This is a genomic window from Collimonas arenae, assembly GCF_000786695.1.
Classification (GTDB): Bacteria; Pseudomonadota; Gammaproteobacteria; order Burkholderiales; family Burkholderiaceae_D; genus Collimonas; species Collimonas arenae_A.
This window is the reverse complement of the sequence record NZ_CP009962.1, coordinates 2,362,727-2,478,069: the sequence shown is the minus strand read 5'-3', so window position 1 is coordinate 2,478,069 and position 115,343 is coordinate 2,362,727. Positions and strand designations below refer to the sequence as shown.

The 115,343-nt window shown below is 56.3% G+C and carries 98 protein-coding genes and 3 tRNA genes (2 of these 101 running past the window's edge); 46 read left to right on the top strand and 55 right to left on the bottom strand.

Annotation, left to right across the window (positions count from 1 at the left end; genetic code table 11):
- From LT85_RS11065 to LT85_RS11055, 3 genes are all read right to left on the bottom strand, one after another.
- Window positions 1-4,161 carry the 5' portion of an Ig-like domain-containing protein gene (locus LT85_RS11065; protein ID WP_038488591.1) on the bottom strand. 2,208 nt of this gene lie to the left of the window's left edge, so only the first 4,161 of its 6,369 coding nucleotides appear in the window; its start codon is at window positions 4,159-4,161; the stop codon falls past the left edge of the window.
- 190 nt (window positions 4,162-4,351) lie between these two features.
- Window positions 4,352-6,022, bottom strand: a complete 1,671-nt coding sequence (locus LT85_RS26545) for a hypothetical protein (RefSeq protein WP_156117494.1) — start codon at window positions 6,020-6,022, stop codon at window positions 4,352-4,354.
- A gap of 38 nt (window positions 6,023-6,060) precedes the next feature.
- Window positions 6,061-9,717, bottom strand: a complete 3,657-nt coding sequence (locus LT85_RS11055) for an IPT/TIG domain-containing protein (RefSeq protein ID WP_172656970.1) — start codon at window positions 9,715-9,717, stop codon at window positions 6,061-6,063.
- A 738-nt stretch (window positions 9,718-10,455) separates the two neighbouring features.
- On the opposite strand from LT85_RS11055, the gene LT85_RS11050 reads away from it, so the two are divergent.
- The 5 genes from LT85_RS11050 to LT85_RS11035 all read left to right on the top strand — a co-directional run bounded on the left by LT85_RS11050 (window position 10,456) and on the right by LT85_RS11035 (window position 14,232).
- Window positions 10,456-11,952: a protein adenylyltransferase SelO gene (locus tag LT85_RS11050; RefSeq protein WP_038488579.1), complete on the top strand. Its 1,497-nt coding sequence runs from the start codon at window positions 10,456-10,458 to the stop codon at window positions 11,950-11,952.
- An 11-nt stretch (window positions 11,953-11,963) separates the two neighbouring features.
- The gene (gene msrB, locus LT85_RS11045) at window positions 11,964-12,365 is read left to right on the top strand and encodes a peptide-methionine (R)-S-oxide reductase MsrB (RefSeq protein WP_038488576.1); all 402 of its coding nucleotides are present in this window, start codon (window positions 11,964-11,966) and stop codon (window positions 12,363-12,365) included.
- A gap of 57 nt (window positions 12,366-12,422) precedes the next feature.
- Entirely contained in the window at window positions 12,423-13,055 is a 633-nt protein-coding gene (locus LT85_RS11040; protein WP_038488574.1) for a septation protein A, read from the top strand.
- A complete protein-coding gene (locus LT85_RS25925; RefSeq protein WP_081992261.1) occupies window positions 13,039-13,317 on the top strand; it encodes a BolA family protein in 279 nt (92 codons plus the stop codon). The genes LT85_RS11040 and LT85_RS25925 overlap by 17 nt, the downstream gene beginning before the upstream one ends.
- Window positions 13,318-13,443: 126 nt before the next feature.
- Window positions 13,444-14,232 carry a peptidylprolyl isomerase gene (locus LT85_RS11035; protein ID WP_038488571.1) on the top strand — a complete coding sequence of 263 codons (789 nt, stop codon included), beginning with the start codon at window positions 13,444-13,446 and terminating at the stop codon, window positions 14,230-14,232.
- Between the two features lie 316 nt (window positions 14,233-14,548).
- Here LT85_RS11035 and LT85_RS11025 read toward each other — a convergent pair.
- A protein-coding gene (locus LT85_RS11025; protein ID WP_253273555.1) for an IS3 family transposase occupies window positions 14,549-15,690 on the bottom strand; the annotation gives its coding sequence in 2 pieces (ribosomal slippage) (window positions 14,549-15,438 and window positions 15,438-15,690; 1,143 coding nt in all).
- A 30-nt stretch (window positions 15,691-15,720) separates the two neighbouring features.
- Between LT85_RS11025 and LT85_RS11015 the strand changes: the two genes are divergently transcribed.
- Complete coding sequence (locus LT85_RS11015; RefSeq protein WP_052135063.1) at window positions 15,721-16,623, top strand: ABC transporter ATP-binding protein; 903 nt, start codon at window positions 15,721-15,723, stop codon at window positions 16,621-16,623.
- 52 nt (window positions 16,624-16,675) lie between these two features.
- A complete protein-coding gene (locus LT85_RS11010) occupies window positions 16,676-17,977 on the top strand; it encodes an ABC transporter permease (protein WP_038488561.1) in 1,302 nt (433 codons plus the stop codon).
- A 141-nt stretch (window positions 17,978-18,118) separates the two neighbouring features.
- Here LT85_RS11010 and purL read toward each other — a convergent pair whose 3' ends face one another.
- Entirely contained in the window at window positions 18,119-22,123 is a 4,005-nt protein-coding gene (purL, locus tag LT85_RS11005; RefSeq protein WP_038488558.1) for a phosphoribosylformylglycinamidine synthase, read from the bottom strand.
- A 195-nt stretch (window positions 22,124-22,318) separates the two neighbouring features.
- On the bottom strand, window positions 22,319-23,335 hold the full coding sequence (locus LT85_RS11000) for a zinc-binding alcohol dehydrogenase family protein (RefSeq protein ID WP_038488555.1): 1,017 nt from the start codon (window positions 23,333-23,335) through the stop codon (window positions 22,319-22,321).
- Window positions 23,336-23,473: 138 nt separating this feature from the next.
- Here LT85_RS11000 and LT85_RS10995 point away from each other — a divergent pair, with 138 nt between their 5' ends.
- Window positions 23,474-24,382, top strand: a complete 909-nt coding sequence (locus tag LT85_RS10995) for a LysR family transcriptional regulator (protein WP_038488544.1) — start codon at window positions 23,474-23,476, stop codon at window positions 24,380-24,382.
- Here the strand turns inward: LT85_RS10995 and LT85_RS10990 are convergent.
- A complete protein-coding gene (locus LT85_RS10990) occupies window positions 24,366-25,277 on the bottom strand; it encodes a LysR family transcriptional regulator (protein WP_038488541.1) in 912 nt (303 codons plus the stop codon). The genes LT85_RS10995 and LT85_RS10990 overlap by 17 nt on opposite strands.
- A 108-nt stretch (window positions 25,278-25,385) precedes the next feature.
- On the opposite strand from LT85_RS10990, the gene LT85_RS10985 reads away from it, so the two are divergent.
- The 4 genes from LT85_RS10985 to LT85_RS10970 all read left to right on the top strand — a co-directional run bounded on the left by LT85_RS10985 (window position 25,386) and on the right by LT85_RS10970 (window position 30,561).
- Window positions 25,386-25,988, top strand: coding sequence for a short chain dehydrogenase (locus tag LT85_RS10985; protein WP_038488533.1), 603 nt, complete (start codon window positions 25,386-25,388; stop codon window positions 25,986-25,988).
- 110 nt (window positions 25,989-26,098) lie between these two features.
- Window positions 26,099-27,301, top strand: a complete 1,203-nt coding sequence (locus LT85_RS10980; protein ID WP_038488530.1) for a DUF2252 domain-containing protein — start codon at window positions 26,099-26,101, stop codon at window positions 27,299-27,301.
- A gap of 316 nt (window positions 27,302-27,617) precedes the next feature.
- Window positions 27,618-28,895, top strand: coding sequence for a D-amino acid dehydrogenase (locus tag LT85_RS10975; protein WP_052135062.1), 1,278 nt, complete (start codon window positions 27,618-27,620; stop codon window positions 28,893-28,895).
- Between the two features lie 145 nt (window positions 28,896-29,040).
- On the top strand, window positions 29,041-30,561 hold the full coding sequence (locus LT85_RS10970) for a bifunctional ADP-dependent NAD(P)H-hydrate dehydratase/NAD(P)H-hydrate epimerase (protein ID WP_038488528.1): 1,521 nt from the start codon (window positions 29,041-29,043) through the stop codon (window positions 30,559-30,561).
- Here the strand turns inward: LT85_RS10970 and LT85_RS10965 are convergent.
- The 5 genes from LT85_RS10965 to LT85_RS10945 all read right to left on the bottom strand — a co-directional run bounded on the left by LT85_RS10965 (window position 30,556) and on the right by LT85_RS10945 (window position 35,621).
- Window positions 30,556-30,876 carry a hypothetical protein gene (locus tag LT85_RS10965; RefSeq protein ID WP_038488525.1) on the bottom strand — a complete coding sequence of 107 codons (321 nt, stop codon included), beginning with the start codon at window positions 30,874-30,876 and terminating at the stop codon, window positions 30,556-30,558. The two genes, LT85_RS10970 and LT85_RS10965, sit on opposite strands and share 6 nt — an antisense overlap.
- Window positions 30,877-30,919: 43 nt before the next feature.
- Window positions 30,920-31,486 (bottom strand): NnrU family protein, encoded by a 567-nt coding sequence (locus LT85_RS10960; RefSeq protein ID WP_038488517.1) that lies wholly within the window; start codon window positions 31,484-31,486, stop codon window positions 30,920-30,922.
- A gap of 99 nt (window positions 31,487-31,585) precedes the next feature.
- On the bottom strand, window positions 31,586-33,649 hold the full coding sequence (locus tag LT85_RS10955; RefSeq protein ID WP_038488514.1) for a S46 family peptidase: 2,064 nt from the start codon (window positions 33,647-33,649) through the stop codon (window positions 31,586-31,588).
- Between the two features lie 232 nt (window positions 33,650-33,881).
- A complete protein-coding gene (hmpA, locus tag LT85_RS10950; protein WP_038488512.1) occupies window positions 33,882-35,090 on the bottom strand; it encodes an NO-inducible flavohemoprotein in 1,209 nt (402 codons plus the stop codon).
- Between the two features lie 84 nt (window positions 35,091-35,174).
- Window positions 35,175-35,621 carry an RrF2 family transcriptional regulator gene (locus LT85_RS10945; protein ID WP_038488510.1) on the bottom strand — a complete coding sequence of 149 codons (447 nt, stop codon included), beginning with the start codon at window positions 35,619-35,621 and terminating at the stop codon, window positions 35,175-35,177.
- 355 nt (window positions 35,622-35,976) lie between these two features.
- On the opposite strand from LT85_RS10945, the gene LT85_RS10940 reads away from it, so the two are divergent.
- The 4 genes from LT85_RS10940 to LT85_RS10925 are packed head-to-tail and all read left to right on the top strand — an operon-like array spanning window position 35,977 to window position 40,682.
- Window positions 35,977-36,504, top strand: coding sequence for a Csu type fimbrial protein (locus LT85_RS10940; protein ID WP_052135060.1), 528 nt, complete (start codon window positions 35,977-35,979; stop codon window positions 36,502-36,504).
- Window positions 36,505-36,539: 35 nt separating this feature from the next.
- Window positions 36,540-37,295, top strand: coding sequence for a fimbrial biogenesis chaperone (locus LT85_RS10935; RefSeq protein ID WP_253273714.1), 756 nt, complete (start codon window positions 36,540-36,542; stop codon window positions 37,293-37,295).
- Window positions 37,246-39,651 carry a fimbria/pilus outer membrane usher protein gene (locus tag LT85_RS10930; protein ID WP_038488505.1) on the top strand — a complete coding sequence of 802 codons (2,406 nt, stop codon included), beginning with the start codon at window positions 37,246-37,248 and terminating at the stop codon, window positions 39,649-39,651. The genes LT85_RS10935 and LT85_RS10930 overlap by 50 nt, the downstream gene beginning before the upstream one ends.
- Window positions 39,648-40,682 (top strand): Csu type fimbrial protein, encoded by a 1,035-nt coding sequence (locus LT85_RS10925; protein WP_052135059.1) that lies wholly within the window; start codon window positions 39,648-39,650, stop codon window positions 40,680-40,682. Before LT85_RS10930 ends, LT85_RS10925 begins: the two co-directional genes overlap by 4 nt.
- 155 nt (window positions 40,683-40,837) lie before the next feature.
- On the opposite strand, the gene aceB is transcribed toward LT85_RS10925, so the two are convergent.
- The gene (gene aceB / locus LT85_RS10920) at window positions 40,838-42,424 is read right to left on the bottom strand and encodes a malate synthase A (RefSeq protein ID WP_038488504.1); all 1,587 of its coding nucleotides are present in this window, start codon (window positions 42,422-42,424) and stop codon (window positions 40,838-40,840) included.
- Between the two features lie 370 nt (window positions 42,425-42,794).
- On the opposite strand from aceB, the gene LT85_RS10915 reads away from it, so the two are divergent.
- On the top strand, window positions 42,795-43,700 hold the full coding sequence (locus LT85_RS10915) for a LysR family transcriptional regulator (RefSeq protein ID WP_038488494.1): 906 nt from the start codon (window positions 42,795-42,797) through the stop codon (window positions 43,698-43,700).
- Window positions 43,701-44,045: 345 nt separating this feature from the next.
- Window positions 44,046-44,744, top strand: a complete 699-nt coding sequence (locus LT85_RS10910) for a TerC family protein (protein WP_052135058.1) — start codon at window positions 44,046-44,048, stop codon at window positions 44,742-44,744.
- A 76-nt stretch (window positions 44,745-44,820) separates the two neighbouring features.
- On the opposite strand, the gene fghA is transcribed toward LT85_RS10910, so the two are convergent.
- The 4 genes from fghA to alr form a co-directional block, all read right to left on the bottom strand.
- A complete protein-coding gene (gene fghA / locus LT85_RS10905) occupies window positions 44,821-45,669 on the bottom strand; it encodes an S-formylglutathione hydrolase (RefSeq protein WP_038488491.1) in 849 nt (282 codons plus the stop codon).
- 1 nt (window position 45,670) lies between these two features.
- Window positions 45,671-46,777, bottom strand: coding sequence for an S-(hydroxymethyl)glutathione dehydrogenase/class III alcohol dehydrogenase (locus LT85_RS10900; RefSeq protein WP_038488487.1), 1,107 nt, complete (start codon window positions 46,775-46,777; stop codon window positions 45,671-45,673).
- Window positions 46,778-46,886: 109 nt separating this feature from the next.
- Entirely contained in the window at window positions 46,887-48,257 is a 1,371-nt protein-coding gene (radA, locus tag LT85_RS10895; protein WP_038488484.1) for a DNA repair protein RadA, read from the bottom strand.
- A gap of 101 nt (window positions 48,258-48,358) precedes the next feature.
- Window positions 48,359-49,435 carry an alanine racemase gene (gene alr, locus LT85_RS10890; protein ID WP_038488481.1) on the bottom strand — a complete coding sequence of 359 codons (1,077 nt, stop codon included), beginning with the start codon at window positions 49,433-49,435 and terminating at the stop codon, window positions 48,359-48,361.
- Window positions 49,436-49,623: 188 nt separating this feature from the next.
- Between alr and lplT the strand changes: the two genes are divergently transcribed.
- Window positions 49,624-50,886 carry a lysophospholipid transporter LplT gene (gene lplT / locus LT85_RS10885; RefSeq protein ID WP_038488478.1) on the top strand — a complete coding sequence of 421 codons (1,263 nt, stop codon included), beginning with the start codon at window positions 49,624-49,626 and terminating at the stop codon, window positions 50,884-50,886.
- 88 nt (window positions 50,887-50,974) lie between these two features.
- On the opposite strand, the gene LT85_RS10880 is transcribed toward lplT, so the two are convergent.
- The 5 genes from LT85_RS10880 to tsaB form a co-directional block, all read right to left on the bottom strand.
- On the bottom strand, window positions 50,975-51,793 hold the full coding sequence (locus LT85_RS10880) for a hypothetical protein (RefSeq protein ID WP_038488475.1): 819 nt from the start codon (window positions 51,791-51,793) through the stop codon (window positions 50,975-50,977).
- A gap of 124 nt (window positions 51,794-51,917) precedes the next feature.
- On the bottom strand, window positions 51,918-52,907 hold the full coding sequence (locus tag LT85_RS10875; RefSeq protein ID WP_253273713.1) for a DUF1853 family protein: 990 nt from the start codon (window positions 52,905-52,907) through the stop codon (window positions 51,918-51,920).
- On the bottom strand, window positions 52,888-53,796 hold the full coding sequence (locus tag LT85_RS10870; RefSeq protein ID WP_038488472.1) for a uracil-DNA glycosylase: 909 nt from the start codon (window positions 53,794-53,796) through the stop codon (window positions 52,888-52,890). The genes LT85_RS10875 and LT85_RS10870 overlap by 20 nt, the downstream gene beginning before the upstream one ends.
- The gene (rimI, locus tag LT85_RS10865; RefSeq protein ID WP_038488470.1) at window positions 53,793-54,278 is read right to left on the bottom strand and encodes a ribosomal protein S18-alanine N-acetyltransferase; all 486 of its coding nucleotides are present in this window, start codon (window positions 54,276-54,278) and stop codon (window positions 53,793-53,795) included. Before rimI ends, LT85_RS10870 begins: the two co-directional genes overlap by 4 nt.
- Complete coding sequence (gene tsaB, locus LT85_RS10860; RefSeq protein ID WP_038488467.1) at window positions 54,275-54,985, bottom strand: tRNA (adenosine(37)-N6)-threonylcarbamoyltransferase complex dimerization subunit type 1 TsaB; 711 nt, start codon at window positions 54,983-54,985, stop codon at window positions 54,275-54,277. Before tsaB ends, rimI begins: the two co-directional genes overlap by 4 nt.
- A gap of 80 nt (window positions 54,986-55,065) precedes the next feature.
- Between tsaB and LT85_RS10855 the strand changes: the two genes are divergently transcribed.
- A complete protein-coding gene (locus LT85_RS10855; protein ID WP_038488464.1) occupies window positions 55,066-55,488 on the top strand; it encodes a thioredoxin family protein in 423 nt (140 codons plus the stop codon).
- A gap of 206 nt (window positions 55,489-55,694) precedes the next feature.
- Here the strand turns inward: LT85_RS10855 and LT85_RS10850 are convergent, their stop codons facing one another.
- Genes LT85_RS10850 through LT85_RS10840 form a run of 3 tightly spaced genes read right to left on the bottom strand, consistent with a single transcriptional unit; the run spans window position 55,695 to window position 57,794 of the window.
- Complete coding sequence (locus LT85_RS10850) at window positions 55,695-56,609, bottom strand: LysR family transcriptional regulator (RefSeq protein ID WP_038488461.1); 915 nt, start codon at window positions 56,607-56,609, stop codon at window positions 55,695-55,697.
- Between the two features lie 42 nt (window positions 56,610-56,651).
- Window positions 56,652-56,990, bottom strand: a complete 339-nt coding sequence (locus tag LT85_RS10845) for a hypothetical protein (RefSeq protein WP_038488458.1) — start codon at window positions 56,988-56,990, stop codon at window positions 56,652-56,654.
- Window positions 56,991-57,044: 54 nt separating this feature from the next.
- Entirely contained in the window at window positions 57,045-57,794 is a 750-nt protein-coding gene (locus tag LT85_RS10840; RefSeq protein WP_038488455.1) for an ABC transporter ATP-binding protein, read from the bottom strand.
- Between the two features lie 64 nt (window positions 57,795-57,858).
- Between LT85_RS10840 and LT85_RS10835 the strand changes: the two genes are divergently transcribed.
- On the top strand, window positions 57,859-58,506 hold the full coding sequence (locus LT85_RS10835; protein ID WP_253273712.1) for an arylesterase: 648 nt from the start codon (window positions 57,859-57,861) through the stop codon (window positions 58,504-58,506).
- Between the two features lie 82 nt (window positions 58,507-58,588).
- Here LT85_RS10835 and LT85_RS10830 read toward each other — a convergent pair whose 3' ends face one another.
- The 4 genes from LT85_RS10830 to LT85_RS10815 all read right to left on the bottom strand — a co-directional run bounded on the left by LT85_RS10830 (window position 58,589) and on the right by LT85_RS10815 (window position 61,239).
- Complete coding sequence (locus LT85_RS10830; RefSeq protein ID WP_038488449.1) at window positions 58,589-60,517, bottom strand: SurA N-terminal domain-containing protein; 1,929 nt, start codon at window positions 60,515-60,517, stop codon at window positions 58,589-58,591.
- Between the two features lie 153 nt (window positions 60,518-60,670).
- Window positions 60,671-60,747: transfer RNA gene (locus LT85_RS10825), tRNA-Asp, on the bottom strand.
- A 52-nt stretch (window positions 60,748-60,799) separates the two neighbouring features.
- Window positions 60,800-60,875 (bottom strand) — tRNA-Val (locus LT85_RS10820).
- Window positions 60,876-60,966: 91 nt separating this feature from the next.
- Window positions 60,967-61,239, bottom strand: a complete 273-nt coding sequence (locus tag LT85_RS10815; protein ID WP_038495832.1) for an HU family DNA-binding protein — start codon at window positions 61,237-61,239, stop codon at window positions 60,967-60,969.
- 31 nt (window positions 61,240-61,270) lie between these two features.
- On the opposite strand from LT85_RS10815, the gene LT85_RS26540 reads away from it, so the two are divergent.
- Window positions 61,271-61,450, top strand: a complete 180-nt coding sequence (locus LT85_RS26540; protein ID WP_156117493.1) for a hypothetical protein — start codon at window positions 61,271-61,273, stop codon at window positions 61,448-61,450.
- Window positions 61,451-61,545: 95 nt separating this feature from the next.
- On the opposite strand, the gene lon is transcribed toward LT85_RS26540, so the two are convergent.
- From lon to LT85_RS10775, 8 genes are all read right to left on the bottom strand, one after another.
- A complete protein-coding gene (lon, locus tag LT85_RS10810; RefSeq protein ID WP_038488446.1) occupies window positions 61,546-63,960 on the bottom strand; it encodes an endopeptidase La in 2,415 nt (804 codons plus the stop codon).
- Window positions 63,961-64,289: 329 nt separating this feature from the next.
- Window positions 64,290-65,558 carry an ATP-dependent Clp protease ATP-binding subunit ClpX gene (clpX, locus tag LT85_RS10805; RefSeq protein WP_038488443.1) on the bottom strand — a complete coding sequence of 423 codons (1,269 nt, stop codon included), beginning with the start codon at window positions 65,556-65,558 and terminating at the stop codon, window positions 64,290-64,292.
- A gap of 200 nt (window positions 65,559-65,758) precedes the next feature.
- A complete protein-coding gene (clpP, locus tag LT85_RS10800) occupies window positions 65,759-66,385 on the bottom strand; it encodes an ATP-dependent Clp endopeptidase proteolytic subunit ClpP (RefSeq protein ID WP_038488440.1) in 627 nt (208 codons plus the stop codon).
- A gap of 88 nt (window positions 66,386-66,473) precedes the next feature.
- Entirely contained in the window at window positions 66,474-67,826 is a 1,353-nt protein-coding gene (gene tig, locus LT85_RS10795) for a trigger factor (RefSeq protein WP_038488437.1), read from the bottom strand.
- A 191-nt stretch (window positions 67,827-68,017) separates the two neighbouring features.
- Window positions 68,018-68,467, bottom strand: a complete 450-nt coding sequence (locus LT85_RS10790; protein WP_052135513.1) for a CreA family protein — start codon at window positions 68,465-68,467, stop codon at window positions 68,018-68,020.
- Window positions 68,468-68,687: 220 nt separating this feature from the next.
- Window positions 68,688-68,774, bottom strand: a tRNA-Leu gene (locus tag LT85_RS10785).
- Between the two features lie 132 nt (window positions 68,775-68,906).
- Window positions 68,907-71,999 carry an efflux RND transporter permease subunit gene (locus tag LT85_RS10780; RefSeq protein WP_038488431.1) on the bottom strand — a complete coding sequence of 1,031 codons (3,093 nt, stop codon included), beginning with the start codon at window positions 71,997-71,999 and terminating at the stop codon, window positions 68,907-68,909.
- Window positions 71,996-73,168: an efflux RND transporter periplasmic adaptor subunit gene (locus LT85_RS10775; RefSeq protein WP_081992247.1), complete on the bottom strand. Its 1,173-nt coding sequence runs from the start codon at window positions 73,166-73,168 to the stop codon at window positions 71,996-71,998. Before LT85_RS10775 ends, LT85_RS10780 begins: the two co-directional genes overlap by 4 nt.
- Before the next feature lie 226 nt (window positions 73,169-73,394).
- Between LT85_RS10775 and hpnC the strand changes: the two genes are divergently transcribed.
- The 4 genes from hpnC (at window position 73,395) to LT85_RS10755 (ending at window position 77,815) form a co-directional block, all read left to right on the top strand.
- On the top strand, window positions 73,395-74,207 hold the full coding sequence (hpnC, locus tag LT85_RS10770; RefSeq protein ID WP_038488428.1) for a squalene synthase HpnC: 813 nt from the start codon (window positions 73,395-73,397) through the stop codon (window positions 74,205-74,207).
- Between the two features lie 131 nt (window positions 74,208-74,338).
- The gene (gene hpnD / locus LT85_RS10765) at window positions 74,339-75,172 is read left to right on the top strand and encodes a presqualene diphosphate synthase HpnD (RefSeq protein ID WP_038488425.1); all 834 of its coding nucleotides are present in this window, start codon (window positions 74,339-74,341) and stop codon (window positions 75,170-75,172) included.
- A 35-nt stretch (window positions 75,173-75,207) separates the two neighbouring features.
- The gene (gene hpnE, locus LT85_RS10760; RefSeq protein ID WP_038488422.1) at window positions 75,208-76,560 is read left to right on the top strand and encodes a hydroxysqualene dehydroxylase HpnE; all 1,353 of its coding nucleotides are present in this window, start codon (window positions 75,208-75,210) and stop codon (window positions 76,558-76,560) included.
- Window positions 76,561-76,684: 124 nt separating this feature from the next.
- A complete protein-coding gene (locus LT85_RS10755; protein WP_038488419.1) occupies window positions 76,685-77,815 on the top strand; it encodes an alpha-hydroxy acid oxidase in 1,131 nt (376 codons plus the stop codon).
- 12 nt (window positions 77,816-77,827) lie between these two features.
- Here LT85_RS10755 and LT85_RS10750 read toward each other — a convergent pair whose 3' ends face one another.
- The 5 genes from LT85_RS10750 to LT85_RS10730 all read right to left on the bottom strand — a co-directional run bounded on the left by LT85_RS10750 (window position 77,828) and on the right by LT85_RS10730 (window position 82,221).
- Entirely contained in the window at window positions 77,828-78,436 is a 609-nt protein-coding gene (locus LT85_RS10750) for an ankyrin repeat domain-containing protein (protein WP_253273711.1), read from the bottom strand.
- A 70-nt stretch (window positions 78,437-78,506) separates the two neighbouring features.
- Complete coding sequence (locus LT85_RS10745; protein ID WP_038488414.1) at window positions 78,507-79,301, bottom strand: TatD family hydrolase; 795 nt, start codon at window positions 79,299-79,301, stop codon at window positions 78,507-78,509.
- 92 nt (window positions 79,302-79,393) lie between these two features.
- Window positions 79,394-80,128: a ribonuclease PH gene (gene rph / locus LT85_RS10740; protein WP_038488411.1), complete on the bottom strand. Its 735-nt coding sequence runs from the start codon at window positions 80,126-80,128 to the stop codon at window positions 79,394-79,396.
- A gap of 72 nt (window positions 80,129-80,200) precedes the next feature.
- A complete protein-coding gene (locus tag LT85_RS10735; protein WP_038488408.1) occupies window positions 80,201-81,115 on the bottom strand; it encodes a PP2C family protein-serine/threonine phosphatase in 915 nt (304 codons plus the stop codon).
- An 89-nt stretch (window positions 81,116-81,204) separates the two neighbouring features.
- On the bottom strand, window positions 81,205-82,221 hold the full coding sequence (locus LT85_RS10730; protein ID WP_038488405.1) for a serine/threonine protein kinase: 1,017 nt from the start codon (window positions 82,219-82,221) through the stop codon (window positions 81,205-81,207).
- Window positions 82,222-82,331: 110 nt separating this feature from the next.
- On the opposite strand from LT85_RS10730, the gene LT85_RS10725 reads away from it, so the two are divergent.
- Window positions 82,332-83,225 carry a YicC/YloC family endoribonuclease gene (locus LT85_RS10725; protein ID WP_038488402.1) on the top strand — a complete coding sequence of 298 codons (894 nt, stop codon included), beginning with the start codon at window positions 82,332-82,334 and terminating at the stop codon, window positions 83,223-83,225.
- Between the two features lie 263 nt (window positions 83,226-83,488).
- Here the strand turns inward: LT85_RS10725 and LT85_RS10720 are convergent, their stop codons facing one another.
- The 3 genes from LT85_RS10720 to LT85_RS10710 all read right to left on the bottom strand — a co-directional run bounded on the left by LT85_RS10720 (window position 83,489) and on the right by LT85_RS10710 (window position 86,627).
- The gene (locus tag LT85_RS10720) at window positions 83,489-83,878 is read right to left on the bottom strand and encodes a lysozyme inhibitor LprI family protein (RefSeq protein ID WP_038488399.1); all 390 of its coding nucleotides are present in this window, start codon (window positions 83,876-83,878) and stop codon (window positions 83,489-83,491) included.
- A 97-nt stretch (window positions 83,879-83,975) separates the two neighbouring features.
- Entirely contained in the window at window positions 83,976-85,286 is a 1,311-nt protein-coding gene (locus tag LT85_RS10715; protein WP_038488396.1) for a homoserine dehydrogenase, read from the bottom strand.
- Between the two features lie 111 nt (window positions 85,287-85,397).
- Window positions 85,398-86,627, bottom strand: coding sequence for a pyridoxal phosphate-dependent aminotransferase (locus tag LT85_RS10710; RefSeq protein ID WP_038488393.1), 1,230 nt, complete (start codon window positions 86,625-86,627; stop codon window positions 85,398-85,400).
- 409 nt (window positions 86,628-87,036) lie between these two features.
- Here LT85_RS10710 and LT85_RS10705 point away from each other — a divergent pair, with 409 nt between their 5' ends.
- The 12 genes from LT85_RS10705 to LT85_RS10650 all read left to right on the top strand — a co-directional run bounded on the left by LT85_RS10705 (window position 87,037) and on the right by LT85_RS10650 (window position 98,781).
- Window positions 87,037-87,435 (top strand): Mth938-like domain-containing protein, encoded by a 399-nt coding sequence (locus LT85_RS10705; protein WP_038488390.1) that lies wholly within the window; start codon window positions 87,037-87,039, stop codon window positions 87,433-87,435.
- Window positions 87,428-89,194, top strand: coding sequence for a glycosyltransferase family 39 protein (locus LT85_RS10700; RefSeq protein WP_038488387.1), 1,767 nt, complete (start codon window positions 87,428-87,430; stop codon window positions 89,192-89,194). Before LT85_RS10705 ends, LT85_RS10700 begins: the two co-directional genes overlap by 8 nt.
- A 12-nt stretch (window positions 89,195-89,206) precedes the next feature.
- Complete coding sequence (locus tag LT85_RS10695; RefSeq protein ID WP_038488384.1) at window positions 89,207-89,578, top strand: EamA family transporter; 372 nt, start codon at window positions 89,207-89,209, stop codon at window positions 89,576-89,578.
- A 36-nt stretch (window positions 89,579-89,614) separates the two neighbouring features.
- A complete protein-coding gene (locus LT85_RS10690) occupies window positions 89,615-90,763 on the top strand; it encodes a DegT/DnrJ/EryC1/StrS family aminotransferase (protein ID WP_038488381.1) in 1,149 nt (382 codons plus the stop codon).
- 15 nt (window positions 90,764-90,778) lie between these two features.
- On the top strand, window positions 90,779-91,735 hold the full coding sequence (locus tag LT85_RS10685) for a glycosyltransferase (protein ID WP_038488378.1): 957 nt from the start codon (window positions 90,779-90,781) through the stop codon (window positions 91,733-91,735).
- On the top strand, window positions 91,732-92,640 hold the full coding sequence (locus tag LT85_RS10680) for a formyltransferase (RefSeq protein ID WP_038488375.1): 909 nt from the start codon (window positions 91,732-91,734) through the stop codon (window positions 92,638-92,640). The genes LT85_RS10685 and LT85_RS10680 overlap by 4 nt, the downstream gene beginning before the upstream one ends.
- A 115-nt stretch (window positions 92,641-92,755) precedes the next feature.
- The gene (locus tag LT85_RS10675; RefSeq protein ID WP_052135057.1) at window positions 92,756-93,811 is read left to right on the top strand and encodes a bifunctional UDP-4-keto-pentose/UDP-xylose synthase; all 1,056 of its coding nucleotides are present in this window, start codon (window positions 92,756-92,758) and stop codon (window positions 93,809-93,811) included.
- 87 nt (window positions 93,812-93,898) lie between these two features.
- The gene (locus LT85_RS10670; RefSeq protein ID WP_038488372.1) at window positions 93,899-94,840 is read left to right on the top strand and encodes a polysaccharide deacetylase family protein; all 942 of its coding nucleotides are present in this window, start codon (window positions 93,899-93,901) and stop codon (window positions 94,838-94,840) included.
- 66 nt (window positions 94,841-94,906) lie between these two features.
- Window positions 94,907-95,377: a peroxiredoxin gene (locus LT85_RS10665; protein WP_038488369.1), complete on the top strand. Its 471-nt coding sequence runs from the start codon at window positions 94,907-94,909 to the stop codon at window positions 95,375-95,377.
- 252 nt (window positions 95,378-95,629) lie between these two features.
- Complete coding sequence (locus tag LT85_RS10660) at window positions 95,630-97,351, top strand: PhoH family protein (RefSeq protein WP_052135056.1); 1,722 nt, start codon at window positions 95,630-95,632, stop codon at window positions 97,349-97,351.
- Window positions 97,352-97,490: 139 nt separating this feature from the next.
- Window positions 97,491-98,231: a metallophosphoesterase family protein gene (locus LT85_RS10655; protein WP_038488366.1), complete on the top strand. Its 741-nt coding sequence runs from the start codon at window positions 97,491-97,493 to the stop codon at window positions 98,229-98,231.
- A 265-nt stretch (window positions 98,232-98,496) separates the two neighbouring features.
- Window positions 98,497-98,781, top strand: coding sequence for a DUF4148 domain-containing protein (locus tag LT85_RS10650; protein ID WP_038488363.1), 285 nt, complete (start codon window positions 98,497-98,499; stop codon window positions 98,779-98,781).
- A gap of 93 nt (window positions 98,782-98,874) precedes the next feature.
- On the opposite strand, the gene LT85_RS10645 is transcribed toward LT85_RS10650, so the two are convergent.
- The 3 genes from LT85_RS10645 to LT85_RS10635 all read right to left on the bottom strand — a co-directional run bounded on the left by LT85_RS10645 (window position 98,875) and on the right by LT85_RS10635 (window position 101,805).
- Window positions 98,875-99,729 carry an ABC transporter permease gene (locus tag LT85_RS10645; protein WP_052135055.1) on the bottom strand — a complete coding sequence of 285 codons (855 nt, stop codon included), beginning with the start codon at window positions 99,727-99,729 and terminating at the stop codon, window positions 98,875-98,877.
- Window positions 99,730-99,801: 72 nt separating this feature from the next.
- Complete coding sequence (locus tag LT85_RS10640; protein WP_172657036.1) at window positions 99,802-100,560, bottom strand: ABC transporter ATP-binding protein; 759 nt, start codon at window positions 100,558-100,560, stop codon at window positions 99,802-99,804.
- Window positions 100,561-100,788: 228 nt separating this feature from the next.
- Window positions 100,789-101,805 (bottom strand): ABC transporter substrate-binding protein, encoded by a 1,017-nt coding sequence (locus LT85_RS10635; RefSeq protein ID WP_038488360.1) that lies wholly within the window; start codon window positions 101,803-101,805, stop codon window positions 100,789-100,791.
- A gap of 163 nt (window positions 101,806-101,968) precedes the next feature.
- Here LT85_RS10635 and LT85_RS10630 point away from each other — a divergent pair, with 163 nt between their 5' ends.
- From LT85_RS10630 to LT85_RS10605, 6 genes are all read left to right on the top strand, one after another.
- Window positions 101,969-102,643, top strand: coding sequence for a response regulator (locus LT85_RS10630; RefSeq protein WP_038488359.1), 675 nt, complete (start codon window positions 101,969-101,971; stop codon window positions 102,641-102,643).
- Complete coding sequence (locus LT85_RS10625) at window positions 102,640-104,046, top strand: sensor histidine kinase (RefSeq protein WP_038488357.1); 1,407 nt, start codon at window positions 102,640-102,642, stop codon at window positions 104,044-104,046. The genes LT85_RS10630 and LT85_RS10625 overlap by 4 nt, the downstream gene beginning before the upstream one ends.
- A 139-nt stretch (window positions 104,047-104,185) precedes the next feature.
- Complete coding sequence (locus tag LT85_RS10620) at window positions 104,186-104,659, top strand: MarR family winged helix-turn-helix transcriptional regulator (protein WP_038488355.1); 474 nt, start codon at window positions 104,186-104,188, stop codon at window positions 104,657-104,659.
- Between the two features lie 129 nt (window positions 104,660-104,788).
- Entirely contained in the window at window positions 104,789-106,303 is a 1,515-nt protein-coding gene (locus tag LT85_RS10615; RefSeq protein WP_253273710.1) for an efflux transporter outer membrane subunit, read from the top strand.
- 40 nt (window positions 106,304-106,343) lie between these two features.
- Window positions 106,344-107,558: an HlyD family secretion protein gene (locus LT85_RS10610; RefSeq protein WP_038488351.1), complete on the top strand. Its 1,215-nt coding sequence runs from the start codon at window positions 106,344-106,346 to the stop codon at window positions 107,556-107,558.
- 99 nt (window positions 107,559-107,657) lie between these two features.
- Complete coding sequence (locus tag LT85_RS10605) at window positions 107,658-109,235, top strand: DHA2 family efflux MFS transporter permease subunit (RefSeq protein ID WP_052135051.1); 1,578 nt, start codon at window positions 107,658-107,660, stop codon at window positions 109,233-109,235.
- Window positions 109,236-109,364: 129 nt separating this feature from the next.
- Here LT85_RS10605 and LT85_RS10600 read toward each other — a convergent pair whose 3' ends face one another.
- From LT85_RS10600 to rpsF, 7 genes are all read right to left on the bottom strand, one after another.
- Entirely contained in the window at window positions 109,365-110,375 is a 1,011-nt protein-coding gene (locus LT85_RS10600; protein ID WP_038488348.1) for an inorganic phosphate transporter, read from the bottom strand.
- Window positions 110,376-110,450: 75 nt separating this feature from the next.
- Window positions 110,451-111,077, bottom strand: coding sequence for a DUF47 domain-containing protein (locus LT85_RS10595; protein ID WP_014006461.1), 627 nt, complete (start codon window positions 111,075-111,077; stop codon window positions 110,451-110,453).
- A gap of 183 nt (window positions 111,078-111,260) precedes the next feature.
- Window positions 111,261-112,661 (bottom strand): replicative DNA helicase, encoded by a 1,401-nt coding sequence (locus LT85_RS10590; protein WP_052135049.1) that lies wholly within the window; start codon window positions 112,659-112,661, stop codon window positions 111,261-111,263.
- Window positions 112,662-112,789: 128 nt separating this feature from the next.
- Window positions 112,790-113,242 carry a 50S ribosomal protein L9 gene (gene rplI, locus LT85_RS10585; protein WP_038488341.1) on the bottom strand — a complete coding sequence of 151 codons (453 nt, stop codon included), beginning with the start codon at window positions 113,240-113,242 and terminating at the stop codon, window positions 112,790-112,792.
- A 26-nt stretch (window positions 113,243-113,268) separates the two neighbouring features.
- Window positions 113,269-113,553 carry a 30S ribosomal protein S18 gene (rpsR, locus tag LT85_RS10580; RefSeq protein WP_038488337.1) on the bottom strand — a complete coding sequence of 95 codons (285 nt, stop codon included), beginning with the start codon at window positions 113,551-113,553 and terminating at the stop codon, window positions 113,269-113,271.
- Window positions 113,554-113,594: 41 nt separating this feature from the next.
- Complete coding sequence (priB, locus tag LT85_RS10575; protein ID WP_038488334.1) at window positions 113,595-113,921, bottom strand: primosomal replication protein N; 327 nt, start codon at window positions 113,919-113,921, stop codon at window positions 113,595-113,597.
- Window positions 113,922-113,966: 45 nt separating this feature from the next.
- The gene (gene rpsF, locus LT85_RS10570; protein WP_038488331.1) at window positions 113,967-114,335 is read right to left on the bottom strand and encodes a 30S ribosomal protein S6; all 369 of its coding nucleotides are present in this window, start codon (window positions 114,333-114,335) and stop codon (window positions 113,967-113,969) included.
- Window positions 114,336-114,697: 362 nt separating this feature from the next.
- Here rpsF and lexA point away from each other — a divergent pair, with 362 nt between their 5' ends.
- Window positions 114,698-115,343, top strand: partial view of a transcriptional repressor LexA gene (gene lexA / locus LT85_RS10565; RefSeq protein ID WP_038488328.1) — the 5' portion only. Its footprint extends 5 nt past the window's final position; 646 of the gene's 651 nt are visible here — the first part of the coding sequence; the start codon lies at window positions 114,698-114,700; its stop codon lies off the right edge, out of view.

The following is a 115,343-nucleotide window of genomic DNA, read 5'->3' as shown; positions in this document are numbered from 1 at the left end:
ATTAGTGGCAGTCAACAGCTCGATATCGACTTCGGTCGTATTCTCAATGGTCAGCTTCAGTTTGCCGATGCCGCCGCGCGTGAATTCATCGGTCGCCATGCCCACCACCAGCGCACTGTCGCCGACGGTAATGCTGTCGTTGTGGCTGAGGCGGACCAGTTCGCCATCGTTAGGACTGATCTCGACCCCGACTTGTGCCTGCGCCTGGCTCGGCAAATCGGCATAGCCGCCGACCACCACGGTCACCAACCTGGTTTCATTGGGCGCGAGCGTAAAGACTTCCGATTTATGAATCTGGAATTGCGTAGCGTCCTTGTTGACCGGCAGACGAACGGTTACCCGTACATTGTCTTGGGCGCCGGCCGAGGTGTTGACTACTTGTACTTGCAGCTTGTTCATGATGCCGCGTTTGATCGGCAGGCCGGAAGCGATTTGCGTGACCACATTCGGCAAGGTCAGGCTGCGCGGCATCTCGACGCCGTTAGCATCCACCGTGGCAATCGTATAGCGCCGCTCGCCGCTGGTGTAACCGGTATCGGTAAAGTTGAGGCTAGTGATCGGCCGCGGCGTCAACTTGGTCTTGCTGGCATCAGGGCCGACATAGACCAGGTAACCGGCAACGTTGCCGTTCGGTGCATTCCAGCTAATCACAGGCAATTCGTTACCCAGCTGCTCCACCTTGAGATTCGTCACTGGCAGCAGGCTGGCATTGAGATAGGCGGAGTTGGAAATCGCCGATTCATTGCCTGCCGCATCCAGCGCGGTCACTACATACGCCCCTTGGGTTGACGACGGACTAGGATCCAGCGCTAGCGGTGCCTTGATGCCTGACTTCAACGGCGTCAAGCCTTCGATCGTGGTGATACTGGTGCCGCCGGCGCGGTACAGATTGTAGCTATCGACCACGCTCGCCAGCGGCGGTTGCCAGCTAGCCTTGATGCCCTGGCCGGTCAGCGCCAGCGTCAGGTTTTGCGGCGAACCCGGTGCAGTTGCGCTTACCAGCACATCGACTGCTGCGCTTTGCACCGAGAACGATTCCTGGCCGTTCGATTGACGCACGGTTGCAATGGCGTATTTATAAGCACCATCTTGTGTAGTCTGATCAACATAGGCTTCGCCGCTAGCACGCGTCAATGTCTGCAATGCGTTCTGGCCCGGGCCTTGCCGGTACAGCTGATAACTGCTGGCGTCAGCCACCGCTTGCCAGCTCAGCTTGACCTTGCCGCCCGGCTGCGCTTTGGCGCTGAAGCCAAACGGGACATTCAGAGGCGGCAGATTGCCTTGATACACCTGGAAGCGATTGAATGCGTTTACTTTATTGGAAATATTATCTAGGTCATCGGTCGCCTGGCTGCTAAAGACCAGCATCTCAGGACTGGCCAAACCAGCATCGCTAGCCAGAGTAAAACTGGCCTGCCAGGTGGTTGGATTAACCTGGTTCAACGATACCGCTTCCGGTGAGCGGACCGGCCCAGACAACAGGTAACTCACTTTTGGCATGGTCTTCGGCGCTTTGCTGAAAGTCAATGTCGCCTGCACAAGTTGCGCCTTGTCGTTTTTGATTGGCGACGAAGGCGTCAGCACAATACCGGATAGCGCAGGACCTTCGGTATCGATCTTCAGCGTTGCACCAACATCAATATCGGTGCCGCGATTTCCCACTGCATCGCGTGCCGAGAACAAGGCATTCGCCACGCCCGACGGCGTGCTGGCGTCGACCATGAAATTGCCGCTGTAGGTGGTGTCGCCGGTTTTGAGCAGATCTACCGGAATCGGCGCGCCGCCTTGCGGTACGATCGACAGGTACGGCGTCGCCAGCAAGGCTTCACTGACTGTAACAATCAGGTCGATACGGCCCTGGCCGGTACGGCCGCTGACCGGATCGACCTTGCCTGTCGGCTTGTACACAATGGATAGAGCCTTCGGCGCGATGCTGTCGGAAACGATCTGTACCTGGTTGGACGGCAATGACGGTGTGCCAGCACTGTTGACGGCGACTACCCGATAGTACCAAGCACCGTCCTGTGGCGGCAGATCGTCATAGCTGTTGATGCTCAATGCGCTGCTGTTGATCTTGACCGCTTCGGCAATGCCGTTGAAGGCCGTCGTGGCGCGATATACATCATATCCGGTGACGTTGACGTCACTAGAACGGCTCCATACCAGCTTGACTTTACCTTGGGCCTGCGCGGTCGCACCAAGGTTGCCGGGACTGCTAGGAACGTTGGTGTCGAGCGTTACCAGCAATACGGCAGACAACGCGCTGCTGCCGTATTGATCGCTAGCCGTGGCCTGGATCTGGTTGGCGCCGGGATTAAGCGTCACGTTGCTGACAAAACGACCGTCCGTCCCACTAACGACGACTGCACCTGCGGCCTTGCCGTTGACCAGGACCTGGATATTGCTACCGGCTTGTGCGCTGCCGTTCAATGCCAGCGCGGCCGTGCGGGTGGTCGTGCCGCTGGCGGGGTTAAGCCATTGCGGCGCATCCGGAACGGCGTGCGACACGCTGATGCTGTAGCTGTTGCTGGTGACGTTATTGAGCGAATCGAAGGCGCGGATCGCCAAGATATGCGCGCCATTGGCGGCAGCGGCCAAATTGAGGGCAGCGCTGTAGCTGCCCGAGCCGCTGGCGGTTGCAATCAGCTGGCCGTCAAGCAACAGCTCAACCCGCGAAACTCCGCTGCGGTCGCTGGCATCCAACGTGATATTGGCATTGCGCGTCAGTACTGCGCCGTTCGCCAGCGCCACGCCATCCGCTTTAATATTGCTCAGCTGCGGCCCTTCTGTGTCTGGAGTCACCGGTGCATGCGACAGGGTGACGGCTAGGCTTTGTTCGGTATTGCGGCCGACCTGGTCGTAAGCAATCACCAGTATCTTGTGGCTGCCTTCGGTGCTGCTATCGGTGTTCCAGTTATAAGTGTAAGGCGCGGCGGTACGAGTCGCCACCAACTGGTTGTCCAGATAGAATTCAACGCGGTTGATGCCAGAGGCATCGGTGGCGGTTGCTTCGACTACGATAGGCTTGCTGATCACGCTGTCGGCGGCCGGATTGACAATCGCCAGCTGCGGCGCCTGGGTATCGATCAATACTCCGCCGGCCAGCGTCGCCGTCGTGATGGTGCCGCTGGCATTACGGAATTGCACTGTGACCGGCTTGTTGCCGTCGCCGGCGGAAACCGTGTAATCGAGCGCGGCACGGCCGTTGGCCAGCGCCTGGAACGGTATGCCGACGAAGGCGCTGCCTTCGGCGATGCGGTATTCGGTGGCATTGACGCAAGAGATTTCCAATGCGACGTTGCGTTGCTGGTAGTACGCAGCGGGTGCCGCCAAGCGTACTGATGGATTAAGCAAGGGCGCCGATGAAAGATAGCCGCTGTAGTTCACACCACTGGACACGCCATCGCCTTGCCCTTGCGGATTGCCAGTCAGGTCTTTCGGACCGCTGGCATGGCCCCACCAGTTACTGCCGGCCTGGATGATGGTAGCCGGCGTCCGGTTCAGAATCGCCAAGTTAGCGCTTTGAGAAAACTGCGTACTGACAACTGTCGGCGCGCTATTGCCATCGGCATCTATGCCGACGCCGTTGCGCAGAAAACTGGCGCCTGTGATGGCCGGCGAAGCAGCATCAATCAGACGCAGGCCTGTCGTGCTGTCCGTGACTTGCAGGTATTGCAGCGCCGGGCTGATGCCGCGTAGCGTCAGCGCCGCGCCAGGATTGGCACCAGATGCGCCGGCATAGCGCAACGTCAAATCGTTCAGCTGCGTGCTGGCGTTAGGATTGACGGCGGACGATTTCTCCATGCGCACGCCTCGCCAGTCGCCGGCTGCGGGTGTTTGCGGCAAGGTATTGCTCTGGCCGCCGGCAGCATCGTCGTTCTGACTGGTGAACGTGACCCCTTGCCCGTTCAACAACTGATCGCGCACCACCATGCCGGCGTCAGCACCGAATTTGACGACCACACCGCCATCGATGCGCAACTGACCTGCATTGACAGGCATCGATGCCGCCAGCATGGACAACGCGGTCAGCGCCGCCACCACGCGCCGAGCGGTCGAAACCGCCGGCCTCAGGACGGCTGAGCCAACAGCCGCGCCACGGAATGCGGGATTGTGCGCTAGTTGACGCGGTGCGTGCTGCGATTTGACTTCAGTGGTCATATGTCATCGTAAAACGGTTGATATCCTGGCGACGGCCGTGGAATGGTTACGGTCAGCTGCAAGAACCTGCGCGATGAATCCGGTCCGGACAGATCCTGGCCGGTACTGCAAGGATTCTGGAATCCCCATGCAGCGCTGCTGGATTCATCGCGTTGCGTCAAGCTTGCTTATGTGCGGCTGGAGCTAACGATCACCCCTGGAATCCGGCTGCACGCAAAGTCGCATAGGACACCGGGTAGATATTGCCATTGGCGGTCAGCAGGCGAGCCTTGGTTTCACCGACCATCGATACGGTTACTTCGACTTTTTCCACTGCTTCGTTTTGTGCGAAGCGAGAGAGGTCGATGGTGCCGGCCACCACGATGGTGTAGGTGGTGGTGGCCTGGAGCGTGCTGGGGCCGGCTGGTAAAGTCACCGAGACAGTGGCACTACCAGTACCAGTGCTACCGGAGATCGCTGGGCTCAGTGCTTCGATCGGTTGACCATAAGCGGGAACCACGCGTAAAAGTACCGTATTCCCAGCTGGTACATTACTGGTCTCAAAAGTAACATCAACCGCGCCAGTGGTAGTTGCGGGCAGCGTAATATCGGCATTACCAGTTGGATTGGGCGGCACAACTTGACCAGCGACCGACGCGATACGCATACTTGGTACGCTACTTATGAACACCGGCCCGGGAACATCTTTTGAGTAAGCAGGTTGAGACGTTCCCGAGAAAGTAATAGCATCAGCTTCTATTCGAATTCGCCCGGACGAACCCCCATATTGATTGTAAGCCCCATCAGAACCGCAGAATTGGCGACGTTGATTGTTGGAATTGATACACCCACCATTGGCCAGCATCGCCCCGTTACCCGAAATCGATGACGCGACTATACGGATCGCGCCGCCGGAACCACCTGCGCCATTGCCTCCGGCTCCGGTTCCAGCGTTCCCGCCTCCGTCACCACCTGTGGCATCGATGGTTCCAGTAATATTGAATGCGCCTGAAGACGCAATTAAAATAGCTCCTGCCCCACCACCTCCACCACTGCCTGGATAACTTATCCCCCCTCGCCCTCCGCCGCCACCGGAACCGCCTATCAACGGTTGCAACAAGGCTGAACCATACGCTTTAAACGTCATAGCCTTGATGCTCCCACATGTCCAAATAGAAAACGGCGGATGCGTATCAGTAGCATAGGCCCCGCCGGATCCGACATATTTATAGTAACTATAGTAAGGAGCGCCTGAACAATCGTCCGGGCCTTCTATACCCCCTTGCCCACCGCCAGGTCCGAGACCGCTTCCTCCGCGGACAACTTCCCCACGTAATGCCGCGTCACTTCGACCACCACGGCCACCGTCATAACCGCCGGGGCCGCTCGTTCCCGGAACTCCATCATCAGCCAATGCGCCATCACCGTATGTACCTGTAGGTTTTGCATCATTTCCTGTAATGTCTATCTTGCCGGCTATCGTCACATTGCCACTGGCGAGCAGAAAAACAGGGGTGTTAGCAACGTTTTTTTTGAAAGTTACTGTAATACCGACAGGAATATTGATGCTGGTGTAGTTAAACACCCCCGATGGCGGCAGCACAATTTCCGTATTGACGGTCGGGCTAAACGCACCGTCGGCACCCGTGCTACCGCTACTGAACGCATGCGCGGACATCGCCGCAATCGCAGAAATCAGGAAGACCAAGCTACGCTTCGCCGGTAGCGGGACAGTGCGCGTCGATGCCTGCTTCAGCGCTGGATATTGGGTATGCATGGATGAAGTCCTCAAACTAGGATAACGGGAAAGAAATGCTGTGCGGTCGCCCGCGTGCTTTGGTGCTTTTGCAAAAATAGTGCTGATAGTGTTTTCAATTGCCATGACGGCTCCTTGCCTGCGGCGGTTATTCAGTTTCGTACTCATTGCGCGACAACATTGATGGTGTTGGACGGCGTCGGCGTAGTGGATGTACTGCCGCCCGGCACATCGAAGCGGATCGCCCTGCTGCCCAGCGCGGCATCCGGATCGGCATAGATCGAAACCGTCAGCAATTCGCCCAGGGCATCCTGCGACCAGATCAGATCTGAGCCGACATGCACGCCGCTGGCGGGCAGGAAGACAAGACCGTTGACGTCCTTCAGGTTAGCGCCGCGCACGGTCAGGCTGCTGCCCTTCCCTTGCGACAGGACAATTGGCGACATCGAACTGACGCTAGGCAGCATGCCAATGCCGAAGCGCCCGGTGGCAGGATCTGCGAACGGTAGTTCGGCGCCGCTCGCAGTCGCCAGGATTAACCGGCGCAGTACTCTTGGCGCATCCGGCGCAACAGACAAGGATACCGACAATTGCGTACCGTCGTCGCTAATCGCCTGCGTGCCTAACAACAACCCTGTCGCCGGCGTCACGCTGACGGCAGTGACATTGTTCAGGCCACGACCATTGAGGGTGATATTGCCGTTAGCGCCTTGCAACCAACCGTTCGGACTGAGCGTCAGCGCACCACTGCCAAGCAACACGCCGACCGGCATGCTGGAAGCACTGCGCACTGCACTTTGCGGCGGCGATGCACTGCCTACCAAGACACCAACAGTTGACGATGCCAGCGTGCCATCGATACGTTGCGGCGGCGGCACGATCACGGCGCCGTTCTGCACCCCGACCACCTGCGAAGGTAAGTCGGCGTAGGTAACGCCGCTCTGGCTGGCGACATGCACTGTATTGCCAGGCTGCGGCGATGAAGAAGAATCGCCGGCAGCAGATGTCACAACCACGACACGGTCGCCCGCTGGCGCGCCGGCAGCTACCGCAACAGAGAAACTCAGGACCGTGGCATCAGGATTGGTATCAAGCGGTCCGGTCACGGTTACGCCTTGCGCCGGATCGAGGCGCACTGCTGCGACGTTCGAGAAATTGCGGCCACGCGCTGTCAGCTTTACGGCCGGCTGGCCGATCTGCAGCACTTGCGGCGTCACCGAAATCAGTTCCGGAACACGGGCGCTGATCAGGAAATTGGCGCCGCTGGCATTGACAAATGTCACCGGTCCGTTAGCCGTCGCCAACACCAGTTTCCGGGTGCCCAATGCCGCATCCGCATCGATCCGCACGGTGAAAGACAAGTCGGTGCCCAAAGGATTGACGTTCGGTGTTCCAAGTATCGTCACGCCAGTCGCAGGCAACAGGCTGGCGGTGGTCACGCCTTGCAATCCTGCGCCGCGTACTGTCACGCTGACATCAGTGCCGATCACACCGGTATTGGGCACCACCTCTGTGATGCCACTGCCCAGCACCACGCCAACCGACTTGGCATTCACCAGATAGGGATTGGTATTTGGACCTGGAGCCGCGCCCACCATGACTCCGACCAACGGCGCAGCAATCGGCGACAAGGTGCCGCTGACAGAGCTGACCACCGTGAATGTATTGGCGATCGCAGCAGTCGCTGTCGAACTGCCGGCCGGCGTGGCAATCTGTATCACGCGGCTGCCTGTCGGCGCATCGGCCGCAATCTGCAGGTAGGCCGTCAACGTTGTGCCGTCGGCATTCACCTGCGGCATGCTGTCGATACGGATGCCGGCATCGTTCAGGACACGGACCTGGCCTTGCTGCAGATTGCGCCCCTGCACCACCAACTTGACAGTCGAGTCGCGCGCGCCGAACAGCGGATCGATAGAGACGATCTGCGGCAAACCGCTCATCAGTTGCACGGTAGTCTTGGCCGGATCGGCGAAAGTCAATTCCTTGCCGGCAGCATCCTTGATTACTAGCTTGCGCGGACCGAGCGGGGCATCTGCGGCAGTGTCGAAGGTGGCGCTAAGCTGGCTGCCATCGTCGCTGACAGTTACCGCGCCAAGCGTCACGCCAGTGTTCGGCACCAGTGCCAGTTGTGCGTTGGCAGGAATTCCGGCACCACGGATAGTGACAAGCGGTTTGCTGCCGACAACCCAGGCGGCTGGCGACACATTGCTCAGCACGGCGCCGACGGCGACGCCGACATTGGCATTCACCAGCGTGATCTGACGCGTCACTGGCACCGCATTGGACAACACGTTGACGCCAACTGCTGCTGCGTAGGCCGTATTGGCGCCGCGGAAATCGGCGGTGATGAACACCGGCACGCTGATCCCTTGCAAGGTGTCCGAACTGACGCTCAGGCTGACCGTCCCAGTTGCCAATGGCGTAATCGTGACCTGAGCGGTAGTCTGGCCGGCAGGAATCAGCACGCTTGCCGTCACCGACGCCTTGCTCGCATCGGAAATCGAGAAGCGCAATGTGTTGGCGCGATAATCCGCTTTTGACAAACGCACAGTGATATTGCGCGCCTTGCTGTCTGGTGGCAAAGCAATCGGCGTCGGCTCAACGCTGACGGTAGGCGGCACTGGTGCCTGGACGGCGAGTCCCACCTGATTCGACAGCAGGAATTTTCCGACTTGCTGAGCATCCGGCCAGCGCACCTGCGCCTGCAAGGTCCCTATCACGGTCTGGCTTGGCAAGGTTGCGCGCAGTTCAGTCGAATTGACAAAGCGCGTCGGCACCGCGGCGCCATTGAACAATACTTCAGACACATTGCTGAAATTGCGGCCAGTCAGCGTGATCTCGGTTTCTCCTCCGCCCGCTATGATGGTAGTTGGCGCTACCGTGCTGATCACCGACATCGGCTGCGTTACGCTGATCGCGTTTGCAAGAGTGAGCAAGCCCGCATCTACCTGCATTTCCAGGTTGGCGCTTCCAATAGCAGCCTTGGGATCCACTTTGACTTGTACGAATATCTGACTGGCGGAGCCACCGCTAAACGGCGTCAGCGCCAGTCCGGCTTTATCAAAAGCCAGCTTGCCGACGCCTTCGAGCCGGCTACCACTAAGTGTCAAAGTCACCGTCTGCCCCTGCTCTACAGTGTTCGGCGTGACGCTTTGCAGCGTCGGCGACGCTCCCACCGATACGATGCCAGACGTGACTATGTAGGGAATGCCGCGCAAGCCCCATTTGACGCTGCCGGCAATATCCCCGGCAGGAACCGCGACGCCATTCAAGCCGTTGCCGCTGGCTTGGTTAGCGATGCCGGTCGGAGAAGCTGACAGATCGATTGCGATCGCCGCGCCTTTGTGATTGCGAAGATTGAGGTAGTTGAACACGGGTGCTGCGCCATTGACTGCCAAACCTTTGCCATGTTGAAACAGCACGTGGTCGAGTTGTGTGTTGACGGTGCCGGCATTAAAAACCCATTGATTCCAGTCGCCCGCAACAGCAGCTTGTCCCTGCCGGGACTTGTCAGATAACACGCGGATCGGATTGGCCGCGGTGCCCGCAGCGCGAATTCCGCCGGCCTGCACTGTTAGCCCGGCATTCGCCGTCATGTACACGGTAACGCCGGCATCAATCGTCAGCATGGCGCCGCCCTGCACGGTAACCTCGCCATTAATCACGTATGGGCTGTTGGCCAGGGTCCAGTGAGCGTCAGCCGCAATCGCTTCTGACACCATGGTCTGCGCCGTCGCTTGCGACATGCCGTACAGCAGGCACAGGACGCCTGCCGCGAACAATCCGAGGTGCGAAAGCCTGGCCAGAATTACCTGCGCCAAACGACTGGCCGACAGCCATCCGCCCTCTATCATTGGAAGGGCAAACAGTGACGTCGACTGACATCTGTAAGTGTGTCGCAGGAAGGCAAAAGGCGGCATAAGATTGATTCAGTGCTAGTGAAAACGCGCATTGCAGTCCTGCCAGTCGATCCCTTGCGGGACGAGGCCAATCAGGATCTGCTCAAGGCCTGCTGAAAACTATTTGGGAAAATCGGCGACAAGGAAACGAATCGATTGTTATTGACCCAGCGCCAGATATTCGTTTCCTGACTTGCAACTATCCAGGCAAACTATCCCCGACAGTTTCAGGACACTTCGGCGGGCGGCAAATTCGGAAGACGGGTCCGAGCGCGACCATTTCGTGATACAGAAACAGGAACGCAGCAGGATTTCAGCGCGCAAGGACGCGACGACGAGCCGCATGGCGGCTGCAACGTAATTTGATAAGAAAACAAGGAATTCCCCCCCTGGGAAATAATGTACTTACATTTAGTTACTATTTGTACGTTTTGTTACATTATGTTTCGCATTATCTATATATCAATGTGGAAAAGCAACTAATTTCTGGAGGGTAATTGGAAAATGTTGCATTAATTTCAGCAGGGACTCGCGGGCACCCGATTCTCAGATGGCAATATCGATGTCTTCGCACAATAAATACGGACGTAAACTAAAATGCTCCCTTGCTTGGCTACGGCATCGTGCGCCCCTCTATATTCACCAGGACGAAATTTGCTCATGAACACCCCCTCCGCATCACCAATACCACGGAGCATCGATACCCTCACTGTCAGCAACTCCTTCGCTACTCTGCCCGCACCTTTCTATACCCACCTGGCACCCAGCCCTTTGCCGTCGCCTTATCTAGTCGGCACCAGTAGGTCCGCAGCGGCATTGATTGGATTACCCCAAACAACTTTGAGCGACGAAGAACTAGTGCAAGCTCTGGCCGGCAACCGCCCCCTGCCCAACTCAGCGCCGCTGGCAGCGGTCTATTCCGGCCATCAATTCGGCGTCTGGGCTGGGCAACTGGGCGATGGCCGGGCAATTCTGCTGGGTGATGTCGCCGCCCGCGACGGCGGCCGGATGGAATTGCAACTTAAAGGCGCGGGAGCTACGCCTTACTCGCGCATGGGCGATGGCCGCGCCGTACTGCGTTCGTCGATCCGTGAATATCTGTGCTCGGAGGCCATGGCGGCGCTTGGCATCCCTACTTCCCGCGCGCTAGCTGTCATCGGCTCCGATCAGCTTGCGATGCGCGAGCGGCCCGAGACCACCGCGGTAGTGACGCGTATGGCGCCAAGCTTTGTGCGCTTTGGGTCGTTCGAGCATTGGTATTACAACAACCAGCCTGAAAATCTGAAAACCCTGGCGGACTATGCCATCGCCGGCTTTTATCCTGAATTGCTGGCGGCCGCCAATCCTTATCAGGCGCTGCTGGCCGAAGTAACGCGCCGTACCGCACATCTGATGGCGCAATGGCAGGCGGTGGGCTTCATGCATGGCGTAATGAATACCGACAATATGTCGATCCTGGGCCTGACGCTGGATTACGGTCCGTACGGCTTCATGGAAGCCTACGATCCGGGCCATATCTGCAACCATACCGACCAGCAAGGTCGTTATGCCTATAACAAGCAACCGCAGATCGGCCATTGGAATTGCTTTGCGCTGGGCCAGGCTCTGCTGCCTTTGATCGGCAGCGTCGAGGCGACCGAGGCGGCGCTGGCCAGCTATCAGGCGCATTACGACAAGAAGCTGGATGAACTGCTGCATGCCAAGCTGGGCCTGGCTACGCAACAGGCGGATGACGATAAATTACTAGACGCCATGTTTGCCATCATGCAAGCCAGTCACGTCGATTTCACGCTGTTTTTCCGCCAGTTGGGCAATTTGCGGCTGGACGACGCAGGCGGCGATAGCGCCCTGCGCGACTTGTTTATCGACCGTGCGGCATTCGACGCCTGGGCGTTACAATACCGCACACGCCTGAAATTGGAGAATAGCCAGGACCAGAGCCGCAAGCTTGCAATGGATGCTTGCAACCCCAAATATGTGCTGCGAAACTATTTGGCGCAAACTGCAATCGAACAGGCGCAAAATAAAGACTTCTCGGAAGTCGGAAAACTATTGGAAATCCTTGAAAACCCGTTTGACGAACAACCGCAACATGCAAAATACTCCGCATTGCCGCCGGACTGGGCGCGCGGGCTGGAAGTCAGTTGTTCGTCCTAGGAACTGAAAACATGAGCACGACCAAAATCAGCAAGACCGACGCCGAATGGCGCGCCGAACTCGAACCGATGGAATACGAAGTTACCCGCCATGCGGCGACCGAACGGGCTTTTACCGGCCGCTTCTGGGATCATCACGAGCACGGTATCTATACCTGCGTGTGCTGCGACACCCCATTGTTTGAATCGGATGCCAAATTCGACTCCGGCTGCGGCTGGCCTAGCTATTTCAAAGCTATCAATCCAGATAACGTAGAAGAGCGCGTTGACCGGACTCATGGCATGATGCGCACTGAAATTTTATGTAAAGTGTGCGACGCCCATCTCGGCCACGTGTTTCCGGACGGGCCGCCGCCCACCGGCTTACGTTACTGCATCAATTCGGCGTCGCTGCGGTTCGAACCTGCCGGCTAAGCACACCGGACCGATCCATCTACAACCATTTACCCTGACTGAAAGCACCGCAAACACATGAAGTTCTTGTTCGACCTTTTCCCGGTAATACTTTTCTTCGGTATCTTCAAATGGAGCGAAGGCAGTCCGGACGCAGCACAATCGCTGGTCAGCCATTACTTGTCCGGTTTCGTTTCCGGCGGCGTCGTCACCGCTTCCCAAACGCCGGTACTACTGGCGACAGCAGTGGCGATTGTGGCCACTGTGGCGCAGATTGGTTATCTGCTGCTGCGCCGGAAGAAAGTCGACGGCATGCTGTGGGTATCGTTCCTGATCATTACCGTATTCGGCGGCCTCACTATCTATTTCCATAATGAGACCTTTATCAAATGGAAGCCGACCGTCCTTTATTGGGCGTTTGCGACCGCATTGCTGATCAGCCAACTGCTGCTGAAAAAGAACCTGATCCGCACAATAATGGAAAAACAGCTAGCCCTGCCTGATCCGATCTGGCTGCGCGTAAGTTTTGCCTGGGTAGCTTTTTTTGTTTTCATGGGCTGTCTCAACCTGTATATCGCTTTCAACTTCCCTACCGCAACCTGGGTCAATTTCAAATTGTTCGGTGGCATGGGGCTGATGTTTGCATTTGTCATCGGCCAAAGTATCATGCTCTCCAAATACATCAAGGATCCAGATGAACCCAAGGCTTGATACCATTCGTAACAAATTGACGACTGGGCTTGCCCCGCTGGAATGTATAGTGGAGGATGAATCGGCGCTGCATGTGGGACACGCCGGTGCGGCTTCAGGCGGCGGGCATTATCGGGTACGGATAGTTTGCGCGGTTTTTGAAGGACAAAATCGCTTAAAACGGCATAGGCTGGTGTATGATTGCCTCGCTGATATGATGCACGCCGAAATTCATGCACTGGCTATCACTGCACTGGCTCCATCTGAAACAAAAGCTGCTTGAATATATGCACCTACATATTTATATGTAATCGGAAAGAATAATTGTCGTTCAAATTTACTTCGGTTATTCTCTTCTGATTCCGCATTGATTAATTTATTAACAACCTCCCCAATTTAGGATTTGATAATGACATTTAAACCTTCACGTTTACTGGTGGTACTTTTTGCAGCTGCTGCATTGCCTGTTATGGCCCAAAACCTGGCAGTCGTGAACGGTAAGGCCATCCCATCGTCGCGCGCCGACATGATGATCAAGCAATTGTCGGCTCAAGGCGCTCAAGGCGGCCAGCCTGACACCCCTGAACTGCGCGCCATGGTCAAGGACGAGCTGATCAACCGTGAAGTGCTGATCCAGGAAGCCGACAAACTGGGCCTGGGCAACAACCCTGACGTCAAGGCACAAGCCGACATCGCCCGCCAATCGATCCTGATCCGCGCCCTGGTCGCCGACTTCATCAAGAAGAACCCGATCAAGGATGCTGACATTCAGGCTGAATACGACAAGTTCAAGGCACAAGCCGGCGACAAGGAATACCACGCTCAGCACATCCTGGTTGAAAACGAAGCCGATGCAAAAGCCATCATCGCCAAGCTGAAAGCCGGCGGCAAGTTTGAAGATCTGGCCAAGCAATCGAAGGATCCAGGTTCGGCAGCCAATGGCGGCGATCTGGGTTGGGCAACGCCTGCTTCGTTCGTGAAGCCTTTCTCCGATGCGCTGGTAGCACTGAAACCGGGCCAACTGACTGACACTCCAGTCAAGACCCAGTTTGGTTACCACGTCATCAAGCTGGACGAAGTACGTCCAGCCAAGATCCCTACCCTGGCAGAAGTAAAGCCACAAATCACTGAAGCGCTGCAACAGAAAAAACTGCAAGCGTATCAGCAAGATTTGCGCGCTAAAGCCGTGGTCAAGTAATACCGAGGCAAAACATCCGCCAACTAAAAAAGCGCTCTTCGGAGCGCTTTTTTTACGTCGGTATTTTTATCACAATGACAGAAAAACGCTCCATTGATGTTGAGCGGAATGAAACAAACAATTACAATTGGGCAACTAAAAACCGGGATAGCGCGATGGCAACCATGCTGCTCAATGTATCCAGCCTCACCAAATCCTACGGCGACAGACGGGCAGTCGACGGTATTTCATTCCAGGTCCGGCAGGGACTGACCCTGTACCCGAATTAGTCCCGATCAGAAGTAGAGATTTCCGACGTTTTGACCCTGTACCCGAATTAGTCCCGATCAGAAGTAGAGATTTCCGACGTTTTTGTTTGCCCAGAAATGACGCTATCCCTTGCCATCTGGGCATACTCTGCGGGTGTTGCCCATTGTAATGCAGAGTGGGGTCTGCTCTCGTTATACTCCTTGCGCCAGGCTTCAATTTTTTGTTTTGCATCGTCCAACGACATGAACCAGTGCTCGTTCAGGCATTCCTGCCGCAGGCGGCCGTTGAAGCTTTCACACTTGGCATTATCGGTCGGCCGCCCAGGCCGACTGAAATCCAGCTCGACACCACGCTCATAGGCCCAGCGATCCATCACTTTCGAAATGAATTCCGATCCATTATCCGATTTGATCGTCTCAGGTAATCCCCTGGTAGCGGCAATCTGGTTCAGCGTCATGGCAACATTCTCTCCCTTTAGGCTTTGCCCGACCTCAATCGCCAAGCACTCACGCGTATGGTTATCGACGACCGTCAGCATACGGAGTCTTCTGCCGTCAAATAGAGCGTCGGCTACAAAATCCATGCTCCATATTTGATTCATGGCCGTCACCAGACTCTTTGGCTGCCTTAGTCGCGCTGTCCGATTACGGCGGGGGCGTTTGAGGCGTAGCGACAGCCCTTGTTCGCGATATAACCGATAGACGCGTTTGACATTGTCTTGCCAGCCTTCCCGTTTCAACATCACATGCACTCGACGATAGCCATAGTGAATGCGTGTTGCCGTTATTTCCCTAATACGCATTGTCAAGGCAGATGAATCACGCGCCACGGACTGGTACCGATACAACGCCCGAGACGTACGCAACAGTGCACAGACTTTCGTCAGGCTGGCCCGGTAACGGTCGCATAATTCATCGATCAGCGTACGGCGACGGGAAGGCTTCAGAGCTTTTTTGACAGAACATCCTGAAGCATGACTTTGTCCAGACTCAGATCTGCAACCAGCTTCTTGAGCTTCGTGTTCTCTTCTTCCAACTGACGAAGCCGTCGTAGCTCGGAAGGCCCTAGGCCACCATACTTCTTCTTCCAGTTGTAAAACGTCGCCTCAGATATCCCAAGCTTGCGGCATACCTCATCGACCGTCGTTCCCAATTCCGCCTGCTTCAGTGCAAACGCAATCTGCTGTTCTGTAAATTTGCTTCTCTTCACGGCTACTCTCCTGTCTATTGTCAGAAAATTATGCCGGATTCTTTACTTTTAATCGGGACTGTTTATTGGGACAGGGTCAAAGGACAAACACTAGGTTTGATTGGCCCCAACGGCGCCGGAAAATCGACCACGGTGAGCATGATCTGCGGCCTGCTACGGCCCGACGCCAGACAGGTTCTGCTTGATGGCGAAGTAGTCAGCGCCGGCAACAGCAGCGCAAAGCACAAGATCGGCCTGGTGCCGCAAGAGCTGGCGCTCTATGACGATTTGTCAGCCAACGAAAATCTGAAACTGTTCGGCGCGCTCTATGGCCTCACTGGCAACCAGCTAAAAACGCGTTGTCGCGAAGTACTGGCGCTGGTCAACCTGAGCGATCGCGCTGCCGACAAACCCAGTAGCTTTTCGGGTGGTATGAAACGGCGGCTCAACATCGCTGCCGCGTTGCTCCACGATCCGCAACTGTTGATCCTGGACGAACCAACTGTTGGCGTCGATCCGCAAAGCCGCAATGCGATCTTCGACAGCCTGGAACAATTGAAGCGCGAGGGCCGTTCGTTGATCTACACCAGCCACTACATGGAAGAAATCGAAAGGCTGGCCGACCACATCGTCGTCATCGACCACGGCAAGGTGCTGGCCGACGAAACCCCGGCCGCCTTGCACCGGAGGCTCCCAGCGCAAGCGGCGCTGCAGGTAGACCTGGCGCAACCGGCTGACGCCGTCTTGCTCGAACAGATCCGCCGCCAGCCAGGCGTCATCGACATCGCTGGCAAAGACAGCAACTTGCAGATCGGACTGCGCGTAACCGAGGATGCGCTGCCGCTGCTGCAATGGTTGACCGCGAACGGCCAGCCACCGCTGCATTTCATGACCGCCAAGGCCAAGCTCGAAGACATTTTTCTAGGTCTGACCGGACGTAGCCTGCGCGACTAAGCGCAGGCACTCACGCTGTACCTCCCACCTCTTCCGTTTCGGAGCACCACCCATGAGCGCCTTGATCGCCCTGGTCCGCAAAGACCTGATCCTGTACCTGAGCAACCGTCGCGCGCTGCTGATCAGCTTATTGATGCCCATCGTGCTGGGTAGTTTCTTCGGCTATCTGTTCGGTGGTTCCGGCGCCGTCAGCAACGGCAAGATCGACATCGCACTGGTTCAGCTCGACAACAGCGGCACCAGCAGCAAGATCGCTGCCGGGCTCAAGGGCGACAGCGCCCTGAACGTACAGGAACTACCCCTGGCAGTCGCTCAGGACAAGGTCCGCCACGGCAAGCTGAGCGTAGCCGTGGTGCTGCCGGCTGGTTTCGGCGCCGCCGCCAAAAATGCCTTCTTCGGTGGCCACCACAAGCCAGAGATTCCGGTCTACTACGACCCGTCGCAGGCAGCGGTGCTAGCGATGGTGAAAGGCATGCTTACCCAGTACGTGATGCAGAACGTCAGCGCCGAGATGTTCGACATCAAGGCCACCGACTCCTATCTGAACAGCAGTATCGAGACCTTGCAGCGCAACGCCTCGCAGAACCCGGCCTTGCTGAAGATGTTGAGCAGCATCAAGGAATACCAGTCACGCGCCGTCAAAAAAGAAGAAAACAACAAAGATGAGGCGCAGACAAAACCAGAGCAGGCCGGTTTGTCGGTACCCTACTCCACTAGCGACCAGGCGCTGACTTCAGGTTTGCAGAAATACAATGGCTACGCCCACGCCTTTGCCGGCATGAGCGTGCAGTTCATCCTGTTCATGGGCATCGACGCCGGGATTGCGGTGCTGCTGTGGCGCCGCATGGGCCTGTGGAACCGGCTATTGGCAGCGCCTATCACCCTCAACACGGTGCTACTGGCGCGCGCCCTGTCCAGCGCGATCATCGCCTTCGCCATCCTGTGCGTGATTTTCCTGTTCGCGATGCTAGTGTTTCACGTACAGATTGCAGGCAGCCTGGCTGGCTTCATCGGCGTCGGCATCTGCTTCTCTCTGGTCACCGCCAGCTTTGGCCTGCTGATCGCAGCCTTCGGTAAAACTCCGGAAGCGGCGCGCGGGTTAGCCATGTTCTCCACGCTGATCATGGTGATGCTAGGTGGCGCCTGGGTGCCGACTTTTCTCTTTCCCCAGTGGCTACAGACGTTCACGCTGGTGGTGCCGACGCGCTGGGCGGTGGACGGCCTTGACGCCATGACCTGGCGCGGACTGGGATTCGATGCAGCGCTACCCGCGATAGCCGTCCAGCTCGGATTTACCGTGCTGTTCGGTGGCACGGCCATCTGGAAATTTCGGCGCGACGCGCAGCGCGAATAAGAGAAAAGAGAAAAGAGAAAAGAGAAAAGAGAAAAGAGAAAGAGAAAGAGAAAGAGAAAAGAAAAGAAAAACCCGGCCAAGGCCGGGTTCATCTATTGCACAAACATGCTGGCGCTCTCTTGCGGAACGCCAGCCGGGGATTTACCCCACCCACTTGCGCGCATTGCGGAACATGCGCATCCAAGGCGAATCCTCACCCCACGATTCAGGATGCCAGGATTGTTGCACAGTGCGGAACACGCGTTCGGCGTGCGGCATGCAGACCGTGAAGCGGCCATCCGGCGTAGTGACCGACGTGATGCCTTGCGGCGAACCGTTCGGATTGTAAGGATAACCTTCGCTGACCTGGCCCTTGTTATCGATGAAGCGCATCGCGACCAGCGCTTCCTTGATATCGCCGGTTTGTGAGAAATCGGCAAAGCCTTCGCCGTGGGCGATGGCAATGGCGCTTTGGGTGCCGGCCATGTCCTGGAAGAAAATCGACGGCGACGATTCAACTTGCACCATCGAGAAGCGTGCTTCGAACTTTTCCGACTTGTTACGGGTGAATTTCGGCCATGCCTGTGCGCCAGGGATGATCGCCTTCAAATTACTCATCATCTGGCAACCGTTACAGACACCGAGTGCGAAAGTGTCGCTGCGCTGGAAGAATAGCGAGAACTGCTCCGCCAGTTTCGCATTGAACAGAATCGTCTTGGCCCAACCCTCACCAGCTCCCAGCACGTCGCCGTAGGAGAAACCTCCGACGGCGATGAAGCCCTTGAAGTCATCCAGTCTGGCGCGACCGGCAATCAGGTCGCTCATGTGGACGTCCACAGCGGCGAAACCCGCCTGGTGCATCACATAGGCGGTCTCGACATGCGAGTTGACGCCCTGCTCACGCAGTATCGCAACGCGTGGCTTGGCGGCCAGATTAAGAAACGGGGCGGCGATATTCTCTTGCAAGTCGAACGGGACCTTCGGCGTGATGCCGGGATCGGCGGCGTCCAGGATACGGTCGTATTCGGCATCGGCGCTGGCCGGATTGTCGCGCAAGCGGGCGATGCGCCAGCTGGTTTCGCTCCACAGGCGCTGCAGGTCGATACGGGTCTGGCTGTAGATGGTCTTGGCGTCGCGGCTGAATTCAATTACATCGCGCGTGTTCGGCTTACCGATGATATGGCTGCAAGCGCCCAGATTGAAGCTGCGCAGCACATTCATGACGTCCGATTTCTGCTCGGCGCGTACTTGTAGCACTGCGCCCAGTTCCTCACTGAACAATGCGCGCAACGTCAGCTCATTGCGGCGCTCGGCCACTTGGCCGGTCCAGTTCTTGGAATCGCCCCAGTCCGCCGCGTGTTCGCTTTCCATGGTCAGGATATCGAGGTTGATCGACAATCCGCTATGACCGGCAAAGGCCATTTCGCACAAAGTAGTGAACAGGCCGCCGTCGGAACGGTCGTGGTATGCCAGCAGTTTTTGTTCGCTGTTCAATTGCTGGATCGCGGCGAAGAAGCCTTTCAGATCTTCCGCGCTGTCGACATCCGGCGTTTCATTGCCGATCTGCTGCATGACTTGGGTCAGCGCCGAGGCGCCCATGCGGTTCTTGCCGCGGCCGAGGTCGATCAGGATGATCGCGGTCTCACCGGCATCGCTGCGCAATTGCGGCGTCAGCGAACGGCGCACATCGCTCACCGGCGCGAAGGCAGATACGATCAGCGACACCGGCGAAGTCACCGACTTGGCTTGATCCTGATCTTTCCAGGTGGTGCGCATCGACAGCGAATCCTTGCCTACCGGGATGCTGATGCCCAATGCAGGGCACAATTCCATGCCGACTGCTTTCACTGTATCGAACAGCGCCGCGTCCTGGCCAGGCTGGCCGCAAGCCGCCATCCAGTTGGCGGACAGCTTGACGTCGGAAATATCGGCAATCGCCGCAGCGGCGATGTTGGTCAATGCTTCGCCAACCGCCATGCGGCCCGATGCGGGTGCGTTGATCACGGCCAGCGGCGTGCGCTCGCCCATCGCCATCGCTTCACCCAGGTAGCCTTCAAAGCTCATGCTGGTGACGGCGCAATCGGCGACCGGGATCTGCCATGGGCCGACCATCTGGTCACGTACCGACGTGGCGCCGACAGTGCGGTCACCAATAGTAATCAGAAAGGATTTGTCGGCGACTGTCGGCAATTTCAGTACGCGCTGCGAGACTTCCAGCAGGTTCATACCGGTCAGGTCGACCGCAGGTAATACAGGATTGACGTGCTTGACGTCGCGCAGCATCTTTGGCGGCTTGCCGAGCAAGACATCCATCGGCATATCAACCGGATTGTTATCGTGCTCAGGATCGATCACCTTCAACTGACGTTCTTCGGTCGCGGTGCCGACGACGGCAAACAGGCAACGCTCACGCTGGCAGAAATACTCGAACAGGGGCAGGCTTTCCGGCGCAATCGCCAGCACATAACGCTCTTGCGATTCATTGCTCCAGATTTCCTTGGGCGCCATGCCGCTTTCTTCCAGCGGTACTTTGCGCAGATCGAAAATCGCGCCGCGCTTGGCGTCGTTGGTGATTTCCGGGAAAGCATTCGACAAACCGCCGGCGCCGACGTCATGGATAGACAGGATTGGATTGTTGTCATCCATCGCCCAGCAGGCGTTGATGACTTCCTGCGCACGACGTTCCATTTCCGGATTGCCGCGCTGGACCGAATCGAAATCGAGGTCGGCGGTGTTGGAGCCGGTCGCCATCGACGACGCCGCGCTGCCGCCCATGCCGATGCGCATGCCAGGGCCGCCCAGCTGCACCAGCAGGCTGCCGACCGGCAAATCGTTCTTCTTGGTATGTTTGTCAGAGATGCTGCCGATGCCGCCGGCGATCATGATCGGCTTGTGGTAGCCCTGTACATTACCGCCGACGTTTTGTTCGTAGGTACGGAAATACCCGCCCAGGTTGGGACGGCCGAATTCATTGTTGAACGCGGCGCCGCCAAGCGGGCCGTCGATCATGATTTGCAAGGCGGAGGCGATGCGTTCCGGCTTGCCATATTGATCCGCGCTTGTTTGCCCGGCACCTGTGACGTCGGCAGCGTTCTCCCATGCTTGCAGTGCATCCGGCAGCGACAGGTTAGAGACGGTGAAACCAGTCAGGCCAGCCTTCGGCTTGGCGCCACGGCCGGTAGCGCCTTCATCGCGGATCTCGCCGCCGGCGCCGGTGGAGGCGCCAGGAAATGGTGAAATCGCGGTCGGATGGTTGTGCGTCTCGACCTTCATCAGGATATGCGTCAGCTCTTCCGAGGCGCGGTAGGCATTGCCTTCGGCAGTCCCACGCGCATAGAAGCGCGAGACAGTGGCGCCTTCAATGATGGACGAATTGTCGCTATAGGCGACGATGGTGCCCTTGGGTTGCAACTGATGCGTGTTCTTGATCATCGCGAACAAGGATTTGTCTTGCGCTTCGCCGTCGATCACCCAGTCGGCATTGAAAATCTTGTGGCGGCAGTGCTCGCTGTTGGCTTGCGCGAACATCATCAGTTCGACGTCGGTCGGGTTACGCTTGGCAGTGGTGAACGCGGCCAGCAAATAATCGATCTCGTCGTCTGACAATGCCAGGCCCAGTTCGCTATTAGCGCGCTCCAATGCGCCCTTGCCGCCTGCCAGCAGGTCCACAAAAGCCAGCGGCTTGGCGTCCAGTTCACGGAACAAACCGCCTGCATCTTCGGCGCTACGTAACACGGTTTCGGTCATGCGGTCGTGCAGGATGTCGGCAATCGCCCGCACGCTGTCGTCGCTGAGTTTCTTGGCGCCGCCGAGCAAACCGCTCTTGAGCTTCACCTGATATGCAATGCCGCGCTCGATGCGCTTGATATGCGCCATGCCGCAGTTGTGGGCGATATCGGTGGCCTTGCTGGCCCACGGGGAAATGGTGCCGAAACGTGGAATGACGATGAACTCTTCGCCGCCCTCGGATGCGGCAAACGGATCGCCGTAGGTCAGTAAAGCGTTCAGACGGCCGATATCGTCCTGGCTGAGCGTGGTCGAGGCATCGACAAAATGATCGAAACGGCCGCTGACTTCGACGACATTGCTATCGATCGCTTGCAGCTGGGCCAGAAGGCGTTGGGAACGGAAGGCAGGGAGAGCGTTGGAACCGGGCAAAATCAACATGGCGAGGGGGGAGTTGATGCAGCGTGGCTGCGGGTTAAATCAGAAGCCGTCATTATACAGTGCTGACCAGCCCCTTGCCCCTGCAAGTGATGACAAAATCACCTTGCGGCTTCCTCTAAAAGCGTTGTGGACCGGAAAAGCACAAAAGCTCCCGCTCCACAATCGCATTTGATTATCGTTAAAACAACTTACACCTTAAAAATCCTTGAGCACGATCTTGCCGATCACACGCCCGGTTTCCAGCGTCGCATGAGCCTGGCGCAAGTTGGCGGCGTTAATCGGCGATAAAACCTGGCTTAGCGTGCTGACAATTGTCTTGTCGTCGATCAGGCCCGCCACTTTATCCAGCAAGTTACCCTGCTCTTGCATGTCGGCAGTCTGGAACATCGAACGGGTGAACATGAACTCCCAAACGAAGCCGGCGCTCTTGGCTTTCAACAAGCTGACGTCAAGCGGCGCTGCATTCTCGACGATGGTGCAAATCATGCCTTGCGGAGCAACCGCGGCGGCGGCGGCCGGGAAATGGCGGTCGGTATCGTTCAGGATCAGTACATAGTCGACGTGATCGAAGCCGCGCTCCTTGAGTTGTGCCGGCAGATCGCCGAAATGGTTGATCACATGCTGCGCGCCCAGTTCGCGCACCCATTTTTCCGACTCGGGACGCGACGCGGTCGCAATCACACTCAGGCCGGCGACCTTGACGGCGAGTTGGATCGCGATCGAACCGACGCCGCCGGCGCCACCGATGATCAGGATCGATTTGGCCGGAGTGCCGGAGCCAACAGGTACTTTGAGACGATCAAACAATGCCTCCCAGGCTGTAATTGCCGTCAGCGGCAAGGCAGCAGCCTGCTCGAACGACAGCGATTGCGGCATGTTGCCGACAATACGCTCGTCCACCAACTGGAATTCGCTGTTGCTGCCGGGACGGGTGATGTCGCCGGCGTAGAACACGCGGTCGCCTACCTTGAAGCGACTGACATCCGGCCCCACTGCGTGTACCACGCCGGCGGCATCCCAGCCCAGCACGCGCGGCGACTTTTCAACCGCATCTTTCGGTGCGCGCACCTTGACGTCGACCGGATTGACGGCGATGGCCTTGATTGCGACCAATACGTCATGTCCTGCCGGACTCGGCCTGTCGAGCTCGATATCGATCAGCGACTCGGGATTTTCGATAGGCAGGTAACGGGTTAAGGCGATGGCTTTCATATATATAAACTCCTGGAATGGTGGCCCCTTCAAACTGAATCCGGCCGGTGAATTGGATTAACTGGTCACCATTATGATAATGTTGAATTATTTTATAAACAGATCATTATTTGATTCACTTTCAATTGAAATTTGATAATGTACTCAACCACGGACCTCCAGCTTTTCATTCACACGGCCGATCTGGGCAGCCTGTCGAATGCGGCGCGTCAGCTGGATCTGCTACCGGCGACCGCCAGCGCCAGCCTCAAACGACTGGAGCAGCAACTCAACACCCGCTTGTTTGTGCGCTCCACCCGCAGCATGCGGCTGACGCCCGAGGGCAGCGTGTTTCTCGACTACAGCCGCCAGGCATTGACCTTGCTCAGTGAAGGCCAGGCGCTGCTGAATGCCGGCGGCCCGGTGAGCGGCCATTTACGGCTATCGATGCCATCGGACGTCGGCCGCAATGTGCTGCTGCCGTGGCTCGACGCCTTCCAGGCGCTCCATCCACAGGTCACGCTATCGCTACAGTTTTCCGACCGGGTAATCGACCTGTTCCGCGACCCTGTCGACGTCGCCTTCCGCTATGGGCCGCTGGACGATTCGACGCTGGTGTCGCAAGAGTTGGCGGCAAGTCGCCGCGTGGTGGTGGCCGCGCCTGCCTATCTGGCAAAACACGGCAGGCCGGCGACGCCCAAAGACCTGGCGACGCATAACTGCCTGCTGTATTACCTGCAGCACGGCTTGTTCAATAACTGGCGCTTCTACTCAGGTAATCCTGGCAAAACGCCGATCGACGTCAAGGTACGTGGCGACCGCATGACCGACGATGCTGCAATTGCTCGTAGTTGGGCGATTGCCGGCATCGGTATCGCCTATAAATCCTGGCTCGATGTGCGGCAAGACGTGGCTGAAGGCCGTCTGGAGATTTTGCTGGAACAGTATGGCGGCGAAGAAACCCCGCTCAACATGGTGTATCCGCATCGCAGCAGCATGTCGCCTTCGCTACGGGCTTTGCTGGCGTTTTTGCGCGCGCAGTTTGCCACCCTCAATTTGTCGCAGTAAAAGGCGGCGCATCGCGTCCGAAATGTTCTACGACAAACTCGATGAATGACTTCAGTTTGGGCGTCATCTTGCGGTTCGACGCCACCACAAGGTGCATCGGCCGGTGTTCCGATGCGTAATCGGCCAGCAGATGCACTAGCCGGCCGGCGGCGACCGCGTCGCGCAGCAAAGCTTCCGGTTGCATGATGACACCTATTCCTTGCAAGGCGGCGGTGCGCAAGGCAAGGCCGCTATTTGCGCGGAAATTGCCATGCACTTCAATCTCCTGTAACGCACCATCCACGGAAAACGGCCAGAGATTATAGCGACTGCCATGAACAAAACTAAGGCAGTTATGGGCTGCCAGTTGCTGCGGCGTTTGCGGAGTGCCACGACGTGCCAGGTATTCCGGCGAGGCGCAAACCACCGAACGATACGGCTGCAAAGGCCGCGCAATCAGGCTGGAATCGGGTAGCGGGCCGATCCGCAGCGCTACTTCAAAGCCCTCTTCAACCAGGTCGACCACACGGTCATTCAAGGACAGGTCAAGTTCGACATCCGGATAACGCTCCAGATAGCCACGTATCACAGCGGTCAACATCTGGCCGCCAAAAGTCGCCGGTGCGGTAACGCGCAATACGCCGCGCGGCAACAGCTGCATTTGCTTGACCGATGCATCGGCCGCCTCGATTTCCAACAGCGCCTGCTTGCAACGCTCGAAATACAATTGGCCGATCTCGGTCAGGCTCTGACGCCGCGTGGTGCGGTTTAGCAAACGAACACCGAGCTGTTCCTCCAGCTGGCGCACATGCTTACCGACCATGGTGGGAGAAATCCTGGCTTCCTCCGCTGCGGCGGAAAAACCACCCTTTTCTACCACGCGGACGAAAATCTGCATGCTGGTCAGTCTATCCATACCTCATTAAACACCAGGAGTTTTAAGTAAAAGTAATAATATGATATTTATCCACCAATAGGAAGCAATCATAATCAAAGCCTGATTTCACTTCTCTCGGAGCACAGCATGAAAATCGCAGTTATCGGCGCCACTGGCACAGTCGGCAAGGCAGTTGTGACACAATTGGCAACTCGCCATGACATCATCGAGGTCGGCAACAGCAGCGGCCAGTATCAGGTCGACATGACCGACATCCACAGCGTCGAACGCTTGTTCGAACAAATCGGTAAGGTCGACGCCGTAGTCTCCACTGCCGGCAAATTGCATTTCGGACCTTTGCAAGAACTGACCCCGGAAAATTTCCAGGTCGGACTACGCGACAAGCTGATGGGCCAGATCAACCTGGCGCTGGTGGCCCAACATCGCCTCAACGACGGCGGCTCGATCACCCTCACCAGCGGTATCGTCGGCGAAGAACCTATCCTGCAAGGCGTCAACGCTACCACCGTGAATTCGGCTTTGGACGGCTTCGTGCGCGCGGCTGCAATCGAACTGAAGCGTGGCATCCGCATCAATATCGTCAGCCCGACCGTACTGGAAGAATCGCTGGCCAGTTACGGCCCGTTCTTTTACGGCTTTGAGGCCGCCCCTGCCAGTCGCGTCGCCCTGGCCTACAGCCGCAGCGTCGAAGGTGCGCAAACCGGCCAGGTCTATCGAGTCTGGCGGTAAGACATCATCTCAGGGGGAACTGCGTTATTTTTGTCAGGTTTTGATCAAGATGATGCAGTAAGATTGGCGGCAAGATTAATGCAAGCAGTCTTATCCCCGAGAGGTTTTTCATGGTCAGTGTAGTAAAACGCATCCAGGAGTACAACGCCGGCCGCGATCCGCAGCGGCTGCGACTCAAGTACAAGAACATGCGCAGCGACCCGTTTACATTCTTGCGCGGCACCTGCCATCTGTTTTACGAGCGCCTTCCTTACAGCGGCTTGATGCGGACCGCACCGCTGGCGTGGATATGCGGCGACCTGCACCTTGAAAACTTCGGCAGCTACAAAGGCGACAATCGCCTGGCTTACTTCGACATGAACGACTTCGACGAAGCCATGCTGGCGCCGGCCAGTTGGGAGCTAGTGCGCTTCCTGACCAGCGTGCTGATTGCGGCCGACGGCACATCCGCCACACCAGCCGATACACGCTTGCTATGCCGCAGCTTTATCGACGCCTATGCCAACGTGCTAACGCTAGGCAAATCGCGCTGGATCGAGCGCGATACCGCTTCAGGCATGGTCGGCGATCTGCTCAACGGCTTGCGTGGCCGCCTGCGTTCTGCCTATCTCGATACGCGTACAGTGCGCAAAGGCACCAAGCGCACCTTGCGGGTGGATGGCAAAAAAGCACTGCCGGTCACCGACAAGCAGCGCGCCAAGGTCAGCAAATTCATGCAAAAATTCGCCAGCGAACAGCCGAATCCGGAGTTCTACAAAGTGCTGGACGTGGCGCGCCGCATCGCCGGCACCGGCAGTCTCGGCGTCGACCGCTATGTCATTCTGATACAGGGCAAGGGCTCTCCAGACGGCAACTTCTTGCTGGATCTGAAGCAGGCCCTGCCATCTTCCCTGACACCGTTTTTGAAAGTGGCGCAACCTAAATGGAACAGCGACGCGCAGCGCGTGGTGTCGCTGCAGCGACGCTGCCAGGCGGTTTCCATGGCTTTCCTGCAACCGGTCATGCTCGGCAAGACTTCCTACGTGCTGCGCGGCTTGCAACCAAGCGAAGACCGGGTGACGCTCAAGCAGCCACACCACGGCGCCAATGAAATCCAGCAAGTGATGGCCACCATGGGCAGCATCGTCGGCTGGGCACAATTGCGCAGTGCCGGCCGCCAGGGCTCGGCGATTGCCGACGAACTGATCGCTTTCGGGCAAAGCAAGAAATGGAAAAAACAGCTGCAGGATGCGGCCGAGGCTTGTGCGGTACAGGTACGCAAGGATTGGCAGACGTATTGCAAGGGATATGATGCCGGAGCGTTTGAATTGTAATTGCCGCACGTTCAGACCTGCCCTCTGGCGATGCGGATTTTCCGTCATTTCCACATCGATTGCGCAGTACGTCAGTAACAGTTTGAAAACCGGTGCGCAATCGCTAAAGTGCTGCATTCACAGGGGCGATAACGCCCCGCCTCTGTAGAAAAATGTAAAAGCGTACTGTGCTGTCCTGTTATCAAGTAATTCAAGGTATGATTCTGTTCGCTGCATGACATTGAACGCCTTTCACGCACTTCCGTGGAAGACGTTCCGGCACGCAGATCAATAAGACGTCCTGTAGCAATCGCCCGGATATCTTCGCAGAACCCCCTTGAGAACAATAGTGATACAGCACCAGACACAGAAACAAATCGTGGTTATCGGCGGCGGCGTGATGGGAGTCTGCAGTGCCTATTTTCTAGCCGAAGCCGGACACCAGGTGGCAGTGGTTGAAAAACGCAGCAATGTGGCCGAACAATCGACGCTGGGAAATTCCGGCATCTTGTCGGCCGGAGCGGCAATGCCCTGGTCGGTGCCAGGCATGCGCAAAAAAATCCTGGCTGGAATGTTCAATCAAGAGGCCCCTAACGTCCTCAACGCCCGCCTCAGCCCCTCGCTCTGGCGCTGGATGCGGCGCTGGATGGCCGAATCCGAGATCCAGCGGTTTCGCGCCCATACCCATCAGATGCAGCGATTGGCATCGTACAGCCAGGATCTGCTGGAGCAAATCCAGCAACATTTCCAGCTCGATTTCGAGCAGAACCCAGGCCTGCTGCGCTTGTTTCGCAACGAAGCCGAACTTGCCGCGCTGGCTCCCGTCCAGGAACTGCTTACAGAATGCGGCGTGGTTCACCGGTTGCTGGATGAAGCCGCAACACGGGCGCTGGAACCGTCCCTGGCCAGCGCCGGAAAACTTGCCGGCAGCCTGCACTTCCCGGATACGGGCTCAGGCAATTGCACCTTGTTTACCAAGCAGTTGAAAGCCATCCTGCAAGGACTGGGCGTGCAGTTCCATTTCGACAGCCTGGTCACCGCGATCGATCCGCACGGCGCCAAGGTCGGCTTGCACATAGGCGGCGAGGTCTTGCACGCTGATGCCGTCGTCTGCGCCGCCGGCAGCGCCAGCGCCCAGCTGTTGAAGCCGTTGGGATTGCGCTTGCCGCTACACGCCATCAAGACCTATACCGCCACCGCCAGCGTCAAGAATTACGAAGTGGCGCCGCACATGGCAGCGCTGGACGACAAATACCAAATCACCATGGCGCGCATCGGCGACCGCATGCGCCTGGCCGGCATCGCCGAGTTCGGCGCCAAAGACATGGCGATCGACGACAAGGCGCTGCGCACCTTGCTCAAAGTCGCGCACGACTGGTTCCCCGACGCCGCCAATTTCAACAGCGCCAGTTTCTGGTGTGGTCACACACCTATGCTGGCCGATGAAGTGCCGTTGATTGGGCCTACCGGCGCCAGCAATGTATTCGTCAACATCGCCCATGGCGGTTCAGGCTGGAGCATGGCGCTGGGCGCAGCCAAGGTATTGGCAGACCAGATCTCAGGACGGGCGCCCGAAGTCGACCTGGATGGGTTGACGGTAACCCGCTATCGCTGACCCTTGCTCAGGGTTGATCAGCGTCACAGTGACGTGCGGCCAGTTTTTTTTACGACACGCCTTATCGTCGTAAAATTGCTATAGCCAAGTGTCTATGGCCACGCGGCGCTGCCCCAGCTAACGGACCACGGAGTATTCCATTACCATGAGCGTCATCTACACAGTAGCCGAAGTCAGAAAAATCGAGCAAGCCGCCCTGCGCGATCTGCCAGCCTACACTCTGATGCAACGCGCCGGCCAAGCTGCAGCGCAAGCAGCCTTGCGGCTGCTACCCTGCCCGCCCCATAGCGCCGCGATACTGGTCATGGCCGGCCCCGGCAACAACGGCGGCGACGCACTGGAAGCCGCAGCCGGCCTGGCCAAAGCCGGCGCCGAGGTCGTCGTCCTGCTCAAAACACCACCCTCGCAATTACCATCAGACGCCGCGCAGGCATTGGTCCGCGCCCAGAAACAGGGCGTGCACCTGATGCCGCCCGAACAATTCCCTGAAATCGACGCCAGTCAATGGACCTTGGTCATCGATGGCCTGTTCGGCATCGGCTTGAGCCGCCCCCTTGACGGCGAGTGGCGCAACCTGGTGCTGGCAATGAATGCCATGCCCTGTCCGGTGCTGGCGCTGGATGTGCCAAGCGGCCTTGACGCCGATACAGGCACCGTCGTCGGCGGCGCCAGCGGCATTGCCGTGAAAGCCAGCCACACCATTACTTTCATCGCCGACAAAGCCGGCTTGCATACCGGCGACGGCCCCGATTACGCCGGCATTGTCGATGTAGCGGCACTAGCGATTGCCGAGCATTACTTGCCCGCGCCGAATATGTGGCTGAACCAGCCGGACCTGTTCGGCGAGTATTTGCAACCGCGCCAGCGCAACTCGCACAAAGGCAGTTTTGGCGATGTCGCCGTGATCGGTGGTGCGCCGGGCATGGCTGGCGCACCGATCCTGGCAGCGCGCGCAGCCGCCAAATGTGGCGCCGGACGCGTGTTTGTCGGCTATGCGGACAACCCGCCGGCGTATGACAATGCGCAGCCGGAATTAATGTGCCGCCATGCCGCCGATCTCGATTTCTCATCCGCCGTACTAGTTGTCGGTACTGGTTTAGGGATGGCTGATAGTGCGCTGGCGCTGCTGACGCGGGCGCTGGATGCGCTCAGCTGGCTGGTGCTGGACGCGGATGCTCTCAATCTGCTGGCGCGCCAGCCACAGTTACACGCCCAGGTGGGGCAACGTCAGCACGCTGTACTCATGACACCACACCCGCTGGAAGCGGCGCGTCTGCTCGGCGTCAGCACCAGCGAGATCCAGGCTAGTCGGGTAGCGGCGGCACGCAGCCTTGCCTACCGCTTCAATGCAGTCGTGGTGCTCAAGGGGGCCGGCAGCATTATCGCTCGCGCCGATGGCGCAGTAGTCGTCAACTCCACAGGCAATCCGGCGCTGGCGACTGCCGGAAGCGGTGATGTCTTATCAGGCATTTGCGGTGCCTTGCTGGCGCAGGGCTGGCCGCAGTGGGAAGCTGCACTGGCCGCAGTATGGTTGCACGGGCACGCCGCCGATCAATTGGTGGCGCAAGGCGTCGGGCCGATCGGCTTGACTGCCAGTGAACTGATTCCTGAAGTCCGGCTGCTACTGAACCAACTGGTGCAAGAGCGCCGACAGCCTGCTCTATAGCTGCTTCCTGTCGCGGCGAACCACGCCGAAATGACTTGACAGGTAAAGTCCCAAAATGAGAAAGCCGGCAATGAACAAGCCAAATTCCAGGCTGACGCCCATCGTCACCGCTGACCACACATACAGGATTGCACCGGCCAGCAGATTTGCCGAGCCCCAGAGAAAATTCAGCGCCGGCGACGAATCGCCCACCCCGCGCGGCTTGGCGAAAGGCGTGGGAAACGCGTCACCGCGCAAGCCGCTGGCCAAATGCGGAATGCAATTGCACAGGAACGCTCCGGCGAAAAAAACCGCCACATAGTGTAGAAAAGTCATGTTCACCTAAAATAAGATTGCGCCACCGGCCCACCGGAACTTGCTATACACCCCAAGGCACCACCGCCACGCCCATCAACTGGCGATGAAAAGTCATGACCAGCAACGCCAGCAGCAAACCCGAGATAACGGCGATCACGTCAAACTTTAGCGCCGGTACGAATGGCTTGTATGTTTGACGCCTGATGACTGAAATCAAATCAAACACGACGTAAGCCAGGAACGCGGAAAACAACACCGTGGCTTTGGCATGGCCGTTTGCCAGCAAGTGCACCAGAGCCCAGATGCCTATCCCCAGCAACATCGGATGTTTTACCCATGCGCGGATATGCGTCTTCATATTTGCCGCCGCAAGCAGGATGAAACTGATCACCATTGCCAGCGGTGCGCCATGGATCGCACCTATGAATGAATTGAACAGCCGAGGTTCGGCCGGGGCCCTGGCATAGCCGAAGATAATCAGAATCAGTCCAAGCGCGGACAGGATCGCAAACATGCCTTTGTAGCGATTTTCACCGGCACTCTGGACCAACCTTGCTTTCAATAATGGCAAGGTGGGAATCAGATGAAGACCTAGAAAGAGAACCAGGCCAAGAATTAATATTTCCAAATCACTCTCCTTCATGATGGGCTATCGATGGGAGCTGCAATGAAAAATCCCTCCGGGCGTTTCCGCCGGGAGGGATTTATTATAGAAGACTTATCCGTTTCAATGCGCCAGGATTTCCTTGGCCAGTTCCTCGCCGCCGTAGACATTTTTCAGCGTTTCCAGAATCGCACCGCTATGCACAGCAACCGACCTGTTGTAGCGCGGGTCGAACCAGAACGCGCCACCCAGCGAATGGATATTGCCGTCGAAAATCAGGCCGACGATCTCACCGTTGCGGTTGATCATCGGGCTGCCGGAATTGCCGCCGATGATGTCGTTGGTTGTGACCAGATCGTAGCGTTGCGCCAGGTTCAGCTTGCCCGCTGCCTTGGCAGCATGCCAGGATGCCGGCAAGGCGAACGGGTCGGCGCCGGTGTCGCGCTCAAACGCGCCGCCGATAGTGGTAAACGGCGGGATCTGTTTGTCGCCCTCTTTCCAGCCCTTCACTTCGCCATAGGACAGGCGCAAGGTGAACGTCGCGTCCGGATAGGCGCTGGTGCCTTGTTGCGCAAAACGCGCCTGGGCAATCAGCTCCGAATTCTTTTGCTGGACTGACTCCACCTCTTTTTCATAACGGCTGCGAATTGCCCGCGAGGCCGAATCCAGCGCCAACTCCATTTTGATGAAAGGATCGTTGGATTTCAGGATGGCTTCCTTGCCGCCCTGCCACAGCGCCTTGCGTACCGCCGGGTCGCCCAGCTTGGTGTTATCGATCAAAGCGGCGCTGAGCTGGTCCGGCGTTTGCTTACCGAGTACCTGCTTGACGAAAGCATCGTCGGCGCCGAGGATTTCACGCATCTTGGTGAACGACAGCCCAAGTGTCACTTTTTCGAAATCAGGGTATATCGGCGCTGTAGAGAACAGCTCCTGCTCGACCTCAGGCAGCTTGGCATCGGCATATTCCGGCAGCCGTTCGCCATTCGGTTTGGCGCGTTCTTCTGCTCCACGCACCAGGTCGCGTGCGTAGCTGAAGTACTTGCTGTTGAAACCGCGACCGCCTTCGATCATGCCGTAAGGCGCTTCGATCTGGCGATACGCTTGCTGGGAAGCGGCGATCGCATCCCAGGCGCCGCCCACCTTGGCTTGCAAGGCTGGATTTTGTGCGACAAATTTACGCAGTGCAGTTTCATCGTCTTGCTTTTGCTGCATCAGCACCGGGTCTTGCAAGGCGCTGAGGCGGCCACGCAGGGCCTTGTAGCCGTTTTCTACGCCGAACAACATTTGACCCGCATTGCGAGCCGCTTCCGGGCTGCTCTTGCTGTATTGTTCCAGCACGCCGCGCAATTCCGACAAGCGGATCAGGGTGTTGACCAACGTCAGGTCGCGTAAAGTAGTCAGCTGCGATACGGTCAGCTGGCGCTGGGTCGAACCCGGCTGGCCAGTGACGAATACCATTTCGCCTTCTTCGGCGCCATTTTTACTGAACGGGAAATAGTTCTCGATCTTGGCAGGCTTGCCGTCTTCATAGGCACGCAGCAAGGTGATATCGAGATCGTAGCGCGGGAAATTGAAGTTATCAGGATCGCCGCCGAAGAAAGCCGCGGCTTTTTCTGGCGCCCATACCAGGCGGGTGTCCTGGAAGCGATGATATTTGTAAACCTGGTACTGGCCGCCATGATACAAATCGACGACGTCGCAGCGCACGGTTTCCTTATCGTTGCCGACGCATGCTGAAGTCAGTTTGGCTTTGATCGCGTTTTGTGCATTCTTGAAGGCCGCGCCATCCAGGCCAGCGGTCGCGCTCTTGACTTGGGTGGTGACGTCGGTGATCTGCTCCAGACGGTTCAGTTCGATCTCAGGACAGCTCAGTTCCTGCTCACGATTCTTGGCCAGGAAGCCATCCTTGATCAGGTTCTTTTTCGCCGTCGACATTTGATCAAGGCATTCGGATGCGCAATGGTGATTGGTCATCACCAGGCCGTCCTTCGATACAAAGGATGCCGAGCAGCCGCCGGCAATCCGCACCGAACCCAGCATGGTGCGCTTGATCCACGCATCGTTCGGAGTAAACCCGTATTCGGCCTGCATCTTCGCCTTCGGTAAATTGTCCAGCGTCCACATCCCCTCCGCTGCCATCGTCATGCCTGGAACCAGCAGTGCGGCAAAAAGCCAATGAATTCGCATCGTCTTCCTATCATTAATAAATTTTTAGGAGTGGAACATTACCACATCAAAATGAGAATCGTCATCATGTATACATCGCCGATTCCACAGGAACAATTAGACATTTACTCGCCTGTAGCTAACGTATTGTTTGACATTCGGAAGGGAGATATTTGTACCGGCTTGACCCGGTGCTAGGCTGCAGCCATAACTAGCCGGCGCATTGCACGCCGGCCATTGTCCTGCTCTGCGCTTATTGCAAATGTTCCAGCAAAGATGGCCCAAAGACTTCCTGCTGGATCTGTTGCTCGGCGACGCCGCGCTCCAGCAAAGCCTTACGTTGCGCTTGCATGAACGGCGCAGGTCCGCACAAGAAATACACGGCGTTCTGCGGCAACAAGGCATCCGGCACCGCCGCCAGCCGCAGATAACCTTGTTGCTGATAATCCTGCGGCACACAATCGTTCGCCGCCGGCCGCTCATAAGCAACATACGACTGCATCTGCGCATGCTGCAACAGCAGCTTGTTCAACTCATGCTTGAGCGGATGGTGCTGGCCGTCGAGCGTGGCATACAGGAAATTGACTGGCCGTTCCGGACTGTGCTCCAGACTACTGTGCAGCATGCTCATCATCGGCGTAACGCCGACGCCGGCGCTGATCATTACCAGCGGCGTGACGGTACTCTCCGGCGACAAAACAAAGTCGCCGCAAGGCGGGCTGACCCACAGTACGTCGCCTTCCTGGTACTGGTCATGCAGCAGATTCGATACCAGGCCCGCCGGACTCCCCTCTTCGCGCTTGACGCTGATACGCCAATAGCCGGTGCCGGGCGCATCGGACAGACTGTACTGCCGCAACTGGCGCAATGACAGTTCCGCGACATTGACGGCGACGCTAATGTACTGGCCGGGCTGGAAGGACGGCAGCTCGGAACCGTCGCTCGCTTGCAAATAAAAGGACGTGACCGTTTCGCTTTCTTTCTGCTTGCGTATCACAGTCATCGAACGATACTCGCCCGGTTCGACGCCATGCGCCTGGTAAAGCTTACGCTCTTCCGCGATCAGGGCATCGGCCAGCAAGCCATAGGCTTCGGCCCATGCAGCCAACAGTTCCGGCGTGGCCGCAGCGCCGAGGATCTCTGCAATCGCATCCAGCAAATGTTTGCCGACGATCGGATAGTGCTCAGCCTTTATTCCCAGGCTCACATGCTTTTGCACGATGCGGCTGATAACCGGCGCCAGCGCATCGGGATTATCGATATTGGCAGCGTAGGCAAAGATGGCCGAGGCCAACGCCTGCTGCTGGGTACCGGATTCCTGGTTCGGCATGTTGAAAATATTCTTCAACTCAGGGTGGGCGACAAATAAACGCTGGTAGAAGCAACGGGTAATGGTGACGCCATGTTCACGCAAAACAGGGACGGAAGCGGCGATATAGGGACGGGAAGCAGTGGAAAGCATAATCAACTCCTATTGTGACATTTAAAATACTACAATTAGATTAAAAAAATGCGCCGCCAGGCGGCGCTCCGGCCTTCAGTAGAATCAGGCAATTGCCATCGGCTGGAAATGCATGCGCGCAATCACGGTAGAGGTAGGCGGCGAGACCAGTTCGGCCAAGCTGTGCCGGTTCATGCCAGCGTAGAATTCCCGCTGGCCGATATCCAGCACGCGCTTCAAATGACAGCTGCCGCGCAGTACGCAAGGCGGCTCATCGCAATCTACCAAGCCCTTGTCTCCTTCCAGCGCACTCAGGATATCGCCCAGATGCAGGCTGGCCGGCGCTTGCGCCATCCGCAAGCCGCCGTTGCGGCCCGGCGTCGCACTGATCCATCCCAGCTTGACCAGGCGATTGACGACCTTGTTCAGATGGTTCTTGGGAATATCGAACTGGACGGCCAGCTCGCCCACGGTAATCATGCCCTGCTCCGGAGTTGCCGCCAGATACATCAGGACGCGCAAACCGAAATCAGTGAATTTGGTGAATTGCATGGCTCTGCTCCCTGCTGAATGAAGGCGGGGAATATTTCCGCGATGGGACCATTATATTATTGTTGCATTACAAATGCAACAATTAACTGCCAGCCTTCTCGCATGATATTCATTGACTCCGACAAGAAATTTTATAATTTACTGGCACTCATATGTTTTCAATAAAAAACCAAATGTTACTTGACGACGCTTCCTTTAAGGCCTCAATATAATCACAAGCGAATATTTCACTGAGGAAAATATCTAACGGTGAATGTTCCACAAAAAAATATCCAAGTTATTGCAATGGTGGCGAGCTGGAAAACTGATGCTAGTTCGAGGTTTTTCTTAAAAATACCCATTGGGAGATGACGTCATGTCGTGCAACAAGATACTGTTTGCCTCCGCTTTACTTGTCACTGGTGGTTTTGTTCTTCCTGCCACTGCCGCCAGCCCAGCCACGGCCACCTTCCAGGTGTTGATCACAATCCAGAAGGCATGTTCCGTGACGGCTGGCGCCGCTTCCAACATCAATTTAGGCACAGTGAGTTCCAGTGCCGTGAATACTACCGGCACCAACACTATCAGCGTGACATGTTCAAAACTTACGCCGTACTATGTTGGCCTTGCGCCGTCAGCCGCCAACGGCGGCACCACTACCGGCAGTGGCGCCATGAGTACGACCGATGCGATTTCTGCTGACTTGGTGCCGTATCAACTGAATCAAACTAGCGCCACGGGTCCTGTGTGGGGCAACACAGCCACCTCGACCACGGTCGGCAATGGAGTAGCCGGCACCGGTACCGGCCTGCCGCAATCGCTGAACGTCTACGCCACGGCTGCCAGCGCCAATTTCACGCCGGACAGCTATGCCGATACCGTCACCGTCAACGTGAACTTCTGATTTCTTCCATAAAACACGCCTGGTTGCGATATGCATTGTGCGGCAGTCTGCTGATCTGCCTGCTAGCTGCCGTCGGAAAAGTTGACGCCAGCGGCTTGCAGGTAGCACCTACTACCGTCAGCCTGAAGGCTACGCAAAACGCCGACGGGCTATGGCTCAGCAACACCGGCGACAACGTGGTGCATGCACAGGTACGCGTATACCACTGGACGCAAGACGGCCAGGGCGATCAGCTTACGCCGTCTCGCGGCCTGGTGATCAGTCCGCCGATGCTCGAGCTGGGAATTGGCGAACGCCAGCTGATCCGGATCATCCGGACCGGTGCGCCACCCAATGGTGCCGATGCGGTGGAAGATGCCTACCGGCTGGCGATTGACGAACTACCGATCGACACGTCAGGCAAAAAAGAACAGCAGTTCGACACACCAAGCAAGAAGGGACTGCAGTTTGTGTTGCATTACTCGGTCCCCATTTTTGTCGAACCTGTAGCGACTTCTATTGCTCCATCGCAGCTGCAATGGAGCCTGGAACGCGATGGCGATCATGTGATGCTGGTGGTCAGCAATCGCGGTGGCAGCCATGCCCAGCTGGCCGGATTGAATTACGTCGATCCCACCGGTCGTCGCACTGAAATCACCCCAGGCTTGCTTGGCTACGTTCTACCCGGCGCAACCATGCGTTGGATGCTCAAGCCATCCGCAGCAGTCTTTGCCGCTGGCGGCACTCTCGAGGCGATGATCAATGGTGCGAAGAGCGCGCAACATCTTTCGCTGGCCGACCGCTCTCGCTGAGCTCATTCTGCTGCAAAGCTTGCTTGTTTCCGGCAGCTATGCCGCCGATACGGCCACAGCAGACCAGGTAGCACATACCAAGCTTATCTCCGTCAATAGCGATAGCGTAGTTCGTCTCGGCGGCACCGATCTGTACCTTGAAGTCACTCTCAATGGCGCCGACGGTGGCCTCGTACATTTCGGCTACCTTAACGGTGAACTATGGGCCAGTACCGAGACTCTGCGCCAGATTGGTTTCGTCCTGCCGGCCAATACACCGGATCCGGTACGCCTGGGCGGCATGCAAGGGGTGGAAGTCAACTATGAAGCCAGTCGCCAGGCCGTGACGATCAATGCGCCCTTGCAAATACTCAAGCTGGACACGACAGTGCTCAATGCGCCTGAGAACAACCGCCCACGCGCCACAGCCTCGCCCGGCGTCCTGTTGAACTACAACATCTACGGCACCGGTGGCCAGAACGGTAGCAGCAGCGTGAGCGCGTTCACCGAAATACGCGCATTTAACGACAGTGGCGTACTGAGTTCCACTGCCCTCTCACAGGCTACCCGCAGCGCTGGCGATCACTGGCAAAACCGTTCCGTGCGCCTCGATACCAGCTGGAGCACTTCGTTTCCGGACAGCCGGTTGACCCTGCGGATCGGCGACACATTGACCGACGCATTGTCTTGGTCGCGCGCCACCCGCATCGCAGGTGTACAACTGGGTACCAATTTCGCCTTGCAGCCCTATCTGATTACGGCGCCGCTGCCGTCATTCATCGGTTCCGCCACTTTGCCGTCCAATGTGCAGTTGTATGTCAACGGCATCCAGCAATATAACGGCAAGGTACCGGCCGGACCGTTCCAGCTCAGCACGATTCCCAACATCAGTGGCGCAGGCAACGCGCAGGTGGTACTGACCGATACACTGGGCCGCAGCACCACACTCAATTTCTCGTTGTACGACGAACACCGGCTGCTGCAGAAAGGGTTGTCCGACTGGTCGGCGGAATTCGGCGTAGTGCGCGAAAACTACGGGCTGGAATCGTTCGGCTATAGCCATGACCCCACCGGCAGCGGCACCTGGCGCTACGGCGTCAGTAACAACATGACGATGGAAGCGCATGCTGAAGCCACCCGCGGCCTGATCAACGCGGGCGGCGGCGGTGCCTTGTTGCTGGGCAGCGCCGGCGGCGTGGTTTCCGGATCGCTGGCCCGCAGCGACCATGCAGGCCAAAGCGGTACGTTGTACTCGCTGGGCTACAGCTGGCGCAACGACCGCTTCAATTTCAGCGGTAGCGGAATTCGTACCACAGGCGACTACAGCGACGTGGCCACACTCTACGGCCCGCCGCCGCCCAGCGTCAGCGCGCAGATGGCAGCCGGTTACAGCACCAAACACCTAGGCAACTTCAGCCTTAGCTACATACACCTGCGCTACCCGTTGCAGGACGCCACCCGCTATGTCAACGCAAATTGGTCCAAATCCATGGGACAGTCAGCGTCGCTGAGCCTGAACCTCAATCAGAATCTGGATAAGGCGGCGGAACGAAGCGTCTTCCTGGTCGCTACCTTCTCGATGGAGCGCAATGTGACGGTAAGCAGCAGTCTGCAGCACGATAGTACTGGCACTGGCCTGGTCCTCAATGCGAGCCAGTCGCCGCCGAGTGAGGGCGGCCTCAGCTGGCGCGCAGCATTGCGCCAGGGTGATAAGCAGAACGGCGGCCAGGGCGAGCTGGACTACCTGGGCCGCTATGGCCAGGTGCAAGCCGGCGTCAACGCCGTTGGCAACACGCGCTACGGATATGCAGGCGCCGACGGCGCGCTGGTGTTGATGGGTAGCGATGTCTTTGCGGCGCGGCATATCAATGATGGTTTCGCCGTGATATCCACCGATGGCGTCGCCAAGGTGCCGGTGAAACTTGAGAACAACCTGATCGGCACAACCGACAGCCGCGGCATGCTGCTGGTCTCGCCGCTGAATGCCTATCAGAACAACCAGATCAGCATCGATCCCATGGATCTTCCTGCGGATGTACGGATCGATCGCGTCAAGGCGCTTGCCACGCCGACCGACCGCGCCGGGACTCTGGTGCACTTTGGCATCACGCCGATACGCGCCGCCTCGGTGATTCTGCATGGCGCCGAAGGCGAGCCGTTGCCGCTCGGCAGCCAGGTGACCATCAACGGCCAGAGCAGTAACGGCGCGATAATCGGGTTCGATGGTACGGTCTATCTGGATACGTTGGATGAACACAACACGCTCATCGTGCATATGCCCGCCGGGGATTGCCGGGCAAGCTTCGATTATCACAACGAGAGCAAGACCATTCCTGCGATCGGTCCTCTGCTTTGTCACAAGGACGCATTGCCATGAGCAATCACTTTAAACGCATGATGCTGTTCGTTCTGCTGCTACTCGGCAGCGTCAGCCTGCCAAGCTCGGCCCTGGCCCAGTCAGTCAATTGCCCCAACCCCACCATCGCTAACGTTCAGTTCGGCACCATCGATTTCGCAACCGGAACCGTCAATGTCAGCGGCTCGGTCGCTTGGTCCTGTACTAGCACGGGAATCTTGGGACTTATTTTGTCTCCCCAGGCTAACATCGCGATGTGCCTCAATCTTAATACCGGCACCGGTGGCGCGCAGGCCAATCCACGTTTGCTAAGTAGTGGCAGCAATACGCTGAACTACCAGATATACACCAATGCTGGAGATAGCCAAATATGGGGTTCCACCGCAACGCCGACAACGCCGACACCGCTGCTTATTCCAGTGAGCATTCCGGCCGGCCTGCTCTTCTCAACCACTGTCAATGGCAATACGCCGTTCTACGCACAACTACCTGGCACACAGACGAGCGCGCCGGCGAGTACTTATAACAGCACGCTGGGCGTCGCGGTCAGTGGCTCTTACACTCTCAACGCCAACACGCCACTGAGCTCTTGCTCGAGCGGCACAACCGTACTCAATACTGGCAGCGCCACGTTTGTCACGTCCGCGACAGTCCAAAAATTCTGTCTTGTCACCACCAATAACGTCAATTTCGGTGCAATTCCGTCGACTGCGGTCAACACCACTGCCAGCAGCAGCATCAACGTGACGTGCACCAATGGCACGCCTTATTTCGTAGGCCTTTCACCCTCAAACGCCAACACCGCTGGAGCTGGCGTCATGTCGGGTTCCATCGGCGGCAACACCGACAAGGTGCCTTACCAGCTCAGTTCCACGCCAGGCCCCAGCGGAACGGTATGGGGCAACACAGCGACTTCGACGACGGTGGGTAATGGCAAGGCGGGGACGGGAACAGGTCTGGCCCAGCCACTGAATGTCTACGCGACCGTACCGGGCGCCAATTACAGGCCCGACAGCTACTCCGATACCGTTACCGTCAATGTGAATTATTAGACACCCTGCTCTCACTTGGCCAGGCAAGTTGGATTGCCACGTTCATTTTTTCGCACACAAATGGTGTCGGACAGCTACTCGAATCAAAATAAAAAAGCCGGTCGTATGACCGGCTTCTTTCTCAGGCAAACGGCTCACCGAGCCGCAGGGCGGATTTAGATTTCTTCGTACAACGGCAACGTCAGGAACTCTGCAAAAGAAGCCGAAGTCGACATTTCCTCAAAGATCTTGGCTGCGCGGTCATAAGTAGCGCCTTCGCCCACCAGCGCCTTAACCTTGAGCAGTTCTTCCGGAATCATCGCAACGACCATCTCGGCTGTCACCTTACGGCCATCCTCCAGCACACCCTTGGTCGAGCGGATCCATTGCCAGACTTGCGCGCGGCTGATTTCGGCGGTAGCAGCATCTTCCATCAGGTTGTGGATCGGTACGCAACCGTTACCGGCCAGCCAGGCACCGAGGTAGTGGATGCCGACGTTGATGTTGTAGCGCAGGCCGGCTTCGGTGATTGGCGCTTCCGGCTTGAAATCGAGCAGGTCGGCGGCGCTGACATTGACGTCTTCGCGCTGCTTGCTGATCTGGTTCGGCTTGTCGCCCAGCACTTTCTTGAATTCGGTCATGGCCAATTCAACCAGTCCAGGATGGGCAACCCAGCCACCGTCGTAGCCGTCGGTCGCATCGCGCGCCTTGTCGGTACGAACGCCGCCCATGGCAATATCGTTCTTTTCCGGATCGTTCTTGATCGGGATCAGTGCGGCCATACCGCCGATCGCCGGCGCATTGCGCTTGTGGCATGTCTTCAGCAGCAGCAACGCATAGGAGCGCATGAACGGCGCAGTCATGGTGACCTTGGCGCGATCAGCCAGGCAGAAATCCTTGTCCAGCTTGAACTTCTTGATGCAGGAGAAAATGTAATCCCAGCGGCCGGCGTTCAGGCCAGAGCTGTGCTCGCGCAGTTCGTACAGGATTTCATCCATCTCGAAAGCAGCCAGGATGGTTTCGATCAGCACGGTAGCCTTGATGGTGCCTTGCGGCAGGCCGAGTTCGTTTTGCGTCATCACGAAGATATCGTTCCACAGGCGTGCTTCCAGATGCGATTCCATCTTCGGCAGATAGAAATACGGACCGGCGCCGCGCGCCAATTGCTCCTTGGCGTTGTGGAACATAAACAGGGCGAAATCGAAAATACCGCCCGAGATGCGCTTGCCGTCGACCAGCACATGTTTTTCATCCAGGTGCCAACCGCGCGGACGCACCACCAGAGTCGCGACCTTGTCATTGAGCTTGTAGGATTTACCGTTCTGTTCCAGCGAAATGGTTTTGCGTATTGCGTCGCGCAGATTGATCTGGCCGGTGATCTGGTTATCCCAGACCGGCGAGTTGGAATCTTCGAAGTCGGTCATATAACTGTCAGCGCCCGAATTAAAGGCGTTGATGACCATCTTGCGCTCGACCGGGCCGGTGATTTCGACGCGACGGCATTCCAGCGCTGCCGGGATCGGTGCGATCTTCCAGTCACCGTTACGGATATGCGCGGTTTCAGGCAGGAAGTCAGGACGCTCGCCAGCATCCAGGCGCTTGGCGCGCTCGACACGCACAGCCAGCAGTTCCTGGCGGTGTACTTCGAAAGCACGGCTCAGCTTGGCGACCAGCGCCAGCGCGTCCGGGGTCAGAATTTCCGCGTAGCCAGCTTCGATCGCGCCGTTGATTTCCATTCCTGCTGGCAGTGTCAGTTGCGTCATGCTCTACTCCTGTTAGTTCTATGAATTGTTCAGTTTCTTCTACCGCTCACACAACTTAGAGGCTGTTGCAAACACACCTGGAGTTGTTGCTCCTCCTAGCCGTACTACTCGTACTGTCTTCGTCGGAGCGCCTAGCCATCTGTGTTTGCAACAACCTCTTATATTGTGCGGCGCTACATTCCGTTTTTTACCATGTCGGCTATGCAAAATCCCGAATGGCATTATCTAATTTTTACGCTATATAGTATATTTAAACTAAATCATCATAGGTTGAACGATTTATCATTTGATCTATGCGTTTTAGTCACAAGTGGGCCGCAATGAGCTTATCACAGCACTGACTTTCCACAAATCGAGGCAACCGTACGCAGTGGACCAATTCAAGCAAATCTCAACGTTTGTCGAGGTAGCCGCCAAAGGCAGCCTGTCTGCCGCGGCCCGCGCCGAAGGCATCGCTCCAGCCATGATCGGACGCCGCCTGGATGCGTTAGAGGAAAGGCTCGGTGTGAAGCTTTTGCAACGCACCACGCGCAAGATCGCGCTGACCAATGAAGGCGAAGCCTTCCTGGAGGATTGCCAGCGCATCTTGTCCGACCTGGAAAATGCCGAGTCCGCCGTCTCCGAGCGCAGCGCCCACGCCAGCGGCCATCTCCTGATTTCGGCCCCGGCGGGTTTCGGACGGCAGCACGTGGCGCCGCTGATGCCCTCTTTTCTCACCGAACACCGCGACGTCACCCTGACCCTTAACCTGAACGACCGCGTGGTCGACCTGATTGGGGAAGGCATCGACGTCGCCATCCGCATTGCCTCCTTATCGGATTCGTCGCTGGTCGGCGCCAAGCTGGCGGACAACAAACGCATCGTGGTGGCCTCTCCCGCCTATATCAAACGTCATGGCAAACCGGGAACCGTAGATGACCTGCAAAAGCATAACTGCCTGGCGATCAGCAGCGAAGGCAGCCAGCGCGGCTGGAGCTTCCGCCAGAACGGCAAGATCGTCACCGTCAAGGTAGAAGGCAACATGGTCTGCAACGATGGTCAGGTGCTGCACGACTGGGCGCTGGCCGGCAAAGGCCTGGCCTGGCGCTCGATGTGGGAAGTCGGCAGCGAGATCGAATCCGGCAAGCTGGTGACGGTGCTGGACGAATTTGCAGCGCCGGGCAACGATATCTACGCGGTGTTCGCGCAACGGCGGCACCTGCCTCTGCGGATCCGGGTATTTGTCGACTTTTTGCGACGCGCTTACGCCCAGCCGGACTATTGGCGCAAAGGTTGAGCAAAAAATCCTTTCGTCTCTACGGATTGATATATAATTTGCGGTCGTTGCACAGCTTCTGGCGTGCAACACCCTCTCAAAGGGGAGTAGCTCCTAAACATTGCACTGGTTGACGGATATCATTCACCGGCCGCCCCAATGTTTTGCAAGGTAGTCGTCATCACGGAACAGGCACACTGCCTGCACCCGGTTACCTTGGCAGCAACGCTGTTGAGCAAGACCTTTGTCAGCATGGATACCATGCAGGCAAAGTGTCGCAGTCCTCGCCACTCCTGTTGTTATCCATGCTTGAGGTTATTCGCTAACCCTGTTGGAGACTTTATGGATTTTTCTGGATTACTTTCAATGCTCGGCATGGCTGACTGGACGTTGGGTTCATTCTTCACCGCGCTGCTGGCAATTATCATTATCGATCTGGTGCTGGCGGGTGATAACGCCATCGTCATCGCGATGGCTGCGCGCAGCCTGCCTGAACATCTGCGCCGCAAAGCCATTATCTGGGGTACCGGAGGCGCAGTCATTGCCCGCGTGCTGATGACTATCGGCGTGGTCTGGCTACTCAAGGTGCCTGGCCTGCTGCTGGTCGGCGGTCTCGCCCTGCTCTGGATCGCCTACCGCTTATTGACCCAGTCCGATGACGGCGAAGCCCATGGCGTGAAAGCGACCACCATGGTCGCAGCATTGAAAACCATCATCATTGCAGATACCGTGATGGGTATCGACAACGTGCTGGGTGTGGCGGGCGCCGCCAAAGGCAGCATGGCGCTGGTGATTATCGGCCTGCTGATTTCAGTGCCTATCATGGTCTGGGGCTCGACCCTTGCGCTGAAACTGATCGAACGCTTCCCGCTGACGATCTTCATCGGCGCCGCGATCCTGGTGTACACCGCGATGCACATGATCGTTGCCGAGCCAGTCCTGCGAGCATTCTGGGATAGCCTGCCAGGACTCAACTATGCTGCTTACGTAGTGGGTTTTGTGGTTGTGTTGGGCGGTGGCTGGCTGGCCTCAAAGCGACGCGGCGATACCAAGGTCGCCGAGTAATATCGAAGGCAAGATTGAAAAATCAAGAAGGACTGTCTTGAAAACTCCGCCCGACCAGGCGGAGTTTTTTTTCGACTCATGATTCTGCAGAAAGTATCTTATGGTGAAAAGCCAGATGATCCTCGGTCAGGGTCGAAATGAAATAATAACCATGGTCATAGGCCGCGTGGCGTCGCAGCGTCAAGCGCTGCCCCGCCTGCGCGCAAGCCGCCTCAAACTGCTCCGGCAACAACTGTTCAGCCAGGAATTTGTCCCCCAGGCCCTGGTCAATCAGAATCTCTTGTGGAAACGGCTTGGACAAACCCAGCATCAGTTGCGTTGCATCGTAGTCACGCCAGCCGGCCTGACCTGCTCCCAGATAGTTGTTGAATGCCTTTTGACCCCACGGACAAAGACTGGGCGCTGTAATTGGCGCAAACGCCGACACGGAACGATATACATCCGGATTGCGCAACGCCAGCACCAATGCGCCGTGACCACCCATCGAATGGCCGAAAATGCCGATGCGGTCCGCCCGCGCCGGGAATTCTCGCACTATCGTTTGCCGCAGCTCATGCAACACGTACGAATACATCCGGAAGTGCGCCGCCCATGGCGCTTGCGTTGCATCCAGGTAGAAGCCGGCGCCATTGCCGAAATCCCAGCTATCGCCCACACCTTCGATCCCGGTATCGCGCGGACTGGTATCCGGCGTCACAAGCATAATGCCGTGTTGCGCCGCATACCGCTGCGCGCCGGCCTTGACCATGAAGGTCTCTTCGGTGCAAGTCAGTCCGGCCAGGAAAAACAGTACCGGCACCGCACCAAGTCTGGCCTGCGGCGGCTGGAACACGGAAAACCGCATCGGCAAGCCGATCTCCGCCGAAGTGTGCCGATAGAATCCCTGCGTACCGCCGAAGCAGGCATGTTCGCTGACCAGCTCCATCTTAATAAATCACTACCGAACGGATCGATTCGCCACTCTTCATCAGGTCGAATCCTTCATTGATGCGCTCCAATGGCAAGCGGTGCGTAATCAGGTCATCGATATTCAACTTGCCGTCCATGTACCAGTCGACGATTTTCGGCACGTCGGTACGGCCGCGGGCGCCGCCAAACGCCGAGCCTTTCCAGACACGGCCCGTCACCAGCTGGAACGGCCGGGTGCTGATTTCCTGCCCGGCGGCGGCCACCCCGATCACGATCGACTGGCCCCAGCCCTTGTGGCAACATTCCAGCGCCTGGCGCATGGTGGTGGTGTTGCCGATGCATTCGAAGCTGTAATCGGCGCCGCCGTCGGTCAGGCCGATGATGGCATCGACCACGTTTTTTTCTTCCTTGGCATTGATGAAATGGGTCATGCCGAACTTGCGCGCCATCGCTTCGCGCGCCGGATTGATATCGACGCCGATGATCTTGTCGGCGCCGACCATGCGTGCTGCCTGGATCACGTTGAGGCCGATGCCGCCAAGGCCGAACACCACCACATTGGCGCCTGCTTCCACCTTGGCGGTGAACAGCACCGCACCCACGCCGGTAGTCACGCCGCAACCTATATAGCAAACCTTGTCGAACGGCGCATCTTCACGGATCTTGGCCAGCGCGATTTCCGGTACCACGATGTAGTTGGAAAACGTTGACGTTCCCATGTAATGGAAAATCGGCTTGCCGTCGATCGAGAAACGGCTGGTGGCGTCTGGCATCAAGCCACGGCCCTGGGTCGAACGGATCGACTGGCACAGATTGGTTTTTTGCGACAGGCAGAATTTGCACTGACGGCATTCCGGCGTGTAGAGCGGAATCACGTGATCGTTCTTTTTCAGACTCTTGACGTCGGGACCGACATCCACCACCACGCCGGCGCCTTCGTGGCCCAGGATAGACGGGAAGATGCCTTCCGGATCGGCGCCGGACAAGGTGTAGTAATCGGTGTGGCAAATCCCGGTGGCCTTGATCTCCACCAGCACCTCACCGGCGCGCGGGCCACCCAGCTCGACTTCTTCGATAGTCAGTGGCTGACCGGCTTTCCATGCAATGGCTGCTTTGGTTTTCATGTTCTGTCCTTGGTTATCTTGATGGATGCTGAATCGTGTCCGTACTTTGTCCGCACTTTACGCGGGCAAAACTTCTCTCATCATGCCTTCAATCAAACGATCTTGCTCATTATTCAGCGTCGCGTATTTTGCTCAAAGCGTCATCGATGCGTTCCACCGAGATCACTTTCAAACCTTCAATATCTTGTTTCGGGGCATTCGATTTCGGGATCATGGCGATCGAAAATCCCAGCTTGGCCGCTTCCCGCAAGCGCTCCTGGCCGCGCGGCGCAGGGCGGATTTCTCCGGCCAGGCCGACTTCGCCAAACACCACCAGTCCACGCGGCAACGGCCGGTTGCGCATCGACGAATTAATCGCCAGCAACACTGCCAGATCGGCGGCCGGTTCGGTGATCTTGACGCCCCCCACCGCGTTTATGAATACGTCTTGATCAAACGCTGCGATGCCTGCATGGCGATGCAGCACCGCCAGCAACATCGCCAAACGGTTCTGCTCCAAACCGACTGACAAGCGGCGCGCGTTCGGCACGTGCGAGGCGTCGACCAAGGCTTGAATCTCAACCAGCAAAGGACGTGTTCCCTCTTGCGTCACCATCACGCAAGAACCCGGCACCTGGTTATCGTGCTGCGACAGAAACAAAGCGGAAGGATTGGATACGCCTTTCAAGCCTTTTTCAGTCATCGCGAAAACGCCGAGTTCATTGACTGCGCCAAAACGGTTCTTGATCGCTCGTACAAGGCGGAAACTGGAGTGGGTATCGCCTTCGAAGTACAACACGGTATCGACGATATGTTCCAGCACGCGCGGACCGGCCAGCGCGCCCTCTTTGGTGACGTGGCCGACCATGATGATAGTAATGCCGGATTGCTTCGCGATACGCGTCAGCTGCGCCGCACATTCACGCACCTGCGCTACCGATCCAGGGGCCGAACTGAGCGCATCGGAATAGACCGTCTGGATTGAATCGATGACCGCCACGTCCGGCTTGTGATCCACCAGCGTGTTGATGATTTTTTCAAGCTGGATTTCAGCCTGGAACTTGAGATCCCTGGCATCCACCACCAGTCGCTTGGCGCGCAATGCGATTTGCGCACCCGACTCTTCACCGCTGACATACAGGACTTTTTTGATCTTCGACAGATTCGCCAGCGCCTGCAATAGCAAGGTCGACTTACCGATCCCCGGATCGCCGCCGATCAACACCACGCCGCCAGCAACCAAACCGCCACCCAGCACCCGGTCGAACTCCTCGATGCCGGTGCCGAAACGCGGCACGTCAATGGCGTCAATATCGGCCAACGTCATTACCGGCGCGGCTTGCGCCAGGCCCTGATGCTGATTTGAAAAACGGTTGCCAACAGCCTCTACAATGGTTTCCACCAAGGTGTTCCATTGCCCGCACGACGGGCACTGGCCGGTCCATTTATTGGCGACGCCGCCACATTCGGTACAGGTGTAATTGGTTTTAGCTTTGGCCATTCAATTCTGCAATTCTGTAAATAACTGTTTTGTCCACGGAAGACACAGGAAAATTCCTGCCATCCCCCTTACTTTCAGTGTCCGCTGCTATCTTGCGATTTTTACGACTCCACCACTTTAACCCGTGAAGCCAGAGCGCACATCAACTCATAGCCAATGGTGCCGGCGGCATGCGCCACCTCATCGATCGGCAAGCCGTGACCCCATAAGGTGACGGCGCTGCCGACTGCGGCGCCGGGTACATTGGTCAGGTCAACCGAAAACATGTCCATCGATACCCGACCGACGGTAACCGTGCGCACGCCATTGACCAGCACCGGCGTACCGTTCGGCGCGTGGCGCGGATAGCCATCAGCGTAGCCGCAGGCAACTGTCCCGACAATCATCGGCGCGGCGGCAACAAAACGGCTGCCATAACCGATTGCCTCACCCGCACCGATGCGCTGGACGCCTATGATCTGGCTACTGAGCGTCATGGCCGGTTTCAGCCCGAATTGTTCGGCGCTGGCGCCGCCAGGCGTTGCGCCATACAACATGATGCCGGGCCGTACCCAATCCGACTTCAATTCAGGATGCATCAAATCGGCGGCGGAATTGGCAATGCTGCGCTCTTCGTCGAGGCCCATCGCACCCTGCTCGAACTGTTGCACTTGTTGCTGCAATGGCAAACCTGGATTGAGGGGATCATCGGCGTTGGCAAAATGGGTCATCAGGGTGATCTTGCGCACCCCGGCAATCGCCCGCAACCGCTGATACGCCGCGCGGTAGACTTCAGCCTTGAAACCGAGCCGGTTCATGCCGCTATTCATTTTCAGATGTACATCCACCGGCCCTGACAAGGCCGCACGTTCCAGCAGCAGGATCTGTTCCGGTGAATGCACGGCGAAATCCAAGCCCGCCTGCATTGCCGTCGCCAAATCAGCCGCATCGAAGATGCCTTCCAATAGCAGAATCGGTTTTTGCCATCCAAGCTCGCGCAAGCGCAGTGCATTTTCAGGCTCGATCAAAGCCAGTCCGTCGGCTTCTGCAAAACCGCGCATCCCTCTCTCCAAGCCATGACCATAAGCATTTGCCTTGACCACCGCCCAGATTTTCGCGTTCGGGGCATGCGATTTGGCAATACGCAGATTGTGCTGCAGCGCAGAAATTTCTATGGAAGCAACGAGGGGTCTGGGCATGTATGGACGGTGTTTGCGAGGGTTCTAAGAGTCGTCTATTTTACCGGATGCAACGATCGCAAAGGATTGGCAATTCTCCAATAATTTCACTGAACGTTTTATCTTTTGCATCTCTCATAATCACGGATCGGTCATATTTTCATGGTATAAAGCAGGCCGGGGACACATTGTTACATTCTGGGATGCGGATGAATCGCGGTTTTTACACCATCATGGCGGCGCAGTTTTTTTCTTCGCTTGCCGACAACGCCCTATTCATAGCGGCAATCGCCTTACTGGCAGAAATATCCTCGCCGGATTGGATGACGCCACTATTAAAGCTGGTATTTGTTTTGTTTTACGTGCTTTTAGCTGCTTTTGTCGGCGCTTTTGCCGACTCAATGCCAAAAAGCCGGGTCATGTTCATCACCAACATGGTCAAGATTTTCGGTTGCCTGCTGATGTTCGCGGACGTCCATCCCTTGATTGCCTACGGCATCGTCGGTTTCGGCGCAGCTGCCTACTCCCCCGCCAAGTACGGTATCCTCACAGAACTGTTGCCGCCAGAAAAGCTGGTTGCTGCCAACGGCTGGATCGAAGGCTTGACCATGGCCTCTATCATATTTGGCACCGTCCTCGGTGGCTTCCTGATCAGCCCGCACGTTGCCTCGATCCTGCAGCAGCTGCATATACCGGTTATCGACTGGCACTTGAATACCCCGACTCACGCGGCCCTGACCGTCATCGGCTTCCTGTACCTGGTCGCTACGATCTTCAATCTTAAAATCCCCGATACCGGCGCCCGTTATCCCAATCAGCAGCACAGGCCAAGCAAGCTGATCATCGACTTCGCCAATTGCTGCTCGATCCTGTGGAAAGACAAGCTCGGCCAGATTTCGCTGGCAGTCACCACCTTATTCTGGGGTGCGGGCGCAACGCTGCAATTTATCGTGTTGAAATGGGCCGAGAAATCGCTTGGCATGCCGCTCGACAAGGCCGCGATCCTGCAAGGCGTGGTGGCGTTTGGTGTCGCTATAGGCGCCGTAGCAGCAGCGCGCATGATTCCCTTGAAAAAATCTCTGACAGTGATGCCAGTCGGCGTAGCGATGGGCATAGTCGTAATGGCCATGACCGTGGTGCATTCAGTCTGGATCGCCTATCCGCTGCTGATCCTGATCGGCGCCCTGTCCGGTTATTTCGTCGTACCGATGAATGCCCTGTTGCAACATCGCGGCCACGTATTAATGAGTGCCGGCCACTCGATCGCGGTGCAAAATTTCAATGAAAACCTGTCTATTCTCACCATGCTTGTCCTGTACGCACTGATGATCAAGATCGACCTGAACGTGAACGTCGTGATTTTCCTGTTTGGCCTGTTTGTCGCCGGCATCATGCTGCTGATCATGCGCAAGCATGCCGCCAACCAGCGCGAGCATGATTCGCTGGCGTTAATTGGTGAAAGCAAACACTAGCGAAGTGACGAAAATGCGGACAACAAAAAAGCAGGCTTGCCCGCTTTTTTGTTCTCTAATTCTGTTACGGCTAAAGCAAACCGGGCAGTTAAAATTCTTTCTGTACTGTTAGCGAACCGGAAATACCATTCCACGAGCCAGAATACCCATTGGGCGCGTTTATATGAGTTCCGCTCAGGCCGGGTGTAATGTTCCAGCTTTTGATTGGCGTATAGCGCAACTCTACACCACCTCCTGCGGAGCTAAAACTCGGAGCACCCATGTACTCGTCGTAGCGATTGCCACGTATGAACGGTACGACGGCAATTTGCCGCGATGCCTGCCATATCAGGTAAGCACCATAACCGGTATTGTTCGGACCGCCCTGGCGTCGCATAAAACTTGCCGACAGCACCGTCTTGATCGCCGGTGTGAATGTATGCAGGTAACTTACTTCGCTATCGACGAATCCAGAGAAGCCACTATGGCGCAGCAAGGAAAACCGGAGCAATACTTCGTTACTACCGTCGGCGCTCTTGAACACACGATATTTCAACCCGAATGTTGCATCGTTAAACCCTTTTTCTCCATTAAAGCTGCTGGATTCGCGCTCTTCCCCATAGCTGTAATGCACGTCGGTACGATTGCGTAAAACATAGGGGAGACCGGCAAACAATTCAAAACCGTAACCCAAGCCGACATTACCGTTAAAAAATGCCTGGCTAGTGTAACTACGCTCCTCTATTGAAGTCCCAGGCGCATAAACACTGGTATTGGACGACGTACTGCGGCCGCCTGACAGGCTACCATCCAATGCAAATTGCCCCTGATCCCGGATGGTAAAGCGCGAGATGATGTCATCGGCCTGAGCGGCTGACGAAAAAAAAACACCTGCCAGTGCTGTGATGACTATAGCTAACTTCCTCATTTGTTCCCTATCAATTGCTGTAATGTTTTTTTGAAATATTTTGTTACAAACACATTATGTAGGGAACAATATTGATTGAAAAGAAATTATTGGTTTTGGGTAATCTGGAGATGGCACAAACTGCCTATCGACTGGCATGACGCTGAGCGACGGCCCGCCCGGCCCAGTCATCCGGCACGATAAAACCGCGTTCTGTTTCCAGGCAATACTCACCTTCCAGTTGCAATGTCGCCAACAGCACCGGCGCGGCGTCGCTCGCAAAATGTTGCAACAACGCCTGCCGCGCTTGCGCCGCAGTGAGCGCATCTGCCAGCGTTACCTTGGCCGGCGCCAGCCAGCGCTGGCGCGGTAATAGTTGATATAACGCGGATTCGTTCAGCGCCAGCGCTGACAACGACCGCCAATAGCCGCGGCAGGCGCTGGCGGATACTCCCAGAACCGAAGCCGGATACAGGTGATCCAGAAAAAACAGCCAACCTTTCACCAGCGCCTGCGTCGAAACGACAGGCTCAGTGAGATGAATCTGGGCTGCGGGGTGTTGCGACAACGCCAGTTGGCGCTTCAAGATCTTTTGCATTTTTGCGCCAAGCGAATCGGCCAGGTTCGGCCCCAGGAAATCATCGGCCTGCAAACTGCCGGCGCTGGACTCCAGCAAATAGAACTTGGTTGCAAATTCCCAGTGCACCAGATCGCCATGCAGCCGCAACAGGAAATCGAACTCGCCTATCGTATCGTTTTTACTGGCGCGGACCTGGACACTGTGCGCCACAAGCAACTGTCGCTGCTCAAAATAAAAAGCCAGAAGTTTTTCCGCATACAGGCCGAGACGAGTAGACGGCAGACTGCCAATATAGCTATGCAAACCCTGCAGTTTTTGCGGCACCTGATCCAGTTCGCCCAACCAAGAAGCCAGGTCGGGATCTGTATAAGTGGCAATCTGACCTTGCCATTGGACTGCGTGCGGATCAAGCAAGTCCGGCGCATCCAGCAGCCATGCCAATGCGCGGACATGGGGATCAAGCAGATGATTCCAGCGACGATGAAATTGTTCCTGATAGGAAGCGGAACCGATCATCGCGAAAGCACCCGCAAACTCATTCTGCGATACCGGCATAGGTGCTCATTGCCAAGCAGAGATCGCTCCAGACTTTGCCTTTGTCAGCTAACTGTCGCAGCAGATAGGCAGGATGGTAGGTCACGATAAGAGGTCGCTCCGCATAGCGATGAACACTACCGCGCAGCTTGGAGACTGGAGTGCTCGGATCCAGTCCCAGCAAGGACAATGCTGCGGTCTTGCCCAAGGCCACCAACACGGTCGGCTGGATCAGTTCGATCTGGCGTTGCAGATACGGCAGGCAAGCAGCGACCTCATCGGCGGCCGGCGGCCGGTCGCGGCCGGTTGCATCGGTCGGACGGCATTTGACAATATTGGCGATGTAAGCATTCTCGCCGCGCGCCAGACCCATCGCCAGCAGTATATTGTCGAGCAGCTTGCCGGCAGGCCCGACAAAAGGCTCACCCTGGATATCCTCATTGCGGCCCGGCCCTTCACCGATAAACAACCATTTCGCCTTATTGTTTCCGACACCGAACACGGTATTTTTACGCCCGCGGCAAAGCCCGCAGGCTGTACATCCCGCCACGGCTGTTTGCAATTGCGGCCAGTCCATCACGGACGGCGAATGCACCGCCGGGACCTGTGCTGGCATCGAGGGTGGCGGTGGCACGACAGGCACGACAACGTCATCGTCATTCCAGGCCGGGAGCGAAGTATCTATCACCGGTGCGACATTCACCGCAACCGGTTGCATTACAGCTGCATCAATTTGTTCCTGCCGATCCGAAACAGCGATGACCGGCGAAGCAATTTCCTCGGCGGCAACCAACTGCGGCGCAATGCCTATCTCGTCCAGCGCCACCTCAACCGTACTTTCACGTTGCAGCCAAAGCGGCCCCAGGCCGATCTCATCAAGGAAAATACTGCGTCTAGTCATTCCGTTCATAAAGACAACCTCATGACGATGGCCTCTTCGCGCTTGTCGCCCGCTGCAGGATAATAATCACGGCGCCGGCCGATTTCGGCGAAACCATAGCGCTGGTAGATCTCGATTGCACGCGTGTTGGACGGTCGTACTTCAAGCAACACCGACTGCATCTGCGACTGATGCGCCAGGATACAGACTTTATCTAGCAGCATCTTGCCGATGCCCCGCCTGTGCATATCGCCATGAACGCTGATATTCAGCAAATGGGCTTCGTCCAGCGCCCCCATCATGAAAAAATAACCCAGCAACGCTCCGCCGGCGTCACGCAGCACCCAACATTGATAACCGCTCTGGATCGAATCGATGAAATTGCCATGCGTCCAGGGATGGGAATACACACTCTTCTCAATCGCCAACACTTCATCTAGGTCTTCGACACGCATCGCGGCAAACGCCAGCGGCCGCTGCAATCCCGGCGACGGCTTGGGACTCGCGCTCATGACTGCACCTTGGCAGCACGTTCGGCGGTAGTCAGCGCTACCTTGTTACGCAAGTACAAAGGTTGTGCTTCCACCGCACTTAAGCTTTGCCCTTGGACGAAAGCAAGGTTGCCCAGATAAGCGATCTGACGTGCATTCGGCATCACATCCGGCAAGCCGGCAGCGGCAAACGGCATCGCTGCAAAGGCCTCGGCATAGGCCGCCAGGCCATTGCCGCAGGCTTGCAGCTGTTTGCCTTGCGGCCCTACAGGCAAGGGCGCAACGACGGCAGGCGCAGACAAAGTCGGCTCTACCAGCACTTGCCATTGATTGTCGGCAAAGCGGTATTGCGCCCAGTAGACCTCGCCCATGCGCGCATCCAGTATCGCCAGCACTTCGTCGGCGCCGTTCAGCTCGCGGCAGGCCTGCGCCATGGCCGCCAGCGTCACCACCGGCAACACCGGCAAGTCAGCGCCAAACGCCAGCCCCTGGACAATGCCGCAGGCGGTACGCACTCCAGTGAACGAACCGGGGCCCACGCCGAACGCCAACGCGTCGCAATGCGCCAAGCTGATGCCGGCTTCGGTCAGCAAGCTTTGTACCATCGGCAAAATGGAAAGGGAATGTGTTTGAACACCGGCAGATTCGCGGGTAATCACCTGACCGTCGCGCAATAAAGCAGCAGACGCCAGTTCGGTAGATGTTTCGATGGCAAGAATAGTCGGCATAAGCGGTATTTTACCGCGCCGGGCGGTGCTCTGATTGCTATTCGACCAGAATCTGGCGTAGTCACGGTAAAATACCGCCTATGCTGATCCTGACTCTCGACAATCACAATCACTTGCAACTTGCCGATATCCTCAGCGACGATGGCTGGGTGGTGGCTTGCCTGTGCGCCGCATGGTGCGGCAGCTGCCGGGAATATTTTGCCAATTTTACGGCGCTGGCGCAACGCCATCCGCAAGTACAATTTGCCTGGATCGATATCGAGGATCAGGCGGACCTGGTCGGAGATCTGGATGTCGACAACTTTCCCACCTTGCTGATCCAGCGTGGAGATATAGTGACGTTCCTGGGTCCGGTTGAAATGGATCTGCGCCTGGCGGAGAGGATCCTGCAAGCGCAAATGGCTAAGAGCACCGAAGAGTTGCAGGCAGAAGCCGGTAGCAGTGATGAACGCCGCCAGTGGCAACAGGAGGGTAATTTACTGCGGCGGCTGAGGGACAACTAAGAGGCTGTTGCAAACACACCTGGCGTTGTTGCCCTTGCAGGACTCACCCGGGCTTGCAAGCCGGGGCGTTCCGCAGGCAGACGACAATGTCGTCTGAAAACCCTGCTACGCCCTCCTTGCCGTACTACTCGTACTGCCTTCGTCGGAGCGCCTAGCCATCTGTGTTCGCAACAGCCTCTAAGTTCCTGCGCTGCCGAGGGTTCCATTTAGGATTCGAGCCAGGGATCGCAATCCGGTTGTGGAAATTGCGCCATCATGAAATCGACAAAACTACGTACCTTGGCCGATAGCAAGCGCCTGCTCGGATACACTAGGCGTACCGCCACCTTATTGATTTGAAAATCCTGCAGCACCCTTACCACGCGCCCTGCCGCCATGTCATCACCCAGCGTATATGAGCTACGCAAGGCGATTCCCATCCCTGCCAGCAGGCAATGGCGCAGCAACTCAGTATTGTTCGACATCACTTTACTGGTGATCGGGATGACCGAGGTGCCTTCCGCAGATTGGAAAGTCCAGTGATGGCGCAAATGTTCCAATGAAAAATTCAGGCAGGCGTGGTGCGCCAGATCCTCTGGCACCTGCGGTGCGCCATGTTCCGCAATATAGGCTGGCGAAGCACATAACAGCACTTCGGCGATGCCCAGCTGGCGCGCCACCATGCTGACATCGAATTTCTGGTTGACCGAAAAAATCCCGACATCGAAACCTTCTTCGATCAGATCGACGGTACGATCCGACAAAGTCACATCCAGCTGGACATCCGGATACTGCTTTGAATACAGCGGCAACAAACGCGCCAACTGGGTCTGGCCGAAACCAATCTGTGAATAGATATGCAGGGTGCCAGCCGGGTTGGTCGAAAGTACCGAAGCGGCTGCCTCAGCCTCGTCAATCTCGTCCAGGATTTGCCGCACACGCTCCAGGTAAGCTTGCCCCGGCTCGGTCAGTGCCATCCTGCGAGTCGAGCGATGCAGCAGACGGATCCCGAGATGATTTTCCAGATCGGCGACAAGGCGTGTGACTACTGCATTGGACATGTCCAACACCTGGGCGGCGGCAACAAAGCTGCCCTGCTCCACTACCTTGGCGAATACCCGCATCGACTGCAAGCGATCCATCTTTTACTTCCCTTCTCTTTATTGCTTGGTCCAGCGAGTATGCTATTTGTTCAGCAACGCCATGAAGCTGACCACCAGCGCCAGTATCGCGACGCCGACACTCAGGCCGCACAGCAGATGAGCGCGCGCCAATTTTGCATCGGTTGCTTCTATCTCACGCTCCAGCAGCGGCAAGGCTGCCTTGAATTGCTCCGCAAGCGCCTTGATATCGACAGCATTTTGCAATGAAGCACTCTGCAGCTCAACCACCTGTTGCTGCAGAATCTGCACCTGGCTCTCTTCCGTATTCCCTTTGCGCCGGGTAAATACCGGCGCCGCCACCGAGATGATATCGCTGACATACGGAAGTATTGCTTTTGTTGCCGACAACCACGCTGACATGTGTTTCTCTCCAATTATTTACTACTTGCTTCAAACCCTGCAGATGATCTGGAACTACTGAAATATCTGCGCATCTGCCACGCTGGTATCGCCCGGACGCAACAGCCTGCCAGCCGCAATAGTGACGGTCTGGCGGCACTGCATGGCAATCGACGTATCGTGCGTCACGAGCACCAGGGTCGAACCGCGCTCCTGGTTCAGGTCAAACATCAGCTGGATCACGGCATCGCCGGTAGCGGCATCGAGACTGCCGGTAGGTTCATCGGCGAACAATAACGGCGGTTCGGTCACGAAAGCGCGCGCCAGCGCCACACGTTGCTGCTCGCCTCCCGACAGATACTTCGGATAATGCTGCAAGCGGCTGGCCAGGCCAACCCGCTCCAGCTTGGCTTGCGCCTTTTCCCGCGCATCCTTATCGCCGCGCAGCTCAAGCGGCAGCATGACGTTCTCCAGCGCGCTCAGGTGGCTCAGCAGCTGGAAGGACTGGAACACGAAGCCAAGTTTTTCCTTGCGCAAACCTGCACGCCCATCCTCGTCCAGTGCAAAAATATCACTGCCATCGATATGTACGGTGCCGGAAGACGGCGTATCGAGCCCCGCCAGCAGGCCGAGCAATGTCGACTTACCGGAACCCGAAGCGCCTACGATCGCCAGCGTGGTACCGCCCTGGACGTTAAAATTGATATCATCAAGAATCACCAGTTCGCCGCTGGCATCGGCAACGCGCTTGGTCAGGTGCTGGACATCGATGGCGGGAGCTCTGGGATTGACCATTGCAGGATTAACAGAAGAGGACTGAGGCATGCAGATTATCGACTCCGGGTTGGAGAATGGTTGTCAGAAACGGATTGTACGTAAGGTCAAGTCTATGGCCACGTCCATGGCCAAAACCGCCAGCAATCCACGGCGGGCGATCTTGCTGCTTGGCTTGCTGGGGCTAGTATGGACGAACAGCGCCTATTCTGCATCAAAATCGATCCTGGTGTTAGGCGACAGTCTTTCCGCAGAATACGGACTGGCCCGCGGCAGCGGCTGGGTCGCCCTGTTGCAGCAACGGCTAAGCACGGAAAAAATTGCGGCTACCGTCACCAACGCCAGCATCAGTGGTGAAACCACCAGCGGTGGAAAGACGCGCCTTCCCGCCCTGCTGCAGCACAAACCGGATATCGTCATCATTGAACTGGGCGCCAATGATGCGCTACGTGGCTTGCAGTTGAGCGCTACCGAAAACAACCTGCGCGCAATGATCAATGCAGCCCAGCAAGCAAAATCCAAGGTACTGCTGGTCGGCATGCGGATTCCGCCAAACTACGGCCGCGATTATACGGAAAAGTTCTTTTCTCAATTTGCTACGCTGGCCAAGCAAGCCAAAGTGCCCCTGGTACCGTTCCTGCTGGATGGCGTGGCAGACAAACCGGAACTGATGCAGGCTGACCGCATGCATCCTCTCGCCCAGGCACATCCGATCATCTTGAATAACGTCTGGCCGGAGCTGAAACCGCTGCTAACCAAATAAGCAATTAAGCAATTAGAAAAAATTGCTCATAAAAAAAGCCACTTTTTCAGTGGCTTTTTTTGTTAAGGCTTTCTTCAGCAGCTTACTTATCGTCGGTGCTTACGGGTGCCGCAACGATCGGTTTCAGGATCTTGACCTTGGCTTTCTCTTTCAAGACATCCACGTAAGCCAACAATTCCTGCTGCGCCAGAATCCCAGTGATCTGCTGTTGCTCCGCAACGCGGCGCGCTGCATCCTGGGTCGCCGGTTGTCCGACCTTACCTATACGGTACAAGCCATAACCTTGCTGCGGCAATACCACACCGATGTAAGCCGGCAATTTATTGACGTCAGCTTTCATTATCGCTTCAAACGCCAGCGGGTTGACGCCCTGGTTCTTGGTGCGCGAAACAGTTTGCGCGGCGGCAAAGCCGCTGGCGTTATCCTGCGCCTTCAAGGCGGCCAGCTTATCTTCGCCAGCTTTCTTGGCCAGCACAGCCTCTTCCGTACGCGTCACCTTGTCGCTGATAATTGCCTTGACCTCTTCAAACGCACGCTTGGTCACTGGCTTGTACTCGACGACATGGCCGGCAATGAAGGTGTTCGGCGCAATTTCGATCGCTTCGGTATTGTGCTTATTCTTCAGTGCCTCATTCGAATACAAGGCGGTCAAGAATTTCTGGTTATTGTACGGGACGGTAGGCGCAGCAGCAGGATTTGGCTGACGGCCAAGATTTGCAACAGTCTGGACTTGCAGATGCAGCTTGTCCGCCACCGGCTTCAAACTATCGGCCTGCTCATACACAGTATTGCTGAATGCTTCCGCCAGTTCGGCGAATTTGCGTGCAGCCAGCTGCTTCTTGATTTCCGCAGCGATATCCGTCTTGACCTCGTCCAGCGGCTTGATCTGGGCCGGCTTGATGCCGGTCAGCTCGATAATGTGATAGCCGAAATCGGATTGCACCAGATCGCTGATCTCGCCTTGCTTCAGTTTGTTTGCAGCATCTTCAAAAGGCTTGACCATTGAGCCTGCGGCGAAATAACCGAGATCGCCGCCCATTTCAGCAGAAGCTGTGTCCTGTGAATTCGCCTTGGCGATTTTTGCAAAATCTGCCGGCGTCTTGCGCACTTCCGCCAACAGGCTTTCCGCCTTGGCCTTGGCCGCGGCCTGCTCAGCGGCTGGCGCGTCTTTCTTCACCGAGATAAGGATATGACTGGCCCGACGCTCTTCCGCCACGGTATAGCGGCTGACGTTCTGGTCATAGTAAGACTTGATGTCGGCATCGCTGACCGTCACTTGAGCGGCGACCGCAGCGCTATCGAGCACCACATAATCTGCTTTGATCTGTTCAGGAATCTCGAATTCCTTCGGATTCTTGGCATAGTAATCCTGCAGCATGGCGTCCGTGACCTTGACCTGCGATGCATAATCGGCGGACTTGAACAGCAATTCTTGCACGTCGCGCTCTTGGTCATTGATATCAGACAAGCGGGTAGCGACAGTTTTCGGTGTAAAAGCGGTTGATTGCACAGCGCCGTTCAACTGCTGCATGGCCATGTCCTGGCGCAGACGGGCAGCGTAGCTAATCTGCGTCATGCCTTGCATAGCAAGCATTTGATCAAAAGTTTTGCTGTCGAATTTTCCGTCCGCACCGACCAAGTTCGGGAACTGGCCGAGGATGGTCTGCTGTATTGCCGAGTCACCGACTGTCAAATGCTCGCTGGTGACCGTTGCTGCCAGCACGCGTTGCGAAATCAAGTTATCCAGCACTGCTTGCTTGGCTTCCGGCGTTTCCATCATCGACGAATCGAAACGGTCGCCGTACGCCTGGCGCATGCGATCCATCTGCTGGCGCAATGCGTTGTCCAGTTCCGGCTGGGTGATAGGCTGGCCGGCGACCTTGGCTACAGTGTTGGCACTATCGCCAAAGCTGCTATAGCTTTGCAGCCCTACTAGAGCAAATGAAGGGATGATCAACAACAGCAGCAAGAACTGCATCAAGCGCTGATGGGTACGGACAAATTCAAACATGGTCGGCCAATCGAGATCAAGCGGCTAAGAAATGGGGTTGCAACAAGGGTGACAACAAAAGCTACAACATAACTGAATGCAACATATGAGGCAACACTACAAACCAATTGCACATAAGAAAAAAGGCGAACTTTCGTTCACCTTTTTGTATTTTGGCGGAGTGGACGGGACTCGAACCCGCGACCCCCGGCGTGACAGGCCGGTATTCTAACCAACTGAACTACCACTCCTAAACTGCTAGCAAACCTTATAAACAAATTCGCATTTTCTGCTTGACCATGTTGGTGGGTGCTGAGAGGCTCGAACTCCCGACCTACGCCTTGTAAGGGCGCCGCTCTACCAACTGAGCTAAGCACCCCACTTTATCGATGCTGCCCCAATACTTCCTGAACAATGCACGACAATCTAGCCAGTCAAACATCTGACGCTTGTCACCACGTCAAAGAACGCTAGTTTACAGCATCTTTCAACGCTTTGCCAGGCTTAAATTTAGGAACTTTCGCTGCTTTGATCTTAATTTCTTCTCCGGTGCGCGGATTACGGCCGGTGCGGGCCGCGCGTTTGCCTACAGAAAAGGTCCCGAAGCCAACCAGGGTAACGCTTCCGCTCTTTTTCAAAGTAGCTTTTACTGCCGCGATCACCGCATCCAGCGCGCGTGTCGACGCCGCTTTGGAGATATCTGCAGACTTGGCAATGTGATCGATCAATTCAGTTTTGTTCACGTAGGTCTCCTCAAGTGAATGGAAATTCGATATGCGATTTTTAAGCATGCCATTTCCGGCAGGTATAAAAAGGCTCGCATTGGGCGCGAAAAATATCGCAGATGAAGTGCAGAAAAAAATCTGCGAGTCCGTATTAAACAAGCCGCAAAGCCTTGTGTCAAGCCGCAGGCAGCCGTTACAGGCAATGTTTAACCTGATTTTACAAACTTGATATGCTCAGCATCGGCATGCGGACGCACAAATAAAAAAAGCGCCCTTGCGGACGCTTTTCTGAGAACAATCTGTCAAGCCTGAGAATTCAGCAACTTAGTGCTTCACCACGCTCGTATCGGCCTTCTCGCTACCCTTTGCAACCGTAGCCGCATCCAGCACCGCTTCTTCTTCGGTCAATGGCACCGGCTGACGTTCCAGGGCGATTTCAAGCACCTTGTCGATCCAGCGCACCGGTACGATTTCCAGCTTGTTCTTGACGTTGTCCGGAATCTCGGCCAAGTCTTTCACATTCTGCTCTGGAATCAATACCGTCTTGATGCCGCCACGATGCGCCGCCAGCAGCTTTTCCTTCAAGCCGCCGATAGGCAAGACCTCGCCTCGCAAGGTGATTTCACCTGTCATGGCAACGTCCGCACGTACCGGAATACCGGTAAAGATCGATACCAACGCAGTCGTCATGCCAACGCCGGCCGAAGGTCCGTCTTTCGGCGTCGCGCCTTCCGGCACGTGAATGTGGATATCGCTCTTGTCGAAAGCCTCGCTCTTGATACCCAGCTTGCCGGCGCGACTGCGCATGACGGTACGCGCTGCTTCGATCGATTCCTTCATCACGTCGCCCAAGGTACCGGTACGGATGATTGCACCTTTACCCGGCATCTTGACGGCTTCGATAGTCAGCAATTCGCCGCCCACTTCAGTCCACGCCAAGCCGACTACCTGGCCGATTTGATTTTCCTTCTCGGCTACGCCGTAGTCAAAACGCCGCACACCGAGGAATTTATCGATATTCTTGGTAGTGACAGCAACCTTCTTTTCCTGTTTCTTCAACAGCAGGAGCTTGACCACCTTGCGGCAGATCTTGGAGATTTCACGTTCCAGCGAACGCACCCCCGCTTCACGCGTGTAGTAACGAATGATGTCGCGGATTGCACCTTCTGCGACGCTGATCTCTTCAGCCTTCAAACCATTGTTCTTGATTTGCTTGGGCAGCAGGTATCGTTGCGCGATATTGGTCTTTTCATCTTCGGTGTAGCCAGACAGGCGAATCACTTCCATCCGGTCCAGCAATGCCGGCGGGATGTTGAAGGAGTTCGAGGTCGCCACGAACATTACATCAGACAAGTCGAAATCGACTTCGATGTAATGGTCCGAGAATGTATGGTTCTGCTCAGGATCCAGCACTTCCAGCAACGCTGACGATGGATCGCCACGGAAATCCATGCCGAGCTTGTCGATTTCATCCAGCAGGAACAGCGGATTACGCACCCCTACCTTGGTCAGGCTTTGCAAGATCTTGCCGGGCATGGACCCGATGTAGGTGCGGCGATGACCGCGAATTTCAGCCTCGTCGCGCACACCACCCAACGCCATCCGCACAAACTTGCGGTTGGTGGCGCGGGCGATCGATTGACCCAGCGAAGTCTTACCCACGCCTGGAGGACCGACGAAACACAGGATCGGTGCCTTCAGTTTGTCGACGCGTTGTTGCACGGCGAGATATTCCAGGATGCGTTCCTTGACCTTGTCTAGGCCATAGTGATCGCCTTCCAGTACTTTTTCCGCATTGCCGAGTTCATTGTTGACCTTGGATTTCTTCTTCCATGGCAAACCGACCAGCGTATCGATATAGTTGCGTACCACGGTGGCTTCGGCCGACATCGGCGACATCAGTTTCAGCTTCTTCAGTTCGCTCTGGGCTTTTTCCAGGGCTTCCTTAGGCATCTTGGCGGCAAGAATCTTCTTTTCCAGCTCTTCCAGATCCGCACCCTCTTCGCCTTCGCCCAATTCCTTCTGGATCGCCTTGACCTGTTCGTTCAGATAGTATTCGCGCTGCGATTTTTCCATCTGGCGCTTGACGCGGCCACGGATACGCTTTTCCACTTGCAGAATATCCAACTCGCCTTCGAGTTGGCCGAGCAGGTGCTCGTAGCGCTTGGCGATATTGAAAATTTCCAAGATCACCTGCTTTTGCTCCAGCTTCAGCGGCAGGTGCGCAGCGATGGTGTCAGCCAGGCGGCCGGCATCATCGATGCCGGACAGCGAAGTCAGGATCTCTGGCGGGATTTTCTTATTGAGCTTGACGTATTGGTCGAACTGCTGAACGATGGCGCGACGCATCGCCTCCACTTCAGCCTCGTCGCCCAACTCCGATTCAAGCGGCGTCAGATCGGCAACGAAATGCGTGTCGAGTTCACTGATGTGATGAATACGGGCGCGTTGCGCACCTTCCACCAATACCTTGACAGTGCCGTCAGGCAGTTTCAACATTTGCAAGATGTTGGCGACGCAGCCGATTTCATAAATATCGTCCGGCGACGGCTCGTCCTTGGCGGCAGCTTTCTGGGCTGCGAGCATAATACTCTTACCCTGCTCCATCGCTGCTTCCAGGGCCTTGATGGATTTAGGGCGACCGACGAATAATGGGATCACCATATGCGGAAATACAACCACATCCCGCAAAGGCAAGAGAGGCAACTGAGTTTGTTCAGTAAATGTAGAAGTCGTCATGGCGAGCCTTATCAAAAAAACTTACTAATGATGTTGGCACGAGTGGCCGAAACTCAAGCCCCAGTTTCAACAATAAATCACCACTTCTAAGAGGTTTCCGGGAAAACCACTGTTTTGCGAGGGCAAATAAAAAAGCCACACGCGAAGCTGACTTCGGGTGGCTTTGCGATTGAAGCCAAATCGTATATTTTGAGAAATTGTACTACTTTTGGGTCAAAAACCTGCTTAAACCCCTGCTTTTTACAAGGCTTTACAATATTGCCGGATTTTCCCGGCTAGCACTGGCCAGCCAAAATCGACGGTAACCAGCGCTCATCGGAGCGGCGCGCTTATTTTGCGCCTGAGACCTTCGGTTGCTCATGATAAATCAACAATGGCTTGGCGCCATTGGTGACGGTATTCTCATCAATCACCACCTTGGCGACATTCTGCTGACTTGGCAAATCATACATAACGTCAAGCAAGACATGCTCCAGGATCGAACGCAAGCCGCGAGCGCCGGTTTTACGCGCCAACGCGCGCTTGGCGATGGCTTGCAAGGCGGCAGGGCGAATTTCCAGCTCAGCACCTTCCATCTGCAGCAATTTGGAATATTGCTTGACCAATGCATTCTTCGGCGCAATCAGAATCTCGATCAGCGCCTCTTCGTTCAGCTCTGCCAAAGTTGCGATCACCGGCAAACGGCCGACCAACTCCGGAATCAGACCGAAACGGGTCAAATCTTCAGGCTCGGCATCCAGCAAGACTTCGCTGGAAGTACGCTGGCTCTGGCTCTTCACATTTGCCGAAAAACCAATGCCGCTCTTTTCCGAACGCTCGGAAATGATCTTTGCCAGGCCGTCGAAAGCGCCACCGCAGATGAACAGGATGTTGGTAGTGTCGATCTGTACGAAATCCTGGTTAGGATGCTTGCGCCCGCCTTGTGGCGGCACCGAAGCCATGGTGCCTTCGATCAGCTTCAGCAAGGCTTGCTGCACGCCCTCGCCCGATACGTCCCGGGTGATTGAAGGGTTATCCGATTTGCGGGAGATTTTATCGATTTCATCGATATAAACGATACCGCGTTGCGCCTTCTCGACTTCATAATTGCAGTTCTGCAGCAATTTTTGAATGATGTTTTCAACGTCCTCACCAACATAGCCGGCTTCGGTCAGGGTAGTTGCATCAGCGATCACGAAAGGCACATTCAGCATGCGCGCCAGCGTCTGCGCCAGCAAGGTTTTGCCGGAACCAGTAGGACCGACCAGCAAGATATTACTCTTCGCCAGTTCGATGTCATCTTTCTTGCCGAGGTGCTTGAGACGCTTGTAGTGGTTGTACACCGCCACCGACAAAATCCGCTTGGCAGGCTCCTGGCCGATCACGTACTGATCAAGCAACTCGCTGATTTCCTGCGGGATCGGCAATTCCGACTTTTGACCATCCAGTGTTTCGACGTTCGAAGCTTCATCGGTAATGATGTCATTACAGAGATCGATACATTCATCGCAGATGAATACCGATGGCCCGGCGATGAGTTTTTTCACCTCATGCTGGCTTTTGCCGCAGAAGGAGCAGTAAAGCAGTTTTTCGCCGCTGGAAGATTTTTTATCAGGCATAAAGGCAGTGTTTAAGTAAAACTAAGGGAGAGCGCATTGTCCAAGGAACAAACAACGGACGACAGGCATTGATTTTATATTACCCGCGAAATTGATGTTCGTCACGCCCGAGCAATTTTTGAAAAGCAAAACGCCCGTACCTTTGGGGCCGGGCGCCGAGCATTCCTTCAATTACGCAATAATCAAGTTCAGCAAGCTGATCAAGCGCGTGTCGCCAGGACTTTATCAATCAGACCATATTCCACAGCGGCTTCAGCCGACATGAAATTGTCGCGATCCGTATCCTTGCTGATCTGCTCGATAGTCCTGCCGGTCTTGTCGGCCAGGATACCGTTCAGACGTTCGCGCAGGTACAGGATTTCCCGCGCCTGGATTTCGATATCCGAGGCTTGTCCTTGCGCCCCACCCAAAGGCTGGTGAATCATGATGCGTGAATTCGGCAACGAAAAACGCTTGCCCTTGGCGCCAGCAGCCAGCAAGAAAGCCCCCATCGAAGCAGCCATACCAGTACACAACGTCGATACATCCGGCTTGATGAACTGCATGGTATCGAAAATCGCCATGCCGGCCGAAACCGAACCGCCAGGAGAATTAATGTACAGGGAAATATCCTTTTCAGGATTTTCGCTTTCCAGGAACAGCAACTGCGCCACGATCAGATTGGCAGTCTGGTCATTGACCGGGCCGACCAGGAAAATAACGCGCTCGCGCAATAAACGCGAATAAATATCATACGACCGCTCGCCGCGGCCGCTTTGCTCAATCACGATAGGCACCATGCCGAGCATGTCAGTATCCAGTGCCGAATTACGATTAAAGCCTGTCATAGTATTCCTTATGGAGAGCGCTCAAAACTTAATCAGTCCACCGACCGGTGGCCAGGCAATCTTGCCCGGCCCCGATTATGCAGGTTGATTAAGCCTGTTGCCCGTTGTTGCTCATCAATTCATCGAACGCAACCGATTTCTCAGTCACTTTCGATTTGCCCAACACGTAGTTAACGACGTTTTCTTCCAAAACAAGGGCTTCGACCTCTGCCAGACGGCGACGATCGCTGAAATAATATTTCAGGACTTGTTGTGGATCTTCGTAGCTTTGAGCAAAATCTTCGACTTGCGCCTTGACTTGCTCAGGTGTTGCTTGCAATTTGTTTTCCTTGACCACTTCAGCCAGGATCAGGCCCAGGCGGACGCGGCGCTCAGCTTGTGCTGCGAACAACTCTGGCGGGAAAGGCATATCATTGACCTTCATGCCGCGTTGCGCCATATCTTGACGTGTCATTTCAACCAGACGCTCGACGTCTTGATCTACCAGCGCCTTAGGCACTTCCAGATCGCTGACCTTGATCAGGGCATCCATCACGCTGTCTTTGTTCTTGGCTTTCACGCGGGAACCGACTTCGCGTTCCAGATTCAGCTTGATGTCAGCGCGCATCTTGGTCAGGTCGCCATCATCGATACCCAGAGTCTTGGCAAATTCTGCGTCGACTTCCGGCAGGTGCGCCCACTCCAGTTTCTTCAGGGTGATGGTGAATTCAGCAGTCTTGCCAGCCACATCCTTACCATGGTAATCCGCTGGGAATGCCAGTTCAAAGGTCTTGGCTTCGCCGACTTTCAAACCGATAGTTGCGTTTTCGAACTCTGGCAACATGCGGCCTTCGCCCAATACGTAAGCATAGTCATCAGCCTTGCCGCCTTGGAATTCAACGCCGTCGATCTTGCCGACGAAGTCAACAGTCACGCGGTCGCCGTTCTTTGCTGTCAGGTCGCTGCCGCCATCGCCGTGCTCGCCTTGCTCGCCCTTGACGTGGTAGTGCACGCGTTGCTTGCGCAGGATGTCGATGGTTTTATCGATTTCTGCATCGCTGACTTCAGCCTTGGTCTTTTCGACTTCAACCGCGGTCAGATCACCGATCTTGACTTCAGGATAGATTTCGAAAGTCGCATCGAACGCCAGCGTGCCTTCAGCAACGCCTTCGCTGTTCTTTGGCTCGATCTTCGGATAGCCCGCGACGCGCAGGTTGTTTTCGTTGGCTGCAGTGTTGAAAGCGCTGCCGACCTTGTCGTTCAACACTTCGGTTTCCACCTGATAGCCGTATTGTGCTGCGACCATTTTCATCGGCACTTTACCTGGGCGGAAGCCAGGCGCTTTAGCGGTGCGAGCGCGAACCTTCAGGCGCTTCTCGACTTCGGTTTGCACTTCGCTGATAGCGATAGTGAGGGTAAGGCGGCGTTCAAGTTTATCCAGAGTTTCGACTGCAGTTGCCATGTGGATCGTCCAAAAATTAAAAATTCCGTGGTGCGACCAGAGTAAATGGCGTAAATATTGTCATTTCCACCTCAACCCTGTCGCGCTAAAGTCCGATATTCTATACGTAAAACAGCCGGTTGCGCCAAAACGCGTCGCTACGCAGCTATATAAGGCAGCGAATGGACCGATGAAACCATTTATATAACCGCTTATTTAAGCGGAATCGGGTTGCTGGCCGGCACCGGCACGGCGGTAACGCTGTTTTGCGGACTACCATCCACCAGCTTATCCGAATACGTCAGATAAACCAGCGTATTTCGTTTCGGGTCAACCAGCCGCACAATATGCAAGCGCTTGAACAATACCGACATGCGCTCAGTAAACACATCTTCTTGCAACGGCAACTTACCTGTGAATTGCACTGTCGTCGCCACTTGGCGACAGGCAATCGACGCCTCTGCTCTGTCTTCCGCCAAGCCGACAGTGCCTTTGACGCCGCCAGTGCGCGCCCGCGAAACATAACAGGTCACACCCTGCACCTTGGGATCGTCATAGGCTTCAACCACCACCCGGTCATTGCGGCCGACCCATCGAAACGCGGTACTGACCTCACCCACTTGCTCCGACGCTGCTTGCGCTGCGCCCGAAGCGAGCGTCATGAATGCGGCGCAACCAGTTAAAACCAGCAACAACTGTGATTTTGCAAGCATGTTTACTCCGAGAAAGAAAAATCCGATTGATTGTATGTGTATACGGAGGCCTGCAACGCAGGCTTTTTTTGCTAGCTCAATTCAAAGCAAAAAACGCAGGCGTAAAAAAACCCTCAATAGAGGGTTCTTCAATCTTCAGCCAGCCGGTAAGGTAATTCAGTACCAGCGCTGGTGCGACCGAGAGGACTCGAACCTCCACAAGATTGCTCTCGACAGGACCTAAACCTGTTGCGTCTACCAATTTCGCCACGGTCGCATTTGCTTCATTTCACCCAATACGGAACAGCAATATCGGGCAGCCCGCTATTCTACTGCAAGCTGTACGATATGGCGAGAGGCCAGGATGCTTTCCCGTCAAAAATTTGTTCTCCGGACAATAGACCGACAACTACGGCTTTTTGACTCTGAACCAGGCAGCATACAACGCCGGCAAAAATAGCAACGTCAGGCCGGTGGCGACAATCAAGCCGCCCATGATCGCAACCGCCATCGGTCCCCAGAACACCGAATGCGACAAAGGAATCATCGCCAGCACTGCCGCAGCTGCGGTCAGCATGATCGGTCGGCAACGACGCACCGCTGATTCGACAATCGCATCCCAGGGCGCTACGCCATTAACAATATCATGCTCGATCTGATCGATCAGGATCACCGAGTTGCGGATGATCATGCCAAACAGCGCGATGACCCCGAGCTGGGCAACGAAGCCGAATGGCCGATGCAAGATTAGCAGCGCCGCCGCGGCGCCGGCTATTCCCAGCGGCCCGGTCAGAAACACCAGCAGTGAGCGCGAGAAACTGTGCAATTGCAGCATCAGCAAGGTAAATATGATGAAAATCACCAGCGGCACATTGGCAGCGATCGAATCCTGCGCCTTGCCCGCATCATGCGCCGCGCCTGCGACGTCGATCAGATAACCTGGCGGCAGTTGCGCTCGGATCTTGTCGAGCTGCGGGTTGATCTGGTCGGTCACGGTCGGCCCCTGCACGCCGTCGATGACGTCGGCCTGCACTGTAATCGCCCAATTGCGCCACTCGCGCCACACCACGCCCGGCTCCCATACCAGCTTGACGGTCGCCACTTGCGCCAACGGCACCGATTTGCCGCTGGCGGTCGGAATATTGGCTTGGTTCAAAGCATCGATAGTGGCGCGCTCGTCCAGCGGCTGGCGCACAACGATGTCGATCAGGCGGTCATGCTCGCGATACTGGCCAATAGTGGTGCCGGTCAACAAGGTATTCACGGTTTGCATCACGGTTTGCGAACCTATCCCCAGCGTACGCAATTTATCCTGGTCCAGATCGACCCGGAGCACCTTGACCGACTCGTTCCAGTTGTCGTTGAGACCGGTGATATTCGGATTGGCATTCATTACGCTCTTGACCTGGTCGGCAATCGCCCGCACCTTGGCGGCATCGGTGCCGCTGACGCGGAATTGCACCGCGTACGGCACCGGCGGTCCGCTCGGCAGCAGCTTCACACGACCTCGCACTTCCGGGAAACCATGTTTGAAGGCATCGGTGATTTTCAGGCGCAGGGCATCGCGCGAAGCCAAGTCTTTTGTCAGCAACACCAGCTGGGCCACATTGGTCTGCGGCAGGATCTGGTCTAACGGCAGATAAAAACGCGGACTGCCGCTGCCGACATAAGTGGTCATGCTTTCCAGTTCCGGCGCATTATGAATAAAGGCCTCGAACTTCTTGGCCTGTGCTTCGGTGGCGGCAAACGACGATCCTTCCGGCAACCACAATTCAATCATCAGCTCCGGCCGGCTGGAATCGGGGAAAAACTGTTCTTCGATAAATTTGAAGCCGAAGACGCCCAAGGCAAACACCATCAAGGTCAAGGCGATAGTCGTCTTGCGCCATTCCACGCACCAGTTGACCGCGCGCCGCACCCGCGAATAAAACGGCGTATTGAACAATTCATGATGTCCGTCAGCACCCGCAGCCGGCTTGACCTTCAGCAGCAAATAACCGATATACGGCGTAAACAACACCGCCACCAGCCAGGAAATCAGCAAAGCTATCGCATTTACCGAAAACATCGAAAACGTATATTCGCCGGCGGCCGACTTGGCCAGCCCGATCGGCAGGAAGCCGGCGGCGGTGATCAAGGTGCCGGTCAACATCGGCATTGCGGTGGAGGTGTAGGCAAAGGTCGCCGCCTCAAGCCGCGACAAACCCTCCTCCATCTTGCGCACCATCATTTCGACCGCGATGATGGCGTCGTCGACCAGCAAACCCAGCGCAATGATCAGCGCGCCCAGCGAGATCTTGTGCAAATCGATGCTGAAGATGCGCATGAACAAGAAGGTCACCGCCAGCACCAGCGGAATCGTCAGCGCCACCACCAGACCCGGCCAGACGTCGATGCGGAACGGTTTGGTATGAAAACCGAGCGACAGAAAACTCACCGCCAGCACGATCAATACCGCTTCCATCAAAGTCTTGAGAAACTCATCGACCGACTCAGCGACAATTTTAGGCTGGTTGGACACGCGCTCCAGGTTGATCCCGACCGGCAATTTGGCCTTGATCTCCGCCGTCATCCGCGCCATGTCTTTACCCAGCGCAATGATATCGCCACCCTTTACCATCGAGACGCCCAGGCCGATGACTTCCTTGCCGTTATAACGCATCTTTTGCGATGGCGGATCGACGTATTCACGTTTGATGGCAGCAAAATCGCCCAGCCTGAAAGTGGTGTTATTGGCGCGCAGCTGCAAATTTTCCAGATCCTTGGGCGAGGTCAACGCCCCGCTCACGCGGATCTGCAAATTGTCGCTGGCCGTGACCAGCAGGCCGTTGGACTGTAGTGCATTCTGCGCACTCAACTGGTTGACGATGTCCTGCACCGTGATGCCGAGCTGGGAGAATTTTTTCTGGGAAAATTCAATAAAGATTTTTTCGTCCTGCACCCCAAACAGATCAACCTTGGCAACTGATGGCAAGGTCAGTAACTGCTGGCGCACGAAATCGGCATAATCCTTGACATCGGCATAACTGAAACCGTCGCCAGAAACTGCAAAGATCGAGCCGTAGGTTTCGCCGAACTCATCGTTAAAGAACGGGCCCAACACGCCCTGCGGCAAGGTCAGCTGGATATCGCCGATCTTCTTGCGCACCTGGTACCAGGCATCTACGGTTTCCTTGGGCGTGGCGGACTCTTGCAGCTGCAGGATAATCAGCGTCTCGCCCGGCTTGGAATAACTGCGGATCGTGTCCACATGCGGAGTTTCCTGCAGCTTTTTTTCTAGTTTATCCGTAACCTGGTCGGCCATCTGCAAAGCAGTCGCACCCGGCCATTGCGCCGACACCACCATGGCGCGGAAAGTAAACGGCGGATCTTCATCCTGACCAAGGCGGCCATAGCTCAGGATGCCGCCGATCACCAACACCACCATCAGGTAACGCGTCAGCGGTATATGCTCCAGCGCCCAACGCGACAGGTTGAAACCGCTCTTTTTGCCGTTGCTCATTGGCCGGCTCCGCTCACGGCGGCAACCTTGGCCGCAGGCAGGCTAGCTTCAGGCGCATTCAGAATCGTGACCTTTTGTCCCGGCTTCAATTGATTGACGCCGGCCGTGACTATCTGCTGGCCGCCTTGCAGCGCTCCCTGGATCCATACTTCATTGCCATGCTGGCCTGTGATTTCCACCGGCACCTGACGCACCTTGCCACCGTCAACCACCCACACCACGCTATGGTCCTGCACCCGCAGCAGTGCGGTGAGCGGCACTTTGAGCGCATCGTCGCTGGTCTTGCTGGTGAACGCCGCGTAAGCCGTCATACCTAGCTTGACATTCGGAGTGTCATCCGGGATTGCAATCTTGATGGCGTAAGTACGGGTTACCGGATCGGCGATCGGCGACACTTCGCGGACCGTGCCATGGATTATCTGCTTGGGGTCAGCCCATAAGCGCACCTGCACATCGCCGCTGGCGCGCAGCTTATCGACCTGGTTTTCCGGTGCGCCGACCACCACTTCCTTGGCGCCCTGGCGCGCCACGCTGACCACAGGCGTTCCCGCCGCCACCACTTGCCCAGCCTCGGCATTGATCGCAGTAACTACACCATCAACGTCCGATTCCAGAGTGGCGTAAGCGGTCTGATTCAACTGTCCGCTGAGAGCCGCCTGCGCCTGGTCGTAGCTTGCCTGCGCCGCCTTAAAGGCCGTATCTTTCTGGTCCAGCACCGCCTGGCTGACGAAATTCTTGTCGCGCAATTCCTGGTAACGCTTGAAGTCGGCCTTGGCCGTATCGCGATTGCTGGCCGCCGACGACAGCGCCGCCGCCGCCTGCGCTTGCGCCAGCTGCAAGTCTTTTGGATCCAGTCGCATCAAGACCTGGCCACGTTTGACCACTGTACCGACATCTACTTGGCGCGCAGTGATCTTGCCGCCGACGCGAAAGCCCAGTTGCGATTCATAGCGTGCCTGCACCGCTCCCGGCAACTCGGATGTGACGTCGGCATTGGCTGGATTCAGCACGATGACGCGCACCGGACGGATATCCTCGACCTTTTCCGGCGGTTTGGAACAGGCCGCCAGCAAGGACAATGTGCAAACAAACAATAAGGAAGTGAAGCGGGATGCGCTCGCCAACGTACGCGGGCCTTCAAATGAACGCGGATTTATCTGAGTCGACACGTTTTTTCCTTTACTATTCTGGGCTGTTGTCGTTTTGCGCATTGCCATCAGGATATTTATCAAGTGAACGTTGGGCGCTGCTGCACTGGATTTAGCTGGCCCGCGAATTAATAACTCTAAAGTCAGTAATTATAATTGCGTGCGATCAAGTTTGCCCAAGGCTTTTTTGCATCCACACATAATAGAGACAAAAATGTCTTTTTAACAAAACATTTGCCAGCGTCCAATGCCCATCAATCATTACGAAAATTTCCCGGTCGCGTCGCTACTACTGCCCGCGCGCTTGCGCCCCGCAGTCAATGCCATTTATGCCTTTGCCCGTAGCGCCGACGACATTGCCGACGAGGGCGACGCCAGCGCCGACCAGCGTTTGCGCGAATTGAATGCCTATGAAGCTGCACTAGACAGAATAGAACAAGGTCACGCAGCCGATAGCCAGCTATTCCAGGCGCTACAACAGGTGATCGCCGAATACGGGTTGCCGCTGACGCCGTTTCGCGACCTGCTATCAGCATTCAAACAAGACATAGTTACCACGCGCTATAGCCAGTTTTCCGACCTGCTCGATTATTGCCGCCGCTCGGCCAATCCGGTCGGCGCCCTGATGTTGCATCTGTATGGCGCCGCCAACCCGCAAAACCTGCGCGATTCCGATGCCATCTGCTCAGCGCTTCAATTGATTAATTTTTGGCAAGACGTCGCCATTGACGGGGACAAGACCCGCATTTACCTGCCGCTGGAAGATTTGCAGCGCTTTGGCGTGTCGCAGGCGCAGCTTGCTGGCGGCACCGTGGATCATGCCTGGCGTCGCCTGATGGAATTTGAAATACAACGCGCACGCAGCATGATGACCGGCGCCCAGGATCTGGCGCTCAGACTGCCAGGCCGGATCGGCTGGGAATTGCGGCTGGTGATACAAGGCGGCTTGCGCATCCTGGAAATGCTGGAAGCAGTCGATTACGACATGTTCCGCCAGCGACCGAAACTAGGGAAAGCCGATTGGCTGCTGCTGGCCTGGCGTGCCTTGCGCATGAGATAAAGTAATAAAATCAGCAAACAAGCAGCGTTTCTTACGTATACTTCGGGCAAGTTGTTCTTAGGCTGACTGCAACACAGTCCGCCCTACACGTTTTGCCTATTTTTTGCGAATTTATTACCGTTTTTATATCCATGTCCCCAGACGAATACTGCCAGCAAAAAGCCGCCCAGAGCGGTTCCAGTTTTTACTACAGCTTCCTGTTCCTGCCGGCCGAGCGCCGCCGCGCCATTACAGCACTGTATGCGTTTTGCCGCGAAGTAGACGATACGGTCGACGAATGCACCGATGAAAGTGTAGCGCGTAGCAAGCTGATGTGGTGGCGCAAGGAAATCGCCGCCATGCTAGCCGGCAATCCGTCCCACCCGGTAACCCAGGCGCTGCAACCGCACCTGCTCACCTACGGCCTGGAAGGCAAGCATCTGCAAGCCATTGTCGACGGCATGGAAATGGACCTGAACCAGACCCGCTATCTGGACTATCCCGGCCTGAAAAAATATTGCTGGCATGTCGCTAGCGTGGTCGGTATCCTCTCGGCCAGTATCTTTGGCGTGAGCCAACCGCAAACCCTTGAGTTCGCAGAAAAGCTTGGCTTGGCGTTCCAGCTGACTAACATCATCCGCGACGTCGGCGAAGATAGCCGCAAGGGCCGCATTTACCTGCCGGTCAACGAGCTGCAGCAATTCAGCGTCACCGCCGCCGACATCCTCAACGCCCGTTACAGTGAAAATTTCGTCAATCTGATGCGTTTCCAGGTGGCGCGTGCGCAGCAAGCCTATGACGAAGCCTTTGCCTTGCTGCCTAAGCAAGACCGGCGCGCCCAGCGCCCCGGCCTGATGATGGCTGCGATTTACCGAGCCCTGCTCAACGAGATAGAGCGCGATGGCTTTCATGTATTGAATCAACGCATATCGCTGACGCCCATCCGTAAACTCTGGCTGGCGTGGAAGACTTATGTACGCGGCTAAATTGATCCCGTCGACCATCCTTTTTGCCTACTAAGATGGCTGCCGACGCACAACAGATTGCCGTCATCGGCGCCGGCTGGGCCGGTTGCAGCGCCGCCGTCGAACTGACGCAAGCCGGTCATCAGGTGACCTTGTTTGAAGCCAGCCGCCAGCTGGGCGGCCGTGCGCGTCGGGTCGACATCGGCGAAACCATACTCGACAACGGCCAGCACATCTTGCTGGGCGCGTATAAGCAAACCCTGCAAATGATGCGCAAAGTCGGCATCGATCCCGACCGCGCCATGCTGCGCCTGCCATTGCAAATGTGCTATCCGGCCGGCAGCGGCGGCATGACCTTCGCCACGCCGCGCTTACCAGCTCCTTTGCATCTGCTGGCGGCGCTCTGGCGCGCAGATGGCCTGGAACGCGAGGACAAGCTGGCGTTGGCGCGTTTTTCTTCAGCCGCACGCTGGATGGGCTGGCACCTCAATGACGATTGCAGCGTCAGCACCTTGCTTGAGCGCTTCGACCAAACCGAACGCCTGATCCGGCTGATGTGGCGACCGCTATGCATTGCCGCCCTCAATACCCGGCCAGAGCAAGCCTCGGCACAAGTATTCCTGGCGGTATTGCGCGACAGTCTCGGCGCCCGCCGCAAAGCGTCTGATATGTTGTTACCGCGCTATGACCTGAGCAGTCTGTTTCCACAACAGGCTGCAGCCTTCATTGAAGAACGCGGCGGCAACCTGGAGTCTGGTCGTAGCGTCCGCCAATTGCGCCGGGACGGTGAGCAATGGCAATTGCAATGCAACGAAAGCAGTCAGAATTTCGATGCCGTCGTGATCGCCACTCCGCCTGAAGCCGCAGCGGCGCTGCTGGAAGATTGCGCCGATGCTGCCCTGCTCGCCGCATTACGCAGCTTTGAGTACGAACCGATTACCACTTGCTACCTGCAATATGCCAGCGATACTCGCTTGCCACGACCATTCTTCGCCCTGATTGACGACCCTGAAAACGCCGCCGACACCGACGCGCCGGCCTGGGGTCAGTTCGTATTTGACCGCGGCCAGCTCGATCCAGCACAAGCCGGCTTGCTGGCGGTGGTGATCAGCGCCTCGTCCGCAGCAATCCTGGATGGCCATCAAGCCCTGAGCCATGCTGTCGCCGCGCAAATCGCTGCCGCCTTCCAGCAACCGCAATTGGCACAACCGCTATGGAGCCAAGTGATTTCCGAGAAGCGCGCCACCTTCGCCTGCACCCCGGATTTGCCACGCCCGGACAACGACAGCGGCTTGCCCAAGCTGATGCTGGCCGGCGACTACACCGCAAGCGATTATCCGGCGACGCTGGAGTCTGCAGTGCGCAGCGGTCGGCAGGCGGCGCAAGAGCTGTTGCAACAGCTCCCTTAGCACTCTGCGGCAGCTCGTCACTTGAAAATGCTTCATGCCATGCATCAATTGAATTGCACTGCATTGGGATGCTTTTCATCTAATATAGCCACACACAATAATTACCAGATTTGCGGAGAGCCTTATGCCTGTTATTACCTGCGTTGAAGATTTACGCCTGCTGGCAAAAAAACGCGTCCCGAAAGCGTTCTACGACTACGCCGACAGCGGCTCCTATACCGAAAGTACCTACCGCGCCAACAGCACTGACTTGGCGGCGTTGAAATTGCGGCAACGAGTGGCCATCAATGTCGACCAGCGTTCCACTCGCAGCACCATGATCGGCGAGGAGGTAACAATGCCGGTAGCGATCGCGCCGACCGGACTGACCGGCATGCAATGGGCCAACGGCGAAATGCTGGGCGCCATCGCAGCGGAAAAATTCGGCATCCCGTTTACCTTGTCAACGATGAGCATCTGCTCCATCGAAGACGTCGCCAGCGTCACCACCAAGCCGTTCTGGTTCCAGCTGTATGTGATGCGCGACCGTGGTTTTATCAAATCGCTGATCGAGCGCGCCAAGGCAGCCAAGTGCTCAGCCCTGGTCCTGACTCTGGACCTGCAAATTCTGGGGCAACGCCATAAAGATTTAAAAAACGGCATGTCGGTACCGCCGAAAATGACCTTAGCCAATCTGCTCGATCTGGCGACAAAACCAGGCTGGGCTCTGCGCGCATTGAGTGGACGTAAATCTTTCGGCAATCTGGCAGGCCATGTCGCAGGCGCCGACGGCATCATGACGTTGAGCAAGTGGACCGCCAGTCAGTTTGATCCAAGCCTGTGCTGGGACGACATCGCCTGGATCAAAGAACAATGGGGCGGCAAACTGATCCTGAAAGGCATCCTGGATGTCGAAGACGCCAAGATTGCCGCCACCACCGGCGCCGACGCCATCGTCGTCAGCAATCATGGCGGTCGCCAGCTGGATGGTGCGGTATCCTCGATTTCCGCGTTGCCGGCGATTGTCGATGCGGTGGGCGATCAGATTGAAGTGTGGTTCGACGGCGGCATCCGCAGCGGCCAGGATGTATTGAAGGCTGTCGCACTGGGCGCCAAAGGCACCATGATCGGCCGCGCATTCCTATACAGCCTGGGCGCCATGGGCGAAGCCGGCGTAACCCGCATGCTGCAAATCATGCAGCAGGAGCTGGATGTCAGCATGGCGCTGACCGGCACCAAGGACATTAAGGACGTCGGGCCGCAGATCATTGTGTAACCTGCGGCTGGCTTATAGTTTGCCGGCCTTCTGCAAACGCTGCGTCAAACCGTCGGCAATATCGTTGTGATCGAATTTTTTGGCCAGATCGATCGCTGTCATGCCAACGTCATTCTTCAAGGTGACGTCGGCGCCACTGTCGAGCAGCAGCTTGACCGTCAGGATCTTGCCGGCACGGGCGGCCATCATGATTGGGGTTGTATTGTTGGGTGAGCCGGCATCGATATAGGCTGAAGCATCCAGCAGCATCTGCACGATTTCATCGTTGCCGATTGACGCCGCGTAGTGCAGCGCTGTCCAGCCGGTGTTGTTGGGTTCGGCTTCCTTGTCCAGCAAGGCTTTCACCGCCGGCACATCACCTTTATATGACGCGATCATCAACGCTGTGTCGCCGTTGCGGGCGCGCAGGTCGAGATTGACGCCGCGCGCATTCAGCAAGACGGTGAACACCTTCTTCGAATCTTCGCGCAGGGCCAGCATCAGGCCGGTCTCGCCGCGCTCTTTTTCTACCAGATTAGGACTGACGCCAGCGGCCAGCAAAGCCTTCATGCCGCGCTCGTCATCCAGCTTGACTGCTTTGAAAAAATCGTCGGCATTCTTGGCCCAGCTCAGCGCTGGCATACATGCGAACGCCAGCAGGAGCAACAAGACTGCCGAGAAACATGAACGACCATGCATTCGGTTTTGTATATTAAGCATGCGCTTGATCCTTTGCCAGTTTGAACAAATTGAAAAAATTCTCCGTAGTTTGCTGCGCGACCTGGGCAGCCGGCACGCCTTTCAAGTTGGCCAGGAACTCACCGACATGCATGACCCAGCCAGGCTCGTTCATCTTGCCGCGATGCGGCACCGGCGCCAGGTAAGGAGAATCGGTTTCAATCAGTGTGCTGGTCAGAGGCACTGCCAACGCTACAGCCTGCAATTCCTTGGCGCTCTTGAAGGTCACGATGCCGGAAAAGGAAATATAGAAGCCCATCGCGATCGCAGCTTCCGCCACCGCCAGCGATTCGGTAAAGCAATGCATGACGCCACCAGCGCCGCCGGCATTAGTGCCAGCGCCCTCTTCCTGCATGATTCGGATAGTGTCCTCCGACGCGGCGCGGGTATGGATGATGAGCGGCTTGCCAGTCGCTCGCGAGGCACGGATATGGCGGCGAAAGCGTTCGCGCTGCCATTCCAGGTCGCCCTGCAGACGGTAATAGTCGAGGCCGGTTTCGCCGATGGCGATGATCTTCGGGTGATCGGAAAGACGGATCAGGTCGTCGACGCTCGGCTCCGTTGTATCTTCATAATCGGGATGAACGCCAACCGAGGCGTAGATATGCGGATAAGTCTCGGCCAGCGCCAGCACTTGCGGGAAATCCGGCAAGTCGACCGAGACGCACAGCGCATGGGTCACTTGGTTTTGCGCCATCTTGGCGAGAATTTCCGGCATCCTTGCGGACAACTCTGGAAAATTGATATGGCAGTGGGAATCGATATACATAAGGCGAATTATATAGCTTGCAGACACAACGCAGCGATGCGTGTTATCTGCAAACCATGTTTCAACCCATCGACCAACCTGTCCGAGAAACGTTAAGCTGTCAGGCCCAAGGCCTGCTTCTGCAACTGTATCAGTTCGCCAATGCCGCCCTGCGCCAAGTCCAGCAAGCTGTTCAGGGTAGGACGGTCGAAGGCCACGCCTTCCGCAGTACCCTGCACTTCAATGAAGTGACCGGTATCTGTCATCACCACATTCATATCGGTATCGCAACCGGAATCTTCGACATAGTCCAGATCCAGCACCGGCGTGCCTTGATAGACGCCGACCGAAATCGCTGCAACAAAGTGCTTCAGAGGAATTGCCGCGATCGCTTTGCTTTCCAACAACTGCGCAAAAGCATCATAGGCTGCAACCATGGCTCCAGTGATGGAGGCGGTACGGGTACCGCCGTCAGCCTGGATCACGTCGCAATCCAGATGCAAGGTGCGTTCGCCGAAAGCCTGCAAATCGAAGGCTGCCCGCAACGAACGTCCGATCAGACGCTGGATTTCCTGGGTGCGTCCGGATTGCTTGCCTCTCGCCGCTTCGCGGTCCATACGGGTATTGGTGGAGCGCGGCAACATGCCGTACTCGGCAGTCAGCCAGCCCTGGCCTTTGCCCTTCAAAAAACCGGGAACCTTCTCTTCCAGGCTCGCAGTGCAGATAACCTTGGTGTCGCCGAATTCGACCAGTACCGAACCCTCCGCATGCTTGGTGTAATTGCGGGTCAGGCGCACGACGCGTAATGCATCGGCTGCGCGTCCGCTAGGACGGGTAATTGGCAACATGTGTATCCTTAAAATTTGCAAAACGACGTAATCAGGCTTGGCCAGGCCAGCAATGATCCCGTCTTCAGGCAGTTAAATATTTTTTTCAATGGCGCCGCGAATTTCCGCGATCGCCTGCTCGATATCGGCATCGCTGAAGCCGTCCGGCGCATCAATCGCACCAAGCCGCGGCGCCTGGATGGTTGTGGTCAGGCTGCCGATCGGCAGCGTATGGGTAACGATCGAACTGGATGGATCATCGATGTTCGGGTCGCTGCCCCAGGCCATTGCCAAAGCAGTAATATTATCGCTGGTTTTGCCGGCAATCCCTAGCGCATTATTCACCAGCTCGGGCACCGCCCTGACGATGGTGCTGGTTTGCAGCCGTTGCGCCAGAACGTGATCCGGTAGCATCGACCATAAGCCGTCCGAACACAGCAGCATGACGTCGCCCGCCTGCAGGCTGACGCGCCGCGACAGCTCGACGATAGGCATATTGGTCGCGCCGAGACAGTTGAACAACTTGTTGCGGTCGGGATGCGTAGCACGCTCCGAAGGATCGGCCTTACCCTGGGCAATCAGGCTTTCAATACGCGAATGGTCGCGAGTGCGCGCCAGGATCTGACCGTTGCGCATCCAGTACAGGCGCGAGTCGCCGCAATGCGCCCAGAATGCGCTGTTATGCTGAATCAGGCAGGCCACCACTGTGGTGCGCGGGGTTTCCGGCAGTTTGTGGACTTCGCGGTAACGGTGAATTTCCATGTGCGCGGCATAGAAAGCATCTTCCAGGAACCGCTCCGGCTTCTTGATATACGGCTGGGCATTCTTCTGGAATAGCGAACCGATGGTTTGCATCGCAATATTGGCTGCAATTTCGCCGTGCAGATGGCCACCCATGCCGTCGGTCAGCAACAGTAGCAAGGCGTCACGCGTGAAGCTATAGCCCATCCGGTCCTGATTGACCTTGCGGCCGCCGATATGGCTTTCTTGATAAACAGAAAATCGCATGACTTCTCTATGTGATGTACTTACTAAAAAACCAGCTAAAGGTATGGCTAAAAGCGGCCAAAGGCCGCTCGGGCCTTCCAGCCGGCATGTTACTGGGTATTTTCCTGGATCGTCGTATCCGGATTACTCTCGGCTTTGCGACGGAACTGGATGTGCGTGAAGAAGACGCTGCGAATCTTGCGCGTCACCATATCGCGTATGCTGACTTCCTCTTCCTGCACCGGCTCCATCAAAGCGCGCTGCACTGCGAACACGCTTTGCGGCCGCTGCAGCGGATCAATCATCAGACACCAGCGTACTACCTGGATCAGTTCCGGCGAATACAAGCCTTCCAGCTTGCGGAAGTGGCCTTCCATCTTGTCATTGACCTTGCGCTGGTCTACCGGTTGCGGCGGTGCGCCCACCATGCAGGCGAAAATCGAGGCGCCGATGCTATAGATATCGGTCCACGGCCCGAGATTGCCATTCCGCTCATACAATTCCGCTGGCGCAAAACCCGGCGTATACATCGGATACAGCTTGGGCGAGTCTGAACGCAGCGTCTGGCGGGCAGCGCCAAAATCGAGCAAGATCGGCGTGCCGTCGGCGCGCAGATAGATATTTGCCGGCTTCAGGTCCAGATGCAGCAATTTATGCGTATGCACTTCGCGCAAGCCGTTCATCACGTGACGGAACATCTTGCGGATGAATTTTTCCGAGACCAGCGGCTTTTCGCCTTTATCGCGGCGGCGCAGGATATGCTCCTGCAAAGAACGACCCGATTCGTAGGCCATCACCATATACACGGTTTCGTTGGCGCGGAAGAAATTAATCACGCTCACCACGTTCGGATGGGCGATGCGCGCCAAAGCGCGGCCTTCTTCGAAGAAGCATTTCAAGCCGATTCGGAAAGTCGGCAGGTTTTCCGGCGAAATTGCCGGCGCCAGTTCACCCCACTGGCGCAGCGCCAGTGAGCTTGGCAGATATTCCTTGATGGCGACTGCGTTGCCATCTTCATCGTATGCCAGATAGACAATACTGAACCCGCCAGAAGCAATCTTCTTTACAATGCGGTATCCAGCAATTTTTAGCCCGTCAGGCAATGGTGCATTGTTTTGCGCGGCCATGCGATCCTACCCTATTAATTAGTCTAAGGATTGTCTTGATAAATCGCTGACTTGTAAAGAAAAACCCTTGCAAACCAGAAACAAAGGACAGCATTTTGACTATCTGCAGCATGACAGGTTATGCCGTCACCAATCGCGAGACGGCCGCGGGTACGATTACCATCGAGATCAAGAGCGTCAATTCGCGCTTCCTCGACCTTCAGTTCCGCATCAACGACGATTTGCGCTCGCTCGAACCGGCGCTGCGCGAAGCCATTATCGGCCGTATTGCGCGCGGCAAGGTGGAATGCCGGCTAAGTTTCGGCCGTAAAACCGCATCCGGCGCAGCGCAAGTCTTGAATACCGAACTGCTGGCGTCGCTGGCCGACTTGCAAAACTCTGTGCGCCAGCACTTCGTCGAGGCCGCACCACTGACTGTCAACGAATTGCTACGCTGGCCTGGCGTCATCGAAGAAGCGGTGATCAGCCAGGATACGTTGCAAGCGGATATCCAGGCCACCATGGCCGCTACGTTGGAAGCGTTCGTTGACTCGCGGGCGCGTGAAGGCGCAGCGCTGCAAGCCACATTGATCACCCGTATAGACGCCATGGACGCCATCGTGCAGCGGATTACGCCGCTGGTTCCACTGGTCGTGGCGCAGTTCCAGCAAAAAGCCATAGAGCGCATGCAGGAAGCTCTCGGCCTGACCCAGCAAGACGCCTCCAACGCCGGTTTGTCGCGTGAAGAAGCACTGGACCGGGTTCGGCAGGAAGTCACGCTGTATGGCATCCGCATCGATATCGCGGAAGAACTGTCGCGACTGGCTGCGCATCTCAACGAAACCCGTCATATCCTGAAAAAAGGCGGCCAGGTCGGCAAACGTCTGGATTTCATGATGCAGGAACTCAATCGCGAAGCGAATACGGTTGGTTCGAAAGCGGCAATCAAGGAGCTTGCCGATGCGTCCATGGAATTGAAGCTGCTCATCGATCAGATGCGTGAGCAGGTACAAAATCTGGAGTAAGGCTGGCGCCCTATATTCGACGCTGCAGAGACCTGGTTTCTGCAGCGGGCAACCTGCCCGCATTTCACGATGACTTTCTCCCTCGGCCTTTTGCGCCAGTCCCACACATCCACTGTTGCTAATACAATAATTTTCTGTGACTTCGCTGCATTAATTCGTTGAGACAGATATCAAATCACAAAAAAAGGCCGTAGCAGATAAAATCCGCTACGGCCTTTTTGATGACTCAGTTGGGCTATGAGAGGCCAGCCCAAGCTACAGGCTTATTTTTCAACGATGAAATTCTTGAGTTCCTTGGTGCGCTGTTCCGTGTGGGCGCGCATGCACCCCAGAAATTCAAGGTCACGAATCGTGCCGCTCTCGTTGTAGGTATACACAGCGTCGCAATCCTTCTTGCGGAAACCGACCCAGGCGCGCTGCGCTTCGATCAGCTTTTTCTTGACTTCACCATAGCGCACGCCGTCCTGGTCCGGCTTGGTGATTTGTTTGATTAGTTGCTGATAGGTATCGTTCAAGGTCTTTTCATCCTTATCGAACGCAGTCTTGGCGCAGGTATTCATGTCAGCGGTGGTACTTTGCGACAGGCATGGATCAACCTGGGCAAACGCCGCCGCAGGCAGCGCCAGGCAAAAGGCCATCAACATCTTACGCATACTCTCTCCTTAGAATCCGTTCGCTACCTGCCGGAATAGTCGTCACCGGCAGGCGAACAGGTTTTGGCATTCGCCACATAAGTTCGACCAACTCAACTTAACCCAATTCTTCCAATCGGATCTTGGTTACGCTACCGACCACAGTCGTCAAAGCTTCGATCTTGGCGATCGCGGCTTCGACATTTTTTTCTTGGGTCTGATGCGTAAGCATAATGATATCAGTACGGGTCTCATTTGCGGCAGGCTCCTTTTGCAGCATGGCATCAATCGAGATCGACGAATCGGCCAGAATCCTCGTCACGTCAGCCAACACACCCGGCTGATCAGCGACATGCATGCGCAGGTAGTAGCTGGTAGTGATTTCCGCCATTGGCAGGATCGGCGTGTCAGCCATGGCGTTCGGCTGGAATGCCAGGTGCGGTACGCGATGCTCAGGATCGGCAGTCGCCAGGCGTGTAATGTCGACCAGATCGGCAATCACTGCCGAGGCCGTCGGCTCCGAACCTGCACCCTTACCGTAATACAGCGTATCTCCGACGGCATCGCCGCGCACCAGCACCGCATTCATCGCGCCTTCGACATTGGCGATCAGGCGCTTGCTTGGAATCAGTGTCGGATGCACACGCAGCTCGATACCGCCGGTAGTGCGCTTGGTGATGCCAAGCAGCTTGATGCGATAGCCGAGTTGTTCGGCGTAACGGATATCAGTCGCCTGCAGCTTGGTGATGCCTTCAACGTGCGCCTTGTTAAACTGCACCGGGATGCCAAATGCTATCGAAGCCATGATGGTCAATTTATGGGCTGCGTCGACCCCTTCGATATCGAAAGTAGGATCAGCTTCGGCATAGCCCAGCCGCTGCGCTTCCTTGAGTACGACGTCAAAGTCCAGGCCCTTGTCGCGCATTTCGGACAGGATGAAATTGGTGGTGCCGTTGATGATGCCGGCGATCCACTGGATGCTGTTCGCGGTCAAACCTTCGCGCAGCGCTTTGATGATCGGGATGCCGCCGGCGACCGCCGCTTCAAAGGCGACGATCACACCCTTTTCTTGCGCAGCCTTGAAAATCTCGTTGCCGTGAGTTGCAATCAGCGCCTTGTTAGCCGTGACCACATGCTTGCCATTGGCGATCGCCCGCAATACCAGCTCCTTGGCGATACCGTAGCCACCGATCAGCTCGATGACGATATCGATCTCCGGATTATCGACCACCAGCTTGGCGTCATTGATCACGGCGACTTCACCATTGGTCAGCAGCTTGGCACGCTCGGTATCGAGATCGGCCACCATGGTAATCTCGATAGCTCTCCCTGCGCGCGCTGCAATCTCTTGCTGATTGCGCTTCAATACGTTGAACGTACCGGAACCGACCGTACCTATGCCAAGCAAACCTACCTTGATGGATTTCATGATCTCTGCTGTCTGTGAAAAAAATCTGCTGATACCGGACTGGCAGCCAAAGATGGCTGCATCGATCCGGCGGTTTAATAAAATATTTCTACTATCTATCCTGTCGCCGCATCAGGCTGTGCCGTGGCGCCGGCGATACCCCTCCAGGAAACTGGTAATGCGTCCCATCGAATCCGCCAGATCGTCGGTGTTCGGCAAGAACACCACGCGGAAGTGATCCGGCGTCGGGCAGTTGAAGCCAGTGCCCTGCACGATCAGCACGCGCTGCTCCGCCAGCAATTCGTAAGCAAAATCCTGGTCGTCGGCGATCGGATACATTTTCGGATCGAGGCGCGGAAACATATACAGCGCCGCCTTCGGCTTGACGCAGGTAACGCCAGGAATATCGGTCAGCAATTTGTACGCCATATCGCGCTGACGCGTCAGACGACCGCCTGGCCCGACCAGGTCGTTAATGCTCTGATAGCCACCCAGCGCAGTCTGGATTGCATACTGCCCCGGTGCATTGGCGCACAAGCGCATCGAGGCTAGCATGTTCAAACCCTCAATATAGCCTTTGGCGTGTTTCTTTTCACCCGAGACCACCATCCAGCCGGCGCGATAACCGCAAGAACGGTAATTTTTCGACAAACCGTTAAATGTAATGAACAGCACATCGTCCGCCAGCGAGGCCAGCGAAGTGTGGGTTTCGCCGTCGTACAGCACCTTGTCGTAGATTTCGTCGGCAAAGATAATCAGCTGGTGCTGGCGCGCCAGATCGACCAGCTGCTGCAACAGTTCGACCGGATACAAGGCGCCGGTCGGATTATTCGGGTTGATAACGACAATCGCACGCGTGTTCGCGTTGATTTTCTTCTTGATATCGTCGATATCCGGAAACCAGCCGGCCTGCTCATCACACACATAATGGCGAGGCGTGCCGCCGGAAAGGCTGACGGCGGCGGTCCACAAAGGATAATCCGGGGCCGGCACCAGCACCTCATCGCCTGTGTTGAGCAAGGCGTTCATGCTCATGACGATCAGTTCAGAAGCGCCATTACCCAGATAGATGTCATCGATCGTGACGCCTTGGACCTGCTTTTGCTGGCAGTAATGCATGACAGACTTACGCGGTGCAAACATACCCTTGGAATCGGTATAGCCGGACGCATTACCCATGTTGCGGATCATGTCCTGCACGATTTCGTCGGGCGGCTCGAAACCGAACACAGCCAGGTTGCCAATGTTCAGCTTGATGATCTTATGGCCTTCTTCCTCCATCTGCCGTGCTTTTTCCAGCACGGGGCCACGGATGTCATAACAGACATCATCCAGTTTTTTCGATTTTTGAATCGGTCGCACAGCACAATTCCTTGTATTTTACGCAACATTATCCAGCTTTAAAAAGCTGTCTGGAAAATTGGGTTATCGTCACACAGGAGTAGGTGCGCCGCAACAAATACCCGCAATCACCCCTTGTAAGGATGCTCCTGGCTATTTCACGACTTTTCAGACAGCTTTTGGGCAGTGCACAAAACACCGCCCGAACCATCCATTCTGCCGAAAGCGTGAGGTTTTATCAATCAATAACGCAAGATTGGGGAAGGAAAACGCTACAATGCAGCACTTTATTTTCCATTTTCCGGGAATTTGCACGCCCTCAGCGGTCTATCCTTAGGTTTTCAGAGTTGTCATCCCGTCGGCCATGACAAATTAACTAATTGCCGGACGGAGTTTTACACTCAGTCCTCAACTACTTAAAGACAAAGCAATGAAGCTACACACCACCTCTACCCAGCAATATCAGACGGTCACGGCCTACGACGACAAGGGCGTGGAAATCAACACCATCCGCTATGAACGCAGCTTGCTGGTGCTGCCGGAATCTGCGCCGGTGATTTGGCCCGTCAGCAGCTTCGAAGCCCTCGACCCCGAACATTTCGCCCATATTGATAGCACACGGCCCGATGTCGTGATACTCGGCACCGGTCAGCGCCAACGTTTCGTCCATCCGAAACTGACTGCTGTGCTGACCGCTCGCCGCATCGGCGTCGAATGCATGGATAACCAGGCCGCCTGCCGGACTTACAATATTTTGATGGCCGAAGGACGTAAAGTCGCCCTGGCCCTGATTTTCGATACCAACAAGGAAACCATCCAAGATGCGTGAACTGCATAAATCAAAAACTTTCGTCTGGCTGCTGTTCCTGCTGTTTTGCATCGTCTGGTGCTACATGCTCGGCGCTCGTACGCTGGTCCCCACCGATGAAGGCCGTTACGCTGAAATGGCGCGCGAGATGGTCGCCACCGGCGACTGGATTACCCTGCGATTGAACGGCATCAAATATTTCGAGAAGCCGCCGCTGCAAACCTGGATGAACGCCCTGACTTTTGAACTGTTCGGCCTGGGCGAATGGCAGGCACGCCTGTGGACCGGCCTGTGCGGCTTGCTTGGCGTGGTGCTGGTAGCATTCACCGGCGCCCGCGTGTTCTCTGCGCGCATCGGCTTTTTTGCGGCGCTGGTGCTCGGCTCCAGTTTTCTCTGGGCTGGCCTGGGCCACATCAACACGCTTGATATGGGCTTGTCCGGCATGATGACGATTGCGCTGTGTGCGCTGCTTCTTGCGCAACGCAGCGACATCAGCAACAGCGAGCAACGCAACTGGATGTTGCTGTGCTGGGCTGGCATGGCGCTCTCGGTCTTGTCGAAAGGCTTGATCGGCTTGCTGATCCCCGGCGCGGTATTGGTGCTGTACACCCTGTTTTCGCGCGACTGGTCAATCTGGAAACGCCTGCATCTGGTGCTCGGCCTGATTTTATTCTTTGTCATCACGGTGCCATGGTTCGTACTGATTTCTTTGAAGAATCCTGAATTCCCGCAGTTCTTCTTCATCCACGAACAATTCCAACGCTTTACCAGCAAGATTCACAACCGCTATGGCCCGCCCTACTACTTCGTGCCAATCCTGATCTTGGGTATCGTGCCGTGGCTCGGCGTCTTGTTCCAGAGCCTGTGGAATGCTGCGCGCGAAAGTCATACCGTATCCGGTTTCCAGCCAAAGAAAATGCTGCTGATCTGGAGCCTGTTCATTTTTGTGTTTTTCAGCGTCTCCGATTCCAAGCTGCCGTCTTACATCCTGCCGATCTTTCCTGCGCTGGCGCTGTTGATCGCCTGCCATCTGGATAAGGCCTCAAGCAAGGCGATCACCGCTTCTGCACTGCTGCTATTGTTGCCAGCAGTGCTCGGGCTGGCCTTGTCCTGGAAAATTCCTTCGCTGGCCAAGGATGCCTATTCGCTGCCGCTATTGCAAGCGCATGTACCTTGGGTATTTGCGGCCTCCGTGATCGCTTTTATCGGCGCCGTTGGGGCGTTAGCGCTGGCGCGCCGCCAGAAGGAATGGGCGATTGTGGCCCTGGCCGCTGCCGGCTTTATCGGTGGCCAGCTGCTCATGTACGGCCACGACGCGCAGGGGCGCTACTCTGCCGGCATCGACATGGTGCCAGCAATCAATGCGGAAATGACGCCGCAAACAACGCTGTACGTGGTGGACAAATATGAACAGTCACTGCCGTTCTACCTGCGTCGCACCATGACCATGGTCAAGCATATGGATGAACTGGAGTTCGGTCTGACGCAAGAGCCGCAATTATGGATTCCGACGATCGAAGCCTTTGTCGTCAAATGGAATGCGGATGCTGCGGCCGGCAAGAAAGACATTGCCATCATTCGTCCGGAAACGTACAAGCAACTGGCAGCGAGTGGTGTGCCGATGCGGGTCATCGCCCAGGATCCACGCCGGGTGGTAGTGGCTAACCAGGGCATTGCTGCGGCTGTCGCGCCGGTTGCTCCTGCGGCGGCGGCCGAATCGCCAGCTCCCGAAGCTAAAGCGGCGCCTGCAGAGCCTGCTGCAAGCGCCTCCACACCCTGATCCGGCACCTACATGAATCTCACGACATTTGCTTTCATCCTCACCGGCGTCTGCCTCAACGCCTTGGCACAACTCCTGCTGAAGGCCGGCACCAATGCGGTCGGCGTCATCAGTCTGACGCCGCAAAACTGGCTTTCCGTCGGCATCAAACTGGCCACCCAGTTGCCGATCCTGGGCGGCCTGACGTGCTACGTTATTTCGGTGGTGGTCTGGATTATCGGCCTGTCGCGGGTTGATGTCACGATTGCCTATCCGATGCTGTCAATGGGCTACATCATCAGCGCCGTCGGCGCCTGGTACTTCCTGGGCGAACAGATTTCCGCCCAGCGCCTGATAGCTATCGGTGTGATCATTGTCGGCGTAGTATTGCTGACTCGCAGCTAAGACTTCTTTTATCCGGATATCTATCTACTAATGACTATGAGCCAACAACCATTCCTGCCGTTTGCCAAACCAACCATCGACGAAGCCACCATCGCAGCGGTGGGCGACGTCTTGCGTTCCGGCTGGATTACCAGCGGTCCCAAGGTGGCGGCATTCGAAACGCAGTTGTCAGAATATTTCGGTGGCCGTCCGGTGCGCACTTTCAATTCCGGTACCTGCACCATGGAAATCGCGCTGCGCATCGCCGGCATCGGCGCTGGCGATGAGGTCATCACCACGCCGATTTCCTGGGTCGCCACCGCTAACGTGATTATCGAAACCGGCGCTACGCCAGTCTTTGCCGATATCGATCCGGTCACCCGTAATATCGACCTGGCGCAGGTCGAGGCTGCCATCACGCCACGCACCAAGGCCATCATCCCGGTCTACCTGTCTGGCCTGCCCGTTGATATGGATCGCCTGTATGCGTTGGCAAAAAAATATAATCTGCGCGTCGTGGAAGACGCCGCCCAAGCGCTAGGCTCAACCTGGAACGGGCAGCGCATTGGCGCTTTCGGCGACTTTGTCTCATTCAGCTTCCAGGCCAACAAGAACATCACCTCATCCGAAGGCGGTTGCCTGGTGCTGAACAATGCCGAAGAAGCGCGGCTGGCGGAAAAATACCGCCTGCAAGGCGTGACCCGCAGTGGCTTTGACGGCCTTGATGTCGATGTCCTCGGCGGCAAATTCAACATGACCGACGTCGCCGCCGCCATCGGCCTCGGCCAGTTTGCCCACATCGATGCAATCACCGCGCATCGGCGCGAATTGGCGCAGCACTACTTCACTTGCTTCGGCAGCGACTTTGAAGTGCAATACGGCGCTCAGCTTCCCGTTGCCGATTTCGATAACAGCAACTGGCACATGTTCCAGCTGGTGCTACCGGAACGCAAGGACGGCAAACCAGCGCGCGCCACCTTCATGGAACAGATGCAGGCGCTCGGTGTCGGCATCGGTTACCACTATCCGGCCATCCACCTGCTGAGCATGTACCGCGCACGCGGCTTCAAGGAAGGCATGTTCCCGGTCGCCGAAAAAGTCGGCCGCCTGATCGTATCGCTGCCGATGTTCAATGTCATGACCAAGAACGATGTCGAACGCTCTGTGTCCGCGGTAAAATCCGTGCTCAATAAAATAAATTCGTAAAACAACAATCGCTTGATGAAACCAGAACTCTCCGTCGTCATCCCGGTATACAACGAGGAATCGGGCCTCGCCAAACTGTTCGAGCGCCTCTACCCGGCGCTAGATGCACTTGGCATCAGCTATGAAATCCTGTACGTCAACGATGGCAGCCGCGACAAATCTGCGGCCATCCTGGCGGAACAGTTCCGGCTGCGGCCGGACGTTACCCGCGTCGTACTATTCAATGGCAATTTCGGCCAACACATGGCGATCCTGGCCGGCTTTGAAGCGACCCGCGGTGAAATTATCGTGACGCTCGACGCCGACCTGCAGAATCCGCCGGAGGAAATCGGCAATCTGGTCGCCAAGATGCGCGAAGGCTACGACTATGTCGGCTCGATCCGCCGCAAGCGCCAGGATTCTGCCTGGCGCACCGTCGCCTCCAAGGCCATGAATGTACTGCGTGAGAAAATCACCGGCATCAAGATGACCGACCAGGGCAACATGCTGCGCGCCTATGGCCGTAACGTAGTCGACCTGATCAACCAGTGCAAGGAAGTCAACACTTTTGTGCCAGCACTGGCCTACACCTTCGCCCGCAAGCAAGCCGAAGTGGTGGTCGAACATGAAGAACGCTCTGCCGGCGAATCGAAATATTCGCTGTATAGCCTGATCCGCTTGAATTTCGATCTGGTGACCGGCTTTTCCATCGTGCCGTTGCAGCTGTTTTCACTGATAGGGATTGTGTTGTCCTTCGCCTCGGCTGCGCTGTTCGTGATTCTGGTGGTACGCCGTTTCCTGTTCGGCGCCGAGGTCCAGGGTGTGTTCACCCTGTTCGCATTTGCCTTCTTCCTGATGGGCATGATCCTGTTCGGCATCGGCCTGGTCGGCGAATACGTCGGCCGCATCTACCAGCAAGTGCGAGCACGGCCGCGTTATGTGGTGCAAGCCATGCTGGAACAATCTTCGGCCGAGGACAAGCAAGCATCATGAGAGCCGTCGTTTTCGCTTATCACAATGTCGGCGTGCGCTGCCTGAAAGTCTTGCTGGCGCGTGGCGTCGAGGTGGCGCTGGTCGTCACCCATGAAGACAATCCGCAAGAAACCATCTGGTTCGAATCGGTAGCGTCGCTGTGCCGGCAGCATGGCATTCCGACGATCACGCCGGACGACCCCGCTACGCCGGCATTGCTGGCGCAAGTGGCGGCCTTGGATCCTGACTTCATCTTCAGCTTTTACTACCGCAACATGTTGCCGGTGAACCTGCTGGCACTGGCCAGACACGGCGCCTTCAATATGCACGGCTCCCTGTTACCGAAATACCGCGGTCGCGTGCCGATCAACTGGGCAGTGCTGCACGGCGAAACCGAAACCGGCGCCACCTTGCATGAGATGGCCGCCAAGCCCGATGCAGGCGCCATCGTCGCTCAAACCATTGTGCCGATCCTGCCCGACGATACCGCCTACGAGGTATTCGGCAAGGTCGTGGTAGCCGCCGAGCAGACCTTATGGAATGTTTTGCCAGCCATGTTGGCAGGGAATACGCCAAAGCTGCCAAATAATCTGGCGCAAGGCAGCTATTTCGGCGGGCGCAAGCCAGCCGACGGCGAAATCGACTGGAGCCAGCCGGCGCAGCAAGTCTACAACCTGTATCGTGCAGTAGCGCCGCCCTATCCCGGTGCCTGGACAATTATCAAAGACAAAACTTTCATTATTGGAAAGGCAAGCCTTCCTACCAACCAGGCCGCTGATATACCGGTAAATTTGCCTCAAGGCTTGGCGGTAGTGGATAATCGCATTGTTGGCGTCTGCGGCGATGGCCGCGCGCTGTTGATTAACCAATTGCTGGTGAATGACCAAGCTGTCGCACCGGAAGCATTGCAAAACATCCTTTTATAAAACCGGCTGCGTGATTTCGCAGGCCAGGCGGGCTTGATTGCCGTTCTGCCCTGCTGGAATTGCAGCGTTTGAAATTCCGCCCTGCGGAATGCCAACCCAACAACAATAGAACATTATGAAAAAAGTCCTCATCCTCGGCGTCAACGGCTTCATCGGCCATCACCTGTCCAAGCGCATCCTGGAAACCACCGATTGGCACGTCTACGGCATGGACATGATGACCGACCGTATCCGCGATCTGCTTGACAATGAAGAATATAAGTCACGCATGCACTTCTTCGAGGGCGACATCACCATCAACAAGGAATGGGTCGAATACCACGTCAAGAAGTGCGACGTGATCCTGCCGCTGGTGGCGATCGCAACACCGTCGACCTACGTCAAGCAACCGCTGCGCGTATTCGAGCTGGACTTTGAAGCCAATTTGCCTATCGTCCGTTCCGCCGCCAAATACGGCAAGCACCTGGTGTTCCCGTCAACGTCGGAAGTCTACGGCATGTGCCATGACGAAGAGTTCGACCCTGAGCAATCGGAATTGATTTGCGGTCCAATCAACAAGCCGCGCTGGATCTACTCTTGCGCCAAGCAACTGATGGACCGTGTGATCTGGGGCTACGGCATGGAAGAAGGCTTGAACTTCACCTTGTTCCGTCCATTCAACTGGATCGGCGCTGGCCTCGATTCGATCCACACACCGAAGGAAGGCAGCTCACGCGTCGTGACCCAGTTCTTCGGCCACATCGTGCGCGGCGAAAACATTTCGCTGGTCGACGGCGGCCAGCAAAAACGTGCCTTCACTTACATCGACGACGGTATCGATGCACTGATCAAGATCATCGCCAATAAAGACGGCGTCGCCAGCGGCAAGATCTACAACATCGGTAATCCGGTGAACAACTATTCGATCCGCGACCTGGCCGACATGATGTTGAAACTGGCTGCTGAATACCCTGAGTACGCCGACTCGGCAAAGAAGGTCAAGCTGGTCGAGACCACTTCCGCCGCTTACTACGGCAAAGGTTATCAAGACGTGCAAAACCGCGTGCCGAAAATCACGAACACTTGCGACGAACTTCAATGGCAGCCGACCACGACCATGGCTGACACCTTGCGCAATATATTCGACGCGTACCGCGGCCAGGTGGCTGAAGCACGCGCCTTGATGGACTAAGAGCTACCCCTTGTCTGCGGCAGGCACGGAAATTTTCCGCGCTTACCGCAGAGCCTGCTTTTTCTTACTACTGCCAGACCAGACAACTTGCCTCTCCTCACCCTCAAAATCGACGCCGACACCTATCGCGGCACCCGTGAAGGGGTACCTAACCTGGTGCGCCTGCTGAGCAAATACCAGGCGCGCGCCACCTTTCTCTTTTCGCTCGGCTACGACCACACCGGCTGGGCGTTGAAACAGGTATTCCGTCCAGGGTTCTTCCAGAAAGTATCGCGCACTTCGGTAGTCGAACATTACGGTCTCAAGACCCTGATGTACGGTGTGCTGCTGCCAGCACCGGATATCGGCAAGACTTGCGCAAAATATATGCAGGCAGTGAGCAATGCCGGTTTTGAGTGCGGTATCCATACCTGGGATCACCGCGTCTGGCAGGACCATGTGCGGCAGCGCGACGCCGCCTGGACCAGTCAGCAGATGCAGCGCTCGTTCGACCGTTTCAGCCAGATTTTCGGCCGGCCGCCGAAAACCCATGGCGCCGCCGGCTGGCAGATGAATCCCTACGCCTTCGAGCAGCTGGAAAAATTCGGCATGGCCTATGCTTCCGACGGCCGCGCCATGCTGACCGAAGATGGCGCACTGGCCGACCAAACGGCAGGGCCGCATCGCTTGCAGGTCAACGGCAAGACGCTGGCATGTATCCAGTTACCGACGACACTGCCGACGCTGGACGAGTTGCTTGGCCGGAGTTTCAACGGCATTGAGCTGACGCCGGCGAATATTGCCGCTCACATCCTGGCGCTGACAGCCACGCCGCGCGATCATGTATTTACTCTGCACGCAGAGCTTGAAGGGCAAAAACTCGCCCCCATATTTGAGCAGTTGCTGCAGGGCTGGCAGGAGCAAGGCTACGATCTGGTCTCGATGGAAGATTATTTTCACCACATCAAGGACCAGGCTTTACCGACAGCGCCTCTCACCTGGGCGGAGTTGCCGGGACGCTCCGGTGAAATGATCATGCAGCCAAGTTGATCAGCGGATTCTTCAAGACCCTGATTGGCAACCGATTCATAATAATCTAGTGAACAGGACAATACAGTGGCAGACCATCCTTCCATCATCAACATGACAGTCCCCGATTTCTCTGCCGCCATGACTGGTGAACAGACGTTCAAGTTGTCGGACTATCATGGCAAGAACATAGTGTTGTATTTTTACCCCAAGGACAACACGCCTGGCTGCACTACGGAAGCTATCCAGTTCCGCGATCTTTACCCGCAATTCCAGCAGAAAAATACGCTGATATTCGGCATTAGCCGCGACAGCATTCGCTCTCACGAAGGATTCAAGAGCAAGCTGGACCTGCCCTTCCAGCTGATTTCAGATCCCGACGAAACCTTGTGCGCCATGTTCAATGTCATGAAAATGAAAAACATGTACGGCAAGCAAGTACGCGGCATCGAGCGCAGCACGTTTATCATTGACGCCGCTGGCACATTGGTGAAAGAATGGCGTGGAGTGAAGGTGCCTGCGCATGTTGAGGAAGTATTGGAGTTTGTAAGTCATTGAATTCAAAAAAAATTATTTTGTTAAGCCGTTTGAGGAAAAGGCCCGAGGGCCTTCCCAAACGGCTTTTTTACTTTTTAATTTGTACTTTATCGGCCGCGCCCGCGGTTTCAGTCAGTTCCGGGCGTGTTTATTGCTAGTGACCACTACTATTCCTTACCGATATTTCGTTGTTCCAGCCGTAGCTTCACCCGTTTGGTCCAGTTCGTGTTATCACCAAAGCGAACATTTTTTCATCTTTAAAGCGAGGTTCTGATGCCCCTACCAAAATTACCGACCAAACCCGCTGCTTTACTGTCCGTTCAAGATTATCCAAAAGCGGAAGCCGGCAAAGCCGTCAAACCACGTATCGCCGTAGTTGAACCGATTACCCGTAACAAAGAAATTGCACCGCAAGCTAGAGACAAGGCAGCAAAACCAGCAGTCAAACCGGTAGAAAGCCGTAGAACCGACAAGGCTCCCACAGAGAAATCACGTGCGCCAGCTAACTCGTCTACCGACAAAGCGATAAAGCCTGCCGAAGGCCATATCCGCCCGAAATCGAGCACCAGCCGCGCCGCCGACAAATCCGGCGTGACCAAGCTGTTCGTGCTGGACACCAACGTGCTGATGCATGACCCGAGCTCGCTGTTCCGCTTTGAAGAGCACGATATCTATCTGCCGATGGTGACCCTGGAAGAACTGGACAATCACAAAAAAGGCATGTCGGAAGTCGCGCGCAATGCCCGTCAGGTTTCGCGTTCGCTGGACGCGCTGGTGGGCGATATTGGCGACGACCAGATCGACCATGGCATTCCTTTGTCAAAACTTGGCAACAAGGATGCCAAGGGCCGTTTGTTCTTCCAGACCAAGCTGCAAAACGCCGATCTGCCGGAAGGCCTGCCAGTCGGCAAAGCCGATAACCAGATTCTCGGCGTAGTACGCGGCCTGGAAGCTGAAACCCCGGGCCGCCCGGTAGTGCTGGTGTCGAAAGACATCAACATGCGCATCAAGGCGCGCGCCATGGGCTTGCCGGCGGAAGACTATTTCAATGACCATGTACTGGAAGATACCGACCTGCTGTATTCGGGTATCCAGCAATTGCCGGACGATTTCTGGATCAAGCATGGCAAGGGCATTGAATCCTGGCAAGAAAACAAGCATGGCACTGGTTATACCTTCTATCGCCTGAGCGGACCGCTAGTGCCGACCTTGCTGGTCAACCAGTTCGTTTTCATCGAACCGAAAAACGGCGAACCGGCGTTCTACGGACAAGTCACGCAGATCAACGGCAAGACCGCAGTCCTGCAAACCCTACGCGACTATGGTCATGCCAAGAACAGCGTATGGGGCATTACTGCCCGTAACCGCGAGCAGAACTTCGCACTCAACCTGCTGATGAATCCTGACTGCGATTTCGTCACCCTGCTGGGCCAGGCCGGTACCGGCAAAACCCTGCTGGCACTGGCGGCGGGCTTGGCGCAGGTGTTGGAAACCAAGACTTACAACGAAATCATCGTGACCCGCGTTACGGTGCCTGTCGGTGAAGACATCGGTTTCCTGCCGGGTACCGAAGAAGAGAAGATGGGGCCGTGGATGGGCGCCTTCGACGACAATCTGGAAGTGCTCAACAAATCAGATTCCGATGCCGGCGAATGGGGTCGCGCCGCCACCCAGGACCTGATTCGTTCGCGCATCAAGATCAAGTCGCTCAACTTCATGCGAGGCCGCACCTTCGTCAACAAGTTCCTGATCATCGACGAAGCGCAAAACCTGACGCCCAAGCAAATGAAGACGCTGGTCACACGTGCCGGTCCGGGCACCAAGATCATCTGCCTGGGTAACATTGCGCAGATCGATACGCCGTACCTGACCGAAGGCTCGAGCGGCCTGACCTACGTGGTCGATCGCTTCAAAGGCTGGTCGCATAGCGGTCACGTAACATTGGCGCGCGGCGAACGTTCACGTTTGGCTGACCATGCCAGCGACGTGCTGTAATCAATCCTGAAGACAGCGCAGCGATAGTTGCTGCGCCGGCGGAACGGCTAAAAAGTGCAATTCGACATTTGACGAATTGCACTTTTTTTTGCGCCCATTTTTATTTTATGATGTGATATTCATCTGGAGGAAAACACCAATGAAAATTGCCATTCTTTCCGATATCCATGCAAATATCTGGGCACTGGAGGCTGTGCTGGCGGATATCAAACAACAAGGCACAGATCTCACCGTCAACGCCGGCGACATCCTGTCCGGGCCGCTTGCACCAGGCGCCACTGCCGATCTGCTGATGTCGCTGGCGCTACCAACCATAGCCGGCAACCACGAGCGCCAACTGTTGGCCTGCGGCACAAAAGCCGGGCACCCGACCGATCAGTTCGCCTATGAAAACACGACGCAAGCACAGCGCGACTGGATCCAAGGATTGCCGGGCACACTGGACGTCGCCGAAAACATCTTCATGTGCCACGGCACCCCCGCCAGCGACCTGCTCTATTTTCTTGAGACCGTTGATCTGCATGGTTGCCGCATGGCGCCAGCTTCGCAAATTGAGGCCTATGCGGCCGGCGTCAGCCAACAGCTGATCATCTGCGGCCACAGTCACAAGCCGCGCGCCTGCGCCCTCTCTGGCGGACGCATGGTGGTCAATCCCGGCAGCGTCGGCCTGCAAGCCTATGACGATGATCAGCCTTACTTTCATGTCATCGAAAATGGCAGTCCACATGCCCGTTACGCCATTTGCACGCAAGATGCCCTCGGCTGGCGCGTGAGTCATCAGTGCGTCAATTACGATCATCACAAAGCCGCCGCAGAGGCCGCCAGAAATGGCCGGGCCGACTGGGCAAGCTGGCTGTTGACAGGACGAGCTGCGCTTTAAAATACCGCTACGACTAGCGACGTATTTTCTGCAGCAGCCATGCCAGCGACATGGCTGGAAACAGCAGATTGCAAAAATGTAACCGCACCGTCACCTTCCCGCAGTCAACCTTTTCCCATACTTGGCACCGAAGGCTAAGTTATTACTCTGCGCCGCCGTGGCGCTATTGCCTTCATGGTGACGGCCCGAAAGCACTTTCAAAACAGGAAAGCATGCAAAAGACGGTGTCGTCTGTGCAGTCACATTGATTGGAATGGAGGTAACAATGAAATCCGCTCAACTGATATTGGCGATCACCGCTGCGTCTTTCTCACTAAGCACCGCCGCTGAAAATGCGACCGACACCAAAGGCAAGACGCGCCAACAGGTTCGACAAGAACTGAAACAGGCCCAGCATGACGGTGAAATTCCCGCCAAAAATGCAGACTACCCACCTTCGCGGGAAACCATCCAGCGCAATAAGCAAAGCCACAAGGCGGCAATCCATCCCAAGAATGAAACGACGCGAGGCGTCGACACGCATGACGATCGCAGCGGTGGAAAGCAGTAACCGCCGTCCAAAAGTGCGCCACGGCTGGCGCATAAAAAAACGGCGCATCGTAAAATGCGCCGCAACCTTAAGTCAGTAAATTTCCGTTAGAAACTAGAATGCCACAGGACGCCATTTCAGCAAACGTTTTTCTAATGTAGTCAGTAAATAATCTGCCGCCAAGGCGACCACTGCCAGCACAATCATGGCGGCGAACACACCGCTGGCGTTGAAAGCACCCTGCGCCGTCGAGATCAACAAGCCAATACCCTGCTTCGAACCGAGGAACTCACCAACCACGGCGCCCACCAGAGCGAAACCAAAGCTGACATGCAAGCTCGCCAAGATCCAGCTCAGCGCGGATGGAATCACGACCGACATGGTGACCTGGCGCGGCGATGCCCCCAGGATCTGGGCGTTGGCAATCATATAACGGTCAGCTTCACGCACGCCCTGGAAGGCATTGCCGAACACGACGAAGAACACCATCACCACCGCCAGTGCGACTTTCGAGGCCATGCCCAAGCCCAACGCGATGACGAAAATCGAACCCAGCACTACCCGCGGGATCGAATTGGCGACCTGGATATAGATGCTGAAGATATCCGACAGCAGCTTGTTGCGGCCCAGCAAAATACCGCAGATGACGCCTGCGACCGATCCGATCAGGAAGCCCAACACCGTTTCTTCCAGCGTCACCAGCACTTGGGTCCACAGCGGCCCTTGCGACGTGCCCTCGACGATCCAATCGTAAATCTGGATCACGATCAGCGAAGGTTGTGAAAAGAAAAACGGGTCTATCCATTGCAGCCTAGCCGCCAGCTCCCAGCCGCCCAGCGTGAGGACCAGGATGGCTACGCGCAGGAACATCACCAGCCAATAGCGCTGCTTGATTTTGCGTTGTGCTTCTTGTTCGACAGTCGCCAGGCTGGCAGCGCTGAGCTTGTCGATAGTGTGTGCTTGATTCATGTTTGCCTCTTTGTGATCGCCGGCCGCGCAACGACGGTAAGGCAGCGACCCTGTGTAATGGAATAAAACGCTTTAGCTGATATGAACTTCTTCGCGCAGATCGGACCAGATCTTGCGCGAGATGTCGATGAAACGCTGTTCGTAACGCACTTCGGACATCACGCGCGGCCGCGGCAGATCGATTTCATACACACTCTTCAGGGTGGCCGGACGGGCAGTCAACACATAGACCTTGTCGGCCAGCGCGATCGCCTCCTCCAGATCGTGGGTAACGAATACCACCGAGCCGGCCTGCGATGACCACAGTTGCAGCAACTCATCCTGCATCAGGGTGCGTGTCTGCATGTCGAGCGCGCTGAACGGCTCGTCCATCAACAGGATTTCAGGACTATTGATAAAGGTTTGCGCCAGTGCAACGCGTTTGCGCATACCGCCCGAAAGCTGGTGCGGATAGTGATTGCTAAACTTGTCGAGACCTACCCGGCGTATCCATTCTTCCGCCAAGGCGTAGGCTGCGTCCTTCGGTTTGCCGCGAAACAGCGGGCCTGCAGCCACGTTATGCAGCACGCTGCGCCAAGGGAATACCGCATCGTTCTGGAACACAAAACCGATGCGCGGATCAATACCGTTGACCGGCTCGCCCATGATGCGCACTTCGCCAACGGTCGGCTTGAGCAGGCCGGTAATCATGCTCAGCGTGGTCGACTTGCCGCAACCGGTCGGGCCGACGATCGCTACGAATTCGCCACGCGCCACACTCATGGTGAAGTCGCGCAACGCCACCGTAGCCTTGCCATCCGGCGAGATAAAGCGGCAAGAGACATTACGCATTTCTATGGCTGGCGTATCGCGCGAAGGCTCCGGCGTCACCGGTTTAACGGACGAGGACGGCGTGGCCGACGCGTAGGCAGTTTGGGTCATTTCAGGTTTCCTTCTTTGTGTCAGGACGGCAGGACTCTCCCCGGGTACGCGTATCGCGCCGGCCAGAGCCATCCGGTTATCGGGAAGCCTCGTACAACAACGCGAGGTGTCCCGATGTTTACATCGTGTGCGCCAGTCTTACTTGCCTTGGCTAACAAACTCGTTGGTGTAGGTTTTAGCCAGGTCGATGTGCTTGCCCTTGACGTTCGGATTGAATCCGGACAGGACTTGCAGCACGGTTTCCGGGCCGCCGGCCGGCATTTTTCCGTCAGGAGAAAACATCGGCAGGGAATTTTGCAAGGCCTGTACATACATCGGCTTGTTATTGCCGTAGTAATCCTTCGGCATCTTGTCGGCGATTTCGGCGGCGCTATGGGTATTGATGAACTTCAGCGTCTTGACGAAGGCGCGCGCCAGCTTGGCGGCTTCTTCCTTGTGCGTATTGAGCCATGGCCGCTGCACATACAGGCTGGAAGCCGGGTACAAACCACCCAGCGCCTTGACCGTACCTTCAACTGTGCGCATGTCAACCAGCACAGAGGCGTCGCCGTTCTTCAACAACTGCGAAACAGTCGGCTCGGTGGTCATGCCGGCATCGATACGGTTCTGCTTGATCGCGACGATGAAGGTATTATCGGCCCCCACCGGCAACACCGAATACTGATTGGAGGTGACGCCGCTCTTAGCTGCCAGATACTGCGTCAGGAAGTTGGTTGATGAGCCGAGGCCAGTCACGCCCAACGTCTTGCCTTTGACATCGGCCATGCTTTTGATGGTGGCAGCAGCCTTGGTCGAGACCATTTCAACTTCGCCGGGTACTTGGCCAAAGACGGTGATGGCGGTGACTTCCTTACCCTTGCTTTGCAAATCGATGGAATGATCGTAGAACCCAACCACGGCTTGCACCGCGCCCGCCAGCAATTCATTTTCCGCATCGACGCCAGCCGGTTGCGATTGCAGCTCGACGTCCAACCCTTCTTCCTTGAAATAGCCAAGTTGCTCAGTCAGCTTGGCTGGCAAATAAATCATCTTGGTGATGCCGCCGACCATGATGGTGATTTTGCCCGAATCTGCTGCGACCGCCTGGCTGGTGCCAAGCACGGTGCCAGAAAGCAGAACGGCGGAAATCAATGAACCGCGGATGAGGGTATGCATTAGCTTGTCTCCATTTATTTTTTTGGGATAATCACCGGATACACATGGCTGGCTGCCAATGTTCCAATGTTGAGCGTATTCTAGGATGCGGTAACTTTCATCCAGCTTTCCAAATCAGTACTATTTAGATTGCAGTGCAACATAATTAAACCCCCGGGCATCCATGAAATTACTCCTGATTGAAGATAATCCGCCGCTGGCGTTATGGCTGAGCAAGATACTCAAGGAAGACAAATTCACCATCGACATCGCCAGAGATGGCGAAGTTGCCGACAGCCTGCTGCAAAGCGAAAGCTACGACGTTGTCCTGCTCGACCTGCAGCTGCCGAAGATGAATGGCAAGAGCGTATTGCGTCGGCTGCGCCAGCGCCACAACAACGTGCCGGTAATGATCCTGACGGCAAGCGGCTCGATCGATGAGAAAGTGGATTGCCTTGGCGCAGGCGCCGACGACTATCTGGTCAAGCCCTTTGAAGTACGCGAACTGGTGGCGCGCATCAAGGCCCTGATCCGCCGCCAGACGCCCGGCAAATCGGCGGAGATGCATTGTGCCGATCTACACTACGACAGCAATACGCGGCAATTTTCGATTGCCGGGCAGTTGCTGGCATTGCCTGCGCGCGAGCACGACGTACTTGAAATCCTGATGCTAAAGCAAGGCAAGACGGTGTCGAAAACAGCTTTGATGGACGGCGTGTTCGGACTGGACGATGAGCCGAGCGCAGATGCCATCGAGATCTACATCCACCGCCTGCGCAAGAAGATGGAGCACTCCCAGGCTGCCATCATGACCCTGCGCGGACTCGGGTATCTACTCAAACAGAAAGACCTCACTTGATCATCAGTCTTCGCCTGCGCCTGCTGCTGTGGCTGCTGATTCCACTGACGCTGTTTGTCGCCATCAGCGCCACGCTGTCGTATCGCAGCGCGCGCGAAACCGCTGACCTGATCCAGGACCACGCGCTACTGGCGTCGGCCCAAGTGATAGCTGGCGAGATCCAGTGGCTCGACGGCGAGCCGCATGCCGGAATCCCGCCGGCAGCGCTGGAACTGCTGGCCTCGCCGGAGCAGGACCAGGTGTATTACCAGGTGATCACGGACCATGACCGCTTGCTGGCCGGCCGCACCGACTTTCCAACGACGCTGCGTTTTCCGGTAACTACGCCTGCATTCAACAGCATCGACTATCACGGGCAGGCGCTGCGCGTGGTGAGCCAGGTGCGCACCTTGTATAACGCTGGCCAGTTGCGCAAGATCTCAGTACTGGTAGGCCAGACCACGCGCGCCCACGACCAGATGCTGGCCGATCTCTGGCACCCTGCCCTGCATCGCCAGATCGCCATGCTGCTGCTGGCGATTGCGCTGGTGGTGATCGGCTTGACCATGGAATTGCGGCCTCTGATGCACCTGAAGGACCAGCTGGCGTCGCGCGACGCCACCTCGCTTTCGCCGATCAAGGCCGGTCAATTGCAACTGGAACTCCGCCCCATCGTTGAAGCCATCAATCAAACCATCCAGCGCCTCAATACCCAGGTCGCGGCGCAAAAGCGCTTTATCGCCGATGCAGCCCACCAGTTGCGCACGCCGCTGACACTGATCGATTCGCAAATCCAGTTTGCCCGCCGCCTGAGCGATGAAAGCCGGCGCGGAGAAGTGTTGCAGGCGCTGCAGGAAAGCAGCCGCAATATGACCGAACTGACCAACAAGCTGCTCTTGCTTTCACAGGCCGAGGCATCCAACACCACCGCATTTCTCCGGCATCCGGTGGATCTCGTCGCGGTGGCGGCCACAGTGCTGGAAGAAATTGTCGACCTGGCGCAACGCAAGAATATCGACCTTGGACTCGACACCGAAATCGAGCACGCCTGGGCGATGGGCAACGAGGCCTTGTTTAACGCCATGATGATGAACCTGGTCGACAACGCGATCCGCTATACGCCGGCGCAGGGCAAAGTAACGGTGGCTGTTAACGCTACCCCGGAGCAGATAGAAATCAGCGTCAGCGACAATGGCCCCGGCATTCCAGCCGAAGTGCGCGACCGCGTATTTGAACGCTTCTTCCGCAATGCCGCACCCGGCCAGGAAGGCACCGGCCTTGGTCTTGCCATTGTCAAAGAAATCGTGATCGCCGCACAAGGTACGGTGACGCTGGCGACATCAAGGCAGCAGCGCGGCCTGACTGTATTGCTGCATTTACCGGCATGTGCCGCGCCTGCGCCGGAAAATACAACTGCAACCTGAGGAACGTTTCTAGAGCGTCGCCAGCAAAGAAGTTTATTTTGCAGTATATTCTCTTGCCTAGGCAATGAATATTAGGGCAATAAAATTGCGCATTCGTTGCAAATGAGAAAATAGTTAAATACAAGTCTGTGAGAAATCCGTGAGTAACCCATCACCATTATTTGCTCTGGAGAACTACCAGATAGAAGAAAGCATAGGCTATCTGCTGGCGCGGTCGCGTGCCATGCTGGTCAAGAGTTCGGATGAATCCCTGGCGAAATATGGGATCACCCATGCTCAGGGAGCAATTCTTCTGATGCTGTCAACCGGGAAATACTCTACCGCCGCCGATCTTGCACGCGAGACGTATACCGACGCGGCGTCAACTAAGCGTATGATCGACCGACTGGTGGCGCGCGAACTGATCACGCGCGAGCCCTGCGCGCATGACAGACGCTTGATGAAGCTGCACCTGACCGCCGATGGCGTCGAACTGTCGAAAGAGATGCCAAAAGCATTTTGCGGCGTGCTCAACAAACACTTTTCAGATTTCAGTGCAGAAGAGATCGGCTTTTTGAAATCAATGCTGCGACGCCTGCTGGCAAGTGGTACGCCAACAGAGAAAACACATTGACTATGCAAGAACTATCCATACAGTATTATTTTTAAGTAATCGGAAAAACGCCCGCGTCATTCCCTGTCGTTATTCTTTGTAGTCATTTTATCCGTGGCCGCTAAATCAACTCGTCAAATCAACACCGACATGAACCCTCTTTCATCCTCATCCAGACGCCGCCTGCCGAAACTCGGCACGCAACGCCTTGCCATCAGCGCCGCAGTACTGTTGCTGACGGCCTGTGCCAATTTCAGCGGAATTCACAGTACTGCCCACTCGAACAGTCCAGACGACTACGCAACTGCAACCTCCCTGCCAGGCCAGGGTGGCGTATGGCCAGCCAGTTCATGGGTAAGCACAATTGGCGGCAGCCCGCTGCAACAACTGGTCGATGAAGCGTTGGCCACCAATCCAAATCTGCAGGCAGCGGCAGCCCGTATCGCCGCTTCGCATGCCATGGTCGAAGCGGCCGGCGCCACCAGCAAACCGCAAGTCGGCGCCAGTTTATCGGCTACCCGTGAACGCTTTTCCGAAAACAGCATTTATCCGCCACCGTTCGGCGGCATGTATGTGACGGACTATGAAACCGCCTTGAACTTTAGCTACGACCTGGATTTCTGGGGCAAGCACAGCGAGCAGCTGCGCTCCGCCATATCGCAAAGCAAAGCCGCGCAAGCAGAGGATTATGCAGCGCGGCTGGTGTTGACCGCAGCGATCTCGAAGGCATGGCTGCAACTGGGCCGTCAATTTGCGCAACTGGATCTGACTGACCAACAACTGGCGCTGCGCGATAAATTGGACAAGCTCACCCAACAACGCTTCGCAGCCGGTCTCGATACCCAGAGCGACAATCAAACTAGCCGCCAGCAAGTGGCCGGTCTGCGCGCCGAACGTTCGCAATGGCAGGAAGCGATTGCACTGACGCGTAATCAGATCGCTGCATTAATGGGCCAGGGCCCTGACCGTGGTTTGAAAATCGCTCAGCCGGTGCTGCCGGCGGACAGCGCCATCGCGCTGCCGGACCAGCTGCCACTGGGCTTGATGGGAAGACGGCCGGATGTGCTGGCTGCACGCTGGCAAGTGGAAGCAGCGCAAAGCGATATCAAGGTAGCCAAGACCGAATTCTATCCGGACATCAACCTGTCGGCCATGATCGGCTTTTCCAGCCTGAGTTTCTCGCAATTCCTGAACCATAGCAGCAAGGTAGTCGGCGGCGGACCGGCAATCCACCTGCCGATCTTTGAAGGCGGCGCGCTGCGCGCCCAACTCAAGGGTCGGGTCGCCGCCTATGACGGCGCAGTCGCCACTTATAACCAGGCGCTAAACGACGCCTTCCACGAAGTGGCGGATAGTGTTCAATCGCTACGCGCCGCCGAGGAACAAGGCAAGAATCAGCAGATCGCAGTTGAAGCGGCCGAGCGCGGCATGAAACTGGCGGAACAACGACAACAAGTCGGCACCGCCAACATGCTGCAGGTCGTGAGCAGCCAAATCGGCTGGCTGGCGGCGCGCAGGCTTGAGCTCGATACGCGTGCACGCAGGGCAGACCTGCGCGTCAACCTGATCAAGTCGCTGGGAGGCGGCTTCGATGGCAACGCAACGGGCCTCAGCCCGGCCGAGGCCAACGCCGGCAGCAATCCGCAAGCAAGCGCTACTAACTGATTCATTAAAACAACCGTTCACTTATTGCGAAACCCGCATCATGACAACACCAAATCAAACTCCAAAAGAACCAACGGCCGGCGTTGCTGCTGCTCCGGCGCCTGCCGCAACCAATGGCAAACGCCGCGGCTTGCTGATTGCAGTCACCATCGCCCTTATCATCGTCCTGATCGCCTATGGCATCTGGTGGTTCATCTACGCCCGTCATTACGAAGGCACCGATGACGCGTACGTCGGTGGCAACGTGGTGCAAGTGACGCCACAGGTTGGCGGCACGGTGCTGGCGATCAATGCCGACGATACCGAACTGGTGCAAGCCGGCAAACCGCTGGTGGAACTGGATAAAGCCGATGCCAAGGTCGCACTGGACCAGGCTGAAGCCCAATTGGCGCAGACCGTACGCCAGGTGCGCACACTGTTCGTCAATAACAATACGCTGACCTCCGGCGTCACCGCTCGCACCGCAGAACTGGAGCGAGCTCGTTCGGATCTGGCGCGCCGCCAGCAGTTGATCAGCACCGGTGCTGTCTCCAAGGAAGAACTGGATCACGCCAAGGTCGCCGTGCAAGGTGCTGAAGCGGCCTTGCAATCCGCGCGTGAACAATTGTCGTCCAACAAGGTGTTGACCGACCGCACCACGGTTGAACAGCATCCGAACGTGCTGAACGCATCGGCGCAAGTACGCAATGCCTATATCAACCTGGCCCGCACCACCTTGCTGGCACCGACCACCGGTTATGTCGCCAAGCGTTCGGTGCAGGTTGGTCAGCGCGTTGCCGCTGGCAGCCCGCTGCTGTCCATCGTCCCGCTGAACGCCTTGTGGGTTGACGCCAACTTCAAGGAAGTACAGATCAACAATATGCGCATCGGCCAGCCGGTAACCTTGAAATCCGACCTATACGGTTCGAAGATCGAGTATCACGGCAAGGTGATCGGCCTGGCGGCTGGCACCGGCTCCGCGTTCGCGCTGCTGCCTGCCCAAAACGCCAGCGGCAACTGGATCAAGATCGTGCAGCGGATCCCAGTGCGTATTTCTCTGGATCCGAAAGATCTGGAAAGCCATCCGCTGCGTATCGGCGTCTCGATGGACGTCAGCGTTGACGTTGCGCAGACTGAGGGCACTTCGCTGACAGCCGGCTCTGCACGCACCGCACCGGCTTACACCACCGACGTATTCGACAAGAGTGGCCAGGAAGCCGACGCCCGTATCGCCAGCATTATCGCTGCCAACAACAATGCAGCGGCGGCACACTGATCGCATGCAATTCGCCGGCGCATGCCGTAGCGGACGCCATCGTTTGGATGGCGCCGCTGACGGCGTCAAATACGCAATAACCCTTACCGGAATGCCTTCATGAGTTCCCCAAAACCAGCGCCGCCACCACGGCCGCCTCAACAAGCCTTGCCGCCGCTTACCGGCGGCAAGCTAGTCATGGGCACGGTTGCATTATCGCTTGCCGTGTTCATGAACGTACTCGACTCGTCGATTGCCAACGTTTCCATTCCTGCCATCTCCGGTGACCTCGGCGTCTCGCCACAACAAGGTACCTGGGTCATCACCTCGTTCGCGGTGGCCAACGCCATCTCGGTGCCGCTGACTGGCTGGCTGACCCAGCGCTTCGGTCAGGTACGGTTGTTTGTGACCTCGATCATCCTGTTCGTACTGTCATCGATATTGTGTGGCCTGGCGCCCAGCATGGAAGTACTGATCGCCGCCCGCGTGCTGCAAGGCGCGGTCGCGGGACCGATGATTCCGTTGTCGCAGTCGTTACTGTTATCCAGCTACACGCCCGCCAAGAGCGGCATGGCCCTGGCGTTCTGGGGCATGACCACCCTGGTGGCGCCAGTGATGGGGCCACTGCTAGGCGGCTGGATTTCCGACAATTACACCTGGCCATGGATTTTCTATATCAACATTCCGGTCGGCGTATTTGCCGCCTGGGCCACCTGGTCGATTTATCACAAGCGCGAATCGGCGACTTACAACCTGCCGATCGATAAAATCGGCCTAGCCTTGCTGGTGATCTGGGTTGGCTCTCTGCAAATCATGCTGGACAAGGGCAAAGAACTCGACTGGTTCAACTCTTCGACCATCGTGATATTGGGAGCAGTCGCCCTGATTGCTTTCATCTACTTCGTTATCTGGGAATTGGGCGACGACCATCCGGTAGTCGACCTGAGGCTGTTCAAGAGCCGTAACTTCAGCGGCGGCGTGATCGCCATCTCGGTTGGCTACGGCCTGATGTTCGGCGGCCTGGTGATCCTGCCTTTGTGGCTGCAAACCACATTGGGCTATACCGCAACCCTGGCGGGTGAAGTGATGGCGCCAGTCGGGATCTTCGCCATCATCCTGTCGCCGTTCATCGGCAAGTTACTGCCCAAGGTCGATGCGCGCTGGGTCGCCAGCACGGCATTCTTTATCTTTGCCGTGGTGTTTTACCTGCGTTCGCAATTCACCGAGAATGTCGACACCTTCACATTGATGATTCCGACCATTATCCAGGGTGCAGCGATGGCGATGTTCTTTATCCCGCTGACCTCGATCATCCTGTCGGGCCAGCCACCGGAGAAAATCCCGTCCGCGGCCGGTTTGTCCAACTTCGTGCGGATCATGTTCGGCGGCATGGGCACTTCGATCACCAGCACCTTGTGGGATCGCCGCACTTCCCTGCACCATTCGCAGCTGACGGAATTTACCGGTCCGCACAGCCCCGCATTTACCGAGGCGGTGCACAATCTGACAGCGCAAGGCATGCCGGAACCGGCGGCCTGGGCCACCATCGACCGCCTGATTACAGTCAAAGCTGCGACTCAGGGCGCGACCGATATATTCTGGATTTCGGCAGTGTTGTTCGTAATGTTGATTGCCCTTGTCTGGCTCACCAAGCCGCAGCGTTCCAGCGTGCCGGTCGATGCCGGTGGCGCGCACTAAATGTTCAGCGATAACGACAGATAAGTGTATTGAGCAAAAGGCGGCCCGGATAGTGGGCTGCATAAAAAAGGGCGGCGCATAGTTACCTATGCACCGCCCTTTTGATTTTCTGTCTGTCAGCCGTTCTGCTTACAGAATATGCTTCCCGATCCACCAGGCAATCGCCGCCATGAAGGCCGATGCCGGTATCGTCAACACCCAGGCCCAGACGATATTGCCCGCAACACCCCAACGCACCGCAGAAACACGGCGTGCGGCGCCAACGCCGACGATGGCGCCGGTGATGGTATGGGTGGTTGAAACAGGAACGCCGAGCATTGTCGCCAGGAACAACGTAATCGCGCCACCGGTTTCCGCACAGAAGCCGCCCACCGGCTTCAGCTTGGTGATCTTCTGGCCCATGGTCTTGACGATACGCCACCCCCCGAACAAGGTACCGAGGCTGATAGCGCTATAGCAGGAAATGATCACCCACCATGGCGGCAAGCTGTCGCTGGCCTGCGAAAATCCTGTGGCGATCAACAGCATCCAGATGATACCGATAGTCTTTTGTGCATCGTTGCCGCCGTGACCCAGGCTATACATGGAGGCCGACACCAGTTGCAGGCGGCGGAACCATTTATCGACCTTGCGCGGCGTCGAACGTACGAAAATCCAAGACACCAGCACCATCATGATGGAGCCGAAGACGAAGCCCAGCAGCGGCGACAGCACGATGAAGGCAATCGTCTTGATCAGGCCGGCGGAGATCAGCGATCCGGTGCCTGCCTTGGCTACCGCAGCACCGACCAGGCCGCCGATCAAAGCATGCGAAGAAGATGAAGGAATACCGTAGTACCAGGTCAGGATGTTCCAGCAAATAGCGCCGACCAGGGCGCCGAAGACCACGTAATGGTCGACCACATTGGGATCGATAGTGCCTTTGCCGACCGTGGCGGCGACGTGAAGCTGGAACACCGCAATTGCGATGAAATTAAACAAGGCCGCCATGGCGACTGCCTGCTGTGGCTTGAGGACGCCAGTGGAGACCACGGTAGCGATTGCATTGGCGGCATCATGAAAGCCGTTCATGAAGTCGAATATTAGCGCCAGTGCAATGAGAAAGACGAGAACGTAAATACTGATTTGAAGAGTGTGCATGAGTAGCCAGAGTCGTTTTTTTAGGAATTACATCAATGCGTTGGCTGCTTATGGCAGCCAACGCCCTACTCTGCATCAGGCATTTTCGACGATGATGCCTTCAATGATATTGGCGACATCTTCACAGCGGTCGGTGACGGTTTCCAGGAGTTCGTAGATGGCTTTGAGCTTGATCAATGTGCGGACATCAGGTTCGTCGCGGAACAGTTTCGACATGGCCGCGCGCATCACGTGGTCTGCATCCGATTCCAGGCGGTCGATCTCGACGCAGATCGCCAGGATCTCGCGCGAATTATCCATATTGTGCAACAGGCCCACTGCGGCCTTGACCTTCTCGGCGCAACCAAGGCACAGTTCGGCGAGGCGTTTAGCTTCCGGCGTGATGGCCTTGATGTCGTACAACGAGATGGTCTGGGCCGCATCTTCCAGCAAATCGAGAATGTCATCCATGCGGGTGATCAACTGATGGATATCATCGCGGTCGATCGGTGTAATAAAGGTCTTGTGCAACATATCGATCGCATGATGCGTGACCTGGTCGGCCTGCTTCTCTATGCCCTCAATCGCGTGTACGCGAATTTCCAGATCGTCGAAATTAGTCATCAACGCCACCATTTCTTTGGCGCCTTTGACGCATAGCTCTGCATGTTGATTAAAGAGCTCAAAGAATTTGCCCTCGGTGGGCATCAATCGTCCAAACATGTTTATTCTCTCTTATGAGGGTTAAGCTGAATCTAAAACTGAAACAAAAACTAAAATTGCATTTAAACCAAGGGTATTAATTTAAAGCAAACAATGTCACGAAACTGAAATATATCAGGCTCGCTTATCCAACGCTTTACAGGTTTTGTAAAATTTGCGTTGCTGCAACAAAAAAGGCAACGATCAATCGCCGCCGTATGGGGCATCCAGGTTACCGACGTAGTTGTCGAATTTGGTGTATTGCCCCAGGAAGCTGAGGCGCACACTACCAATCGGGCCGTTACGCTGCTTGCCGATAATGATTTCTGCCGTGCCCTTTTCTTGCGAATCCGGGTTATACACTTCGTCACGATAAATGAACAGAATCACGTCGGCATCCTGCTCGATAGCGCCGGATTCGCGCAAGTCGGACATGACAGGCCGTTTATTGGGACGCTGCTCCAGCGAGCGGTTCAGCTGCGACAGCGCGATCACCGGGCACTGCAGTTCTTTCGCAAGGCCCTTCAAGTTACGCGAGATTTCAGAAATTTCGGTGGCGCGGTTTTCACCGGCATTATTGGCCGACATCAGTTGCAGGTAATCGATGATGATCAGGCCGAGAGTGCCGCACTGGCGCGACAACCGGCGTGCGCGGGCACGCAATTCGATCGAGCTGAGCGCCGGGGTTTCATCGATGAACAGCTGGGCATCGTTCATCTTCTGGATCGCATGGGTCAGGCGCGGCCAGTCTTCGTCATTCAGGCGGCCGGTACGAAGGCGGTGCTGGTCCAACTTGCCTACCGAACCCAGCATACGCATGGCGAGCTGGGTGCCGCCCATTTCCATCGAAAAAATTGCAACCGGCAAACCGCTGTCGATCGCCACGTTTTCGCCGATGTTGACCGAGAACGCCGTCTTACCCATCGACGGCCGGCCCGCCACGATCACCAGGTCTCCTTTTTGCAGACCGGAGGTCATCTTGTCGAGATCGATAAAACCGGTCGAGACGCCGGTAATATCGCTTTGGTTGTCGCGGTTGTAGAGTTCGTCGATGCGTTCCACCACCTGCGTCAGCAAGGGCTGGATTTCCTGGAAACCCTGGGCGCCGCGCGCACCCTCTTCGGCAATCGCGAAAATCTTCGATTCCGCCTCGTCCAGCATCTGCTTGACTTCCTTGCCTTGCGGACTGAACGCCTGGCCGGAGATTTCATCGGCGACGGTGATCAGTTTGCGCAGAACGCCGCGATCACGCACGATCTCGGCGTAACGGCGGATATTCGCCGCCGACGGCGTGTTTTGCGCCAGCGCATTGAGATAGCTCAAACCACCCACTTCTTCAGCCTTGCCAGTACCGCTCAGCGATTCAAACACGGTGATGACGTCTGCCGGCTTGCTGCCGTTGATCAGCTTGACCATGTGCTGGAAGATGATCCGATGGTCGTAGCGATAGAAATCGTCGGCATTGACGAAGTCGGCGATCTTGTCCCAGGCCGCATTATCCAACAGCAATCCACCTAAAACGGACTGTTCTGCTTCGATCGAATGGGGTGGTACGCGGAGGGAATCTAACTGCGGATCTGACAGTGCTTTAGAAGGTGCTTTCATGGCGCGAATTATACCTGCTTCTGCCTGGCGTCTTGCTGCACTGCCAGAAAAAGGGCGTAAAAAAAGCCGGGAAAACCCGGCTTTTTTGCTTGCAGCAAATGCTGCAATAGCTATTTGGCAACAGCTAATTAAACGTGCTCGCCGATCACAGCGATAATGATATCGACCACGACATCGGTATGCAGAGCAACAGCAACAGCGTGTTCGCCAGTAGTCTTCAGCGGGCCGTTCGGCAAGCGAACTTGCGCTTTCTCAACTGGGAAACCTTGCTTGGTCAACGCTTCAGCGATGTCGAAGTTGGTCACGGAACCGAACAGACGGCCGTCAACACCCGATTTTTGCGAGATTTGAACAGTCAGACCGCTCAATTTTTCGCCTTGGCCTTGCGCCACAGCCAGCTTGGCTGCTGCTGCTGTTTCCAGATCAGCGCGCTTCGCTTCGAATTCAGCGATAGCTGTAGTTGTAGCACGACGTGCCATGCGTTGCGGGATCAGGAAATTACGTGCGTAACCGTCCTTGACGCGAACAACTTCACCCAGATTGCCGAGATTAACGACTTTTTCCAACAGAATAACTTGCATATTTTTCTCCTATTTCAAGTCGTCAATTAAGCGTTGTGCAGATCGGTGTATGGCAGCAGCGCCAGGAAACGTGCGCGCTTGATCGCAGTATCCACTTGACGTTGATAGATTGCCTTGGTGCCGGTCAGACGTGCTGGCATGATCTTGCCGTTTTCTTGAACAAAATCCTTGAGCGTGTCGACGTCCTTGTAGTCAACGCTGGCAACGTGTGCAGCGGTGAAACGGCAGAATTTCTTGCGCTTGAACAGCGGGTTTTGTTGTTGACGCTTGTTTTTCAGTTTACTTTTATCGAACTTTTTACCGAATGCCATTTTTGGCTCCTGTATCTAAAATAATTAATCTGCAATTTCAGCTATGTTCCTGAGGAAGCATCTGCTTCTATCGCAGCGAAATCCGTGATGTGAAATACCAGACTTCTACCATTGCGACTCTTGCGTGCCATGAACCCGGTAAACCAGAAAGTACCACCCAACTGCGCCTGACTGAATCTTCCCGAAATCTCGCCAACAGCTAGTGCGGCAATTTCGAATTCGATCAAACGCTTGATTCCTGCTTCAATCGGCTCCGACCGATGCTGCAAATTTGCAGATACAATCGGAATGCCTGCCGGCGTATAACGGATGACTTCACGTTCGGCAATATCGGCAACCAGCTGAAACACGTTATTGGCTTGACTCACTCCTGATGGACTCGATGGCTATAGGATCGCTGATAGGTCGGGCAATTAGGCTGCCGGCGCTTCAGTGCGATGGCTCTTGGCAGCATCTTCCTTCTGCACAGCCTTCATCATTGGCGAAGGACCAGTTTCGGCCTTCTTCAGCTTGACAGTCAGATGACGCAACACTGCATCATTGAACTTGAAGCCGGTTTCGATTTCAGCCAGAGTTTCGCTGTCGCACTCGATGTTGAGGCAGACGTAATGCGCTTTTGCCAGTTTCTGGATCAGGTAAGCCAGTTGACGGCGACCCCAGTCTTCCACGCGATGTACAGTGCCGCCACGTGTTGTGACGATACCTTTGTAGCGTTCGATCATTGCAGGCACTTGCTCGCTTTGATCAGGATGGACGATAAATACGATTTCATAATGACGCATGTAAGCTCCTTTTGGACGGATTGAAGAATCGCCCACCTCGGCGTCAAGACGAGTGTGGGAAGAGGAAAACCAGCAATAGTACGCGCAATTGCAACAAAACTCAATGCTTTCAAGCGCCTGCAACTACTTCCGCATAAGGAAGTGGTTTAATCGCATCATTTATCTTGCATTTGCACAAATACTGTACAAAAATACAGACTGTTGATATACACAGCACTAATGCAATGGCATTAAATACGTTTTTTGCGCAACCGTACCTTATGTACTTTAGCCGCCTTACCTGAATTGAACAGTTGGGGGCAGCGCAGTCCGGCTGCACCGGCTCTTAAACCTTGCCTTGCGAATATTGCAAACAAATACCTATGATCAAACTGACCGCCCGCCAACAGCAAATCCTCGACCTGATCAAGGACGCCATCGAAAACACGGGTTTTCCGCCGACGCGCGCTGAAATAGCGACCGAGCTTGGCTTTCGTTCAGCCAATGCGGCCGAAGAACACTTGCAAGCGCTGGCGCGCAAGGGCGCCATCGTGATAGCGCCCGGCACCTCGCGTGGCATCCGCCTGACCGAAACCACCCTGCGCAGCCAAGGCACACAACTGGCGTTGCCGCATCCCGCCCTGATGCAACTCAGCCTGCCGCTGGTTGGACGGGTTGCCGCCGGATCGCCGATCCTGGCGCAAGAACACATCCAGGCTACCTACAATGTCGACCCCGCCCTGTTCAGCGCCAAACCGGATTATTTGCTGAAGGTGCGCGGCATGTCGATGCGCGACGCTGGCATCATGGATGGCGACTTGTTGGCAGTAAAGAAAACCGACAGCGCCAGAAATGGCCAGATTGTCGTCGCGCGCCTTGGCGACGACGTGACTGTCAAGCGCTATCAGAAATCAGGCTCGGTGATCCAGTTGCTTCCTGAAAACCCGGATTTTGAACCTATTATCGTGACACCGAGCCAGGAAGATTTCGCCCTTGAAGGCCTGGCGGTTGGCCTACTGCGCAGCTGGA

Bases quoted from the DNA above. Each gene is read 5' to 3' on its own strand.
- LT85_RS26545 (WP_156117494.1), bottom strand. From the start codon at position 6,022: ATGGCAATTGAAAACACTATCAGCACTATTTTTGCAAAAGCACCAAAG.
- LT85_RS11050 (WP_038488579.1), top strand. From the start codon at position 10,456: ATGAACACCCCCTCCGCATCACCAATACCACGGAGCATCGATACCCTC.
- msrB (WP_038488576.1), top strand. From the start codon at position 11,964: ATGAGCACGACCAAAATCAGCAAGACCGACGCCGAATGGCGCGCCGAA.
- LT85_RS11040 (WP_038488574.1), top strand. From the start codon at position 12,423: ATGAAGTTCTTGTTCGACCTTTTCCCGGTAATACTTTTCTTCGGTATC.
- LT85_RS25925 (WP_081992261.1), top strand. From the start codon at position 13,039: ATGAACCCAAGGCTTGATACCATTCGTAACAAATTGACGACTGGGCTT.
- LT85_RS11035 (WP_038488571.1), top strand. From the start codon at position 13,444: ATGACATTTAAACCTTCACGTTTACTGGTGGTACTTTTTGCAGCTGCT.
- LT85_RS11015 (WP_052135063.1), top strand. From the start codon at position 15,721: ATGCCGGATTCTTTACTTTTAATCGGGACTGTTTATTGGGACAGGGTC.
- LT85_RS11010 (WP_038488561.1), top strand. From the start codon at position 16,676: ATGAGCGCCTTGATCGCCCTGGTCCGCAAAGACCTGATCCTGTACCTG.
- purL (WP_038488558.1), bottom strand. From the start codon at position 22,123: ATGTTGATTTTGCCCGGTTCCAACGCTCTCCCTGCCTTCCGTTCCCAA.
- LT85_RS11000 (WP_038488555.1), bottom strand. From the start codon at position 23,335: ATGAAAGCCATCGCCTTAACCCGTTACCTGCCTATCGAAAATCCCGAG.
- LT85_RS10995 (WP_038488544.1), top strand. From the start codon at position 23,474: ATGTACTCAACCACGGACCTCCAGCTTTTCATTCACACGGCCGATCTG.
- LT85_RS10990 (WP_038488541.1), bottom strand. From the start codon at position 25,277: ATGGATAGACTGACCAGCATGCAGATTTTCGTCCGCGTGGTAGAAAAG.
- LT85_RS10985 (WP_038488533.1), top strand. From the start codon at position 25,386: ATGAAAATCGCAGTTATCGGCGCCACTGGCACAGTCGGCAAGGCAGTT.
- LT85_RS10980 (WP_038488530.1), top strand. From the start codon at position 26,099: ATGGTCAGTGTAGTAAAACGCATCCAGGAGTACAACGCCGGCCGCGAT.
- LT85_RS10970 (WP_038488528.1), top strand. From the start codon at position 29,041: ATGAGCGTCATCTACACAGTAGCCGAAGTCAGAAAAATCGAGCAAGCC.
- LT85_RS10965 (WP_038488525.1), bottom strand. From the start codon at position 30,876: ATGACTTTTCTACACTATGTGGCGGTTTTTTTCGCCGGAGCGTTCCTG.
- LT85_RS10955 (WP_038488514.1), bottom strand. From the start codon at position 33,649: ATGCGAATTCATTGGCTTTTTGCCGCACTGCTGGTTCCAGGCATGACG.
- hmpA (WP_038488512.1), bottom strand. From the start codon at position 35,090: ATGCTTTCCACTGCTTCCCGTCCCTATATCGCCGCTTCCGTCCCTGTT.
- LT85_RS10945 (WP_038488510.1), bottom strand. From the start codon at position 35,621: ATGCAATTCACCAAATTCACTGATTTCGGTTTGCGCGTCCTGATGTAT.
- LT85_RS10940 (WP_052135060.1), top strand. From the start codon at position 35,977: ATGTCGTGCAACAAGATACTGTTTGCCTCCGCTTTACTTGTCACTGGT.
- LT85_RS10930 (WP_038488505.1), top strand. From the start codon at position 37,246: ATGGTGCGAAGAGCGCGCAACATCTTTCGCTGGCCGACCGCTCTCGCT.
- LT85_RS10925 (WP_052135059.1), top strand. From the start codon at position 39,648: ATGAGCAATCACTTTAAACGCATGATGCTGTTCGTTCTGCTGCTACTC.
- aceB (WP_038488504.1), bottom strand. From the start codon at position 42,424: ATGACGCAACTGACACTGCCAGCAGGAATGGAAATCAACGGCGCGATC.
- LT85_RS10910 (WP_052135058.1), top strand. From the start codon at position 44,046: ATGCTCGGCATGGCTGACTGGACGTTGGGTTCATTCTTCACCGCGCTG.
- fghA (WP_038488491.1), bottom strand. From the start codon at position 45,669: ATGGAGCTGGTCAGCGAACATGCCTGCTTCGGCGGTACGCAGGGATTC.
- LT85_RS10900 (WP_038488487.1), bottom strand. From the start codon at position 46,777: ATGAAAACCAAAGCAGCCATTGCATGGAAAGCCGGTCAGCCACTGACT.
- radA (WP_038488484.1), bottom strand. From the start codon at position 48,257: ATGGCCAAAGCTAAAACCAATTACACCTGTACCGAATGTGGCGGCGTC.
- alr (WP_038488481.1), bottom strand. From the start codon at position 49,435: ATGCCCAGACCCCTCGTTGCTTCCATAGAAATTTCTGCGCTGCAGCAC.
- lplT (WP_038488478.1), top strand. From the start codon at position 49,624: ATGAATCGCGGTTTTTACACCATCATGGCGGCGCAGTTTTTTTCTTCG.
- LT85_RS10880 (WP_038488475.1), bottom strand. From the start codon at position 51,793: ATGAGGAAGTTAGCTATAGTCATCACAGCACTGGCAGGTGTTTTTTTT.
- LT85_RS10875 (WP_253273713.1), bottom strand. From the start codon at position 52,907: ATGCCGGTATCGCAGAATGAGTTTGCGGGTGCTTTCGCGATGATCGGT.
- LT85_RS10870 (WP_038488472.1), bottom strand. From the start codon at position 53,796: ATGAACGGAATGACTAGACGCAGTATTTTCCTTGATGAGATCGGCCTG.
- rimI (WP_038488470.1), bottom strand. From the start codon at position 54,278: ATGAGCGCGAGTCCCAAGCCGTCGCCGGGATTGCAGCGGCCGCTGGCG.
- tsaB (WP_038488467.1), bottom strand. From the start codon at position 54,985: ATGCCGACTATTCTTGCCATCGAAACATCTACCGAACTGGCGTCTGCT.
- LT85_RS10855 (WP_038488464.1), top strand. From the start codon at position 55,066: ATGCTGATCCTGACTCTCGACAATCACAATCACTTGCAACTTGCCGAT.
- LT85_RS10850 (WP_038488461.1), bottom strand. From the start codon at position 56,609: ATGGATCGCTTGCAGTCGATGCGGGTATTCGCCAAGGTAGTGGAGCAG.
- LT85_RS10845 (WP_038488458.1), bottom strand. From the start codon at position 56,990: ATGTCAGCGTGGTTGTCGGCAACAAAAGCAATACTTCCGTATGTCAGC.
- LT85_RS10840 (WP_038488455.1), bottom strand. From the start codon at position 57,794: ATGCCTCAGTCCTCTTCTGTTAATCCTGCAATGGTCAATCCCAGAGCT.
- LT85_RS10835 (WP_253273712.1), top strand. From the start codon at position 57,859: ATGGCCACGTCCATGGCCAAAACCGCCAGCAATCCACGGCGGGCGATC.
- LT85_RS10830 (WP_038488449.1), bottom strand. From the start codon at position 60,517: ATGTTTGAATTTGTCCGTACCCATCAGCGCTTGATGCAGTTCTTGCTG.
- LT85_RS26540 (WP_156117493.1), top strand. From the start codon at position 61,271: ATGCGATTTTTAAGCATGCCATTTCCGGCAGGTATAAAAAGGCTCGCA.
- lon (WP_038488446.1), bottom strand. From the start codon at position 63,960: ATGACGACTTCTACATTTACTGAACAAACTCAGTTGCCTCTCTTGCCT.
- clpX (WP_038488443.1), bottom strand. From the start codon at position 65,558: ATGCCTGATAAAAAATCTTCCAGCGGCGAAAAACTGCTTTACTGCTCC.
- clpP (WP_038488440.1), bottom strand. From the start codon at position 66,385: ATGACAGGCTTTAATCGTAATTCGGCACTGGATACTGACATGCTCGGC.
- tig (WP_038488437.1), bottom strand. From the start codon at position 67,826: ATGGCAACTGCAGTCGAAACTCTGGATAAACTTGAACGCCGCCTTACC.
- LT85_RS10790 (WP_052135513.1), bottom strand. From the start codon at position 68,467: ATGACGCTCGCTTCGGGCGCAGCGCAAGCAGCGTCGGAGCAAGTGGGT.
- LT85_RS10780 (WP_038488431.1), bottom strand. From the start codon at position 71,999: ATGAGCAACGGCAAAAAGAGCGGTTTCAACCTGTCGCGTTGGGCGCTG.
- hpnC (WP_038488428.1), top strand. From the start codon at position 73,395: ATGCCCATCAATCATTACGAAAATTTCCCGGTCGCGTCGCTACTACTG.
- hpnD (WP_038488425.1), top strand. From the start codon at position 74,339: ATGTCCCCAGACGAATACTGCCAGCAAAAAGCCGCCCAGAGCGGTTCC.
- hpnE (WP_038488422.1), top strand. From the start codon at position 75,208: ATGGCTGCCGACGCACAACAGATTGCCGTCATCGGCGCCGGCTGGGCC.
- LT85_RS10755 (WP_038488419.1), top strand. From the start codon at position 76,685: ATGCCTGTTATTACCTGCGTTGAAGATTTACGCCTGCTGGCAAAAAAA.
- LT85_RS10750 (WP_253273711.1), bottom strand. From the start codon at position 78,436: ATGCCAGCGCTGAGCTGGGCCAAGAATGCCGACGATTTTTTCAAAGCA.
- LT85_RS10745 (WP_038488414.1), bottom strand. From the start codon at position 79,301: ATGTATATCGATTCCCACTGCCATATCAATTTTCCAGAGTTGTCCGCA.
- rph (WP_038488411.1), bottom strand. From the start codon at position 80,128: ATGTTGCCAATTACCCGTCCTAGCGGACGCGCAGCCGATGCATTACGC.
- LT85_RS10735 (WP_038488408.1), bottom strand. From the start codon at position 81,115: ATGCGATTTTCTGTTTATCAAGAAAGCCATATCGGCGGCCGCAAGGTC.
- LT85_RS10730 (WP_038488405.1), bottom strand. From the start codon at position 82,221: ATGGCCGCGCAAAACAATGCACCATTGCCTGACGGGCTAAAAATTGCT.
- LT85_RS10725 (WP_038488402.1), top strand. From the start codon at position 82,332: ATGACAGGTTATGCCGTCACCAATCGCGAGACGGCCGCGGGTACGATT.
- LT85_RS10720 (WP_038488399.1), bottom strand. From the start codon at position 83,878: ATGCGTAAGATGTTGATGGCCTTTTGCCTGGCGCTGCCTGCGGCGGCG.
- LT85_RS10715 (WP_038488396.1), bottom strand. From the start codon at position 85,286: ATGAAATCCATCAAGGTAGGTTTGCTTGGCATAGGTACGGTCGGTTCC.
- LT85_RS10705 (WP_038488390.1), top strand. From the start codon at position 87,037: ATGAAGCTACACACCACCTCTACCCAGCAATATCAGACGGTCACGGCC.
- LT85_RS10700 (WP_038488387.1), top strand. From the start codon at position 87,428: ATGCGTGAACTGCATAAATCAAAAACTTTCGTCTGGCTGCTGTTCCTG.
- LT85_RS10695 (WP_038488384.1), top strand. From the start codon at position 89,207: ATGAATCTCACGACATTTGCTTTCATCCTCACCGGCGTCTGCCTCAAC.
- LT85_RS10690 (WP_038488381.1), top strand. From the start codon at position 89,615: ATGAGCCAACAACCATTCCTGCCGTTTGCCAAACCAACCATCGACGAA.
- LT85_RS10685 (WP_038488378.1), top strand. From the start codon at position 90,779: ATGAAACCAGAACTCTCCGTCGTCATCCCGGTATACAACGAGGAATCG.
- LT85_RS10680 (WP_038488375.1), top strand. From the start codon at position 91,732: ATGAGAGCCGTCGTTTTCGCTTATCACAATGTCGGCGTGCGCTGCCTG.
- LT85_RS10675 (WP_052135057.1), top strand. From the start codon at position 92,756: ATGAAAAAAGTCCTCATCCTCGGCGTCAACGGCTTCATCGGCCATCAC.
- LT85_RS10660 (WP_052135056.1), top strand. From the start codon at position 95,630: ATGCCCCTACCAAAATTACCGACCAAACCCGCTGCTTTACTGTCCGTT.
- LT85_RS10655 (WP_038488366.1), top strand. From the start codon at position 97,491: ATGAAAATTGCCATTCTTTCCGATATCCATGCAAATATCTGGGCACTG.
- LT85_RS10650 (WP_038488363.1), top strand. From the start codon at position 98,497: ATGAAATCCGCTCAACTGATATTGGCGATCACCGCTGCGTCTTTCTCA.
- LT85_RS10645 (WP_052135055.1), bottom strand. From the start codon at position 99,729: ATGAATCAAGCACACACTATCGACAAGCTCAGCGCTGCCAGCCTGGCG.
- LT85_RS10640 (WP_172657036.1), bottom strand. From the start codon at position 100,560: ATGCGTAATGTCTCTTGCCGCTTTATCTCGCCGGATGGCAAGGCTACG.
- LT85_RS10635 (WP_038488360.1), bottom strand. From the start codon at position 101,805: ATGCATACCCTCATCCGCGGTTCATTGATTTCCGCCGTTCTGCTTTCT.
- LT85_RS10630 (WP_038488359.1), top strand. From the start codon at position 101,969: ATGAAATTACTCCTGATTGAAGATAATCCGCCGCTGGCGTTATGGCTG.
- LT85_RS10615 (WP_253273710.1), top strand. From the start codon at position 104,789: ATGAACCCTCTTTCATCCTCATCCAGACGCCGCCTGCCGAAACTCGGC.
- LT85_RS10610 (WP_038488351.1), top strand. From the start codon at position 106,344: ATGACAACACCAAATCAAACTCCAAAAGAACCAACGGCCGGCGTTGCT.
- LT85_RS10605 (WP_052135051.1), top strand. From the start codon at position 107,658: ATGAGTTCCCCAAAACCAGCGCCGCCACCACGGCCGCCTCAACAAGCC.
- LT85_RS10600 (WP_038488348.1), bottom strand. From the start codon at position 110,375: ATGCACACTCTTCAAATCAGTATTTACGTTCTCGTCTTTCTCATTGCA.
- LT85_RS10595 (WP_014006461.1), bottom strand. From the start codon at position 111,077: ATGTTTGGACGATTGATGCCCACCGAGGGCAAATTCTTTGAGCTCTTT.
- LT85_RS10590 (WP_052135049.1), bottom strand. From the start codon at position 112,661: ATGAAAGCACCTTCTAAAGCACTGTCAGATCCGCAGTTAGATTCCCTC.
- rplI (WP_038488341.1), bottom strand. From the start codon at position 113,242: ATGCAAGTTATTCTGTTGGAAAAAGTCGTTAATCTCGGCAATCTGGGT.
- rpsR (WP_038488337.1), bottom strand. From the start codon at position 113,553: ATGGCATTCGGTAAAAAGTTCGATAAAAGTAAACTGAAAAACAAGCGT.
- rpsF (WP_038488331.1), bottom strand. From the start codon at position 114,335: ATGCGTCATTATGAAATCGTATTTATCGTCCATCCTGATCAAAGCGAG.